Below are 110,006 nucleotides of genomic sequence, written 5' to 3' on the forward strand. Positions count from 1 at the left end.
AAGCCGCTTCTGGCCTTCGCGGATCGGGAAAAGAAGCTCCTTGGATTCATAGAACCGCAGCGTGCGCGGGGTCACACCGAACGCATCGCACATCTCGCGGATGGTCATCAGTTCTTCGGTCATGGTTGCGTCTTTCTTCACCTGAGTCATGGCCTACAGGTGCTGCGGTTCCGCCGCGTTTACAACATCACTTTGACGTTTACGTAAGCCAGACGTCACGTCACGAAAAAGGTGACGTAACATCACTGCGCGTCAAGTATCGAAGCCGCAAAAAAGTTGCCCGCGGGCGCGTCGCTCCGCGCGGGGCAAAGTCCCCTCCTGGGGCAATTTCGTTTCGTTTCGGGACTATTCGGCGCCTTTGAGTGCGACTTCGCGCAGTGCCTTCAACTCGTCCATCGCCTCGTCGATCTGGGCGCGCTGGGTCTCGAGTTCCTTCATCTGGCGGTCGGCCATCTCGACAAAAGCGGCCATCTGCGCCTTGGTGCCCTCGTTTTCGTAGATCAGCAGCCACTGGCGGATTTCTTCGAGCTGAAAGCCGAACTTTCGCCCGCGCAGGATCAGCTTCATCCGGGCCACTTCGCGGGGGCCGTAGAAACGCGACCGGCCTTCGCGCTCGGGCTGGAGCAGTTCAATGTACTCGTAGTAACGCAACGTGCGCGGCGTCACGTCGAACTTGGCGCACATCTCCTTGAACGAAAGTCGCGTCTCTGACATTCCGGCATCTCCTCGCGGGCAAACTATGCGCTGCCTTCTGCAAGTGCAACAGCCGGTCTTGCCCTTGGCCCGCGGTGCGGCCCATAAAGGCGGCGACGAACAGGCAGGAGACGGCCCCGGTGGCGAACAAGACGAAACTGGCGCGGCAATTCATCGAGGCGATCCCGCATGCACGGGCGCTGGGCATGGAACTGACCGAGATCGGAGAAGGGCGGGCCGTGATCCGCATGCCCTATGACGAAAAGCTGATCGGCGACCCGGACACCGGGGTCATTCACGGCGGCGCGGTGTCGGCGCTGATGGATACCTGCTGCGGCGCGGCGGTGATGAGCCACCGCTCGGCCCCCGGCGGCACGGCGACGATCGATCTGCGCATCGACTACATGCGCGCGGCCACGCCCGGTCAGGCGGTGGTGGTCACCGCGGTCTGCCACCACATTACCCGCAACGTGGCCTTCGTGCGCGCCACCGCCACCGACGATGACACCGACCGCCCCGTCGCCACCGCGACCGGCGCCTTTACCGTGGAGAAAGGATTTTGACCCGCAAACGTCCCGAACCCATGCAGGTGGTCAAGCAGCGTCGCGATGCGGCGCTGAATGCGCTGGTTCATGGGGTGCCTTACATCCGCTTTCTCGGCATCGAGTTCGACCGGCGCGGCGATGAGCTGACGGCGGTGCTGAACTATTCCGAGGACCTGATCGGCAACCCGTTCCTGCCGGCGATCCACGGTGGCGTGACGGCGGCGTTTCTAGAGGTGACGGCGATCATCACGCTGGCCTGGACCAACCTGTTCCCGCTGATCGAATCGGGCGAGATCGACGCCGAGGAAATGGCCGAGGGCAAGCTGCCGCGGCTGCCGCGCACCATCGATTTCACGGTGGACTACCTGCGGTCGGGCCTGCCGCGCGACGCCTATGCGCGGGCGCGGGTCAGCCGGTCGGGACGGCGCTATGCCTCGGTCCATGTCGAGGCCTGGCAGGATCATCACGCCAAGCACTTCGCCCAGGCCACCGGCCATTTCCTGATGCCGCCGCCGATCGTGAGCAACGGTGACTGACACGGCAACTGGCACGGCGGCCCCGCTGACCCACCGGCGGGTTCTGAACATCGCGATTCCGATCGTGCTGTCCAACGTGACGGTGCCGATCCTGGGCGCGGTCGATACCGGCGTCGTCGGCCAGATGGGCACCGCCGCCCCCATCGGCGCGGTGGGGCTGGGCGCGACGATCCTGACCGCGATCTACTGGGTCTTCGGGTTCCTGCGCATGGGCACGACCGGGCTGACCGGACAGGCGATCGGGGCCGGGGACCGGGCCGAGGCCGCCGCGCTGCTGACGCGCGCGCTGCTGATCGGGACCGTGGCCGGCGCGGTTCTGATCGGGCTGCAACTGCCCCTTTTCGCAGCGGCCTTCGCCGTATCGCCGGCCAGCCCCGAGGTCGAGGCGCTGGCCCGCGATTATCTGCGCATCCGCATATGGTCGGCCCCCGCCGCCATCGCGCTCTACGGGATCACCGGCTGGCTGATCGCGCAGGAGCGCACCCGCGCGGTGCTCTTGCTGCAGCTATGGATGAACGGACTCAACATCCTGCTGGATATGTGGTTCGTGCTGGGGCTGGGCTGGGGCGTGCGGGGTGTGGCCATCGCCACCTTCGCGGCGGAATGGTCGGGCCTTGCGCTGGGGCTCTGGGCCTGCCGCGCGGCGTTTGCAGGGCCCGGCTGGCGCGACCCGCGCCGCCTGTTCGCCCGCGACCGGCTGCGCCACATGGCGTCGGTCAATTCGGATATCCTGATCCGGTCCCTGCTGCTTCAGGCCATCTTCGTCTCCTTCATGCTGGTCGGCGCAGGCTTCGGCGACGTGACGCTGGCGGCAAACCAGGTGCTGATGCAGTTTCTCGGCATCACGGCCTATGCGCTCGACGGTTTTGCCTTCGCCGCCGAGGCGATGGTGGCCCAGGCGCTGGGCGCGCGCGATCCCGCCCGCCTGCGCCGGGCGGCGGTGATGACCTCCCTATGGGGCGCGTTCAGCTCGGTCGCGCTGGCGTCGGCATTCGCGCTGGCGGGGGGCGCGATCATCGACCTGATGGCCAGGGCCGCGGATGTCCGGGCCGAGGCGCGTCTGTTCCTGCCCTGGATGGTAGCCGCGCCGCTCGTGGGCTGGGTGTCGTGGATGCTGGACGGTATCTTCATTGGCGCCACGGCGGCGCGCGACATGCGCAACATGATGCTGGTCAGTGCGGCGATCTATGCCGCCGCCGTCGCCGCCCTCGTGCCCGCCTTCGGCAATCACGGGCTGTGGCTGGCGCTGTTGGTGTCCTTCGTGGCGCGCGGCGCGACGCTGGCGGTCCGATACCCGGCGATCGAGGCCCGCGCCGCGCGCTGAGGCTCGCCGCCCGCCCTTCGCGACCGGGGACGCACCAAAGGTCCAGCGAAAATGTGCCGCATGGCGACGGCTCCGTTCAGAACGGCCCGTCTTCCAGCACCCCGTCCGCGCTCATCTGAGCGTAAAGCAACCCTTCCCGTAGCCCCCGGTCCGCCACCGACAGCCGGTCCGTCGGCCAGCACCGCAGAAGCGCCTGCAGGATGGCTGACCCGGACATGATCAGCGCGTGCCGGTCCTCGCCGATCCGCGGATCGCGCCGCCGCCCCGCCGGTCCCAGCTGCAGATAGCGCCGGATCACCCGGTCGATCTGGTCGGAAGTCATCCGCAGCCCGTCCACCTTGGTCCGGTCATAACGCTTCAGCCCCAGATGCGACGCCGCCACGGTGGTCACCGTGCCCGAGGTGCCGACGATCTGGAACCGCTCGCGTTCCTGCTCGCCGTGATAGGGGGCAAAGTCGGAAAGGTTCTCCTCGAAATACCAGCTCATCAGCGCGAACCGTGCCGCATCGTCCTGCACGTCGTTGAACTGGTCGCGCAACGTCGCCACCCCCAGCGGAACCGAGATCCAGTCCACCACCTTGGCCACCGGGAACGGGCTTTCGGACGGGTGGAACCCCGCGTGCAGCCGCATGATCGAGGCCGGCCGGTCGCGGCGCGGCACCGCCGACAAATCGATCCAGACCAGCTCGGTCGAGCCGCCGCCGATATCCACAACCAAAAGTTGTTCGGTCTTGGTGCTGACCAGCGGCGCGCAGGAAATCACCGCCAGCCGCGCCTCTTCCTCGGGTTCGATGATCTCCAGCGTCAGCCCGGTCTCGCGCTTGATCCGCCGGATGAACTCGGAGGCGTTCTTCGCCCGCCGGCAGGCCTCGGTGGCCACCAGCCGCATCCGCGTGACCTTGTTGCGCTTGATCTTCTGCTGGCAGATCCGCAGCGCCTGGATGGTGCGCGCCATGGATGCCCGCGACAGCCGGCCGGTGCGTTCCAGCCCCGCGCCCAGCTGGACGGACTTGGAAAAGCTGTCCACGACATGAAACCCACTGCCCTTGGGTTGGGCAATGAGCATGCGACAACTGTTCGTGCCCAGATCCAGCGCGGCATAGAGCGCATCCGGATCGGGCGGATTCGGGGCGGGGGTATCGACCGGTTTCGGGAACGCGCCCGCACCCTTGGAGCGCCTGGGCGCCATCTCAACACGCCCTCCGATTTCAAGTTGCCTTGACAATAGGTGCGCGCGCCGCGTCCCGCAAGGCGCATCATCGCATGGATTTCCTGAACCCTGACGACATTCATCATTTTCATGAGAAATTCGATGCCCGCCCCGGCTGGAACCGCCGGGCACGGGCGGGTTACACAGGGCAGGGGCGTCGTTCTCGCCGCGCGTTCTGTCGAAAACAGGCGCCGCCCTGCCCAAATGGTGGATTACACAGGGCCATCGAAACGAGGAATCAGACATGCCCGAGGTCACCATCGTCTACTGGCGCGACATCCCGGCTCAGGTCATCGTCGGCAAGGGCCGCCGCGGCGCGAAGAAGCCGTTGCCGGAACGGTTCGAGCAGGCCATAGACCGCGCCGCGATGAAGGTGGGCGCACGGGACACGGACGCCTATCTGGCGGAATGGCGCAAGGCCGCGCCCTACACGGTCGAAGGCGACCCGGCCGCCGTGGCCGAGGCCGAAGCGGCACGTCTGGAGGCCGAGTATGACGGGGACCGCCTGCGGACCCTGATCGAGAACGATGGTTGGGCATGACGCCCAGGGCGCTATGGGAGGCCGCGATGGCTCTTTTGAACTTCAGAAAGCGTGAAACGTCCCGCGAAACCCCAGTCAACGGGCAGCTCGAGGCGTTCCTCAAGGGCTATTCGATCGAGGTGATGCCGCGCACCGCGGCCAAGGTGGAAAACTTCCGCGACCTGCTGCCCGAGGGCACGCGGGTCTACATCGCCCATATCGAGGGCACGCCGATCGAGGACATGGTCGCCACCGCCAGACGGCTCGCCGACGAAGGCTATCGGGTCATGCCGCATTTCCCGGCCCGGATCATCAAGGACGCGGCCACGCTGGCCGACTGGATCGCCCGCTATCAGGGCGAGGCGGGCGTGGACCAGGCGCTGCTGCTGGCCGGCGGGGTCGCGAAACCGGTGGGCGACTTCCACAGCTCGATGCAGCTGGTCGAGACGGGCCTGTTCGACAAGGCCGGGTTCAAGCGCCTGCACTTTGCCGGCCACCCCGAGGGCAACAAGGACATCGACCCCGACGGCTCGACCCGCAATGTGGACGCGGCGCTGCGGTGGAAGCAGAATTTCGCCGAGCAGACCGACGCGCAGGTGGCGCTGGCGACCCAGTTCGCCTTTGATGCGAAACCGATCATCAAATGGGCCGACAGCCTGCGCGAGGCCGGAATCACCATCCCCGTGCATATCGGCATCGCCGGGCCGGCCAAGCTGCAGACGCTCATCAAGTTCGCCATCGCCTGCGGCGTCGGGCCGTCGCTCAAGGTGCTGCAAAAGCGCGCGATGGACGTCTCCAAGCTCATGCTGCCCTACGAGCCGACCGAGGTGCTGACGGAACTCGCCGCGCACAAGGCCGCCAACCCCGATTTCAACATCGAGAAGGTTCACTTCTTCCCGCTGGGCGGCATCAAGGCCAATGCCCAATGGGCCATCGATCACGGGGGCGCATCGACCCGCCCCGCCAACGCAAGCTGAAAGGCCGCACATGACCCGCACCATCGTTGAAAGCAAGACCAAGACCGCGATCATCGGCTTTGATCAGCCGTTCTGCGTGATCGGCGAGCGGATCAATCCGACGGGCCGCAAGAAACTGGCCGCGGAGCTGGAGGCCGGGGATTTCTCGACCGTGGAAAAGGACGCGCTGGCCCAGGTCGCGGCCGGGGCGACCGTGCTCGATATCAATGCGGGCGTGGTCTACAACTCCAACCCCAACCCAAACGAGACCGAGCCGCCGCTCATGCGCAAGATCGTCGAGCTGGTTCAGGGGCTGGTGGACGTGCCGCTGTGCATCGACAGCTCGGTGCCCGGCGCGCTCGAGGCGGGGCTCGAGGCGGCCGAGGGCCGACCGCTTCTGAACTCGGTCACGGGCGAGGAAGAGCGGCTGGAACAGATCCTGCCGCTGGTCAAGAAATACAACGTGCCGGTGGTGGCGATCTCGAACGACGACACCGGGATTTCCGAAGACCCCGACGTCCGGTTCGCGGTGGCCAAAAAGATCGTCGAGCGCGCCGCCGATTACGGCATCCCCGCCCACGACATCGTGGTGGACCCGCTGGTGATGCCGATCGGTGCGATGGCGACGGCGGGCCAGCAGGTGTTTGCCCTGGTCCGCCGCCTGCGCGAGGAACTGGGCGTCAACACCACCTGCGGGGCGTCCAACATCAGCTTTGGCCTGCCCAACCGCCACGGGATCAACAACGCGTTCCTGCCGATGGCGATGGCCGCCGGCATGACCAGCGCGATCATGAACCCGGTGGCGCTGCCGGTGACGCAGAAAAAGATCGCCGAGAAGAAGGCCGAGGTCGCCGCCGCCGGCATCATCGTGCCCGAGGACATGGACGACGAAACCTTCGTCACGATCTTCGGCATGGGCTCGACCAAGCCGCGCGCGGGCAAGGAAATGCAGGCGATCCGCGCCGCCAACCTGCTGATGAACCAGGACCCGCACGGGGCCGAGTGGATCAAGTTCAACAAGCCTCCCGCGGCACCGGGCGCCGAGGCCGCCGGCGGTCGCCGCGGCCGGGCAGGGTCGCGCCGTCGCCGCGCCTGATCCGCCCCAGGACAGACCCGGAAAAGCCGCCGCAGGGCGGCTTTTTCATGCGCCGGCCTCGCGCCCGGCCCCGCGTCCGGCGACGCGTTCGGCATGAGGGTCGGCGTGGGCAGGGCAGGGATGGGCGCCGCCGAAACGAAAAAAGGCCCGGCGGTTGTCCCAAGCCTCTTACCAGAAGTGTTGCTGATCATTTGCGCGCAGGTGTGACCAACGAAGCCCTATGTCTGGTTCGAGCCCTCCTTTCCCAAGGTCGCAGCTGGCACAAATGTCTGGTTTCAGGGCTATGCGAGTTCACTATTGTAATGGTCATTCAATTCGGCAAATTTCGTCTAAAGGCGAACTGAACGGAAAACTTTGAGACTATGGACACGCCACTTCTCCTGTTTCTGGGGGTATCCGCGATTGTGATCATGACACCAGGTCAGGACACGGCGCTGTCCCTTCGCAACACGATGGCCGGAGGCAGGTCCGCAGGAATTGCGACCGCAGCGGGCGTGGCGACAGGGCAGCTCATATGGGCAGTTTCAGCTGCCCTGGGCCTTGTTGCCATTCTTGCGGCAGCGGATACGTTGTTCGCCGCAATCAAATATGCGGGGGCGGCCTATCTGATTTTCCTGGGCATCCAGTCCTTGAAGGCGGCTTTGAGGGGCACCGTTCAAAAAGCCGGCCGTGACGATCTGGGCGCAATAGATTGCCTGTCGACGACCAAAGCCTTTACCCAAGGCATCGTGAGCAATCTGGGCAATCCCAAGATGGCCATTTTCTTTGCAAGCCTGCTGCCGCAGTTTGTTCCCCAAGAGGCACCCGCCTTCGCGGCAATGATGGGTCTTGGTGTAGTATTTTGCGCCATGACCCTGCTCTGGCTGAGTTTCTACGCCTTTTGCGTGACTTGGGCCGGACAGTTTCTGCAAAGACCCAAAGTGAGACGATACGTCGACGGAATTACGGGAATGGCTTTAATCGGACTCGGGCTTCGAGTTTCCCTTTTGGATAAGTAGGCGTATTGGTTTTGTAGAAAAAATCCCGCTCTATCTACGGCTTTTGCTTCTATTGTTCTAACCGCAGACGTTGGCACGGTGGCACCGAAATGCTACTTGATCCTGCACAACCGCCGTTCCGAATTGCAACACCCTCGCAGAAATCTGCGAGGGTGTTTTTCTGAAAGAGCCTGTCGCACCGTGCGCTACATTCAACCTGACAACACTTCTGGTAACAGGCTTGCGGTTGCCCGCCGGGCCCTTGCGTTTGCGGGATACGTTCTGGATCACTCGTCGTCCAGCTCTTCGACCGCCTTCTGAAGGTCGTCCTTGCCGACTTCCTTTTCGGTCACGGTCGCCAGCTCGAAGACATAGTCCACCACCTTGTCCTCGAAGATCGGCGCGCGCAGCTGCTGCTGCACCTGCGGGTTCTGCTGGACGAATTCGAAGAAGGCGCGTTCCTGGCCCGGATACTGGCGGGCCTGGTTCATGATCGCCTGGGTCATCTCGGCATCGGTGACCTCGATTTCGGCCTTCTGGCCCAGTTCCGCCAGCAGCAGGCCCAGACGCACGCGGCGCTCGGCCAGTTTGGTATGCTCTTCGGTGGGCTCGATCTCGCCGTGGTCGTGGCCCTGCTCCTCGGGGTGTTCGTCATGCCACAGCTGATGCGCGATCTGCTTGGCCTCGGCCTCGACCAGGCTCGGCGGCAGTTCGAAGCTCACTGTCTCGTCCAGCTTGTCCAGAAGCTGGCGCTTGAGCACCGCGCGCGCGGCCTGCGCATATTCGGCCTCGAGCCGTTCCCTGATCTGCTCCTTCAGCTGGGCCAGATCCTCGGCGCCGAACTTCTTGGCCAGTTCGTCGTCGATCTCGGCGGCAACGGGTTCCTTCACGTCCTTGACGGTGCAGGAGAAAACGACCTCCTTGCCGGCCAGGTGCTCGGCGCCGTAATCCTCGGGAAAGGTGACGGTCACGTCCTTCTCGTCGCCGGCCTTCACGCCGATCAGCTGGTCCTCGAAACCGGGGATGAAGCTGTTGGAGCCCAGCACCAGCGGGTAATCCTCGGCCGAGCCGCCTTCGAACGGTTCACCGTCCAGTTTGCCGACGAAGTCGATCACCACCTGGTCGCCTTCCTTGGCCTTCGACCCCTTGCGGCGCGACTTGAACTCCTGCGCGGTTTCGGCCAGCGACTTCAGCGCCTCTTCCACGGCGGCGTCATCGGCCTTGACCACCAGCTTTTCCAGCTCGATCGCCTTCAGGTCCACCTCGGGGATCTCGGGAAGCCTTTCGTAGGACATGGCGACATGCACGTCGTCGCCCTCTTTCCAGTCCTCGTTGGTCATCCGGACCTCGGGCTGCATCGCCGGGCGGTCGCCGCTTTCCTCGAAATGCTTCGACATGGCCGCGTCGATGGTTTCCTGCATCGCCTCGCCCAGCAGACGCTTGCCGAACTGTTTCTTCAGCAGCGGCAGGGGCACCTTGCCCTTGCGAAAGCCCTTCATCTCGATCTCGGGCTGCGCTTCCTTGAGCTTTTCCAGAACCTTGTCGTCCAGCTCCTGCGCCGTGACGATCAGCTCATACGCGCGTTTCAGACCTTCGTTCAGAGTCTCGGTGACCTGCATCTCGTTTCCCCATGATTTCAGGGGGCGCCGCAACGCGCGCCCAATCGAATTTGCCGCCTTCTATTGGCCCCGGCGGGCCGGTGCAAGAGGTATTGCGTCCCTTTCCGCGCTTGCGGGGCGATCTTCTCCGCGCGCTTGCCCAGCGTGCGCTCCCGGCGCGGCGGTTTTGCCCCTTGTCTCGCCGCGCGAGGTCTGGTGGAGTGCTTTGGGTGCAGAGCAAGGGTAATGCAGACATGGCCGGTTCACCCCATGCGCCATCCGGCGCCGTCCGGGCCGCCCGGCTGAGCCCCGGGGCGCTGGTGCTGCGCTATGCGCTGTTCGCGGTGATCGCGACGGCGGTGAATCTGGGCGCGCAGCGAGCGGTCTTTGCCATGATGACGGGCGACTTTCGGCTTCCAGCCGCGCTGGGCATCGGCACCGCGGCCGGGCTGGTGACGAAATACCTGCTGGACAAGAAATGGATCTTCTTCGATCGCGCCCGTCCGGTCGTGGACGAGGGCCGGACCTTCACGCTTTATACGCTGACCGGCGTTGGCACCACGGCGATCTTCTGGGGCAGCGAGAGCCTGTTCTGGTGGGCCGGAGGAACCCGGACGGCACGCGAGTTCGGCGCCGTTCTGGGGCTGACGGTCGGTTACGTGCTCAAGTATCGGCTCGACCGGCGGTTCGTGTTCACCGGCGCGACCTGACCGCTTCTCCTGTTTCGGCTGGCCGCGTGGCGGGCACTTGCCGTTTTAGCGGGGTTGCCAGCGCCGGTCGGGCAGGCGCAGGTTGGCGACCTGTTCGGCGATCGGCTCCACTGACAGGGGGTGTGTGGTCCCGTCATGTTCGTGCGGGTCGGTCAGCGGTTGCCATTCCCGGTCGCGATACACTTCGAGCCCGGCAAAGCGCGCCTTGTAGCCCATCTTGGGGCTGCCCGGCACCCAGTAACCCAGATAGACATAGGGCAGTCCGGCTTCCTGCGCGATGCGGACGTGATCGAGGATCATGAAGGTGCCGAGGCTGTTCTGAGGCCGGTCGGGGTCATAAAAGGAATAGACCATGCTGACCCCGTCCGACAGGATATCCGTCAGGCTGACCGCCGTCAGATTGCCCCGCGGGTCGGAATATTCGATCACGCGGCTGCGGATCGGGGTTTCCTCGATCATGGCGGCGAATTCGAACATGTCCATGTCCGCCATGCCGCCGTCGCCGTGGCGGGCGTCGAGATAGCGGCGGAACAGGTCGTATTGTTCCTCGGTCGCCCAAGGGGACGACGCCCGTCGCGACAGATCCCGGTTGCGCCTGAGCACGCGCCGTTGCGTTCTGGTGGGGCGAAACCGGCTGACGTCGATCCGGGCCGACAGACACGCCGCGCAATCGGCGCAGGACGGGCGGTAAAGCACGTTCTGCGACCGGCGGAACCCTTGCAGCGACAGGCTGTCGTTCAGCTGCTCGGCGTCCTCGCCCTGAAGCGAGGTGAACAGCTTTCGCTCCATCCTGCCGTCCAGATACGGGCAGGGCTGAGGGGCCGTCACATAAAATTGTGGCGCTATGGGCAGCGTGTGGCGCATGGGGCAATCCGGGTATCTCAAGTCGAGGATAGCAACCGGGTTCCCATGCGCCAAGGAAGAAATTCGCCCCCTGTCAGGCGCTTGGCCCTTGCATCAGGCCCGCCGGTTGATCATCGCCGTGCCGAGGAATGCGTCGGTCAGGCCCTGTTTGCGCGGGCTGGTCAGCATCATCACGATCGAGATCACCTGCAGAATGGGAAGGATGATGCTGACCGTGTAACCGGCGGTGTGGGCAAGGGCCGTCCCCATGTCCAGCCGCTCGCCCCAGGCGTTGCGCAGCTCGATCCCGGCAAAGCGCATCCCCCAGGTGGCCGAGCCATTGGTAATGGTTACCACCCGGTAGGCAAAGCCGATCACGGTGTAGAGAAACACCCAGAAGAACGCACCGACAAAGGCCGTCAGCACCACCGCCAGCAGCGAAAGGGCCAGGATCACGATCGTGTCGATCACCCAGGCGACCAGACGCTTGGTCGGGACATAGGCATAGAATTCCGGCTGGCGGTAGGGATCGGGAAGCAGGGACATCGCGGGCTCTGTCGTTTCGGTTGGCTGGAAAAGGTCAAAAGGCCGGGGGCAGAAGCGCCGCCCCGACCCTTGGGGACGGAGCGGGGACGTTGTACTCGGCGTCGGGGATCAGGCGCCGTCGCGATCGCCTTCGGCCGGTTCGGTGTCCGCCCGGCGGGCGCGTTCCTCCATGAACTGATCGAACTCGGCTTTGTCCTTGGCCTCGCGCAGCCGTTCGAGGAAGGCCTCGAAGTCCTGCTGTTCCTGTTCCAGACGGCGCAGCGTGTCGGCCTTGTAGGCGTCAAAGGCGCTGTTTCCGGTCGGGGTCATGGCGGACAGCCCGTGGCTGTGCCACTGGCGGCGGCTGCGGCGGCAGGATTTCGAAAACATGCGATTGCTCCAGATCATGTAGAAGAGAACGGCCAGACCGGCCGGCCAGAAAAACACGAAGCCGAGGACCATCAGGGCGATCCACGCCCCCTTGCCCCTGGCGTCCAGCCAGGCCTCGGCGCGGCGGAACCAGCCCGCTGCGGTCGGAACTGGGCCGGCGGTCTCGGTCAGGGTCGGGCTTGTCGGCGCGGTCATGGTCTGTCTCCTTTCGGGTCTAATGTAAACGCCTTTCACATTCGAACAGATCGGGGCGCCGGGGCGCGGTTTCAAGGTCGAATGTAAAAGATTTTTACATTCGGCGGATCACGACGTGAAATCAGCAACTTGTGCGTTGGCGATTCGGGCAAGGGTTGCGGCGGAGACGGGAAAGACGTGGTTGGGCGTGCCGGCGGCGGCCCAGATTTCGTCGAATTCGGTCAGGCGGGGGTCCAGAAAGGCGCGGATCGGGTTGAGGTGCCCGATCGGCGCCACGCCGCCGATTGCGAAGCCCGTCTGCCTGCGAACCAATGCGGCGTCCGCCTTGCCCAGCGGTTCGCCCGCCAGGGCGGCGGCCTTGTCCGCATCCACCCGGTTGCCGCCGGCGGTCAGGAACAGGATCGCCTCGCCCGAGCGTTCGCCGCGAAAGATGATCGACTTGGCGATCTGGTCCACCGCGCAGCCCACGGCCCGGGCGGCATCCGCCGCGGTGCGGGCAAGCTCGGTGCGGCGCACGCGCGGTTCGATCCCGGCGGCGCGCAGGGCCTTCTCGACCCGTTTCAGGCTCTTGCTCATCAGTCGGGTTCCTTCCGTCAGCCGCGCCAGTTTCCCCGTTTGCCGGGAATTGGCAAGATGCGCACCCGCCGCCGATTGACCTCGCCGGACGGTCGCAGCATTGTCGCGCCATGACCGACCGCAGCCTTTCCGCCCGTCTTGCGCGCCTGCCGCGCCCCTTCGACCCCGAGCTTGGAACGGAGGCCCGCGCCGCCGTGCCGGCCCTGTCCGGCGACGTGGCCGCGCTGATCGAGGGGGCGGGGGGCTCCAGCCCCTATCTGCTGTCGCTGATCCGGCGCGAATCGGACTGGCTGGCAGCGGCGCTGGACGATCCCGAGGCCGCATTCGCGGCAGTGCTGGACGAGGCGCGGGCGCTGCCGCCGGATCAGCTGAAGCCCGGTCTGCGGCAGGCCAAACGGCGGGTCGCGCTGCTGACGGCTCTGGCCGATCTGGCCGGGGCTTGGGCGCTGGAGCAGGTGACCGGCGCGCTGACCGATTTCGCCGATCTGGCCTGCGATCTGGCGCTCAAGGCCGAGATCGCGACCCTGATCCGGCGCCGGAAACTGCCCGGCATGACCGAGGACGACGTGGCCACCGCCGCCGGCCTGACGGTGCTGGCCATGGGCAAGATGGGCGCGCACGAGCTGAACTATTCCTCGGACATCGACCTGATCTGCCTGTTCGACGAAACCCGCTATGACCCCGACGATTTCCACGAGGCGCGCAGCGGACTGATCCGGGCCACCCGCAACATGTGCGCCGCGCTCGGCGACAAGACGGCGGATGGCTATGTGTTCCGCACCGATCTGCGGCTGCGCCCCGACCCGGCGGTGACGCCCGTCTGCATGGCGATGGCCGCGGCGGAAACCTATTACGAAAGCCTGGGCCGCACCTGGGAACGCGCCGCCTATATCAAGGCGCGCGCTTGTGCGGGCGACATCGAGGCGGGGCAGCGGTTTCTCGACACCCTGCGCCCCTTTGTCTGGCGCAAGCATCTGGATTTCGCGGCGATCCAGGACGCCCACGACATGCGCTTGCGTATCCGCGAGAACAAGGGCACCGGCGGTCCGATCTCGGTTCCCGGCCACGATCTGAAGCTGGGCCGGGGCGGGATCCGGGAAATCGAGTTCTTCACCCAGACCCGGCAGTTGATCGCCGGCGGGCGCGACCGGGATCTGCGCGTGCGCGGCACGGTGGAGGGTCTGCGGGTGCTGGCCGACAAGGACTGGGTGCCTTGGGACGTGGCGCAACGGCTGACCGACCACTACCGCGCCCTGCGCGAGGCCGAGCACCGCGTGCAGATGGTGCATGATGCCCAGACCCACAAGATCCCGTCCTCGCCCGAAGGGATCGAGCGTATTGCCTGCCTGATGGGGCGGTCCTCCGACGATCTCGTGGCGGAACTGAAGGACCGGCTGACCGAGGTTCACGAGATGACCGAGGGCTTCTTTGCCCCCGATGCGCGTGGGCGCGCGCCCGAGGAGGCCGAGCCGGCGGAGATCGAATTTGACGCCTCGGTGCTGGCGCGCTGGCCGACCTATCCCGCACTGCGGTCGCAGCGGGCGGCGCAGCTGTTCGAAACCCGGATCAAGCCCGAACTGCTGCGCCGGCTGGCGCGAACTGCCAAGCCCGAAGAGGCGCTGGTGGCGCTGGACGGGTTCCTGTCCGGCCTGCCGGCCGGGGTGCAGCTGTTTTCGCTGTTCGAGGCCAACCCGCATCTGATCGACCTGCTGGTGGACATCGTCGGCACCTCGCCGGCGCTGGCGGGGTATCTGTCGCGCAATTCGGGCGTGTTCGACGCGGTGATCGGCGGCGATTTCTTCTCGGACTGGCCGGGGATGGAGGCCCTGCGCGGCGAATTGGCGGCGGCGCTGGAGGCCGAGAGCGACTATGAGACACAGCTGGACGCGGCGCGGCGCTGGGCCAAGGAATGGCATTTCCGCATCGGCGTGCATCACCTGCGCGGGCTGATCGACGGACGGACGGCGGCCGGCCAATATGCGGATCTGGCCGAGGCGGTGATCCGCGCCCTGCTTCCGGTGGTGATCGCCCAGTTCTCCCGCCGTCACGGCCCGCCGCCGGGGCGCGGTCTGGCAGTGCTGGGCATGGGGTCGCTGGGGGCGGGGCGGTTGACCTCGACCTCGGATCTGGACCTGATCGTGATCTATGATCCGGCGGGGGCGGAGATGTCCGACGGCAAGCGGCCGCTGCCGGTGCGGCAGTATTACGCGCGGCTGACCCAGGCGCTGATCACGGCGATCACGGCGCCCACGGCGCAGGGCCGGCTCTACGAGGTGGACATGCGGCTGCGCCCCTCGGGCACGCAGGGGCCGGTGGCGACCAGCCTGGCCAGTTTCATGCATTACCAGCAGAACGAGGCTTGGGTGTGGGAGCATCTGGCCCTGACCCGCGCGCGCGTCGTGGCCGGGATGGACGATCTGGCCGCCGATATCGAGGCCTTTCGCCGTGATCTGCTGTCGCGCCCGCAGGACCGGGCAAGGGTGCTTGAGGCCGTGGCCGACATGCGCGGCCGCATCGCCGAGGCCAAGACGCCGTCGGGGGTGTGGGACGCCAAGACCGGGCCCGGACGGGTGCAGGACATCGAACTGGCCGCCCAGGCGGGGGCGCTTCTGGGCGGGGTGATCGGCCGGGGCGTCGAGGACGGATTGCAGGGCGCCGTCGCAAGCGGATGGCTGGATGTCGCGGATGCGACGATGCTGGGCGACTGTTATCGTCTATTCTGGGCCGTGCACATGGCGGCGCGGCTGATATCGGGCAAGGGGCTCGATTCCGCGTCCATTGGCGAAGGCGGCGCGGCGTTTCTGTGCCGGGCAACGGAGCATGAGACCGTGGAGGATCTGAGATCGGCACTCGAGGACGGATACGCCAGGGCCGCAGGGGTGATCGACGCCGCATTGGCTGGAGGGCGCGTGACATGAAGGGGGATCCGAGGCTCGATCCCAAGGGGCTGATCCAGGACTCCTATCGGATCGAGGGGATCACGGCCGCCGAATGCCGCAGCATCTTTCTGGACTGGGCGCTCAGCCTGCCCGAGGGCACCGGCACGGACGAGGCCCTGCGCCGGCTGCTGGCGCGCCATGGCGCGGATGCGCCCGACCATCCCATGACCGAGGTGCTGCGCGCGGGTCTGGATCGCGTGGCGCCGCCGCGGCGGCGCGGCGGCCGACGGGGGCGCTTCGGAAACTGAGCCGTCAGGAGGCCGCGGCGTCTTTGTGGGCGGCGCTGTAGAGCTGGCCCAGCCGGTCAAAGATGCGGGTCCGCCGCGCGGGCGTCTCCATCAGCACTTCGTGCTCGGCCCCTTCGATCACGTCCAGCTCGCCGCGTGGCCAGGCCGCCATGCGGCGGCGGATCTCGTCCACGTCAACGATCCGTTCGTTGCCGCCCACGAAGGTCACGCAGGGCAGATCGGGCGACGGTCGCCGCGCCAGGTTTCGACATTCCGCCAGCGCCTCGCGCAGCCATTGCAGGCTGGGGCCGCCGATACCCAGCTCGGGATGCGCGGCAAGTTGTTCCTGCATCATGAGGAACATGGCGGGGTCGGTGGTCAGCTGATTGTCCTCGAAGGGGTTCGCCTCGACATAGTTGCGCCGGGTCGAGCCGGGCGCGAGGCGATGGCCCATGCCGAGCATCGGCGCGAGGTGGGACAGCGTCCAGGCAAAGGCCCGGATCGGCGGCGACAGGCGGATCCCCCACATCGGGCCGGTAAAGGCGCAGGACTGGACGGGCAGGCCCTCCATCACCGCGCGCAGGCCGATGGCCCCGCCCATCGAATGGGCCAGCAGGTGAAAGGGGCGCGGCAAGTCCATCTCGCGCGCCGCGCGCAGGGCGGCGGAGACGTCCTTCTGGTAGTCGGCAAACCGTTCGACATGGCCGATATGCGGATCGTCCAGCAACCGCTGCGCAAGGCCCTGGCCGCGCCAGTCGATCGCCAGAGTCGCGAATCCCCGTCCGGCCATCTCGCGCGCGGCCTGCCCGTATTTCTCGATATATTCGGTGCGGCCGGGAAACAGCAGCACCGTGCCCCGGGTCGCGCCCCGGGGCTGCCAGATGCCGACGCGGATGCGCACCCCGTCGGCGGTGTCTGCCCAGACGGCCGTGCCGCCCGGAGGGCCGCCGGCCACGTCTTCGAAAAGCGGGGCCGGCTGCAACGGCATCAGGCCAGCACCGAGGCCAGCTTCATGGCGACGCCCATGTCGCCATCGACCGTCAGCTTGCCGGACATGAAGGCGCCGGTCGGGTTCAGCTCGCCCGACAGGATCTGTTCGAACGTGTCGGCATCCGCCGAAAGCGTGACGTCGGCCTCGTCGTCGCTGATCCGCGCGCCGTCGGCGTCGATCACCACCGCGCCCACGCCGTTCAGCTGGAACTTGGCGCTGCCATCGAAACCGCCGCCCAGCTTTTCGTTCAGTTCGGCCACCGCCTTTTCAAGGATGTCGCTCATCTTGGTCCTTCCGTTTCGCAGATGTGACTTTCCGGCGGCGCGCGCCCTCTGGTATTCGGCGCACACCGCGTTACATTGACCCATGTTATGGGCATTGACCACCTCAATCTCAAACCTGTCGTTGCGGCATGTGCCGTGATCATCGCGCTGTGCGGCGCCGCCCGGGCGGACGAGGCGCGGGCGCCGGACGAATCCGCGCTACTGTCGGCGCTGTCACGCGCCACCCCGGCCGAGGCGGCGCGGATCGACCGCGAGCTTCAGGCGCTATGGTCGAAAAGCGGGTCGGACGCGATGGATCTGCTGCTGAAACGGGGGCGCGAGGCGCTGGAACGCGGCGACCCCCAGGCCGCGATCGAGCATCTGACCGCGCTGACCGATCACGCGCCCGATTTCGCCGAAGCGTGGCACCTGCGGGCCTCGGCCTGGTTCGAACTGGGCCGATACGGTCTGGCGGCCGAGGATCTCGGCCGGGCGCTGACGCTGAATCCGAACAACTACAATGCCTTGTTCGGGCTGGCGTCCGTTCTGGAGAGCATCGGAGACGACGAAAAGGCCTATGAGGCCTATTTGCGCGTCAAGGCTATACATCCCAATTTCGAGGAAGTATCGAAGGCGCTGGAAAGGCTGCGGCCCAGGGTGACGGGCAAGACCCTGTAACACCCTGTAACGCGCCCGCCCGGGTGAAGGGAGCGAACGTGAACGCGCAATCGCGGATCGTGGCCGTTCTGGGCCCGACCAATACCGGCAAGACGCATTACGCGATCGAACGGATGCTGGGATACCGCACCGGCATCATCGGGCTGCCGCTGCGGCTGCTGGCGCGCGAGGTCTATGACCGGATCGTGGCACAGCGCGGGCCATCGGTGGTGGCGCTGGTCACCGGCGAGGAACGGATCGTGCCGCCGCGCACCCAGTATTGGGTCTGCACCGTCGAGGCCATGCCCGAGGGCATGGGCGCCGATTTCGTGGCGGTCGATGAAATCCAGCTCTGCGCCGACCCCGAACGCGGCCATGTCTTTACCGACCGGCTGCTGCGCGCGCGGGGGCTGCATGAAACCCTGTTTCTGGGCACGGACACGATGCGCGGACCCATCGCGGCGCTGGTTCCGGGCGTCGAGTTCATGCGTCGTGAACGTCTGAGCCAGCTGGTCTATACCGGCTCGAAAAAGATCACACGGATGCCGCCGCGCAGCGCCATCGTCGGGTTCTCGGTGGACAATGTCTATGCCATAGCCGAGCTGATCCGCCGGCAGAAGGGCGGGGCGGCGGTGGTGATGGGCGCGCTGTCGCCGCGCACCCGCAACGCGCAGGTGGCGCTGTATCAGAATGGCGAGGTGGATTACCTCGTGGCCACCGACGCGATCGGCATGGGGCTGAACCTGGATATCGACCATGTGGCGTTTTCGTCGCTGTCCAAGTTCGACGGGCGGCGGATGCGGCCGCTGGCCCCGAACGAGCTGGCCCAGATCGCGGGCCGGGCCGGGCGCGGCATGTCGAACGGCACCTTTGGCGTCACCGGCGAGGCGCGGCCGCTGGAAGAAGGCGTAGCGCAGGCGATCATGGAGCACCGCTTTGCGCCGCTGAGAAAGCTCAACTGGCGCAGCGCGGATCTGGAGTTCGGATCGGTGGCGCGGCTGATCCGGTCGCTCGAGGCCAGCCCCGCCAACGAGGTTCTGGTCAAGGCGCGCGAGGCCGACGACCTGATCGCGCTGCGGGCGCTGGCCGAGGTGGCCGAGGTCGCCGCGCGGGCCACCGACGGGCCGTCGGTGCGGCTGTTGTGGGATGTCTGCCGGGTTCCCGATTTCCGCGGCATCAGCCATGCCGAACATGCCGGTCTGCTGGAGGTGATCTTTCGCTATCTGCATGAAAAGGGGGCGGTGCCGGACGACTTCATGGCCCGGCAGATCCGCCGAATCGACCGGGTGGACGGGGACATCGACGCGCTGTCCAGGCGTCTGGCCTTTATCCGGACGTGGACTTATGTCGCGCAGCGCAAGGGATGGGTGCGCGACGAAACCCATTGGCGCGAGGAAACCCGCGCTGTAGAAGACAGGGTGTCGGACGCCTTGCACGAGGCGCTGACCAAGAGATTTGTGGACCGGCGCACCTCGGTTCTGTTGCGCCGGCTCAAGCAGAAGGAGGCCCTCTTGGCCGAAGTGAACGACAAGGGTGAAGTGACCGTCGAGGGCGAATTCGTCGGTCGGCTTGAAGGGTTCCGGTTTTCCCCGGACAAGAGCGCGAAGGGCGCCGAGGCAAAGGCCGTGAACGCCGCCGCGTTGCAGGCGCTGGCGCCGCAGTTCCATCTGCGCGCGGACCGGTTCTACAACGCCCCCGATACCGAGATCGACTTTACCGATCAGGGCGGGCTGATGTGGGGCGAACATGCCGTGGCCAAGCTGGTCGCCGGCCCCGAGCCGCTGAAGCCGCAGGTCGAGGTGTTCGTGGACGAAGCCGCCGGCGCCGAGGTGGCCGAAAAGGTCAAGCGCCGCCTGCAGCATTTCATCGACCGAAAGATCTCCACCCTGTTCGAGCCGCTTCTGGGCCTGCAGCGCGACGAGACGCTGACCGGTCTGGCGCGGGGCTTTGCCTTCCGCATGGTCGAGAACTTCGGCATCATCCCCCGCGCCCGGGTGGCGCAGGAGGTCAAGGAGCTGGACCAGGACGCGCGCGGCGCCCTGCGCAAGCATGGGGTCCGGTTCGGGCAATACACGATCTTCATGCCGCTTCTGCTGAAACCCGCGCCGACCCGGCTGCGGCTGGTGCTGTGGTCGTTGGCGCAGGGGCTGGATGACTTCCCCTCGGCCCCGCCGCCGGGGCTGGTGACGGTTCCGGTGGATGCCGCCGCGCCCAAGGGCTATGACACGATGTCCGGCTATCGCAATGCCGGGAGCCGGGCGATCCGCATCGACATGCTGGAGCGGCTGGCCGACATGCTGCGCGGGCAGGACAGCCGCGCGGGCTTCGAGGCGACGGCCGACATGCTGTCGATCACGGGGCTGACGCTGGAGCAGTTCGCCGATCTGATGCAGGGGCTTGGCTATCGCGCGGAAAAGGGCGAACGGGAAAAACAGCGCCCCGTCCCCGCGGAAGAGTCCGGCCAACAGGCGGCGCAGGACGGCGCGCCGAGCGAAGGCGAGCCCTCCGCAGGCGGGGAGCAGCCGGTCGAAGACCGGACCGCCGCGGATCAGCCGGACGCGGAACGGACGGCCGAGGAGGCCCCGGTTGCCGAGAGCTCGGCGGACGCGGACGCCGCGCAGGTCGTGTCACCCGCCCCGGTCGAAGAGGCGCAGCCCGCCGCCGAATCTGCCGATGCCGATCAGGACAAGACCGAAGACGGACCCGAAATCGAAGTGTTCTATACCTTCACCTGGGGTCGCGGCCGTCAGGGCGGACGTGGCCGGCCCGAGCGGGGCGAGGGCGGCAAGGCGCAGGCCAAGGGGGGCAAGCGCGGTAAGGGCAAGCCCAAGGGCGGCAAGCCCGCGCGCAAGCCCGAAGGGGCGCGCACCTTCTCCGCCCGTCCGCCGAAAAAGGATGACCGGATCGACCCGGACAATCCCTTTGCCGCCGCTCTGATGGGGCTCAGGGACGGCAAGTGAGCGCCGCATGACCGAGTCCCCGGCACGTCTGCGGCTGGACAAGTGGCTGTGGCATGCACGATTCTTCAAGACCCGGACCCTGGCCGCCGCGCAGGTGAGCGGCGGCCATGTGCGTGTCAACGGCGCCCGTGCGGCGAAACCGGCCCATGCGGTGCGTCCTGGCGACGTGCTGACCTTTGTTCAGGCGCGCCGCGTGCGGGTGGTGCGGATCGTGGCGCTGGGCGAACGGCGCGGTCCGGCGTCAGAGGCGCAGGCGCTCTATACCGATCTCACGCCGGACGACGATACCCCCGCGCCGCGCAATCCCCGCTATGACGGTGGGGGGCGGCCCAGCGGCAAGGTCCGGCGCCATATGATGTCTAAAACCTTTCGCGGCGAGATGGATTGACGCCTTGAACAGCCCGGCCCACTGGTCTAGCTAGTCGCGAAAATGGTGAAACGGAAAGCCCGCCCATGACTTATATCGTCACCGACAACTGCATTGCCTGCAAATACACCGACTGCGTCGAGGTCTGCCCTGTGGACTGTTTCTACGAGGGCGAGAACATGCTGGTGATTCATCCCGACGAGTGCATCGATTGCGGCGTGTGCGAACCGGAATGCCCCGCTGACGCGATCCGTCCCGATACCGAGCCGAACATGGAATCCTGGGTGGAGCTGAACCGGAAATATGCCGAGCTCTGGCCGGTGATCGTGACCAAGAAGGATCCGCTGCCGGATGCCGAGAAACACGACGGCGAGCCCGGCAAGCTCGAGAAATACTTCTCGGAAAAGCCCGGCGAAGGCGGCTGAGGCCGGCGACTCGGCGGAGTCCGGCCGAAAATCATTCGAAATAGCGGTGGCTTACATGGCGTCCTCTTCAATTGGGACGTGATTCGTGTTATGTAGTTAACACTGATGATATTGGCGGCTGAAAAAATCTCCCCATCTGGATGCTCGCGTGGGGGAGCAGACTTTTTGCAAATTCGCGCATTTTCAGGGGTGCTCCCGGCACCGCTGAAAGGCGTGTTGACGCGTGGATTTCCCGGCCGCAAGGAAAGGACGAAGCTGCATGACCAAATCGAAGAAGCCCGAATTCCGCCCGAACGACTACGTCGTCTATCCGGCGCATGGCGTCGGCAAGATCGTATCGATCGAAGAGCAGGAAGTCGCGGGGTTCAAGCTCGAGCTGTTCGTGATCTCTTTCGAGAAGGACAAGATGACGCTGCGGGTGCCGACCAACAAGGCAACCGAGGTCGGCATGCGGTCGTTGAGCTCGCCGGACGTGATCGAAAAGGCACTCAAGACGCTCAAGGGCAAGGCCCGCGTGAAACGGGCGATGTGGTCGCGCCGCGCACAGGAATATGAACAGAAGATCAACTCGGGCGATCTGATTTCGATTGCAGAGGTGGTCCGCGACCTGCATCGCAGCGACGACCAGCGCGAGCAGAGCTATTCCGAGCGCCAGCTCTACGAGGCGGCTCTGGAACGGCTGACGCGCGAGGTGGCCGCCGTCAGCGGCGACGAGGCCGAAGCCGCCCGTCAGGTGGATGCGGTGCTGACCTCGCGCGCGGCCTGATCGGCCCGAGGCGCGAACCAGAACGCATGGCCACGCCGCCGGGGCGTGGCCTTTTTCATTGCGTTTGAAACCCTTGAAAAAACCTGTCTAACTGTCTCTGCTGCAACGGGGAACGGCAGGCATGGCCCGGACGCTCAGGGAAACGGTCAACGAACTCTATAACGGACACGAGAAACGCTCCGTCCGGTTCCGCTATGCGCTGATCCTGTTCGACAGCTTCACCATCCTGTTCTTCATCGCGGCGACGCCGTTTCGCAGCAGCGACTTCTACCATGTCGCCGGCTATGCCATCGCGGTGCTGATCATCCTGGATTTCGCGGCGCGGTTCTGGATTGCGCCCGACCGGCGCGAAATGCTGCTGAAGGTCTATACGCTGGCCGACATCATCGTGGTGATCGTTCTGTTTCTCGACCCGTTCCTGTCGCACAACTATGCCTTCCTACGGGTGCTGCGCGGCTTGCGGCTGATCCATTCCTATCAGCTGCTGGGGGATCTGCGCCGCGACAGCCTGTTCTTTCGCAAGCACGAAGACGCGGTGATCGCTGCGATCAACCTGTTCGTTTTCATTTTCCTCACGGCTTCGGCGGCTTACGCGATGTTCTTCGACGACAGGCCGGGGGTCGAAGCTTATGTCGATGCGCTCTACTTTACGGTTGCCACGCTGACCACGACGGGGTTCGGAGACATCACGCTGTCATCCACCGGGGGCAAGCTGTTTTCGGTTTTCGTGATGGTGGTGGGCGTGTCGCTTTTCGTGCAACTGGCACGGGCGCTGTTTACCCCGTCCAAGGTGCGCTATACCTGTCCGGTCTGCGGACTGAACCGGCACGACATCGACGCCGTGCATTGCAAGCATTGCGGCGCGACGCTGCATATCGAGACGCCGGGCGTGGATTGATCGCGAACGGAGCCTAGGTCAACGCCGCCTGCAATCCCAGCAGCAGGACGATTTCGGCCACCTGCTGCGCGGCGCCAAGGATGTCGCCGGTCTGCCCGCCGATGCGGGTCCGGGCGAGATGGGCGACGATCAGCACCGCCAGAAGCGCCCCGAGCGCGGGCAGGACCACGGCCGGGCCCGCGGCCACCAGCCCGACTGCGCCGCCGAGGGCCAGGGCCGCAAGGCTGACATCGCGGCCCGGCCTGCCGACCGATCGGGACAGGCCGCCCGCGCGGGCCGGGGGCAGGGCGGTCATGAGCAGCGGCAGCGGCGCGCGGGACAGGGCGGCGGCGGCCAGCAACGGCGCCCACATGAACCCCGCGCCGATCAGGCCGCTCAGCGCCACCCAGCGCAGGCCAAGCCCCAGGACCAGCGCAAGCACGCCGTAGCTGCCGGTGCGGCTGTCCTTCATGATCTCCAGCCGGCGTTCGGGGTCGTGTCCGCCCCACAGGCCATCGGCGGTGTCGGCCAGACCGTCTTCGTGCATCGCGCCGGTGAGCGCAATCTGCCCGGCCAGAACCAGCCCGGCCACGGCCGCCGGGGCAAGCCCCAGCCCGAGCGCGAGCAGACCGACCGCGCCGGCGACCAGGCCGACGGCCATACCCGCCAGCGGAAAGGCCCAGGCGGCGCGGGCCTGGCGTCGGAAGGCGGTATCCGGCAGGCGCGGCAGGGGCAGGCGGGTCAGAAGCACCAGCGCCACGCCGATATCGCCCGGCAGGTCGGGCAGCGGACCCGTGTCGTTTTTGCGCATGGCTTTGCCCCTTGCGGACTTGTGCAGTCTGGCCAGAGGGTTAAACACCGAAACACGACACAGATGCAACGGGGCCATCCATGCTTGCCGACCCTCAATCCCTCGAAGATTTCCGCCAACTTCTGAAAGCGGCACCCGGTCCGGACGGTGTGGCGCTGCAGGGCGCGCGGGACCGCAACGGTCAACTGACCAAGCCGCCGGGGGCGTTGGGGCGGCTGGAGGATCTGGCGATCTGGTACGCCGGGTGGCGCGGGGATCCGCGTCCCCGGATCGAGGCGCCCCAGGTGATCGTGTTCGCGGGCAATCACGGCGTGACGGCGCAGGGCGTTTCGGCCTTTCCGGCCGAGGTCACGGTGCAAATGGTGGCGAATTTCAAGGCGGGCGGCGCGGCGATCAACCAGCTGGCGCGCGTGGCCGGTGCGCGGATGGACGTGCATGCGCTGGAGCTCGACCGGCCCGTGGCGGATTTCACGCAAGGGCCTGCGATGAGCGAAGCGGAAGCCCTGGGCGCGATCAGGGTCGGCTGGCAAGCCGTTGATCCGAAGGCGGATCTGCTGGTCGTGGGGGAGATGGGAATCGGCAACACCACCTCGGCGGCGGCGATCGCGCATGCGCTGTATGGTGGAGAGGCGTCCGATTGGGTCGGGCGCGGGACCGGGGTCGATGATGCGGGGCTTGTCAACAAGACCCGCGTGGTGGCCGAGGGCGTGGCGCGGCATGCGCGGGATGGTGTTGACGGGATCGGGATTCTGGCGCGTCTTGGCGGGCGCGAGATCGCGGCCATGGCCGGGGCGATCGCGGCGGCGCGGATGCTGCGGATTCCGGTGATCCTGGACGGGTTCATCTGCACTGCGGCCGCGGCCTGTCTGGAGGCGACGCATGCCGGCGCGTTGGATCACACCGTGGCGGGGCATCTGAGTGCGGAAGGCGCGCATGTACGGCTGCTGGAGAAACTGGGCAAGGCGCCGCTGTTGTCGCTGGGGTTGCGTCTGGGCGAGGGGTCGGGCGCGGCACTGGCGATCAATGTCGTGAAGGCGGCGACCGCATGTCACAGCGGAATGGCGACCTTTGCCGAGGCCGGCGTGGCGGACGGGTAGGGTCGGGTTTCGGATTGGCCGCGCCAATCCGACCGGGGCGAGGGGGCGCTGCCCCCTCGCGCTCCCCCGGAGTATTTCAGGCAAGATGAAGAAATTGCGCGTCTGGCCGTTTGGCTTCCGCCTTCGGGTCGTCCGACGGACATTGGCGTCTGACCGGTTCGTGGCTGTCACCGCCGGGGCCACAGCGTGCCGTTGAGGATCAACAGGCCGGCTGCCAGGATACCCAAACCGGCAAAGGCGTTCGGAGCGAGGGATTCGTCTCGGCCCCATGCGCCCAGGATGATCGCCACGGGCGGGATCAGCAGGGTAACCAGCATAAGGTTGCCCGAACCCGCCATCGCCAGAACGCGGTAGTAGAGCAGGTAGGCGCCCGCCGTCGCGGCCAGCGAGAGATAGGCGAGGGCGCCCCAGGTGGTGGGCTGCAGGTCGAAGGTGAGCGGTCCGTCGATCAGCAGTGCAGTTGGCAGCAGCATCAGGGTGGACGCCGTCAGCATTCCGGCCGCGGCGACCTGCGGCGGCAGGTGGCCCATCCGCTTGCGGGCCCAGGCGCCGGCAAGCGCGTAGGAGAATGTGGCGCCGAGGATCGCGAGTTGAGCCGTGCTGCGGATATCGAAACGGGCGAACTGATCCAGCCCGATGGCCGTTGCGACTCCGGTGAACCCCAACCCCACGCCCACGATCTTGCGCAACGTGAGCCGTTCGTCGGGGAAGGCCGCGGCTGCGACGATCACGCCGAAGATCGCGGTCGTTCCGTTGAGGATTGCGGTCAGGCCGGATTCGATGTGCAACTGGCCCCAGGACAACAGGCCGAAGGGCACCACGTTGTTGAGCAGTCCCATGACCAGAAACGCCCTCCAGGTTCCCGGGTCGCGCGGCAGGGGCAGGCGCATCAGCCAGACCACGCCCCACAGGGCGAGCATCGCCCAGAGCGTGCGGTGCAGAACGGTCGTCACGACGGGCAGTTCGTCCAGCGCCGCTCGGACGGACAGGAACGAACCGCCCCAGATGAGTGCAAGCAGCAAAAGTTCGGTCCAGGCGCGGGGGGATATGGATTTCTGATCGGTCATGGCTGCGGCATAGCGCGCGCCGCGGCGGTCAGGCGACCCGAAACTTGCGGGTTTCAGCCAGGATGTTGAGATAATTCCCGCCGAAGATCACCGCCGCACCGACCAGCACCCAGATGTCCAGCGGCTCGCCATAGAGGATCATGCCGATCACGGCGATGGTGGGCAGACGGACGAAGTCGATCGGAACGACGACGGTGGCGGGCGCGATGGCCAGCGCATTGGCGATGCAGAAATGCGCCAGCAGCCCCGCCAAGCCCACGAGCGCCAGGTAGGGAAGGCTGTGCAAGGTGGGCCGCGCGATGTCAAAGTCCCACCCCGCGCACAGCAGGCCGAGAAGGAACTGCATCAAGGTCAGCCAGAACATGATGCCGCCTATGCCTGAAACGCGGGTGAGCTTCTTGGTGGAAATCGTTGTCAATGCGAAGAAAATCGCAGACGTGGCGGCAGCGATCACGCCGATGTTGACCTCGGATGCGCCGGGGCGGGCGACGATCAGGATACCGGCAAAGCCGATCAGCGCCGACACCACCCGCACCGGAGTCAGCCGCTCGCCCAGCAACAGCGGCGACAGCAGGATCACCCACAGCGGCTGCGTGAATTCCAGCGCAAAGACCTGCGCCAGCGGGATCACGGTGACGGCAAGGAACCACAGGTTCTGACCGGCGAAATGCACCGTGTTGCGCGCCCCGTGCAGCCAGAGTTTGCGGGTCGAGACCTGCGCCCAGTTGCCGGTGAGCGCGAGCACCGCGCAGACCACCAGAAAGCCCACGACACTGCGATACATCATGATTTCGAACGTGTCGTGCACGGCCGAGAGTTCCCGCCCGGCGACCGCCATCGAGGAGAAGGAGGCAATCGCCCCGGTCATCCACAGCGCCGCCTTGAGCGTCGGGTTCATCCGGGCAACTCCGTGATTTCGTAGACGCGCGGAATGCCCGCCGTGATCCGGCCCCAATCCGACGCGCGCGTCCGGTTCTGATGCGCGTCGAAATCGGCGCGGGTGGCGAATGTTTCTCTCACGTTGAGCCTTCCGTCAACCTCCGTGTCGGGCGTGACGTCAAAGCTCAGGCAGCCCGGTTCGGCGCGGGTCAGGCGGATATGGTCGAGCAGGGCGGCGATGACGGCGGCCCGCCGGTCGGGCGGCACGTCGATATGACCGGTCAGAAGGATCACCGCGCCGGCTGGCAACAGCCGGCGAGCAGCACCGCGCGGTTGCCGATCTGGGTCAGAAGGCTTCCGCGCATGGGCCAGGTTTCGCCGCCGGCCGTGCATTCCGCCGTATCGAGCAGGATGATCGCGGTGTCATGATCGTCCTCCGGCCCCGCCAGCAGCGCGGCGGCGCGGGGGAAGTCGCGGCCCTCGGCGCGGGTGGCCACATCGACCGTCATCGCCATGTCGCGGCCGTCGAAGGCCAGGCGGGCCTTTTCCCCGCCAAGGCTCAGCGTCCAGTCGGGCAGGGCGCCCTGGCACCGGAAATGGCCCGCGTCCCCCGCCCACGCCGGCAGTGCCGTCACCAACAGCGTCAATACGGCGCGGATCACTCCCACTCGATCGTTCCCGGCGGTTTGGAGGTGACGTCATAGGTGACGCGGTTGATGCCCTGAACCTCGTTGATGATGCGGGTGGCGGTTTCGCTCAGGAATTCGTGGGTGAACGGGTAATAGTCCGCCGTCATTCCATCGACCGAGGTCACCGCCCGCAGCGCGCAGGCGTAATCATAGGTGCGCCCGTCGCCCATCACGCCCACCGTGCGCACCGGCAGGATTGCGACGAAAGCCTGCCAGATTTCGTCGTAAAGCCCGTGCTTGCGGATCTGGTCGATATAGACCGCATCCGCCTTGCGCAGGATTTCCAGCTTTTCGCGGGTGATCTCGCCGGGGCAGCGGATGGCGAGGCCCGGTCCGGGGAAGGGGTGGCGGCCGATGAAGCTGGCCGGAAGGCCCAGCTCGTGACCCAGCGCGCGGACCTCGTCCTTGAACAGCTCACGCAGGGGTTCGACCAGTTTCAGCCCCATCTTTTCGGGCAGGCCGCCCACGTTGTGATGGCTCTTGATGGTCACTGACGGGCCGCCCGAGAAGGACACGCTTTCGATCACGTCCGGGTAGAGCGTGCCCTGGGCCAGAAACTCGGCGCCCTCGATTTCATTGGCGTATTTCTGGAACACGTCGATGAACAGCTTGCCGATGGTCTTGCGCTTGACCTCGGGGTCGCTGACGCCTTCGAGCGCGGTCAGGAACAGCTCGGATTCGTCGGCATGGATCAGCGGGATGTTGTAGTGGTCGCGAAACATGGCCACCACTTCCTCGGCCTCGTTCTGCCGCAGCAGGCCGTGATCGACGAAGACGCAGGTCAGCTGGTCGCCGATCGCCTCGTGGATCAGCACGGCGGCGACCGAACTGTCCACCCCGCCCGAGAGGCCGCAAATTACCCGCTTGTCGCCCACCTGTTCGCGGATCTTGCGGATGGCTTCCTCCTTGTAGGCGCCCATGGTCCAGTCGCCGGTGAAGCCTGCCAGCCGCACGAAGTTCTCCAGCAGAGTCTTGCCGTTCGGGGTGTGGTGCACCTCGGGGTGGAACTGCACGGCGTAGAAGTTGCGCGACAGGTCGGCGGTGATCGCATAGGGCGCATTGGGCGAGGTGCCGTAGACCTTGAACCCCGGCGCGAGCTGCGAGACGTGGTCGCCGTGGCTCATCCAGACCTGTTCGCGGCCGTCCAGGAACCAGCCATAGAGCAGTTCGATCCGCTCGTCGGTGGGGGTGACATAGGCGCGGCCGAATTCGGCGGTGCCGTGGCCGCGTTCCACCTTGCCGCCCAGATCCTGCATCATCACCTGCTGGCCATAGCAGATGCCAAGGATCGGCACGCCCAGATCATAGACCGATCGCGGGGGGCGAGGGGAGCCGGGATCGATCACCGAGGCCGGCCCGCCCGAGAAGATCACCGCCTTGGGCGCAAAGTCGCGCAGAAAAGCGTCGGTGACATTCTGGTAGGGATGGATTTCGCAATAGACGTTGAGTTCGCGCAGGCGGCGGGCGATCAGCTGCGTCACCTGGCTGCCGAAGTCGATGATGAGAAGGCGGTCGTGAGAAGCTTGTGTCATGGGCGCGGAATAGGGCCAACGGCACGGTCGCGCAAGGGCTCATGCCGGGGCATGGCGCGCGATCGGCGGTGCCGCGCAAGGAAAAGACGCGGCCACTGGGCGCAGGTCGCGTCTCGGTCCGGAGGCCGAATGTCACCACTTGTAGGACAGGCCCACCGACAGTTCGTTCTGATACATCCGCAGCGAAACCGGCTGGCCGAAGCCGGGCGTCAGGTTGCTGCCGCTGACTTTGTGCTCGAAGATATGGGTATAGGCGCCGGTCAGTTCCATGTTGTCGCGGATCTTGTAGCTGGCGCCGATGGAGACATGCCATTTCGGCGTGGCCGGGGCGAGCACATTGAACAGAACCTCGTTGGTGCTCTTCAGAAAGTCCGTGGCATAGGAGACGCCGCCGCGCAGCGTCAGCTTTTCGTTGGCCCGATAGATCGCGGCCACCCGGACCGCGTCAATGTCGGTCCAGCCAAAGCCGGGACCATTGTTCGCCCCCAGCGGCGCGCCGCCCAGAAGGGCCCCGCTGTTGGCAATGGACTTCACGTCGCCGTAAAAGATGCGCTGATATTCCGCCGTCAGCGTCAGAGCGCGATTGGTCGCGGGGGTGAAGGCCGCGCCCAGTGTCGCCGTGGCCGGGATGTCGAATCCGCCCTGTTCGGCGTAAAGCCCCGCGTATTTGTCGAACTTGCCCATGTTCATCTTGGTCCGATAGGACGCCCCGATGGCCCATCCTCGGTTGGGCGCCAGAGCATACCCTCGCTGACGCCCCAGCCGTTCGACCAGTCATGGCCTCGGTTGGTGACATTGGCGGGATCGGACGACATGCCCGCAAAGGCCTCCAGCCCTTCGGCCTTGAACCGCTGCACGGCAAAGATCGGGGCGATGCCGACCGAAAAACTGTCGCTCAGGTCATGGGCATAGCTGGCGGCGATGAAGAGCTGTTCGAGGTTCACGCCCAGCGGTGTCGAGCCCGCGCCAAGGCCGGCGAAGGGATTGGCGGAATATTCCGTATTCATGCCGCCATTGCCATAAAGCAATATGCCGAACGAACTGCGGTCGTTCAGCATCCAGTTGGCGCCCGCGCAGGGAACCAGGAACAGGTCATTCCTGCTCTTGTAGGTTCCGGCCGTCAAGGGCCCGCCCGCGCCGATGGTAAAGCCCCGGTCTGGTGCAAAGAATGTCAGGCAGGCATCGGCGCGGTTGCCGACCGTGGTACCCATGGCCGGGTTCTGGGTCATTCCATCGTGCCGTTGTCCACGGCGACGCCGGCGCCGGCCATCGCCTTGGATTCGTTGCCGTAACCGTTGGTGAAATAGCCATTCGTGGCATGCGCCGGCGTGCCCGCCATGAACGCCGCCTGTGCAACCGCCAGAATCCCGGCGGCCGCGACCCCCTTGATCGGGTTCCCTGTCATCCGTGTCTCCTCCCGCGAACCGAATGCCTTTCCTTTCCGAAGGTCGGTTCGCCCGTGTTTGCGCTCCCTGTTTTGCCCAGCGACGCAAGATTGTTTCGTGCATCCTCGCCATATGGTCATTATTGAATACATGAACGGATGCATATTGTCGCCAATATACAGAGATATGCGAATTTGATGTGGTTGCGAGTCATCTTTTGCGCCTGCCGACCGTTTGGTTCGTGGGCCGATGTCATCCGCGAATGGCGCGTCGGTCATGTCGCTTTTCCCCCTCAATGGCCGGTTTGCGATAATGGTCGCGCGGCGGCATGGCGTATGTATCCGGCCAACGCGAACCCATCCGAAAGGGGATCAGAACAATGTCGGAAGCAAGGACACGGCGCCGGACGCGCGGCGGTGGCGGGGCGGCCCGGCGGGCCGAGCGCTCGGCGGTTCGGATCGAGACGGCCAAATACATCGAACGCAACATCCCGAATTTCGAGATCCTGAACGAAGAGGCGCTCGAGATCATCGAGGCGAACGCCGAAACCGTTCTGGCCGAGATCGGCGTGAACTTCGTCAACAACCCAGCCGCACTGGAGCGCTGGCGCGAGGCCGGAGCCGAGATCGAGGGCGAGCGTGTGCGCATCCCGCGCGGGCTGGCGCGCAAGCTGTGCGAAACCGCGCCCGCCTCCTTTACCCAGCACGCCCGCAACCCCGAGCGCAACGTGGTGATCGGCGGGCGCAACCTGGTGCTGGCCCCGGTCTATGGCCCCCCCTTCGTGCGCGATCTGGAAGGCGGACGGCGCTATGCCACGATGGAGGATTTCCGCAACTTCGTGAAGCTCGGCTACATGTCGAAATGGCTGCACCATTCGGGCGGCACGGTGTGCGAACCGACTGACGTGCCGGTGAACAAGCGTCACCTCGACATGCTGCACGCGCATATGACGCTGAGCGACAAGCCCTTCATGGGATCGGTCACCGAACCCAGCCGGGCGCAGGATTCGGTCGAGATGTGCGAGATTCTGTTCGGCAAGGAGTTCGTGCAGCAGAACACGGTGATGACCTCGCTGACCAACATCAACTCGCCGCTGACCTTCGACGACGTGATGATGGGGGCGCTGGAGGTTTACGCGAAGAACAACCAGGCCTGCATCGTTTCGCCCTTCATCGTCGGCGGCGCGATGGCGCCGGTGTCGGTTGCGGGCACGCTGACGCAGGTGCTGGCCGAGGTGCTGGCCGGCGTGGCCTATTCCCAGCTGATCCGCCCCGGCGCTCCGGTGATCTTCGGCGCCTTTGTCACCTCGATCGACATGAACAGTGGCGCGCCGACCTTTGGCACGCCAGAGGCCAGCCAGATCCTTTATGGCGCGGGGCAGCTGGCGCGGCGGCTGGGCCTGCCGTTCCGGTCGGGCGGGGGCCTGTGCGGCTCCAAGCTGCCCGATGCACAGGCGGCCTACGAGACCGCCAACACGCTGAACGCGGCGCTGCTGGGGGGCGTGAATTTCATCCTGCACGCCTGCGGCTGGCTCGAAGGCGGGCTGGTGAGCTCCTACGAGAAATTCGTGATGGACGCCGACCAGCTGGGCGTGCTGCACAAGCTCGCGCAGGGCGTGACCGTCGATGAAGATGCCCAGGCGATGGGCGCGATTGCCGAGGTCGGCCCCGGCGGCCATTATCTGGGGTGCGCGCACACCCAGGCCAATTTCAAATCGGCCTTCTGGCGGTCGGATCTGCTGGACTACAAGCCCTTCGAGACCTGGTCCGAAGAAGGCGCGCGCGACACCCAGGCGCTGGCGGCCGAGCGGGTCAAGCACCTGCTGGCCACCTACGAACAGCCGGCGCTGGATCCGGCCATCGCCGAGGCGCTGGACGACTACGTCGCGCGCAAGAAGGCGTCGATGGAAGACGCCTTCGTCTGACGATTCACGACATTCGCGGGGCGCGGCTGGCCTGGAACAGCTGCGCCTCGCCCATCAGCGCGATCAGGATGTCCAGGTGGCGGGTGAGCGAATAGCCCGCGTCGCCGCTTCGGCGCTGCTGATCCAGTTCATGTTCCATCTCCATCAGCCGCATCACCGCCGCCGCAGGGCGGGGTAGCGTGCCATAGCCCAGCAGCCGTTGCAGATCGCGGTCGCGGCGATAGTCCTGCGCGCCGATGCGCGCGGTGCGCACCAGCATCCGCGGACGGCGCAGTGAAGTAAGCATGGACGTCAGATCGAGCATGGCGAATCCCCCTCGTTGCGGTCTGTTGCAATCACATTGCACAACCTAAGCGGGTGTTGCCTGAGTCGATCATCAGCGTTCGCAGGTGTATGAATTGTTTATCTTTTCGTGACAATTCTCCGATTTTGCCCGGATTTTAACCAACCGGAAACCAATACAACCTTTGGTAGAGTTGCTTCGGGGGATTGGCCTTTTCCACGGCCTGTGTGATCACGAGGAGAGAAACATGCTGAACGACTGGCCTGCCTGGGTGCCAGAAGACGCGCGCCGGTATATTGCCCATACCGAAGGCGGTCAGGGCATTCGGGATCTGGCGCGTGAATGCGGCTGCCACGCATCCACGATTTCGCGACAGGTGCGCCGGATCGAAGCCCGCCGGGATGATCCCTTGATCGACGCGGCGCTGTCGCGTCTGGGGGCCGAGGCAAGGGCCCGGCGCGAGGCAGGCGGCGGTGCCGGGCTGGGCGACGTGCATGGCCGGCAGGCGGCCTTCGAGGCCGAGGCAATCCGCATCCTGCGGCGGTTGTGTGAAACGGGGGCCGTGCTTGCGGTGGCCGATGGCGTCGAAAAGGCGGTGGTGGCGCGCGATTCGGGCGCGGGCACGATCACCCGGACGGCGGTTGTCGAGATGGAAATGGCCCAGGCGCTGGCCCTGAACGAATGGATATCCTGCGCAAATCCGGGCCGGGTCAGCCGCTATCGCGTCACCGCCGCGGGGCGGGCGGCGCTGGGCCGGATGTTGGCGCGGGCCGAGAACCGCGCCAGCTCTGCGGCCGAGCCCGGCTTTGCCGAGGCGCAGGCGGCCATCCCGGGCCAACCGGGCGCGGCGACCGCGCAAGGGGGCCGGACGCGCCGGTCGCGTTACGGGCTGGGGGAAAACCCGCTGGTCCTGCTGGCCCGCCGCCGGGACCGGGACGGCAAACCGTTTCTGTCCGAAGAGCTCGTCGCGGCGGGCGAGCGTCTGCGCGAGGATTTCGAGCTGGCGCAGATGGGCGCGCGGGTCACGCAGGACTGGGACCGCTTTTTGACCGCCGGCGTGCAGGGCGGGCTTCGCGCGGGGCAGGGCGGCGGCAGAGGGGCCGAGGCGGCGCGCGAACGGGTGGCGCGCGCGCTGACGGAACTGGGGCCGGGACTCAGCGACGTGGCGCTGCGGTGCTGTTGCTATCTCGAGGGGCTGGAAGAGGCCGAACGGCGCATGGGCTGGTCGGCGCGGTCGGCCAAGATCGTTCTGCGCATCGCGCTGCAGCGGCTGAAGCGTCACTATGACGGCGAATCCGATACCGACCGGATGATCGGCTAGGCCCGGCGGCAGGCAGCAAAAAGGGCCCGCGTCGCGCGGGCCCCGTCATCACGCATGGCGTCCGGATCTCAGGAAGCGGTTTCGACGGAAACCGACTCGAGATACTTCAGGACGTTTTCGGGCGAGGATTCGCCATAGGGATCTTCGCCGTGGTTGTCCTCGCGGCCGGGTTCCTCGAACCAGGCTTCGATCACGCCGTCGTTGACGATGGCGGCGTAACGCCACGACCGGTAGCCGAAGCCGAGGTTGTCCTTGGCCACCAGCATGCCCATCAGGCGGGTGAAGGTGCCCGACCCGTCGGGGATCACCTTGACGTTTTCCAGCTTCTGGTCGCGCGCCCAGGCGTTCATGACGAAGCTGTCGTTCACCGACATGCAATAGATTTCGTCGATGCCCAGTTCCTTGAAACGGGCATGGTTCTTTTCATAGCCGGGCAGCTGGTAGGTCGAGCAGGTCGGCGTGAATGCGCCGGGCAGCGAGAACAGCACGACGCGCTTGCCGGCGAAATAGTCCGCCGTGGTCATGTCCTGCCAGCGATAGGGGTTGGGGCCGCCCACGCTTTCATCGCGCACGCGGGTCTTGAAGGTCACGTCGGGAACGCGCACACCAGCCTTCATGATATCTACCTCGTTTCCTTGGGTCATTTCCGGAATCGGATGGCGCCCGATCCCGCTCGCCGTGGCTGTTTAGAATGATTCCAAACGCGCTGCAACGCGAAAATGAGGGACGTGAAAAAGGGCCGCAGCGCGCGCGGCGCCGCGGCCCCCGGTTGCCCGGTTGTGGGCGTCAGTTCAGGTCAAACCGGTCGGCGTTCATTACCTTGTTCCAAGCGGCGACGAAGTCGTGGACGAACTTTTCGCGATTGTCGTCCTGAGCATAGACCTCGGCCAGGGCCCGCAGCTGCGAGTTGGAGCCGAACACCAGATCGGCCCGCGTCGCGGTCCATTTCTCGGCCCCCGACGCCCGGTCGCGGCCGGAAAAGGTGCCATCGCCATTGTCGGACCACTCGGTGCCCATGTCGGTGAGGTTGACGAAGAAATCGTTGGTCAGCTGCCCGACCCGGTCGGTGAACACGCCATGCGCCGAGCCGCCGTGATTGGCCCCCAGCGCCCGCATGCCGCCCACCAACGCGGTCATCTCGGGCGCGGTCAGTCCCAGAAGCTGCGCCTTGTCCACCAGCAGTTCTTCGGTCGACATTGCGTATTCCCTGGGCTGCCAGTTGCGGAACCCGTCGGCCAGCGGTCGCAAGTGGTTGATGCTGTCCACATCCGTCATCTCCTGCGTCGCATCGCCCCGGCCAAGTGTGCAATCGACCGTAACCTCATGCCCGGCATCCCGCGCGGCCTTCTCGATCGCCGCGGCGCCGCCGATCACGATCGTGTCGGCGATCGACACCGGCTTGCCGAATGCCGCGCGCACCTCTTCCAGAACGCCGAGGATGCGCTCCAGCTCTTCGGGTTCGTTCACTTCCCAGCTGCGCATCGGCTCCAGCCTGATCCGCGCGCCATTCGCGCCCCCGCGCATGTCCGAGCCGCGGAAGGTCGAGGCCGAGGCCCAGGCGGTCTTGACCAGATCCTGCACCGACAGGCCCGAGTCCAGGATTCGCGCCTTGAGATCGGCCACGTCCGCATCGGTCAGATCGGTTTCCGAGGCCGGGATCGGATCCTGCCAGATCAGGTCTTCGTCCGGCACTTCGGGGCCCAGGTAGCGGGATTTCGGTCCCATGTCGCGGTGGGTCAGCTTGAACCAGGCCCGTGCGAAGGCTTCGGCGAACTGATCGGGGTTTTCATGGAACCGCTTCGCGATCTTGCGATATTCCGGGTCGATCCGCAGCGTCATGTCCGCCGTGGTCATCATGGTCGTCACCTTGCGCGACGGATCATGCGCGGCAGGCGCCATGTCGTCCTCGGCGGGCGCGACGGGTTCCCATTGCCAGGCGCCGGCGGGGCTCTTGGTCAGGTTCCATTCATAGCCGAACAGCAGGTCGAAATAGCCCATGTCCCACTGCGTCGGGTTCGCGGTCCAGGGGCCCTCGATCCCGCTGGTGGTGGTGTCGTCGCCCTTGCCGGTGCCATGGGCGTTCTTCCAGCCCAGTCCCATCTGCTCCATCGGCGCGGCCTCGGGTTCGGGGCCCACAAGTGCAGGGTCGCCCGCGCCATGCGCCTTGCCGAAGGTATGCCCACCCGCGACCAGCGCCACGGTTTCTTCGTCATTCATCGCCATCCGGGCAAAGGTTTCGCGCACGTCCTTCGCCGCGGCCAGGATGTCGGGCTGGCCGTCGGGGCCTTCGGGATTGACGTAGATCAGCCCCATCTGCACCGCCGCCAGCGGGTTTTCCAGCTCGCGATTGCCGTGATAGCGGCTGTTTTCGGCGTCGGAGGTGGCCAGCCATTCCGATTCCATGCCCCAATAGGTGTCTTCCTCGGGCTCCCAAACGTCGGCGCGCCCGCCGGCAAAGCCGAAGGTCGGCCCGCCCATCGATTCGATCGCCACATTGCCGGCCAGGATCATCAGGTCGGCCCAGCTGATCCGGTTGCCGTATTTCTTCTTGATCGGCCACAGCAGGCGGCGGGCCTTGTCCAGGTTGCCGTTGTCCGGCCAGCTGTTGAGCGGGGCGAATCGCTGCTGCCCGGTGCCGCCGCCGCCGCGCCCGTCCGACACGCGATAGGTGCCCGCGCTGTGCCAGGCCATGCGGATGAACAGCCCGCCGTAATGGCCGTAATCGGCCGGCCACCAGTCCTGGCTGTCGGTCATCAGCGCCCGCAGATCGGCCTTGAGCGCGTCATAGTCGAGCTTGGCGAATTCTTCGGCATAGTTGAAATCCCGCCCCATCGGATCGGATTTCTCCGAGTTCTGGTGCAGGATCTTCAGGTTCAGCTGGTTCGGCCACCAGTCGAGGTTGTTGCGGACGCGCCGCGCGGCGGTGTGAACGACCGGGCATTGCCCGGCAGCGGGGGTGGTGCCATCCATCTTTGCTTCTCCCATTGGTGCGCTTTCCTGCCCACAGCATGACCGAGATGGACGATAAATGGAAATTGTAAATTCCCGTGATTGTGATAAGAAAAACTTATGACAATGACGATCCGCCAACTGTCCTATTTCGTGGCGCTGGCCGAGGCGCGCTCGTTCGGGCTGGCCGCCCGGCGGGTGCATGTCACCCAGCCCGCACTGTCCCAGCAGATCAAGGAACTGGAGGCCAATCTCGGTGTTTCGCTGGTCGAGCGGCTCCCGCGCGACATAAGGCTGACCCGCGCGGGGCAGGTGCTGCTGGAACGCGCGCGGGCGATTCTGGGCGATCTCAGCGATGCCGAACAGGCGGTCCGTTTGCAACGCGGGCTGACCGGGCGGGTGTCGTTGGGCGTTATCCCGACCATCGCGCCCTATCTTCTGCCGCTGGCACTGACGCGCCTCAAAACGCGCGACGTGACGCTGGACATCCGCGTGCGCGAAGCCCAGACCGCGCGGCTGGTGGAAGATCTGGGCGACGGCCGGCTGGATGCCATCGTCATCGCCTTGCCCGTGCCGCGCTCCGGGATGGTGGCCGAGCCGCTGTTCACGGACCGCTTTCTGCTGGCCGGCTCCGAATCCCGTCTGGCGATGGTGCGCGCCGCGCGGTCGCCCGCGCAGGTGCCGCTGGACCAGCTTCTGCTGCTCGACGAAGGCCACTGCCTGGCCGACCAGGCGCTCGAGGCCGTCTGCGGCCTGGCCAACCGTCCGATGCGGGTCGATCTGGGCGCCTCCTCGCTGTCCACGCTGTGCGGGCTGGTGGCCGAGGGCTTCGGCCTGACCTTCCTGCCCGAGATCGCCGTCAGGACCGAAACCGCCGCCGCGCCCGCGCTGCGCCTGCGGCGCTTTTCCGACCCGGAACCCTCGCGCACGGTGGCGCTCGTCCGCCGCGCTTCCAGCCAGGATGACGGCTGGATGCGAGAGCTGGCGGAGATCCTGCGCGACGCGGCGGGCGAGCTTCTGGCCCATGCGGCAGATGCAGGCCGGGATTGAGCGCACATGATTGGACAGGCGGGCGCATTTTCGTTAGGTGAGGCACGAACCACCGACGGAGTCGACCGCCCATGCGTCCGCGCGATCTGAAGATCCCCGAACAGCGTCACCCCGAAAAGGCGCACCGGCCAGACAACGCCCAGCCGAAAAAGCCCGACTGGATCCGCGTCCGCGCGCCGGGCGGCAAGGCTTACGCCGAAACCCATCGCATCATGCGCGACAACGGGCTGGTCACCGTCTGCGAAGAGGCCGGCTGTCCCAATGTCGGCGAATGCTGGTCGCAGCGCCACGCCACCATGATGATCATGGGCGAGATCTGCACCCGCGGCTGCACATTCTGCAACATCGCCACCGGCAAGCCCGACGCGCTCGATGCGTTCGAACCCGGCCGGGTGGCGCAGGCCGTGGAAAAGCTGGGGCTGAAACATGTCGTCATCACCAGCGTGGACCGCGACGACCTCGAAGACGGCGGCGCGGAGCACTTCGCCCAGACGATCCGCGCGGTGCGCCACCGTTCGCCCGGCACCACGATCGAGATCCTGACGCCCGACTTTCTGAAATGCGCGCCGTCGGCGCTGGAAACCGTGGTGGCGGCGAAACCGGACGTGTTCAACCACAATCTAGAAACCGTCCCCGGCCTCTATCCCGAGGTGCGCCCCGGCGCGCGCTATTTCCACTCGCTGCGGCTGTTGCAGCGGGTCAAGGAACTGGACCCGTCGATCTTTACCAAATCGGGCATCATGGTGGGCCTGGGCGAAACCCGCCAGCAGGTGCTTCAGGTGATGGACGACATGCGCGCGGCGGATGTGGATTTCCTGACCATCGGCCAGTATCTGCAACCCACGCCCAAGCATCACGCCGTGGATCGTTTCGTCACGCCCGAGGAATTCGCGGCCTATGAAAAGGCGGCCTATGGCAAGGGCTTTCTGATGGTGTCCGCCACGCCGCTGACCCGGTCGTCCTACCATGCCGGCGACGACTTTGCCCGCCTGCGCCAGGCGCGCATGGAACGGCTCGCCGGCGCGTCGGCGTGATCCGCCCGTCCGCCCGGTTCCGCGCGGCGGCCTAGCGCTGTCCAGTGCGGTCGAGCTTGGTCGCCAGATGGATGAGGCTTTCGGAGGAGCGCACGCCGCGGGCCTCGCCGATGCGGTCCAGCGTGTCGTCCAGTTCCGTGGTGGTTCCGGCCGATACCTGCACCAGCAGGTCGAACCGGCCCGAGGTCGTGTGCACCACCTCGACACCGGGCAGGGATTTCAGCCGCGCCAGCACCGCCGGGCCGGATCGGGGTTCGATCGAAACCAGAACCGTCGCCTGAAGTGGTGCGCGCAGCCGCGTGCCTTCGCGCAGGGTGTAGCCCGCGATCACGCCCCCCTGTTCCAGCCGGTCGATCCGGGCCTGAACCGTGGTGCGGGCCAGCCCCAGCCTGCGGGCAAGCTCGGCTACTGGGGCGCGGGCGTTTTCGCGGAGCAGCCCCAGCAGCTGGCGGTCTGTGGCATCGATCTGCATGAGTGAATCGGCATTCTGACGAAATTTGACTCTGATTTAGCCGAACTGGTGCGCGAAATCGACACCTGGAATGCCGATCATGGGGCAACACGCGAACAGACGAGGTTTCCGATGCAGTATCCCGCCGGTCCCTTTGCCGATCCCGCAGCCTATCTGACGCGCCTGCGCCCCGATCATCCGGTGCTGCTGTTTGCGCCCCATGTGCTGGAGGCGACGGCGCGGCGGTTCATCCGGGGCTTTCCGGGCCGGGTCACCTATGCGGTCAAGGCCAATGACCGCCCCGAAGTGCTGGAGAACCTGATCGCGGCGGGGATCACCGCCTTTGACGTGGCCTCGCCGGCCGAGATGCGGTCGGTGCGCGCGGCGAACCCGGCTGCGACGCTGCATTACAACAACCCGGTCCGGATGCTCTCGGAGATCGAGACCGGCATCGCGCTGGGCGTGGCCAGCTGGTCGGTGGACGAGGCGGGCGAGCTGGAGAAACTCGCCGCCGTGCCGCGCAGCTGCGAGGTGGCGGTGCGCTTTGCTCTGCCGGTGGAGGGCGCGGCCTACCATTTCGGCGACAAGTTCGGGGCGGACCCGGAGACGGCTGCCGCGCTCCTGCGCAAGGTGGCGATGGAGGGCTGGACCCCGGCACTGACGTTCCATCCCGGCACGCAGTGCGAGAACCCGCAAGCCTGGGTCGCCTGTATCGAAGAGGCCGCCCGGATCGCCGCCCGCGCCGGAGTGCGCATCGCACGGCTGAACGTGGGCGGAGGCTTTGCCGCCGATCGGCACGGGGTGCCGCAGAAGCTGGAAGAGGTGTTCGACGCGATCGCCCGCGCCACGGCCCGCGCCTTTGGCGGGGACGCGCCGCAGCTGGTGTGCGAGCCGGGCCGCGCCATGGTGGCCGAGGCTTTCACGCTGGCCGCCCGGATCAAGGCGGTGCGCGACGGCGGGCGTGTGGTGTTCCTCAATGACGGGATCTATGGCGGGCTGGTGGACCTGCGCGACATGGGGCTGACGGGTCGGGTGCGGGTTCTGTCGCCTGACGGCGCGCCCCGACGCGGCCGGCCGGTGCCGCGCGTCGTGTTCGGACCGACCTGCGACAGCCTCGACCGTCTGCCGGACGGGCTGCCGCTGCCCGAGGACGCGCAGCCCGGCGACCATGTCCTGTTCGACGGGATGGGGGCCTATTCGGTGGCCATGTCCACCCGGTTCAACGGCTACGGGCTGCGTGACGTAGCGACGGTTCTGCGCCTCACTGGACATTGACCGCCCGCGCGTTACCCTGAGACGCTGAACAGGTTAACGGGGGAGGCGCGCGATGGAGAAGTTCGGGAAAAGCCAGCCGGTCAAGCGGGTCGAGGATCTCCGGTTCCTGACCGGGCGGGGCCGTTTCGTGGACGACATCGCGCCGCGCGGGGCGCTGTGCGCGTATTTCCTGCGCAGTCCCGTGGCGCACGGGGTTATCACCGCGCTGGACGTGGACACGGCTCGCGCCGCCCCCGGCGTGCATCTGGTGCTGACGCTGGCGGAACTCGAGGCCGCGGGCATCGACGTCGCCATGACGGCGGTCACCCAGCAGAACCGGGACGGCACCCCCGGTGCCGCGCCGGAGCGACCGATGCTGGCGCGGGATCGCGTGCGGTTCGTCGGCGAGGCCATCGCCGCCATCATCGCCGAGACCCCCGAACAGGCCCGCGATGCGGCCGAACTGGTGGCGCTGGAGATCGACGATCTGCCGGTCAAGCTGGACCTTGCCCCTGGAGGGCCGGCCATTCACCCCGAGGCCCCGGACAACCGCGCCTTTGACTGGGGCCTGGGCGACGAAGCGGCCACGCAGGCCGCCTTTGACGCGGCGGAGCGGGTGGTGAGCCTTGACGTGGTGGACAACCGCGTGATGGTCAGCGCGCTGGAGCCGCGCGGCTGTTTCGCCGAATGGGACGGGCAGCGGCTGCACCTGTGCTATGGCGGGCAGGGGGTCTGGGGCGTCAAGGCGCAACTGGCCGAGAAATTCGGCCTGGAGCCGGAACAGGTGCGCGTGACCACGCCGGACGTGGGCGGCGGGTTCGGGATGAAGGCCTTTGCCTACCCGGAATATTTCGTCGTCGCGCATGCCGCCCGCGCGCTGGGCCGACCGGTGCGCTGGATCGCGGACCGGTCGGAATCGATGCTGGCTGACAATGGCGCGCGCGATCTGGTGACGCGGGCCGAGCTGGCCTTTGACGGCGACAACCGGATCACCGCCTATCGCGTGCACACGCGCTGCAACCTGGGCGCCTACAACTCGCAATTCGGGCAGATGATCCAGACCATGCTGTTTTCCCGCGTGCTGACCGGGGTCTACGACATTCGCACCGTATGGATGCGGGTCGAGGGGATCTATACCAACACCACGCAGGTGGACGCCTATCGCGGCGCCGGAAGACCGGAGGCGATCTATGTGCTGGAACGCGTCATGGACCGGGCCGCGCGCGAACTGGGCGTGGATCCGCTGGAGCTGCGGCGGCGCAATTTCATACCCGCCGATGCCTTTCCCTATCAGTCCGCGACGGGTGAAACCTATGACGTGGGCGATTTCAACCGTGTGCTGGACCGCGCGGTGGAACGGGCCGACCTGGCGGGGTTCCCCGCCCGGCGGGCGGCGGACGCGGCGCGGGGCCTGCTGCGGGGGCTGGGCGCCAGTTACTATATCGAAAGCATCCTGGGCGATCCTTCCGAAGGCGCAAAGGTCGAGTTCTGCGAGGATGGCAGCGTTAATCTCTATGTCGGCACGCAGTCGAACGGGCAAGGGCATGAAACGGTTTATGCCCGGTTCCTGTCCGACCAGACCGGCATCCCCGCCGACCGCATCCGCGTGGTGCAGGGCGACAGCGACCGCATCGCGCAGGGCGGCGGCACCGGGGGGTCGCGTTCGGTCACCACGCAAAGCAACGCGACGCTGGCCACGGTTGGCAAGATGGTCGAGGCCTTCGTGCCCTACCTGGCCGAGAAGATGGGCGTCGAACCCGAGGCCGTGACCTTTGACGACGAAACCTTCCGCGCGCCGGGGTCGAACGTGACGCCGACCTTTCTGGAGGCGGCCGAGATGGCCCGCGCCGACGGCCGGGCCGATCTGCTGGTGCACGAGGCGCGCGCGACGCTGCCTGGGCGCAGCTATCCCAACGGCGCCCATCTGGCCGAGGTGGTGGTGGATCCCGAAACCGGCACGGTGCGAGTGGACCGCTACACCGTGGCGGACGATTTCGGCAACCTCATCAACCCGATGCTGGCCGAGGGCCAAGTGCATGGCGGCGTGGTGCAGGGGGTCGGCCAGGCGCTCTGCGAACGGGTCGTGTTCGATGCGGACGGGCAACTCCTGACCGGTTCCTTCATGGACTATGCCTTGCCCCGGGCCGGTGACGTGCCCATGATTGGATTCACCCCCGTTCCCGTGCCGTCCACGGCCAACCCGATGGGGATGAAAGGCTGTGGCGAGGCCGGAACGGTCGGGGCACTGGCCGCGGTGGCCAACGCCGTTCAGGATGCGCTCTGGCCGCGCGGGGTGCGGCAGGTGGACATGCCGTTCACGCCGCAAAGGGTATGGGACTTGTTGAAGGATGCCACTGCGACGGCTGCATAGGAAACTTCTGGGATGGCTTGGACGACCGCTGAGCGCGGAACATTCGCCCGAGACCCGTCACAGGCGGCCGCAAACCCATGTAATCATTCTGGATGGCACCATGTCCACGCTGACGCCCGGCTATGAATCCAATGCCGGGATCCTGTTCCGGTTGTGCCGCGAGATGGGTGCGAAAGTGTCGGTCTATTACGAGGCCGGCGTGCAGTGGGACGGCCTGGGCGGCACGCTGGACGTGATCATGGGGCGTGGCATAAACCGTCAGATCCGCCGCGCCTACGGCTATCTCGCCTCCCGCTACAAGCCCGGCGACCGGATCTTTCTGTTCGGCTATTCGCGCGGTGCCTATGCGGTGCGCTCGCTGGCCGGGGTGATCAACGAACTCGGGCTGCTGCGCCCCGAGCACGCAACAGAACGCAATATTCTCGCGCTTTATCGCCATTACGAGAACGATCCGGCCAGCCCCTCGGCGCGCGTATTTTCCCGTGCCCATTGCCACGAGGACGTGCCGATCGAGATGATCGGGGTCTGGGACACGGTCAAGGCGCTGGGGCTGCGGCTGCCCATAGTCTGGCGCTGGGCCGAGGAAAAGCACGCCTTTCACAATCACCGCCTTGGGCGTCACATTCGCAACGGCTATCACGCGCTGGCGCTGGACGAGACGCGCGAGGTGTTCGATCCGATCCTGTGGGAATGTCCGCCCGACTGGCAGGGCCGGGTCGAGCAGGTCTGGTTCCGCGGCGCGCATGGCGATGTGGGCGGCATGCTGGACGGGTTCGAGGCCGCGCGCCCCCTGGCCAACATTCCGCTGGTGTGGATGCTGGAGCGGGCCGAAGCGCACGACCTGCCGCTGCCCGGCAATTGGCGGGCGCGGTTCTACACCGACCCCGACGCGCCGTCGGTCGGGACCTGGCGCGGCTGGGGCAAGATCTTTCTGCTGCGCAAGCGGCGCGTGGTCGGTCGCGACCGGTCGGAGCGATTCCACGAAACCGTGCCGGTCAACACGCGCCGGCGCTACCAAAAGGAGCGCGCTGGCGCGCGCACGCCTTCTGCCACTTCGTGGACGGCATCGCGCTGACGCGCGATGGGTGTGGACACCAACGGGAGGGAGACATGACGAAACTTGCGGGCAAACGGGCCTGGATCACCGGCGGCGGCACTGGCATCGGCGCGGCGGCCGCCAAGGCGCTGGCCGATGCGGGGGCCGAGGTGATCCTGTCTGGCCGGCGCTCCGAGCCGCTCGAGACCGTGGCCGACGAGATTTCGCGGGCGGGCGGCCGGGTGCGCGCCGTGCCGGTGGACGTGTCGGACGCGGCCGCCGTGGCAACGGCGGTGCGCGAGATCGGGATCGTGGACATCCTCGTTGCCAGCGCGGGGCTGAACGTGCCCGACAGGTCGCTCGACCGCGTCACGCCCGAAGGCTGGGACAAGGTCGTGGGCGTCAATCTGAACGGCATCTTCTATCCCGTGCGCGAGGTGCTGCAGGGCATGCGGGTGCGCGGTGGCGGCCAGGTGATCCTGATCTCCAGCTGGGCCGGCCGCTACGCCAGCCGCCTGACCGGTGCGGCCTACAACGCCACCAAGCGCGCGGTCATCGCGCTGGGCGAGACGATCAACGATGAAGAGGGCGGCCACGGCATCCGCGCGACCGTAATCATGCCCGGCGAGGTGGCGACCGACATCCTGAAGTCGCGCCCCAATCCTCCGTCCCCAGCCGAACAGGCCCGCATGCTTCAGGCCGAGGATCTGGGTAACTGCGTCCGCTTCGTCGCCGAACTGCCGCCAAGGGTCTGCATCAACGAGATCCTCGTCTCTCCTAGCTGGAACCGGTTTTATCGTGGGATGAAGGAGGTCTGAAAGCGCCGTCGCGCGCAGATCCATGACGGCAGTGTTGCGGTGCGAAAGCCGTCCCGCTTTGCCCGCGATACCTGTTTGTTTCCTCGGGGATCCTGCTTCTTTCTGGTCCGAAATACCCCGGGGGAGCGCGAGGGGGCGGCGCCCCCTCGCACCGGTCGGATCGCGCAAGCGATCCGAAATCTCATCGCCCGGTTTGGCCGCCAGGCGTCAAGCGTTCACCGGGATCTCTCCGCCCAGCTCGTCCTCGATATGCGCGCGAATGATCTCGTCGAAACTGCGCTCGGCCCGGAAACCCAGATCGAGCGCCCGGCGCGGGTGGAAATCGCGCGGCCAGCCGGCGACGATCTCGATGATCGCGGGGTCCGGCTCGCGGGTGATCAGCGCCACCGCCTTTTCTCCGGCCACCCGGCGCAAAGCCTCGATCTCTTCTGTGACCGTGGCCGAAAGTCCCGGCATGTTGATCGCCCGGCGCGGGCCGAGGCGCGTCAGGTCCATCTCCACCGCGTGATGGATGAACCCTACCGCCGCGCGGGGCGAGGCGAACCAGTGCCGGACGTCCTCGGCCACCGGCAGGTTGGCGGGCCGACCCGCCAGAGGCTCGCGCAGGATGTTGGAAAAGAACCCCGACGCCGCAAGGTTCGGCTTGCCGGGGCGGATGCAGATCGTGGGCAGCCGGATCGCGATCCCGTCGAGAAAACCCCGCCGGGTGTAGTCGCAGACCAACATCTCACCCATCACCTTCTGCGCGCCATAGCTGGTCAGCGGCGCGCAGATGAACTCGTCCCCGATCCGGTCGGGAAACGGCGCCCCGAACACCGCGATGGTGGAGGAAAAGACCACCTTGGGGCAGTATGGCTCGGCCAGCCCTTCGGCCCGGATCGCCTCCAGCAGGAAACGCGTGCCGTCGAAATTGACCGCATAGCCTTTCTCGAAGAACTCCTCGGCGCCGCCCGAGGGGATCGCGGCGAGGTGCACGATCACGTCCGGCCGCCGTCCGATCAGTCGCGCGGCGGTGTCGGGGGCCGAGATGTCGGCGGCCTCGCGCAGCCCCTCCGGCGCGCCTTCGGGCGGCGTGGGCGCGACCACGTCCGTCAGGTCCAACGCGGTCACCTCGCGCCCGCCCAGATGCCCCTGTCGGACGATGGATTCGGTGAGTTTGCGACCGATCATGCCGGCCGCCCCCGTGATCAGGACGCGCATTGTCTTCCCCCTTCAACGTGGAATGTCCACGACCGGACCTTGATCCAGCCGCCAGGCAAAGTCCACCTGGTCGGCCTGCGGAAAATACTGCCGCACCAGCGGGTCATGGCCGGGGATCACGCGGTGGTGCCCGCCGCCCAGCCCGATCAGCGTCGAAAACCCCTCCAGCATGTCCGGCAGGTCCGCCACGATGGGAAAAGGTTTGCCGCGCAGGAAATTCTCGTAGTAATGCGTCGCGTCCGAGGCGAGGCACAGCGGCCCGTGCGCGGTGTCCACCTCGACCACCTGCAGCCCCCGCGAATGTCCGCCGATCCGGTGCACCCGCACCCCCGGCGTCACCTGACCCGACCCGTCGTGAAACACCACGCGGCCCGAATAGACGCAGCGCACCATCTCGCAGACGTGATCGGCGGTAAAGGGCATCTGCAGGGTGGGGTGGCACATGCAGGGGCCGGTGGCATAGGCCATTTCCGCCGCCTGCAGGTGGAAGGTCGCGTTGGGATAGCGGTCCAGCCCCCCGGCGTGGTCATAGTGCAGATGGGTGATGATCACGGTGTCGATCGCCTCGGCGGTCACGCCCAGCGGCTCGATCGCGCGGGCCGGATCGCGCAGGATCGGCCGCTCACGCCGCGCACCCTCGACCGCGTCATAGCCGGTGTCCACCAGAATATGCCGTGCCCCGTCCGACAGCAGCCACACGAAATAGTCCATCCCGTGCGGCTCGGCGGGGTGGTCGTCGAAGATGAAACTGTCGCCGCGCACCCGCGTGTTGCGTTCGGCATATTTCACGGCGTGAACGGTCCAATGATGGGTCATGCGGCTTCTCCCCGATGGGCGCGCATTTTTGTGGTTGCAAAGGCACGAATGCGCGATTAATGGATGCATTAATGTATTCATTATCGACAGGGCAGCACCTTGGCAATGCCCGGCGAATGGTGGAGAGGGCCTTGGCCGCTACGGAAACAAGGGAAACCCGCGTGGGCGATGCGTACCGGCGGCTCAAGGCCGAAATCCGGGCCAACCGGCTGCCCCCCGGTTTCCAGGCGACCGAACCGGAAATCGCCGCCCGGATGGGCATGAGCCGCACTCCGGTGCGCGAGGCGCTGATCCAGCTGCAGGCCGAGGGACTGGTGGAGCTGATCCCCCGCCGGGGCGCGCGGGTGCTGCCGGTTTCGGTGGACGACATGCGCGAGATCTACGAGATCCTGACCGCGCTGGAGCCGGACGCCGCGGCGGGCGTGGCCGAACGCGGCGCCACGCGGGCGGAATTGGCGCCGCTGGTCAGGGCGACCGACGACATGGAGGCCGCGCTGGCCGCCGACGACCTGGAGGCCTGGGCCGAGGCGGACGACCGGTTTCACACCGCGCTGCTGGACCTGCACGGCAACCGGCGGATGCGGGACTTTGCCGCGCAGCTCTACGATCAGGCGCACCGGGCGCGGATGGTGACGTTGCGGCTGCGCGAACGGCCGGTGCGCTCGACCCGCGAACATCGCGAAATGCTGGAACGGCTGCGCGCGGGCGATGCCAAGGGCGCGCGGCGAGTGTTCCGCGCCCATCGCAAGCGGGCGGCGCGCGAGTTGCTGGAGATCCTGCGGAGCATGGGCCAGCCGCAGCTGTGACGCTGGCCGGAAAGGGGAGGAAATGGCGGAAACCGCAAGGATCGCGCTGATCCGGGGAGACGGGATCGGGGTGGACGTGGCCGGTGCGGCGGTGGCCGTGGCCGAGGCGGCAGTGGCGGCCGAAGGCGGCTGCGTCTTGCGCTGGGAAGAGATCCACGCCGGCGCCGGGTATTTCCGCGACACCGGACACGACATCGAACCGCGCGGCGAAGAGCGCGCCGGCGCGGCGGATGCGATCTTTCTGGGCGCGATCGGCCTGCCGGCGGTAAGGCACGCGGACGGCACCGAGATCTCGCCGCATCTGCGCCTGCGTGACCGGTTCGGGCTCTATGCCGGGGTGCGCCCGGTGCGGGCCTGGCCCAACGCGCCGCAACGGCTTGCCGATCCGCGCGCGGCCGGTATCGACCTGGTGATCCTGCGCGAATCCACCGAAGGACTGTTCTATTCCGCCGCCGTGCATGGGCGCAGCCGGATCATCGGCGACGAAGAGGTGCGCGAAACCCTGCGCATCACCCGCGCGACCACCGAAAAGCTGCATGATTTCGGCTTTCGCCTCGCCCGCAAGCGGCGCGACCGCGGCCGACCGGGGCGGTTGACCTGCGTGGACAAGGCCAACGTGTTCCCGTCCATGGCCTTCTTCCGAAAGATCTTCGACGAGATCGCCGCGCGCTATCCGGATGTGGAGGCCGGATACAACTATGTGGACGCGATGGCGCTGGATCTCGTGCGGCGCCCTTGGGACTTTGACGTGATGGTGACCGAAAACATGTTCGGCGACATCCTCAGCGATCTGGCCGGCGGGCTGGTGGGCGGCATGGGGCTTGCCGCCTGCGCCGAGATCGGGGACGAAACCGGCCTGTTTCAGCCCGCCCATGGCAGCGCGCCGGACATCATGGGGCAGGACAGGGCCAACCCGCTGGCGGCGATCCTCAGCGGCGCGATGATGCTGGACTATCTGGCCGACAAGTCCGGCAACGACCGTTTTGCCCGCGCCGCCGCGCGGGTCGAGCGCGCGGTCGAGGACGGCTTTGCCGCGAATGCGATCCGCCCGATGGAGTTTGGTGGCGACATGGGCACCCGGGCGGTGACGGCCGAGGTAATCGCACGGCTCGAGGGGGGCTGAGATGGCGGTTCTTCTGGGGGCCATCGCGGACGATTTCACCGGCGCGACGGATCTCGCCAACACGCTGGTCAATCAGGGCATGCGCGCGGTGCAGGTGATCGGCGTGCCCGATGCCGGAACGGATGTGGGCGATGCGCAGGCGGTGGTGGTGGCGCTCAAGTCCCGCACCGCACCGGTGGCGCAGGCGGTGGAGCAGTCGCTTGCGGCGCTGCGCTGGCTGCGCGGGCAGGGGGCGCGGCAGATCGTTCAGAAATACTGTTCGACCTTCGATTCCCGCGCAACCGGTAATATCGGCCCTGTCGCGGATGCCCTTGCAGAGGCGCTGGGGGCGGATTTCGCCATCGTCTGCCCGGCCTTCCCGGCGAATGGGCGCACGGTCTATCAGGGTCATCTGTTCGTGGGGGCCGACCTGCTGTCCGACAGCCCGATGAAGGACCATCCGCTGACGCCGATGCGCGATGCCAGCCTGATCCGGCTGCTGCAGGCGCAGACGCCGCACAAGGTGGGGCTGATCCCGTGGCAGGTGGTGCGGCAGGGGGCGGGGGCGATCCGTGCCCGCGTCGATGCGCTACGGGCCGAGGGCGTGCGATATGGCGTCGCGGACGCGCTGGACGAGGACGATCTGCGCCGCATCGGTCGGGCGGCGGCGGATCACGCGCTGGTCACCGGCGGGTCGGGGGTAGCGATGGGGCTGCCCGACAATTTCCGCAGCAAGGGCCTGTTGGGCGCGACCGGATCTCCGGCGATGCCGCGCGTGGCGGGCCGTGCCGTGGTGCTGGCGGGCAGCTGCTCGGCCGCAACCCGCGCGCAGATCGCCGCGGCGCCTGCCGGCTGGCCTCGCCGTCGGATCGACGTGAACCTCATCGCCGAGGATCGCGACGTCGCGGGCGACCTCGCCGATTGGGCCGCGGCGCAACCGACGGACCGCCCGGTGCTGATCCATGCCTCGGCCGCCCCGGACGAGGTGGCGGAGACGCAGGCGAAATACGGCGTCGATCGTGCCGGCGCGATGGTGGAGGGCGTGATGGGCGCATTGGCGGTTCGGCTGCGCGATGCGGGGTTTGCCCGGATGGTCGTCGCGGGCGGGGAAACCTCGGGCGCTGTGGTGTCGGCGCTGGGCGTCCGCGCCATGCGCATCGGTCCCGAGATCGCCCCCGGCGTGCCCTGGACCGAAAGCTTGGGGCGCCCGCCGCTGGCGCTGGCGCTGAAATCGGGGAATTTCGGGGGCAGGGATTTTCTTGCCAAGGCCTTCGAGGTGCTGGGATGAGCGAAGCAAAGCTGAGAGAAGACATCGTGCGCCTGGCCTGGTCGATCTATGACCGCGGACTGACCTTCGGCGCGTCGGGAAACATCTCGGTGCGGCTGGACGACGGCTGGCTGATGACGCCGACGGGCACGACGATGGGGGATCTCGACCCCGCACGCCTGTCGCGGCTGGACGCGGACGGGGTCCATGTCGAAGGCGACCCGCTCACAAAGGAGGCGGTCCTGCATCTGGCCATGTATGACCGGCGCCCCCGCGCGGGCGCCGTGGTGCACCTGCATTCGACCCATTCGGTCGCGGTCAGCTGCCTGCACGACATCGACCCGTCGGACGTGCTGCCGCCTCTGACCGCCTGTTACGTCATGCGGGTGGGGTGGTTGCCGCTGGTGCCCTATTTCCCGCCCGGCGATGTCAACCTTGCCCGCGCCGTGGCCGAGATGGACGGCGACCACCATGCCGTTCTGCTGGCCAATCACGGCCCCGTGGTGGCGGGCAGGACTCTGCGCGATGCGGTGAATGCGACCGAGGAACTGGAGGAAACCGACCGGCTGTTCCTTGCGCTTCAGGGCATGAGGACGCGGCCGCTGTCGTCCGATCAGGCGGCCGAGATCCGCCGCCGCTTTCCCACGGAGGTCTGAGGTGAAACCGCTGAAGGTCGCCGTAATCGGGCTGGGCTATTTCAGCCGTTTTCATCTGCAGGCATGGGCAGGGTTGGACGGGGTGGAGATCATCGGCGTGACCGATCTGGACCCGTCGCGCATCCGCTGGGCGCGCGACACCTTTGGCGTGGCCGGGTTCGCGGATGCGGCGGACCTGCTGGCGCGGGCGCCCGACATCGTGGACATCGTGGCCCCGCCGCCCGCCCATGCGGAACTGGTTCGGATGGCCGTGAAACGGGGGCGCATCGTTATCTGCCAGAAACCCTTTTGCCGCGATCTGGCCGAGGCCGAGGCCGTCACTGCCGCCGCCGAGACCGCCGGCGCCGATCTGGTGATCCACGAAAACTTCCGCTTTCAGCCCTGGTATCGCACCTTGAAGGCGTTTCTGGACGCGGGCAGTCTGGGGCGTGTCTGGCAATGCCGGTTCGCGCTGCGCCCCGGCGACGGGCGGGGGCCGCGCGCCTATCTCGACCGCCAGCCCGCCTTTCGGACCATGCCGCGGCTCTTGATCCACGAAACCGGGGTGCATTTCATCGACCTGTTCCGCTGGCTCTTCGGCGAGATCGAGACCGTCTATGCCGACCTGACCCGCCTGAACCCGGTAATCGCGGGCGAGGATGCGGGCGTGATGCTGCTGACCCATGCCGGCGGAGTGCGGTCGGAATTCGACGGCAACCGGCTGGCCGACCACCCCACCGACAACCCGCGCCGGACCATGGGCGAGATGGTGGTCGAAGGCGAAGGCGGCGCCGTTCGGCTCGACGGGGCGGGGCGGCTGTGGCTCCGGCGGTTCGGGGAACGGCTCGAGAGCGAATTGCCGCTGATCGCGCCGGTGGACGATTCCAGTTTCGGCGGCGGCTGCGTCGCGGCGCTGATCGCCCATGTCGCGGCGGCGGTGCGCGGGCAGGGGGCGCTGGAAAACCGCGCCCGCGACTATCTGCCGGTGATCCGGGCAACGCATGCCGCCTATCGGTCGGCCGAAACCGGCGCGCGGGTGGAACTGTAGGGGGGGTAAACCATGTATGCCGTCTGCGTCACCTTCCGCATCGCGCCGGGCCGGATGCACGAATTCCTGCCGTTGATGCGCGAGCAGGCCCGTGCCTCGCTGGAGCGGGAATCCGGTTGCCATCAGTTCGACATCTGCGCCGATCCCGCCGACGGCGAGGCGGTGTTCCTGTATGAAATCTACGAAAACGAGGCGGCATTCCGCTTGCATCTGGACAGCGCTCATTTCAAGACTTTCGACGCGGCCGTGGCGGGCATGGTGACGGAAAAGGAGGTCCGCACCTGGTACCGGCTCGACTGACGGGCGCGAACACATAGAAGCCGGGGGCAGGGGATGGACCGCGCCGACATCGTTCACGACAATTTCCTGCGCCGGGTGGCGGCGCGCGACCTGCCGCGTGGCAAGCCGCCCGCGCCGGGGCTGACGCCGACAGAGGCGGTGTCGCTATACCGCGCGCAGTGCCTCAGTCGCGCACTCGACCGCACCAGCCGGGCGATGCAGAAGGCGGGGACCGGGTTCTACACGATCGGCTCCAGCGGCCACGAAGGCATGGCCGCCGTTGCGCACGCGCTGCGGCCCGACGACATCGCCTTTCTGCATTACCGCGACGCGGCGTTCCAGATCGCGCGCGCCGGACAGGTGCCGGGGCAGACGATCGCGTGGGACATGCTGCTGTCCTTTGCCTGTTCGTCCGAAGACCCCACCAGTGGCGGACGGCACAAGGTGCTGGGGTCAAAGGCGCTGATGATCCCGCCCCAGACCTCGACCATCGCCAGCCACCTGCCCAAGGCGGTGGGCGCGGCGTATTCCATCGGCGCGGCACGGCGGCACCCGCCGGAACACCGCGCGCTGGCACAGGACGCGATCGCCGTCTGCACCTTCGGCGATGCCTCGCTGAACCATTCCACCGCGCAGGGGGCGATCAACACCGCTGGCTGGACCGCCTATCAGTCGATCCCGCTGCCCCTGCTGTTCGTGTGCGAGGACAACGGCATCGGCATCTCGGTGCCCACGCCGAAGGGCTGGGTTGCGGCGTCGATGCAACACCGGCCTGGGATCAAGTATTTCTCGGCCGACGGGCTCGACCTTTATGAAACTTATGCGGTTGCATGTGAGGCCGCCGACTGGGTCCGCCGCCGGCGCAAGCCTGCCTTTCTGCACCTGCGCATGGTGCGGCTCTATGGTCACGCGGGCGCGGACGTCCCCACCACCTACATGAGCCGCGCGCAGGTCGAGGCCGACGAGGCCAACGATCCGCTGTTGCATTCGGTGCGGCTGCTGGATCAGGCCGGGGCGCTGCCGCCCGACGAGGCGCTGGCGATCTATCGCGAGACCTGCGCCCGCACCGACCGCATCGCCGCCGAGGCGGTGACGCGCCCGCATCTGAAGACGACCGAGGAAGTGGTGGCAAGCCTGATCCCGCCCAAGCGCCCTTGCCGCCCCACCAACGGCCCCGAGCCAGAGGCCCGCGCCGCCTGTTTCGGCGCCGACCTCAAGGCGCAGGGGGAGCCTCAACCAATGTCGCGGCTCATCAACTGGGCGCTGACCGACCTGATGCTGGAGCATGGTGAAATCGTCTGCATGGGCGAGGATGTGGGCCGCAAGGGCGGGGTCTATGGCGTCACGCAGAAGCTGCAGGCGCGCTTCGGCCCCGACCGGGTGATCGACACGCTGCTGGACGAACAATCCATCCTCGGCCTGGCCATCGGCTTGGCCCATAACGGGTTCATCCCCGTCCCCGAAATCCAGTTCCTGGCCTACCTGCACAATGCCGAGGACCAGATCCGGGGAGAGGCCGCGACGCTGCCATTTTTCTCGAACGGCCAGTTCGCCAACCCGATGGTCGTGCGCATCGCGGGGCTGGGCTATCAGCGTGGCTTTGGCGGGCATTTCCACAACGACAACTCGCTGGCGGTGCTGCGCGATATTCCGGGGATCATCATCGCCTGCCCCTCGACCGGGGCGGATGCGGCGCGGATGCTGCGCGAATGCGTGCGGCTGGCGCGCGAGGAGAACCGGGTCGTGGTTTTCCTGGAACCCATCGCGCTCTACCCCATGCGCGACCTGCACGGGGCGGGCGACAACGGCTGGATGACCACCTATCCCGCGCCCGGCGAGAGGATCGCGCTGGGCGAGATCGGAGTGCATGGGGCGGGCCGCGATCTGGCCATCGTGACTTACGGCAACGGGCATTACTTGTCGCGGCAGGCGCAGAAGGTGCTGGCCGACGGGCACGGCGTGGACGCCCGCGTGATCGATCTGCGCTGGCTGGCGCCGTTGCCCGAGGATGCGCTGCTGGAGGCCACCAAGGACTGCGGCGCGGTGCTGATCGTGGACGAATGCCGCCGCACCGGCAGCCAGTCCGAGGCGCTGATGACGCTGTTTGCCGAACGATCGGACCTGCCGGCGGCGCGGGTCGCGGCCGAGGACTGCTTCATCGCAACCGGCCCGGCCTATGCCGCGCCGCTGCCCTCGCGCGATCGCATCGTGGCGGCGGCGCTGGCGCTTGCGGAGGGCGGGAAATGACCCGGACGGCGGTGCTGATCTGCCCCGGCCGGGGCACCTACAACAAGGCCGAGCTGGGCTATCTCGCCCGCCACCATGCCGACAAGGCGGCGCTGCTGGCCGAGTTTGACGCGATCCGGGTGCAGGCCGGGCAGGAACCCGTGACCGCGCTCGACGCCGCGCCGCGCTTCGACGGGCGCAAATACACGCGCGGCGACGTGGCCTCGGCTCTGATCTATGCCTGCACGCTGGCGGACGCGCTGTCGCTGGCGGACGACATCGAGGTGGTCGCCGTCACCGGCAACTCGATGGGCTGGTATTCCGCGCTGGCCGTGGGCGGGGCGCTGAGCGCGTCCGACGGCTTCCGCCTGTCGAACACCATGGGCACGCTGATGCAGGCGCACATGATCGGCGGGCAACTGGTTTATCCCTTCGTGGACGAGGACTGGCGCGCCGATCCCGACCGCAAGGCCGAACTGCTGGCGCAGGTCTCGGAGATCGACGCGCGTGAGGGCCACGCTTTGGCGTTGTCGATCGACCTTGGGGGCATGCTGGTGCTGGCCGGCAACGAAGCGGGGCTGGCGGCGTTCGAATCCGCCGTCCCCGTGGCGCAGGGCCGTTTCCCCATGCGCCTGCCCAATCACGCCGCCTTTCACACCGCGCTACAAGACCCGGTCGCGCAGGAGGGCCGCGCCCGCCTGCGCGAATTCCTCTTCGGCCAGCCAGCAAAGCCCCTGATCGACGGGCGCGGGGCGATCTGGTGGCCGCATGCCACCGACACGCGCGCGCTGTGGGACTACACGCTGGGCCATCAGGTGGTGGAATCTTACGATTTCACCCGCGCCGTGCAGGTGGCTGCGCGGGAATTCGCCCCGGATCTGTTCATAGTCACCGGCCCCGGCGACACGCTGGGCGGCGCGGTGGCGCAGGCGCTCGTGCTGGATGGCTGGAAGGGAATGCGAAGCAAGGCCGACTTCCTTCGCGTTCAGGACGAGACGCCCTTGCTCGTTGCGATGGGCCGCAAGGACCAGCGGGCGCAGATCAGCGGCTGAGCGAGACAGAACTCCGCCACATGCCCCGCCCACGCCCGCGGCATCGGTCCCGCGTTTCTTCATCTTGCCTGAAATACTCCGGGGGAGCGCGAGGGGGCAGCGCCCCCTCGCCCCGGTCGGATTGGCGCAGCCAATCCGAAACGCCTCTGGCGATCAGCTGTGGATAGGGCCGTCACCGCAGGCCAGCGCGGCCTCGCGCACGGCCTCGGAATAGGTCGGATGGGCGTGGCAGGTCAAAGCCACGTCCTCCGCCGCCGCCCCGAATTCCATCGCCACGCACAGCTCGTGGATCATCTCTCCCGCCGCCGGGCCGATGATTTGGGCGCCCAGGATCCGGTCGGTTTCCTTGTCGGCGAGGATTTTCACGAAACCCTCAGCCGCGAAATTCGCCCGCGCCCGGCCGTTGCCCATGAACATGAACTTGCCCACCTTGTAGGCGCGGCCCTGTTCCTTGAGGCTCTGCTCGGTTTCGCCCACGGCGGCAACCTCGGGGGTGGTGTAAATCACGCCTGGGATGATGCCATAGTTGACGTGGCCGTGCCGGCCGGCGATCTGTTCGGCCACCGCCATGCCTTCGTCCTCGGCCTTGTGGGCCAGCATCGGGCCTTCGATGACATCGCCGATGGCGTAGATGCCGGGCACGCTGGTCTGCCAGCCCTTGCCCACCTTGACCTGACCACGCGGGGTCTTCTCGACCCCAATCGCCTCGAGCTCCAGCCCCTCGGTAAAGGGCCTGCGCCCGGTCGCCACCAGCACGCAGTCAGCCTCGATCTCGTGTTCGCTGTCATCCTTGCGCAGGGTGTAGGTGACCTTGGCCCGGGTTCTGGTCACGTCCGCCTTCTGCACGGCGGCGCCAAGGACGAATTTCAACCCCTGTTTCTTGAGGATGCGCTGCAGGGTCTTCTGCACTTCTCCGTCCATGCCGGGCGTGATGTGGTCGAGGAATTCGATCACCGTGACCTCGGTGCCCAGCCGGTTGTAGACGCTGCCCAGTTCCAGCCCGATCACGCCCGCGCCGATCACCACCATCTTCTTGGGGATCTTTCCCAGCTCCAGCGCGCCGGTCGAGGTGACGATGATCTTTTCGTCCACCTCGACGCCGGGCAGCGTGGCCGATTCCGAGCCGGTGGCGATCACGATGTTCCGGGCCTCGTGGATGTCGTCGCCGACCTTGACCTTGCCCGGTTCGGGGATCGAGCCCCAGCCCCGGATCCAGTCGATCTTGTTCTTCTTGAACAGGAATTCCACGCCCTTGGTGTTCTGGGCGATAACGTCGTCCTTGTAGGCCAGCATCTGTTTCCAGTCGACGCTGGGCGCCTTGCCCTTGAGCCCCATGGCGGCGAAGTTGTGCTGGGCCTCGTGCAGGGAATGCGAGGCATGCAACAGCGCCTTGGAGGGGATGCAGCCGACGTTCAGGCAGGTGCCGCCAAGGGAGTCGCGGCCTTCGACCACGGCGGTCTTGAGGCCCAGCTGGGCGCAGCGGATGGCGCAGACATAGCCGCCGGGGCCGCCGCCGATGATGATCACGTCATAGCTTGCCATTGGGAACTCCTGTGGGTGGCAGAGATTGGTGTATCGAGGGACGCGGGGCCGTGGCGGCGGCGCCGCGCGATGTCCGGCCGGGGCGGGGGGCGCTGCCCCCGTCGCGCTGCGCGCGACTCCCCCGGGGTATTTCGGACCAGAAAGAAGCGGGTTCGTTTCAGAATGCCGCGAAGAGCAGGTAGATGGTTGCCAGGAAGCCGATCAGCCAGACGAGAGTACGGACCCACGCGATGCCGAGCCAGTAGAGTGGCAGGTAGACCACCTGCGCGGTCAGAAAGATTTGAGCGGCCTGAAGCGTCGTGGCCGTGAAGGCGTCGCGCGCGGCGAGGATCAGGATCGCCGGGGCGAAGAGCGCCATGGCCACGACCGAATTGTCCAGCGACCGCTTGCAGCGGCCGGCAAGGCCGGTGAGCGGGGGCAGGTCGTCGCGGGGGCCGGCCAGCGGCGCCAGTCCCGCCTGAGGAACCGCCGCCAGCACCTGAACGAAGACGGTCAATGCGACCAGAAGCCCGTAGAGGGCCAGAATCGAAAGTTCGCTGGACATGGGTGTCCTCCATTGCGCGTGTTCCGTTCCGGCAGGGTATCATGAAGCGGCCCGTATCGCGGCATGTTTCCGGCCCGGCCCGCGCGGGGGCGATCCGGGCCGAAAGTCTGGGGTCAGAGATCCATCAGCAGGCGGCGGGGATCCTCGAGCGCCTCCTTGACGCGGACGAGGAAGGTTACGGCGCCCTTACCGTCCACGATCCGGTGATCGTAGCTGAGCGCGAGATACATCATCGGGCGGATCACGATCTCGCCGCCGACCACCACCGGGCGGTCCTGGATCTTGTGCATGCCCAGGATCCCCGATTGCGGCGGGTTCAGGATCGGCGAGGACATCAGCGAGCCGTAAACCCCGCCGTTGGAGATGGTGAAGGTGCCGCCCTGCATTTCGGCCATGGTCAGTTTGCCATCGCGGGCGCGGCGGCCCTTTTCGGCGATCTCCTTTTCGAGCTCGGCAAAGGACTTGGTGTCAGCGTCGCGGATCACCGGCACCACAAGACCCTGGGGCGTGCCCGTGGCGATGCCCATGTGCACGAAGTTCTTGTAAACGATGTCGGTGCCGTCGATCTCGGCGTTGACCTCGGGGATTTCCTTCAGCGCATGGCAGCAGGCCTTGGTAAAGAAGGACATGAAGCCCAAGCGCACGCCGTGCTTCTTCTCGAACAGGTCCTTGTATTCGCGGCGGATTTCCATGACGGCGGACATGTCCACCTCGTTGTAGGTGGTCAGGATCGCGGCGGTGTTCTGCGCGTCTTTGAGCCTGCGGGCGATGGTCTGGCGCAGGCGCGTCATGCGGACGCGCTCCTCGCGCGCGGCATCCTCGGCCGGGACCGGGGCGCGCGGCGTGGGCGCGGCGGCGGGCTGCGGAGCCGGCGCGGCCGCGGGGGCCGACGCGGCGGCGACGGCGCGGGCCACGTCTTCCTTCATGATGCGCCCGTCGCGGCCGGTGCCCGTGACCTGATCAGGCGACAGGCCGGCTTCGGCCATGGCCTTTTGCGCTGAAGGTGCATGCGCGATGTCCTTGCCCGTGGCGGCCGGAGCGGTTTGCCCAGCTTCGGCGGCGGGAGCCGGGGCCGGAGCCGCGGCGGCGCCTGCGCCCGAGATCACGGCGAGCTTGCCGCCCGCCTGCACGGTCGTGCCTTCGGGGGCCAGCACTTCGGCCAGCACGCCCGAGGCGGGGGCGGGCACCTCGACCGACACCTTGTCGGTTTCCAGCTCGCACAGCATCTCGTCCTGCTGGACGGAGTCGCCGGGCTTCTTGAACCAGGTGCTGACGGTGGCCTCGGTCACGGATTCGCCCAAGGTGGGCACCATCACGTCCACGGTGCCGGCGGTTTCGAGCGCGGCGGGCGCCGCCTCGGCGGCCCGGGGCGCGGCCGGGGTTTCGGCGCCGGCGCCTTCGTTGATCGTGGCCAGCAGCGCATCTACGCCGACCGTGGTGCCTTCGGGCGCTACGATCTCGCCCAAGGTGCCGGCGGCGGGGGCAGGGACTTCGACCGTCACCTTGTCGGTCTCCAGCTCGCACAGCATCTCATCCGCCGCGACCACGTCGCCGGGCTTCTTGAACCAGGTGGCCACCGTGGCCTCGGTCACGGATTCGCCCAGGGTGGGCACTCGAACTTCGATGGTCATCTCACTTGTTTCCTTCGATGGTCAGCGCCTCGTCCACGAGCGCCTCCTGTTGCTGTTTGTGCTGCGAGGCCAGGCCCGTGGCGGGCGAGGCCGAGGTCGGACGGCCGACATAGCGCGGCCGGGTGTATTTGGCGCCGATGCGGTTCAGCACCCATTCGATGTTTGGTTCGATGAAGCTCCAGGCGCCCTGGTTCTTGGGTTCTTCCTGGCACCAGATCATCTCGGCCCCCTTGAACCGCTCCAGTTCCTTGACAAGGCTGAGCGCCGGGAAGGGGTAGAACTGTTCGACCCGCAGCAGATAGATGTCGTCGATGCCGCGGCGGTCGCGTTCCTCGAGCAGATCGTAATAGACCTTGCCCGAACACATCACCACGCGGCGGATCTTGTCATCGGGCGCAAGCTGCGTCTCTGAGTTGCCCTTTTGCGCGTCGTCCCACAGCACCCGGTGGAAGCTGGAGCCGGTGGTGAAATCCGCCGCCGTGCTGACCGCGAGCCGATGCCGCAGCAGCGATTTCGGCGTCATCAGGATCAGCGGTTTGCGGAAGCTGCGGTGCAGCTGGCGGCGCAGGATGTGGAAATAGTTGGCCGGCGTGGTGCAGTTGGCCACGATCCAGTTGTCCTGGCCGCACATCTGCAGGAACCGCTCCAGCCGGGCCGAGCTGTGTTCGGGCCCCTGGCCTTCGAACCCGTGCGGCAGAAGGCACACAAGGCCGGACATGCGCAGCCACTTGCTCTCGCCCGAGCTGATGAACTGGTCGAACATGATCTGCGCGCCGTTGGCGAAGTCGCCGAACTGTGCCTCCCACAGCACCAGCGCGTTCGGTTCGGACAGCGAATAGCCGTATTCGAAGCCCAGCACCGCGTATTCCGACAGCGCCGAGTCGATCACCTCGTATTGCGCCTGTCCGGGGCGGATGTTGTTGAGCGGGTAATAGCGTTCCTCTGTCTCCTGGTCGATCAGGGCCGAATGCCGCTGGCTGAACGTGCCGCGCGTGGAATCCTCGCCCGAGAGCCGAACCGGGTAGCCTTCGAGCAGCAGCGAGCCGAAGGCCAGCGCCTCGCCCGTGGCCCAGTCAAAGCCCTGACCGGTCTCGAACATCTTGCGTTTGGTCTCCAGCAGCCGGCCCACGGTGCGGTGCAGGTGGAACCCTTCGGGCGCGCGGGTCAGAGCCTTGCCGATTTCCTCCAAGGTTTCCGGCTGAATCGCGGTCTCGCCGCGGACATATTCGCCGTGGTGCCGGTCGAGATGCGCCCAGCGGCCGTCCAGCCAGTCGGCCTTGTTGGGCTTGTAGTCGTTTCCGGCCTCGAACTCTTCGTTCAGATGCGCCTGAAAGGCGGTCTTCATGTCCTCGATCTCGCCTTCGGGGATCAGCCCGTCCTTGACCAGACGCTCGGTATAAAGCTGCAGCGTGGTCTTGTGGGTCTTGATCTTCTTGTACATGATCGGGTTGGTGAACATCGGTTCATCACCCTCGTTGTGACCGAACCGGCGATAGCAGAACATGTCGATCACCACGTCCTTCTTGAACTTCTGCCGGAACTCGGTCGCCACCTTGGCGGCGTGAACCACCGCCTCGGGGTCGTCGCCGTTGACGTGGAAAATCGGCGCCTCGACCACCAGCGCGTTGTCGGTGGGATAGGGCGAGGAGCGCGAGAAATGCGGCGCGGTCGTGAACCCGATCTGGTTGTTCACCACGATGTGGATGGTGCCGCCGGTGCGATAGCCCTTGAGACCGGAAAGCGCAAAACATTCCGCCACCACGCCCTGGCCGGCAAAGGCGGCGTCGCCGTGCAGCAGCAGCGGCAGGACGGCGGTGCGTTCGGTGTCGCCGTGCTGGTCCTGCTTGGCGCGGGCCTTGCCGATCACCACCGGGTTCACCGCCTCCAGATGGCTGGGGTTGGCGGTCAGGCTCAGGTGCACGCGGTTGCCGTCGAATTCGCGGTCGGAACTGGCGCCCAGGTGATATTTCACGTCGCCCGAACCCTCGACATCGTCGGGCTTGAAGCTGCCGCCCCGGAATTCGTTGAATATGGCGCGGTAGGGCTTGCCCATCACGTTGGCCAGAACGCTCAGCCGGCCGCGGTGGGGCATGCCGATCACGATTTCCTTGACCCCCAGCGCGCCGCCGCGCTTGATGATCTGCTCCATCGCCGGGATCAGCGCCTCGCCCCCGTCAAGGCCAAAGCGCTTGGTGCCCATGTATTTGACATGCAGGAACTTTTCGAAGCCCTCGGCCTCGACCAGCTTGTTGAGGATCGCGCGCCGGCCCTCGCGGGTGAACTGGATCTCCTTGCCCAGGCCTTCGATCCGTTCCTTCAGCCAGGCGGATTGTTCGGGGTCGGAGATGTGCATGTATTGCAGCGCGAAGGTGCCGCAATAGGTGCGTTTGACGATCTCCATGATCTGCCGCAGCGAGGCGATCTGCAGCCCCAGCACGTTGTCGATGAAGATCGGCCGGTCCATGTCGGCCTCGGTAAAGCCGTAGGTCTTGGGGTCCAGCTCGGGATGCGGGGTCTTGTCGCGCATGCCCAGCGGGTCGATGTCGGCGATCAGGTGGCCCCGGATCCGGTAGGCCCGGATCAGCATCAGCGCCCGGATCGAATCCAGCACAGCGCGCTGCACCTGCGCGTCGGAGATCTCCACCCCTTTCTCGGCGGCCTTGGCGGCGATTTTCTTGCCGGCGGCCTTGGCCTCCTGCGGGGCGGGCCATTCGCCGGTCAGCGCGCCGATCACCTCGTCCGCGGGCTGCGGCGGCCAGTCGCGCCGCGCCCAGCTGGGGCCTTCGGCCTCTTTCTTCACGTCGGTTTCCGCATCGCCAAGCTGGCGGAAGAACTCGGCCCAGGCGGCATCCACCGCGTTGGGATCCCGCGCATATTGCGCATAGAGCTGTTCGAGATATTCCGCATTCTGCCCCTGCATGAAGGACGAGGCGTGGAACGCGGCGTTGGGGGACTGTTCGGTCATTGGGCTACCTCATGAGGGTTGGGACCGTATCTGTTGGGGCCGGGCTGGCTGGGGCGGGTCAGCCACCACAGCACCAGCAGCGGAGAGACGAAAAGCACCGCCAAAGTCGGGATGACGAGCAGCAAGGTGGCGCGGGTGAACAGGATGTCCAGCGACCCGCCGGGCTGAAAGACGGAGGCCAGACCGATGCCGAAGATCAGCACCGCGAAGGCCGCCGCCGTCAAGAGCGTCGGCAGCAGCACGAACCACCCGCTGCGACCCGTGTCGTGCATCCGCCGCCATGCCGCCGAAAGAAGCGGAAGAAACAGGATCAGGCCCACGACGGTCTGGGCCGGCTGGCTCGAGACGGCGACGACCGTTGTGTCGCCATCGGTTTCGATCGTTGCCACCCGTGTGAAGAACGCCCAGTCGATCAGCGCCGCCACCGCGTTGCAGATCAGGGCGAACAGGACGAAATACCAGTATTCGGCGCGCGAGGCCCGCCCCGAGAAGGTGAGGAACCTGGTCAGGCAGGTGCGGACCGCTTGCGAAAAGGTCATCACGCGCGCCCTCCGATGCGGAGATGCCGCCCCACGCGGCGAGCGCGCACTGGCCACCCCGCCGCCGCCCGCCTATTGTCGAGGAGAGGCACGCGACAGGGACGGACGGGCAGGCAATGGTTGACAGCGTGATCTTTCTGGCGGCGGAGTTTCCGGCGCATTGGCACACCTACCTTCTGGACGAAGGCGACATACTGCGCCAACGCGGGATGACGGTGCACTACACCACCACGCGCGCGCCCGCCGCGGACATGCGGTCCGAGATTCTGGCGCGGCGCGCGGGCCGCATCGACCACCTGTTTCCCGTCAGCCTTGCCGATGCGGCGTGGTTCCTGTGGCATCCCGGCGCGCTGGTCCGCGCGCTGGGCTACGTCGCGGGCACCCGCGCCGGGGGGCTGCGCGGGCGGCTGAGGCGCGCGGCGCTGCTGCCCTCGGTGGCGCGCGCGATCCGGCTGGCCCGCCGCAGAGGCGCCCCGCACCTGCATGTGCATTCCTTCGGCGATGCCGCCCATGTGGCCGCGATGGCGCATCGCGCGGCGGGGCTCAGCTATACGCTGGTGCTGCACGGCACGCTGTCGGTCTGGGGCGGCGACATCGAACAGAAGGCCCGCGGCGCGGCGCGCATCTTTGCCGTCACCCGCCCGCTGGCGCGCGACCTCTCCGCCCTCTGCCCGGCCGAACGGATCGATTTCGTCACTATGGGGATCGATCTCGATCGGTTCACCGTGCGCGACGACCGCGACAGGCAGGCGCCCTTCACGCTCCTGTCGGTGGGGCGGCTGCATCTGTCCAAGGGGCACCGCTTCATGGCGCGCGCCTTGGCCCGGCTGGCCGAGAAGGGGCACCGCCCGCGCTGGCTGATCGTCGGCACGGGCCCGCACCGGGCCGAGATCGAGGCCGAGATCGCGCGGCTGGGCCTGGCCGATCAGGTCAGCCTGCTGGGTGCGCGCACCAGCGACGAGATCGCCGAGCTTCTGCACCGGGTCGATGCCTTTTCGCTGACCAGCACCGGCCCCGGCGAGGCCGCGCCGGTGTCGGTGATGGAGGCAATGGCCTCGGGCGTGCCGGTGATCTGTTCGCGCATCGGCGGCACGGCGGACATGATCGACAGCGGCGTTGACGGGTTCCTCACCGAACAGGAGGACGTGGACGGCATCGCCGCCGCGCTTGAGCGGCTCATCACCGATCCGGCCCAACGCGACCGCATGGCCCGCGCCGCCCGCGCCCGGGCGGAACGCGACTTTGACGGGCGCGTGCTGTCGGGCCGGATCCACGACGCCCTGCGCTCGATCTGAGCTGGCAACGGGACCGGGCAGCGGGCCGCGCGCCACCAACGGCCGGATGGCCGTCGGGGCAGGGCGATCTGCGCGGTCCCATTCCATGGCGTGACGCTCCGGGCGGCCTCAGCGGCCGATGGCTTCCAGCACCGCCTCGCCCAGCTTCGCGGGGCTTTCCGCCACCACGATGCCGGCCGAACGCATGGCCTCGATCTTGTCCTCGGCGCCGCCCTTGCCGCCGGCGACGATGGCGCCGGCATGGCCCATGCGGCGGCCCGGAGGCGCGGTGCGGCCGGCGATGAAGCCCGCGACCGGCTTTTTGCGGCCGCGCTTCGCCTCGTCCTTGAGGAATTGCGCGGCCTCTTCTTCGGCCGAACCGCCGATCTCGCCGATCATGATGATCGATTCGGTTTCGTCATCGGCCAAGAACCATTCCAGCACGTCGATATGCTCGGTCCCCTTGATCGGGTCGCCGCCGATGCCCACGCAGGTGGACTGGCCCAGCCCCACGTCGGTGGTCTGCTTGACCGCCTCATAGGTCAGGGTGCCCGAGCGCGACACCACGCCGACCGAGCCGCGTTTGTGGATGTGGCCGGGCATGATGCCGATCTTGCAGGCGTCCGGCGTGATTACGCCGGGGCAGTTGGGGCCGATCAGGATCGAATCGCTGTCCATCAGCGCCCGCTTGACCTTCATCATGTCCAGCACCGGGATGCCCTCGGTGATGCAGACGATCAGCTCCATCTCGGCGTCGATCGCCTCGAGGATCGAATCCGCGGCAAAGGGCGGGGGGACGTAGATCACGGTGGCGTTGGCTTCCGTCGCGGCCTTGGCCTCGTGCACCGAGTTGAAGACCGGCAGGCCGAGATGGGTCATGCCCCCTTTGCCCGGCGTGACGCCGCCGACCATCTTGGTGCCGTAGGCGATGGCCTGTTCGCTGTGAAAAGTGCCTTGGCTTCCAGTGAAACCCTGGCAGATGACCTTGGTGTTTTCGTCGACGAGGACGGCCATTTGGCGTTCTCCTTGGAATTCCTTGCGTTCGAAAGGGGCGGGCCGCGCCCGCCCGCGAATGAATCAGCCCTTGACGGCCTTGACGATCTTCTGCGCGGCGTCGTCCAGATCGTCCGCGGCGATCACGTTCAGGCCGGAAGTGTTGATGATCTCCTTGCCCTTCTCGACATTGGTGCCCTCGAGCCGCACAACCAGCGGCACGTTCAGGCCGACTTCCTTGACCGCGGCCACCACGCCCTCGGCGATCACGTCGCAGCGCATGATGCCGCCGAAGATGTTGACGAGGATCCCCTTCACGTTCGGATCCGAGGTGATGATCTTGAACGCCTCGGTCACCTTTTCCTTGGTGGCGCCGCCACCCACGTCGAGGAAGTTGGCCGGCTCCGCGCCGTAGAGCTTGATGATGTCCATCGTCGCCATGGCGAGCCCTGCGCCGTTCACCATGCAGCCGATCTCGCCATCCAGTGCGATGTAGTTGAGGTCGTATTTGCTGGCTTCCAGCTCCTTGGGGTCTTCCTCGGTCACGTCGCGCAGCTCGGCGATGTCGGGATGGCGATAGAGCGCGTTGCCGTCGAACGACACCTTGGAATCCAGCACCTTGAGGTTGCCTTCGTCGGTGACGATCAGCGGGTTGATCTCCAGCAGCTCCATGTCCTTTTCGGTGAAGGCGCGGTAGAGCTGGCCCATCAGCTGCACGCACTGCTTGACCTGCGGCCCCTCAAGCCCCAGCGAAAACGCGATGCGGCGGCCGTGGAAGGGCTGGTAGCCCGTGGCCGGATCGACGCTGAAGGACAGGATCTTCTCGGGCGTCTTGGCGGCGACCTCTTCGATGTCCATGCCGCCTTCGGTCGAGCAGACGAAGGACACGCGCGAGGTCTGGCGGTCCACCAGCAGGGCGAGGTAGAGTTCGCGCTCGATGCCCGAGCCGGCCTCGATATAGACGCGGTTGACCTGTTTGCCCTCGGGGCCGGTCTGATGCGTGATCAGCGTGCGGCCCAGCATCCTTTTGGCCTCTTCGGCCGCCTCTTCCACGGATCTGGCCAGCCGGACGCCGCCCTTTTCGCCGGCATCGGGTTCCTTGAAGCGGCCCTTGCCCCGGCCGCCGGCATGGATCTGCGCCTTGACCACCCAAAGCGGGCCGTCCAGTTCGCCCGCCGCGGTCTTGGCTTCTTCCGCCTTCAGAACGACGCGCCCATCCGACACCGGCGCGCCGTAGCTGCGCAGGAGGGCCTTGGCCTGATATTCGTGGATGTTCATGAAATCTGTCCCGTCTTGCTGCGATCGTGTGCCGTATACGCTTGTATGCGCGCGCGGGTTAATCGTTTTTTGCAACGAGAACAGGTTTTCCGCAGTATTTTCCGCATTTGTGATCACGCGTATGAAAAGCGTGATCACAACGTCGATAAGAGGCGCAATCCGGTGATTCGCCGGAAAGGCCGAAATGGAAAGGCCGCGCATCGCGTGGATGCGCGGCCCGCGTTTCGCGACGCCCGGATCAGACCAGGTTCGCGTCGATGCCCTTGCAGGCCTCCACGAGGCCCTTCACCGCCTCGACCGACTTGTCGAACATCTCCTGCTCTTCCTTGGTCAGCTTGATGTTCACGACACGCTCGATGCCGCCCGCGCCGATCACGGTGGGCACGCCGACATACATGCCCTTTACGCCCAGCTCGCCGTCGCACCAGGCGGCACAGGGCAGGACGCGCTTCTGGTCCTTCAGATAGGCCTCGGCCATCTCGATGGCGCTGGTGGCGGGCGCGTAATAGGCGCTGCCGGTCTTCAGCAGCCCGACGATCTCGGCCCCACCGTCGCGGGTGCGCTGCACGATGGCGTCCAGCTTGTCCTGCGTGGTCCAGCCCATCTCCACCAGGTCGGGCAACGGGATGCCGGCAACGGTCGAATAGCGCACGCTGGGCACCATCGTGTCGCCGTGGCCGCCCAGAACGAAGGCGGTGACGTCCTTCATCGAGACACCGAATTCGAGGCTCAGGAAGTGCCGGAAGCGGGCCGAATCCAGCACGCCGGCCATGCCGCAGACCTTGTTGTGGGGCAGGCCCGAATATTCCCGCAGCGCCCAGACCATCGCGTCCAGCGGGTTGGTGATGCAGATGACAAAGGCGTCGGGGGCGTGGTCGCGGATGCCTTCGCCCACCGCCTTCATCACCTTGAGGTTGATGCCCAGCAGGTCGTCGCGGCTCATGCCCGGCTTGCGCGGGACGCCGGCGGTGACGATGCAGACATCCGCGCCGGCGATGTCCTCGTAGGACTGGGTGCCCTTGAGCGCGGCGTCAAAACCCTCGACGGGGCCGGATTCGGCGATGTCGAGCGCCTTGCCCTCGGGGATGCCCTCGGCGATGTCAAACAGGACCACGTCACCGAGTTCCTTGATGGCGGCGAGATGCGCAAGCGTGCCGCCGATCTGACCTGCGCCGATCAGCGCGATCTTGGGTCTGGCCATGGATTTTTCTCCGGTCAGGTTGAAATTGGCGGTTTGCTAGTGCGTTACGGGGCGCAGTGCAAGGGTGCCGCGCTGCGGCGCAGCGGCGCGGGCGGGCTGTCCCGGCACGGCCGCTTGCGCTAAAGCGGTGAAAACGGAACGGTTTAGGCGGCGCGGGATGCTGGAACTCTCACCGATGTTTTTCCTGGTGGCGGCGCCCGCGGTGACTTTTGCGGGGATATCCAAGGGCGGGTTCGGGTCGGGGGCGGCGTTCGCTGCGGCCACGATTCTGGCGCTGGTGATCGAACCGGGTCAGGCGCTGGGGGTGATGCTGCCGCTGTTGATGCTGGTCGATGCCGCCACGCTGCGCCCCTACTGGCGCCGCTGGAGCTGGCCGGAATCCCGCGCGATGATCCTGGGCGGGCTGCCCGGCGTGGCGCTGGGGGTCGCGTTCTACCGCGCGGTCGATGCGGATACGATGCGGTTGCTGATCGGTGGCATCGCGGTTGCCTTCGTGCTGTGGCAGATCGGCCAGCGCAGCGGTCTGATCCGGCCGTTCGAGCGCCGCCTGCCGGTCTGGGCCGGGCTGATCGCGGGGGCGGCGGCGGGGTTCACCAGCTTTGTCAGCCATGCAGGCGGGCCGCCGGCGGCGGTGTATCTTCTGTCGCGGCAGCTGGACAAGACGCGTTATCAGGCCTCGACGGTGCTGATCTTCTGGGCGATCAACATCTTCAAGTTCGTGCCCTACGCCTTTCTCGGCATGTTCACGCTGCAGACGGCGCTGGCGGACCTTTTGCTCGCGCCCTTCGCGATCCTGGGGGCGTGGCTGGGGGTGCGGGCGCATTGGCTGGTGCCGGAACGGCTGTTTTTCGGCCTGACCTATGCGCTGCTTCTGGTCACGGGGGGCAAGCTGATCCTCGACGGGCTGGCATGAAAAACCCCGCCGCGGGGGCGGGGTCGGGCTCAGGCATCAAGGCCCGGTATCGGCGCGGGCCGGGCGATCGTGTCGAACGCCTCGCCCGAGGCCACAAGGCAGGTCCGCCCGTCCGCCCGCGTCGCCGTGATGGTCCAGGTTCCCGTGAGCTCGGAGGCGAACAGTTCCACCACCACCCCCTGCGCGGTCAGCCCGATGCTGTGCGGCACCTCGCCATAGGCCGCCGCCAGCCGTTCGACCACCTGCGCGCGCGGGGCGCAGTCGCGCATCCCCTCGGCGCGCAACTGGGTCGCGGCCAGCACCATCAGCCCCAGCCCCATCGTCATCTTCACGAAAGTTTCCGCCATCGGCTCCCCCTTTGCCCGTGAACAGGCAAAACCCTGAGAAGCAATCGCGCAAAAATGGTTAACAAACCGTTCGCAGGCCCGTTGCGCGGGGGGCTTCCTTGCCGATATCGCTGCGTCGCGGCAAATTTCCCTTGAACTTTCCGTTCAGAAATGCCCCTTTCCGCGCAAGAAAATGTCTCATGGGAGTTTGTCATGGCCGAGAAAATCGACCCCCGCCTGCGCCCGTTCCGGTCGGTGCTGTATATCCCCGGCTGCAAGCCGCGGGCGCTGGACAAGGCGCGGAGCCTGGCCGTCGATGCGATCATCTTCGACCTCGAGGACGCGGTGTCGGCCGATGAAAAGGACAATGCGCGCGAAACGCTGAAGGAGGCGCTTGCCCAAGGCGGCTATGATCCGCGGGTCAAGATCGTGCGCATCAACGGGCTGGATACCGATTGGGGCCAGGCCGATGCCGAGGCGGTGATGCAGATGGATGCCGACGTGGTGCTGCTGCCCAAGGTGTCGTCGGCCGACGACATCGACGCGCTGGCCGCGATCACGGGGGACAAGCCGATCTGGGCGATGATGGAAACCCCGCGCGGCATGCTGAACGCCGCCGAGATCGCCGCGCATCCGCTGCTGACGGGCATGGTGATGGGGACCAACGACCTGGCCAAGGAATTGCAGGTCCGCTATCGCCCCGACCGGATGCCGCTGATGACCGGGCTGGGCCTGTGCCTGCTGGCGGCCAAGGCCGAGGGCGTGGTGATCATCGACGGCGTTTACAACGCCTTCAAGGACGAGGAGGGGCTGGCCGCCGAATGTGAGCAGGGCCGCGACATGGGCTTTGACGGCAAGACCCTGATTCACCCCGCGCAAATCGAGATCGCCAACAAGGCCTTTGCCCCCACGCCCGAGGAAATCGAGCTGGCCCGCCGCCAGATCGAGGCTTTCGAGAAAGTCCAGGCCGAAGGCCAGGGCGTTGCCGTGGTCGATGGCCGGATCGTCGAGAACCTGCATGTGGAAACCGCGCGCGAGATCCTTGCCAAGGCGGCAATGATCGAATCTGTGCTGGGGTTCTGAGCCATGACGGGCTTCATCCTTCTGGTCGCCGGCGTCGTGCTGTGGTGGGCGGCGCATCTGTTCAAGCGCATCGCGCCCCAGGCCCGCGCGCGGATGGGCGATGCCGGCAAGGGCGCGGTGGCGCTGGCGCTGGTGGTGTCGATCGTGCTGATGGTGCTGGGCTTCCGCGCCGCGCCGGTGGTGGATCTGTGGTATCCGCCCTACTGGCTGCGCCACGTCAACAACCTGCTGGTGCTGATCGCGTTCTTCATGATGAGCCCGGCCGGCCAGAAGGGGCTGGTCCTGCACCGGCTGCGCCATCCGCAGCTGGCCGGATTCCGCGCCTGGGCCATCGCGCATCTTCTGGTCAAGGGGGATCTGGCTTCGGTGATCCTTTTCGGCGGGCTGTTCCTGTGGGCCATCGCCGAGGTGTTCGCGATCAACCGGGCCGAGCCGGACTGGCAGCCGGGTGAGCCGGGGACGCTGGCCAAGGACGCGATCTTCCTGGCCGCTTCGGTGGTGCTGGTCGCAGTGGTCGGCTGGATCCATGGGATGGTCGGTCCGTCCCCGTTCCCGGTGTGAGCGGGAGGGTCCGATGCCGAAGATCTATCGTCTGCTGACCGAAGACGACACCTCTGCCTTTTGCCACAAGGTGTCGCTGGCGCTGTCCAAGGGCTGGGAACTGCACGGCAGCCCGACCATGGCCTTTGATTCCGCGCGCGGGGTGATGCGTTGTGCGCAGGCGGTGACCAAGGAGATCGACACCCCCTATTCGCCGGACATGAAACTGGGAGAACAATAAATGGCCTCTGCCACTGGACAAAAGACCGATCCGGGCCGGTTTTTCGAAGATTATCGCGTCGGCCAGGTGATCCGCCATGCGGTGCCGCGCACCGTGTCGGGCGGCGAGCGGGCGCTCTATCACGCGCTCTATCCCGCGCGCCATGCGCTTTATTCCTCGGACGAATTCGCCCGCGTCTGCGGGTTGCCGTCCAGCCCGATCGACGACCTGGCGGCCTTTCACATCGTGTTCGGCAAGACTGTGCCGGACGTGTCTCTGAATGCCGTGGCCAATCTGGGCTATGCCGAGGGGCGGTGGCTCAAACCCGTCTACCCCGGCGACACGCTGCGCAGCGAATCCGAGGTGATCGGGCTGAAACAGAACTCCAACGGCAAGACCGGCGTGGTCTGGGTGCGCACGCGGGGCATGAACCAGCGCGGCGAGGCGGTGATGGAGTATTGCCGCTGGGTGATGGTGCGCAAGCGCGACCTCGACGCGCCGGCGCCCGAGACGGTCGTGCCGGAACTGAAGCCCGCGCTGTCGGCCGCGGATCTGGTGGTGCCCGAGGGGCTGGATTTCTCGTCCTACGATTTCCGGCTCGCGGGCGAGCCGCATCGCTGGGGCGACTACGAGATCGGCGAGACGATCGACCATGTGGATGGCGTGACGATCGAGGAGGCCGAGCACATGATGGCCACGCGGCTGTGGCAGAACACGGCCAAGGTGCATTTCGACGCCACGTTCCGGCCCGATGGCCGGCGGCTGATCTATGGCGGGCATGTGATCTCGATGGCGCGGGCGCTGAGCTTCAACGGGCTGGCCAACGCGCAGATGATCGTGGCGCTAAATGCGGGTGCCCATGCCAATCCCTGTTTTGCCGGCGACACGGTCAAGGCATGGTCGGAGGTTCTGGACAAGGCCGAGACCGGTGCGCCTGGGGTGGGTGCGATCCGGCTGCGGCTGGTGGCGACCAGGGGCGGAGAGCCGTTTCGGCTGAAGGGCGAGGACGGCAAATACCTGCCCGAGGTATTGCTGGATCTCGATTACTGGGCGTTGATGCCGATGTGAGAAGAGGGGGCGCTGCCCCCTCTGGGCCTGCGGCCCATTCACCCCCGGAGTATTTTCAGCAAGATGAAGAACCGGGGTCGGCCCAGGCGGACAGCGTCGCTTCCAGATCGCCGTAGCCGGTGAGGCGGCGTTCGAAGGCGAGGCCGAGGCGGTCGGCATGGGCGCGGGCCAGCTCGGTCAGGCCGGGATCGTCGGTCTGGGCCTGATAGACCAGTTTTTCGTAATGGCCGAAATACGTCTCGCGCAGGTCGGGGTGACGGTCGAGGCCGAGCGGTTTCCAGACGAAGGCATCGAACTGGCGGACCAGGAAATCCGTCAGGTAGAAGGCGGTCAGGTCGCTGTCGCCGTGGGCGGCAAAGCGCGTGTTGCCTTCGAGGAAGGAATAGCAGTGCGGGCCCTCGATCATCTCCACGGCCAGCCGGTCGCAGGCAGCCTTGAGCTGTCCGCCGGTGCCGCAATCGGCATAGACAACGAAAATCCTGTCGTAGCGGGCGCGATGGCGCCGGACGGCCTGTTCGACGCGCGGGGTGATCTGTTCGGGATGGTTGTGCAGGATCGCCGGCAGGCAGGTGACGTCCATGTGATCCCAGCCGTGCCGTGTCTTGAGGTCGAGGATCTCGCGCGCCAGAGCGCCGCAGGCGATCAGCAATATCCGCCCGGAGGCGCGTTCGGGCAGGTCGAGGCCGCGGTCGGTCAGGGCGCGGTCATCCAGAGGATCCGGGGACGAGAGGGCAGAAACGGCCCGCCGGGAGGAGGGACGGGCCGTTCTGTTGCGCCGGGTCATGGGGGAGATCAGGCGCTGAGCTGGTTGTGCTTGCGGGACACGAATTCCTTGGCGGTTTCCACCGCCACGGCGGCATCGCGGCAATAGGCGTCGGCACCGATCGCCTTGCCGAACTCTTCGTTCAGCGGCGCGCCGCCCACCAGCACGATATAGTCGTCGCGCATGCCCTGTTCGACCATCGTGTCGATCACCACCTTCATGTAGGGCATGGTGGTTGTCAGCAGCGCGGACATACCGAGGATGTCGGGTTTTTCGGCCTCGAGCGCCTCGATGTAGTTCTCGACCGGGTTGTTGATGCCCAGATCCACGACCTCGAACCCGGCGCCTTCCATCATCATGCTGACGAGGTTCTTGCCGATGTCGTGGATGTCGCCCTTGACCGTGCCGATCACCATCTTGCCCACGCGCGGCGCGCCGGTTTCGGCCAGAAGCGGCTTGAGGATGGCCATGCCGGCCTTCATCGCGTTGGCGGCCAGCAGCACCTCGGGCACGAACAGGATCCCGTCGCGGAAGTCGTTGCCGACGATGGTCATGCCGCCGACCAGCGCCTCGGTCAGGATCTTGTAGGGCGCCCAGCCGCGTTCGAGCAGGATGTTGACCCCTTCCTCGATCTCCTCCTTGAGACCGTCATAGAGGTCGTCCCACATCTGCTGGACAAGTTCCTCGTCGTCGAGTTCCGACAGGATGATTTCGTCTTCTTCTTCCGACATGCGCGTTTCCCCTGTCTGCCCGGGACTGCCCGGGGAGGTTTGCCGATTGAGCCCTTTTTGCCCGTCGGGACGCCGCCGACTGCGATATTTGCGACACTGGCGGCGCCGCAACCGACCTATAGGGGCGAAAACGCGGGATGAAAAATGAAGAATCCGCGGGAAGATGATGGGGATCTTGCAAATGTTCCCGTTTTGTTTCAGGCTTGCCGCATGGATTGCGGGGGTCGGATAGACAAGGCCCGGCGGCGCGGGCGGGGGGCGGTCAGCAATGCCGCCGGTCGGTTCGATCTGGCGCGAAACGCCGAGCCGGAGGAGGCGGGCGAGCCGCGCCCGCCGTTGCGGACAGAACTCCGGCTGGAGGAAGCGCGCAGCATTATCGCCTGGAACCGCTCGCCCGATCTGCCCTTCGACCGCTCGATCAACCCCTATCGCGGATGCGAGCATGGATGCTCCTACTGCTTTGCGCGGCCCACGCACGCATATCTGGGGCTGTCTCCGGGGCTTGATTTCGAAACCCGACTGATCGCGCGGCCCAACGCCGCGCAGCTGTTGCGGCGGGAGCTGTCGGCCAGATCCTACCGGGTTGCGCCGATCGCGCTGGGGACCAATACCGACCCCTACCAGCCGGTGGAGCGCGACCGCCGGATCACGCGGCGCTGTCTGAAGGTGCTGGCCGAATTCAACCACCCGGTCGCGATCGTCACCAAGGGCACGCTGATCGAGCGCGATCTGGATATCCTGGCGCCGATGGCCGCGCGGGGGCTGGTGCGGGTGGGGATCTCGGTGACGACGCTGGATGCGCGGCTGAGCCGGCGGATGGAGCCGCGCGCGCCGACCCCGGGCCGGAGACTGCGCGCGATCCGAAGGCTTGCGGATGCGGGCGTGCCGGTGCGGCTGATGGTGGCGCCGGTGGTGCCCGCCCTGACCGATCACGAGCTCGAGGCGATCATGACGGCCGGGCGCGATGCGGGGGCGGTGGCGGCAAGCTGGATCATGCTGCGCCTGCCGCGCGAGGTGGCGACGCTGTGGCGGGAATGGCTGGCAGAGCACGAACCGGGCCGGGCGGCGCGCGTCATGGCGCGGCTGCGCGAGATGCACGGTGGGCGTGACTATGACCCGCGCTGGGGCCACAGGATGCGCGGGCGGGGGCACTATGCAGCGATGATCGCGGCGCGCTTTGCCGCGGCCGAGCGTCGGCTGGGGCTGAATGGGGCGTTGCCCGATCTGCGCTGCGATCTGTTCCGCGCGCCGCCGAAACCCGGCGATCAGCTGTCGCTGTTCTGAAACGGCGCTCCGATCCGGCCGGTTGATCGCGCCGGGCCGGTGCATATCTGGAACGGACGGCACGGCAGAGGAGATCGCCCATGTGGGACCAGAGATATTCAATTCCGGACTATCTGTTCGGCACGGAACCGGCGGATTTCCTGCGGCGCGAAGCGGGCGTGATCCCGTCCGGCGCGCGCGTGCTGTGCGTGGCCGACGGCGAGGGTCGCAACTCGGTCTGGCTGGCGGGGCAGGGGATGCGGGTGACGGCGTTCGATGCATCGCCGGTCGGCGTGGAAAAGGCGCGGACGTTGGCCGCCGAGCGTGGCGTGGACGTCGCGTTCAACGTCACCGGTGTAGAGGAATGGGACTGGTCCCGGCAATATGACGCGGTGGTGGCGGTGTTCATCCAGTTCGCGCCCCCGGACCTGCGCGACCGGCTGTTCGGCTGGCTCGGGCAGGCGGTTCGGCCGGGCGGGGTGCTGCTGCTGCACGGCTATGCGCCGCGGCAGGTGGATTATGGCACGGGTGGTCCGCCGAGCCGCGAGAACATGTACACCACCGACATGCTGCGCGCGGCCTATGACGGGTGGGAAATCCTGCGGCTGGACGACTATGACGCCGAAATCGACGAAGGGCCGGGGCATTCCGGGCGTTCGGCCTTGGTGGATCTGGTTGCGCGCAAACCCGGCGGGCGTGGCTGATCGCGGCCGCGAACGAAAACGCCCCGGTCCGTTCGGCCGGGGCGCTTCTTGTGACTGCGGAACCGTTCAGCGGTTTTCGATATCCACATAGTCGCGGCGGGTCGCGCCAAGATACAGCTGGCGCGGGCGGCCGATCTTGTGCGCGGGATCGGACTGCTGTTCCTTCCACTGGCTGATCCAGCCCACGGTGCGGCTGACGGCAAAGATCGGCGTGAACATCGAGGTCGGGAAACCCATCGCCTCGAGGATGATGCCGGAATAGAAATCCACGTTCGGGAACAGCTTCTTCTCGGCGAAATAGGGATCCTCCAGCGCCTGCTTTTCCAGTTCCTTGGCAACCTGCAGGATCGGGTTGTCGTCGATCCCCAGCAGGTCCAGAACCTCGTCCGCCGATTGCTTCATCACCTTGGCGCGCGGGTCGAAGTTCTTGTAGACCCGGTGGCCAAAGCCCATCAGGCGGAACGGGTCGTTCTTGTCCTTGGCGCGAGCGATGAATTCGGGGATGCGGTCAGGGGTGCCGATTTCCTTGAGCATCTCCAGGCAGGCCTGGTTGGCGCCGCCATGCGCCGGACCCCAGAGACAGGCGATACCAGCGGCGATGCAGGCAAACGGGTTGGCGCCCGAAGAGGACGCCAGCCGCACCGTCGAGGTGGAGGCGTTCTGTTCGTGGTCGGCGTGCAGGGTAAAGATCCGGTCCATCGCGCGGGCCAGGATCGGGTTCACCTCGTAATCCTCGGCCGGCACGGCAAAGCACATCCGCAGGAAGTTCGAGGCATAGTCCAGGTCGTTGCGCGGATACACGAAGGGCTGGCCGATGTGATACTTGTAGGCCCAAGCGGCGATGGTGGGCATCTTGGCGATCATGCGGATCGAGGCCACTTCGCGCTGCCAGGGGTCGTTGATGTCGGTGCTGTCGTGGTAAAAGGCCGACATGGCGCCGACCACGCCCACCATGATCGCCATCGGATGCGCATCGCGGCGGAAGCCGCGATAGAAATACTGCATCTGCTCATGCACCATGGTGTGTTTGGTCACGCGGGATTCGAAATCCTCCAGTTCCGCCGCGGTCGGCAGATCGCCGTAAAGCAGCAGATAGCAGACTTCGAGATAGTGCGACTTCTCGGCCAGCTGGTCGATCGGATAGCCGCGGTGCAGCAGTTCGCCCTTTTCGCCGTCGATATAGGTGATCGTCGAATCGCACGAGGCGGTGGAGGTGAAGCCGGGATCGTAGGTGAAAACGCCCGCCTGGGTGTAAAGCTTGCGAATGTCGATCACGTCCGGGCCGGCCGTGCCCGAAAGAACCGGCAGTTCGTAGCTTTGTCCGTTCAACGTCAGCGTGGCGGTCTTTGTCGTGTCCTTCATCAGGTTGTCCCTTTCCTTTCCGGGCACGGGGACCGCGGCAGACTGCCCGACCCGTGCGGCATGGCCGGCGCATTCGTCGCGCCGGTCCTGTCGTATCCTGGCGGCGTAACCCGACTATGAACGCCGGATCCGTTCCGCTGCATCCGTCAGCCGCGCAATCGTTTCGTCGCGGCCCAGCACAAGCATCATGTCGAAGACCGAGGGCGTCACCGCCCGACCTGCCAGCGCCGCACGCAGCGGCCCGGCCAGTTTGCCGAACTTGGTCCCATGCGCTTCCGCAAAGGCACCCAGCAGGGCCTCGAGATCCTCGCGTGTCCAGCTAGCATTTTGCAACTGCGGCGTCAATTCTTCCAGTATACCATCGGATACAGACGCCAGCGCCTTTTGCGCCTTCTCGTCCGGTTCCACCGGTCGGGAGGTGAGTACAAAATGCGCCTTTTCAAGCAGTTCGGGGTAGGTCCGCGCCCGGTCCTTGAGGCAATACATGGCCCGCTCCAGCGCATCGCCCTGTTCCGGCGTCAGGGCAGGGCGACCGGCGGCCTCCAGATAGGCCTCGATCTCATGCCGCAGCGCGGCATCGTCCATGATGGCGATGTGCCGGCCGCAGAGATTTTCCAGCTTTTTCAGGTCGAAACGCGCGGGGCTTTTGCCGATGCCGTCCAGATCGAACCATTTCTTCGCCTGATCGTCGGTGAAGAATTCGTCGTCTCCGTGGCTCCACCCGAGACGGGCGAGATAGTTGCGCATCCCCGCTGCCGGATAGCCCATGCCCTGGTATTCATGCACGCCCAAAGCACCGTGGCGCTTGGACAGTTTCTTGCCGTCGGGGCCGTGGATCAGCGGGATATGCGCCCAGACCGGCACCTCCCAGCCCATCGCCTCATAGATCATCATCTGGCGGGCGGCGTTGTTGAGGTGGTCGTCGCCCCGGATCACATGGGTCACCCCCATGTCGTGATCGTCCACCACCACCGCCAGCATGTAGACCGGCGTGCCGTCGCTGCGCAGCAGCACCATGTCGTCCAGCTGGTCGTTGCGAATCGTGACCTCCCCCTGCACGCGGTCGCGGATCACCGTCACGCCCTCGCGCGGCGCCTTGATCCGGATCACATGGGGCGCGCCCTCGGGATGGGTCGAAGGATCGGCATCGCGCCAGGGGCTGCGGAACAGGGTGGACCGCCCCTCGGCGCGGGCCTGTTCGCGGAAGGTGGCGATTTCCTCCTGCGTGGCAAAGCACTTGTAGGCCTTGCCCTCGGCCAGAAGCTGCCGGGCCACCTCGACATGACGGTCGGCACGGGCGAACTGGCTGATCGGCTCGCCGTCCCAGTCGAGCCCAAGCCAGGTCAAGCCCCTGAGGATCGCCTCGGTCGCCTGCGGCGTGGAACGTTCGCGGTCGGTATCCTCGATCCGCAGCAGGAACTTTCCGCCGCGGCCGCGGGCATAGAGCCAGTTGAACAGTGCGGTGCGGGCACCGCCGATATGCAGATAGCCCGTTGGCGACGGGGCAAATCGGGTGACGACCTGGTCGGACATGACGGCCTGATCCTTTCGGCTTTACCTTTTGGTAACCATGAGGGGAGTAATCTCGGCGCCTGTCTAGCGGTCCGAGCGGCGGGGGGCAAGCATGCGGGGTCTGGCCTGGATCGACCTGGTTCTGCTTGGCCAGCGGGGGAACCTGTTCCCCTGGGCGCCGGTCTTCCTGGGGCTGGGGATCGGGATCTATTTCCTCGCACCGCAGGAGCCTTCGACGATGACCCTGGCGCTGTTGGCGGCGGGCGGGCTGGGAATGCTGTTCGTCGCCCTGCGTCGGCCCGGTGGCTGGTCGGCGATTGGCTGGGGGCTGGCGCTGATCGCCGCGGGGGTGCTGCTGGCCACGGTACGGGCGCATCTAGTCGCGGCGCCGGCGCTCTACTGGCGGTATTACGGCCCTGCCGAGGGGCGCGTCGTGGGGCTGGACCGGTCGGCATCGGATGCGCTGCGGGTGACGCTGGACCGGGTGCGGCTTCAGGACGTGGCGCCCTGGCGCACGCCCGAGCGGGTGCGGGTATCGCTGCACGCGGAGTCTGACGCCGAAATCCGACCGACACCGGGGCAGAGGCTGCGGATTACCGGCCACCTGATGCCGCCCCACGGCCCGGTCGAGCCCGGCGGGTTCGACTTTCGCCGCCACGCCTGGTTCCGGGGCCTCGGCGCGGTGGGTTACACCACACGGCCCGTCGAGATGCTGCCGCCCGCGCGCGGCGACCCGGGGCTGCCGGTGTTGCGTCTTCGGATGCGGATTGCCGAGCGGATCCGCGCGGTGCTGCCGGGGGAAACCGGCGGCGTGGCGGCTGCCGTGACCACCGGGGACCGAAGCGGCATCCCCAGAGAGGCGCTCGACGCCCTGCGCGGCAGCAATCTTGCGCATCTGCTCGCTATCTCGGGGCTGCATATGGGGTTGCTTGCCGGGTTCGTGTTCGCCGCGGTTCGCGGCTGTCTGGCGGCCATTCCGCCACTGGCGCTGCGGTTGCCGCTGCGCAAGGTGGCCGCTTGCGTGGCGCTGCTGGTGGCGGCGGCCTATCTGGCGCTGTCGGGCGGCAACGTCGCGACCGAACGGGCCTTTGTCATGACGGCGGTGGTGCTGGGCGCTGTGCTGGTGGACCGGCGGGCGTTCTCGTTGCGGGCGGTGGCGGTGGCCGCGCTGATCGTTCTGGTGCTGCGCCCCGAAAGCCTGCTGGGGCCGGGGTTCCAGATGTCCTTTGCCGCAACCACCGCGCTGGTGTCCGTGTTCGGCGCGATCCGCGATCGCGGCTGGACGCTTGGCCCCCGCTGGCTGCGCCCGGCGTTGGCGGTGGCCCTGTCGTCGGCCGTTGCGGGACTAGCCACCGCGCCCTTTGGTGCGGCGCATTTCAACACGCTGTCGCGATACGGGCTGCCGGCGAACCTCCTGACCGTGCCGGTGATGGGCGCGGTGGTGATGCCGGCGGCGGTGCTGGCGGCCTGTCTCGCCCCGTTCGGGCTCGAATCCTGGGGCCTGCGTATCATGGGCGTCGGGCTCGACTGGATCCTCGGCGTGGCGCGGTTCGTCTCGTCGCTGGACGGGGCGCAGGGGCATGTGGTCGCGCCCCCACCGCAGGTTCTGCCGCTGCTGACCCTGGGCGCGCTGTTCGTGGTCCTGTGGCAGGGGCGCGCGCGGATTGCCGGGCTCGTGCCGGTCGCGGCGGCGGGCCTGCTGTGGCTGGGGGCCGAACGTCCGCAGGTGCTGGTGGCGGAAAGCGGCGGGCTGGTGGGGGTCCAGACCCCGGGAGGGCGCGCGCTGAGCAAGGCGCGAGGCGCGGGGTTCGTCGCGCGCGTGTGGCTGGAAAATGACGGCGACGGCGCGCGGCAGGACAATGCCGCGGCCCGCTGGCCCGATCCGCCCGGCCCGGCCACGCCGCGGATTCGGCGGATCGATCTGGGAGGACAGGAACTGGTCCATCTGATCGGCAAGCGCGCGGTTCGATCCTTTGGCCGCTGCCGGGCGGACCAGATCGTCGTGACATCGGTGCCGGCCGTCATTCCGGGGGGCTGCACGGTCTATGACGTCAGGCGCCTGCGCCGCACCGGAAGCCTTGCCATCGACAAGGGTGAAATCGTCGCCGCCCGCGATGTGGCTGGACGACGCTTGTGGAACAGCCCGCCGCCGCGCCGTAGACGGCTAGCGCGGGCGGACACTCAGTAGGTGCGGATCAGCCCGACCAGCCGGCCCTGGACCTGAACACGGTGCTCGGGCAGGACGCGGGTTTCATAGGCCGGGTTCGCCGCCTCGAGCGCGATCGCGTTGCCCCGCCGCATGTAGCGCTTCAGCGTCGCCTCGTGCCCGTCCACCAGAGCCACCACGATATCCCCGTCGTCGGCGGTGGCGGTTTCGCGGATCACCACCACGTCGCCGTCATTGATGCCGACGCCGATCATCGAGTCGCCCTGCACCTCGAGCGCGTAATGTTCGCCGCCCCGGCCGAGCATCGCATCTGGCACCGCGACGTTCCGCGCGGCGTGGCTGATCGCCTCGATCGGCACGCCGGCCGCGATCCGCCCCATGACCGGCAGTTCGACCGCGCCGCCCGTCACCTCCATGCTGGCGGCGGGGCGGCGCGCATCGGGGCGATCGCCGTCGATCACCTGCGGCTGGAACCCCGCGCCGGCATGGCCGCCCAGGCTTTCGGGCAGGCGCACGATCTCGATGGCGCGGGCGCGGTGGGCCAGGCGGCGGATGAAGCCGCGCTCCTCGAGCGCGGTGATCAGGCGGTGGATGCCCGACTTGCTGCGCAGGTTCAGCGCATCCTTCATTTCGTCGAAACTGGGCGGAACGCCGTCCCGCTGCATCCGCTTATGGATGAAGTCCAGCAGTTCCAGTTGCTTGCGCGTCAGCATCGTTCACACCTCATGTCCCATGCGCTCTGCTTTGTTCTATGCATGTTCACGTTTTGTGTCAACGATTGCCTTTGCATTCAGATCGGAATGTAGCGCACCGTGTCTCCGGCCCCCCGCGCGGGGTCGTTCGGCGGACGCACCAGCAGCGCGTTGGCCGCGGCCAGAACGCTCAGAAGCGAACTGTCCTGATCGGTGAACGCGGTGAGCCGCCCGTCCTCGACCCGCGCCCGCATGTAATGTTCGCGGGGACCATTCGCGGCCACGTCGGCGGCCAGCGTGGTCTCGCGCGTCTGCGGCGCGTCCTTGCCCAGCCCCAGCATCGCCCGCAGCATGGGCAGCAGGAACACCCAGCCGCAGACCATGGCCGAAACCGGGTTGCCCGGCAGTCCCAGCATCGCGGCCTCGCCCATGCGCCCGGCCATCAGCGGTTTTCCGGGGCGCATCAAGACCTTGTAGAAACTTCTTTCCATCCCGAGATCGCCGGCCACCTTGCCGACAAGGTCGTGATCTCCGACCGACGCGCCGCCGATCGTCACCACCAGATCGGCCCCTTCGGCCAGCTCGAACGCGGCGCGGATCGAGGCTTCGGTGTCGCGTGCGATGGGCAGCATCCGCACCTCGGCGCCCGCCTGTTCGGCCAGTGCCTTCAGCCCGAAGGCGTTGGAGGCGATGATCTGATCCGGGCCGGGGTCTTCGCCGGGCATCACCAGTTCGTCCCCGGTCGAGATCAGCGCCACGACGGGTCGGCGCACCACCGGCACCGAGTCGACGTTCATCGCGGCCAGGAGGGCGATGTCCGCAGCGGCCAGCACCCGCGGCGCGGCGATGGTGGAGCCGTCGCGGAAATCCACGCCGGCGGGGCGGACGTTCGAATTGCCACCGGGCTCTTCGGCGATGGTGATGAGGTCGCCCCTGCGGTCCACATTCTCCTGGATCACCACGAAATCGGCCCCTTCGGGCATCGGTGCGCCGGTAAAGATGCGCACCGCCTGGCCCGCGCCTACCGCGCCGTCAAAGCGGTGCCCGGCCGCGGATTCGCCGATCACCTTAAACATGGCGTGCAGCTGCACCTCGTCCGCCTTGACCGCATATCCGTCCATCGCCGAGGCGGCAAAGGGCGGCTGATCGCGCCGCGCGGTCACGTCGCGGGCCAGAACCCGGCCGGCACCCTGCGCGAGCGGAACCTCTTCCACGGGCAGCGGGGAAACCAGTTCGAACAGACGGGCGCGGGCTTCTTCTACCGTGATCATTTCGCTTCGTAACGTCCTGATTTTCCGCCATCCTTCAGCAGCACCCGGATGCCGCCGATCTCCATCGCCTTGTCCACCGCCTTGGCCATGTCATAGACCGTGAGCGCAGCCGTGCCGACCGCCGTCAGCGCCTCCATCTCGACCCCGGTCTGGCCGGTGGTCTTTACGGTCGCCTCGATCCGCACGCCGGGCAGGTCCGCATCCAGCGTCAGCTCCACCGCCACCTTGGTCACCGGCAGCGGGTGGCACAGCGGGATCAGGTCCGGCGTGCGTTTGGCGCCCATGATCCCCGCAAGCCGCGCCACGCCCAGCACGTCTCCCTTCTTTGCCCGGCCTTCCTTTATGATATCAAAGGTTTGCTGGGCCATCTTGATGTAGCCTTCGGCGACCGCCACGCGCGCTGTCACGAGCTTGTCCGAAACGTCCACCATGTGGGCATCGCCCTTGGCATCGAAATGGGTCAGCGGCATCACATCCCTCCGGGCATGAGCGGGTTGGCAAGCAGGTGGCGGGTGGCGGCGGCCACGTCGTCCTGCCGCATGAGGCTTTCGCCGATAAGAAAACAGCGCGCGCCGTGGCGTGCCATGTCGGCCAGATCCTCGGGCGTGGACAGGCCGCTTTCGCAGACCATGATCCGGTCGGCGGGCACCAGCTTGCTGAGCCGCCGCGTGGTGTCGAGCGTGGTCTCAAACGTCTTGAGGTTGCGGTTGTTGATGCCCAGAAGCGGACTTTTCAGCGCGGTGGCGCGTTCCAGTTCCGCCTCGTCATGCACCTCGATCAGCACGTCCATGCCCCAGTCGAAGGCCGCCTGTTCCAACTCGGCGGCCTGCGCGTCGCTCACGCTGGCCATGATGATCAGGATGCAGTCGGCCCCCAGCGCCCGCGCCTCGGCCACCTGGTAGGGGTCATACATGAAATCCTTGCGCAGCGCGGGCAGCGAACAGGTGGCGCGGGCGGCGGTCAGATACGCCTTGGCACCCTGGAAGCTGGGCGTGTCGGTCAGCACCGACAGGCAGGTCGCGCCGCCGTCCTGATAGGCGCGCGCCAGCGCCGGCGGGTCGAAATCGGTCCGGATCAGGCCCTTGGAGGGGCTCGCCTTCTTGATCTCGGCGATCAGGCCATAGCCTTCGCGGCTGGCCTTGCGCAGCGCCTCGGCAAAGGGGCGCACGGGGTCGGCGGCGCGGGCTTCGGCCTCGATCTCCGCCAGCGGCCTTTCCGCCTTGGCGGCGGCGACCTCCTCCAGCTTGTAGGCCTTGATACGGTCCAGAACGGTTTCGGTCATGGCGGCTCCGGGTCGTGGCGTTGTCTCAGGCACTCCAGTCGATTTCGGGCTCGCCCCGTCCGGCCAGCCAGCGGTTGACGGCCGAGAAGGGACGCGATCCGAAAAAGCCCCGCCGCGCCGAAAGCGGCGAAGGGTGCGCGGTCTTCAGGATCAGGTGATCGCCTGTGGTGATGTGATTTGCAAGGGCCTGCGCCTTTCTGCCCCATAGGACAAATGCCGTGGGCCGGGCCGACACGCGGTCGATCACCTGCCGGGCCAGCCGGTCCCATCCCAGCCCGGCGTGGCCGTCGGGCGCGCCTTCCGGCACGCTGAGCGAGGTATTTAGCAACAGCACCCCCTGACGCGCCCAGCCACGCAGGTCGCCATTGGTGCGTGATATTTCAAGATCGTCGCGTAACTCCCTGAAAATGTTCACAAGAGAGCGGGGCAGGGCGGCGACGTCCGGTTCCACCGAAAAGGCCAGCCCGTGCGCGTGGCCCGGCGTCGGATAGGGATCCTGGCCGAGGATCACCACCCGCGCGCGATCCGGCGGCGTGAGCTCCAGCGCGGCGAAACGCTGCGGCGCGGGCGGCAGGACGGGGCGTGTTTCGGCCTCAAGCGCCGCGCGAATCCGCGGCCAGTCCTCGGTGAAAAAGGGCAGGTCCGCCCAAGGCGCGGGAACCGGCGTCATTCCGTCGCCGAGGTGATCCGCGCCAGCGCCTCGATCTTTGCCCGCGCCGCGCCGCTGTCGATGCTGTGTGCGGCCATCTCGACCCCTTCGCGCAGGTCGGACGCCGCCCCCGCCACCACCAGCGCGGCGGCCGCGTTCAGCAGCACCGCGTCGCGATAGGCCGACGGCTCGCCGGCCAGCAGCGCGCGGAAGGCCTGCGCGTTCTCTTCCGGCGTGCCGCCGACGATCGCCTCGAACGGGTGCACCGGCAGGCCGGCATCCTCGGGGTGCAGTTCGACCTCCTTCACCGCGCCGTTCTCCAGCGCGGCAACCCAGCTGATCCCGGTTATGGTCAGCTCGTCCGTGCCGTCCGAGCCATGGACCAGCCAGGCGCGGTCGCTGCCCAGCTGCCCCAGCGTTTCCGCCATCGGCCGGATCAGGTCGCGGGAAAAGGCGCCGGTCAGCTGACGTTTGACCCCCGCGGGGTTGGTGAGGGGTCCAAGGATGTTGAAGATCGTGCGCGTTCCCAGCTCCTGCCGCGTGGGCATCACATGGGCGATCGCGGGGTGGTGCATGGGCGCCATCATGAAGCCGATCCCGGTCTCTTCCAGTGCCTTTTCAACCACTTGCGGGCCGACCATCACGTTCACGCCCATCTGCGTGAGCGCATCCGCCGCGCCGGATTTCGAGCTGAGGTTGCGGTTGCCGTGCTTGGCCACCGGCACGCCCGCGCCGGCCACGACAAAGGCCGTGGCGGTCGAGATGTTGAGCGTCCCCTTGCCGTCGCCGCCCGTGCCCACGATGTCGATCGCGCCTTCGGGGGCGCGCACATGGTGGCACTTGGCGCGCATCACGGCGGCCGCGGCGGCGTATTCGTCCACCGTCTCGCCACGGGTGCGCAGGGCCATCAGCAGCCCGCCCATCTGGCTGGGCGTGGCTTCGCCCTCGAAGAGGATGGTGAACGCGGCCTCGGCCTCTTCGCGCGTCAGGGGACGATCGGCCGCCGCGCCGATCAGCGGTTTCAGGGCGTCGCTCATGCGGGAACCTTCAGTTCGTTCAGGAAGTTCTGGAGCAGGGCGTGGCCATGCTCGGATGCGATGGATTCGGGGTGGAACTGCACCCCGTGGATCGGCAGGTCGCGGTGGCACAGCCCCATGATCGTGCCGTCCTCGAGCCAGCCGTTGACCTCCAGGCAGTCCGGCAGGCTTTCGCGCTCCACCACCAGCGAATGATAGCGCGTTGCGTCAAAGGGTGAAGGCAGCCCGGCAAAGACGCCCGACCCGTCGTGGTGGATGCGCCCCATCTTGCCGTGCACGATCTCGCGAGCACGCACTACGCGGCCGTCGAAGGCCTGGCCGATGGTCTGATGGCCGAGGCACACCCCCATCAGGGGCGTGCGCGTCTCGGCGGCGGCTGCGGTCAGGGCGAGGCAGATCCCGGCCTGATCCGGGTCGCAGGGGCCGGGGCTCAGCAGGATGCCGGCGGGTTTCATCGCCATCGCCGCCTGCACGTCCAGCGCGTCGTTGCGGCGCACCACGACCTCGGCGCCCAGCTCGCCCAGATAGTGGACGAGGTTGTAGGTGAAACTGTCGTAATTGTCGATCAGCAGCAGCATCCGGTTCGGCCTCTTCGCGGGCTCATTAAGGGCTGGTGACGGGGCGCCCAGCCGAGATATAGTGGTCGTGACATACATGCTCAGGCTTGCGCGGCAGCGTCAAGGGCAACAGGGTCGCGCCCAGCCCGGCCTGAAGGAAAACAGGGTTGGCAGTCGGGGAAGAGGCAGGATGCGCGGATTTCTGGGTGGATTTGTCGTCGGCGTCGCGGTTTTTCTGGCCGTGATGGCGGGACTGTCGCTGGTGAAGCCTCTGATCGAGGCGCCCGAGGTCTCGGCAACCGCGCCGACCCCCGAGGAGACCGGCTCTGGCCTGTCGCCCGAAACCGACGCCTCCGCGCTGGCCACGACCGGGCGGGATGCGGATCTGGTCGAGGTGGCCCCGACCGTGCCCAGCGACGAGGGCGTCCAGCCCGAACCGACCGCGCCGGCCGAGATGGCCGATACCGCGCCGGCCGGCAAGCCGCAGGTTGCCGAGGATCCGGCGGAACTTGCGGGACCGGCGCAGTCGCCTTCGGTCCACGGCATCGACGTGACGACCGAACCGCCGGTGGCCCCGGTGGCTCCGACGATCGAACCGCCCGAGCCCGCCGAGGCCGACACGCCCGCGGTGGCCGAGGTCGAGCCCGCCCGCCCGGCCCCGCCCGCGCCCACGGAAGCCGCGCCTTCGTTGCAGGGCGAGGTCGGGGCCGAAGAACAGGCACCGTCGCTGCCGGCCGCGACGCAGACGGAACCGCGCGTCGAGATCGCCACCACGCCGACGACCGAACCTGATTCCGAGACGCAACCGCAGACCGCACCGCAAAGCGCCGTGATCCCCGAAGCCGCAACCGAACCTGCCGCAACGCATCCGCCCGCGGGCGCGGAACCCTCGCCCTCGGCGGGGTCCGTCGCGGAAACGATCACTGAACCCGCCGCGCCGGATGGCTTGGGCGTCCAGGACACGCCCGAAGCCGCGCCGCGCGCCGAAACCGACCCCGGTGCTGCGCCGGCGCCGACCGCGCCGCGCATCGCCGCCCTGCCGCAGGCTGGCACCCAGCCGGATCAGGCGCGGCCCCGGATCGGCACCCCGGCCCGGCCCCTGACCGAGAGGGACGAGCAGCCCGAAGCCGCGGCCGAAACCGAGACGGCAGACGAGGAGGCCGCGCCCGCGACTCCCCCGCTTCAGGCCTTTGCCATGCCCTTCGACAACCCCGACAACAAGCCGCTGATGTCGATCGTTTTGATCGACGATGCCGACTCGATCGGGGCCGAGGCGCTGGCCGATTTTCCCTATCCGCTGACCTTTGCCGTGGACGCGACACTGCCGGATGCGACCGAACGCATGGCTCGCCACCGCGCCAACGGGTTCGAGGTCGTGGCGCTGGTGCAACTGGCCCCGGATGCCCGCCCGACAGACGCCGAAACCGCACTCGCCGCGGCGCTGGCAAAGCTGCCCCAGGCCGTGGCAATCCTGGAAGACCCCGACAAGAGCCTGCAGCGCGACCGCGCCGTGTCGGATCAGGTGTCGGCGATCGTCCGACAGACTGGGCATGGCCTGATCCTGCAGAACAACGGCCTCAACACAGCGCAGAAACTCGCCGCCAAGGCGGGCGTGCCATCGGCCGTGGTGTTCCGCGACTTCGACGGGGCCGGGCAGACGCCGACGGTCATGCGCCGCTTTCTCGATCAGGCTGCCTTCCGCGCCCGCCGGGACGGCGCGGTGATCATGGTGGGGCGGGTGCGTCCCGATACCATATCGGCGCTGCTGCTCTGGGGGCTTCAGGACCGCGCCAACCGCGTCGCCCTGGCCCCGGTCTCGGCGGTGCTGCTGCAGGGCCGCGCCGACAACTGACCCCGCGCCCCGGCAAGGCAAAGCGGCGCGCCAGCCTTCCCGGCACCGTGCCCCTGCTTCTTTCTGGTCACAAATACCCGCTGCGCGACTTTGCCGCGCGGCGCCCGGCCGGTGGCGGGCTCAGCCGTTGCGGCCGCGGACGAACCGCGCCGCGTCCTCGGCGGCACGCCGGATCGCATTCGACTTGTGCACGGTCTCCATGTATTCGGCCTCGGGGTCGCTGTCGAAAACCACGCCGCCGCCGGCCTGGATATACAGCTTGCGATCCTTCACGATCGCGGTGCGCAGGGCGATGCACATGTCCATGTCGCCGCCGGCGCTGAAATAGCCCACGCCGCCGCCATAGACGCCGCGCTTTTCCGGCTCCAGCTCGTCGATGATCTCCATCGCCCGCACCTTGGGCGCGCCGCTCACCGTGCCGGCGGGCATGCCGGCAAAGAACGCATCCAGCGCATCCTTGTCCTCGGCCAGCTCGCCCACCACGTTCGACACGATATGCATGACGTGGCTGTAGCGTTCGATGATGAATTTTTCGGTCGGGCGCACCGTGCCGACCCTGGCCACCCGACCCACGTCGTTGCGGCCCAGATCCAGCAGCATCAGGTGCTCGGCCAGTTCCTTTTCGTCGCCCAGCAGGTCGGCCTCCAGCGCCTTGTCCTCCTCCGGCGTGGCGCCGCGCGGGCGGGTGCCGGCGATCGGGCGGATCGTCACCTCGCGGCCAAAGACCCGCACCAGAATCTCGGGGCTCGCGCCGACCACCTGAAAGCCGCCGAAATTGAAATAGAACATGAAGGGCGAGGGGTTCGTCCGCCGCAGGCTGCGGTAGAGCGCAAAGGGCGGCAGCGGAAAATCCTGCGTCCAGCGCTGCGACGGCACCACCTGAAAGATGTCGCCGGCCCGGATGTAGTCCTTGGCCTTCTCGACCGCGGCCATATAGCCCTCGCGGGTGAAGTTGCTGACCGGCGGCGCGATCTCGGCGGCATCACCCAGGTCGCGGCTTTCGCCCGGCAGGCCGCGATCCAGATCGCGCACCGCGTCCATCACCCGTTCGGCCGCCTGCGCATAGGCCGCCCGCGCCGAAAGCCCCTCGGACACCCAGGCCGGCGCCACCACGGTCACCTCGCCCTTGACCCCGTCCAGCACCGCCACCACCGAAGGCCGCAGCATCAGCGCATCCGGCAGGCCCAACGGGTCGGGATTGACGCCCGGCAACCGTTCCACCAGCCGCACCATGTCATAGCCCAGATAGCCGAACAGCCCCGCACTGGCCTGCGGCAGGTCGGCGGGCAGGTCGATCCGGCTTTCGGCCAGCAGCGCGCGCAGATTGTCCAGCGGATTGCCCTGCTGCGGCTCGAAGGCTTCGGCGTCGAACCGGGCCGAGCGGTTGATCGAGGACCGCTCTGCGTCGCAGCGCCAGATCAGGTCGGGCTTCATGCCGATGATGGAATAGCGCCCGCGCACCTCGCCGCCGGTCACCGATTCCAGCATGAAGGCGTCCCTTTGCGCCGCTGTCAGCTTGAGCATCAGCGAAACCGGCGTGTCCAGATCCGCCGCGAGGCGCGCGTAAACCACCTGATTCTGCCCCGCCTCCCAGGCAAGGGCAAAGCTGTCGAAATCCGGGGTCAGGTTCATCGGGTGCCTCAGCGGAGATTGGACAGGACGGCAGCCGCGGCCTGCTGGTCGAAGGTGGGCTGCGCCCGCAGTTGCGCGTCGCGGGCATAGGCCTCGAACAGGGCCTGACCCAGCGCCTGATCCGCCTGCTGGGCATAGGCGGTCTTCAGCATCGTCATCTGGTCGTCCTCGGCCGGCGGCAGGATCTCGTCCAGCCGGACGAGGTGGAGCACCGCGCCGGACCCGATCACGCGGACTTCGCCGGGCTCCATCTTGAACACCTGTGCCATGAAATCCGGGGGCGTTCCCTCGACAAAGGCGGTGCGGGTCAGCCCGGATTCGGTTTCCGTGTCCAGCCCGGCCGCGGCCAGATCGCCGTCCTCACCCAGATCGGCCAGGATCCGCTCGGCCTCGGCGCGCAGCGCCTTTTCCGTCTCGGCCAGACGCCAGGCGTCGGCCACCTTGTCGCGGGCCTGCTCGAAGGGTTCGGGGCGGGGCGGCAGAACCTCGTCCACGCGCAGCGCGAACAGCCCGCCATCGTCCAGAAAAAGCGCCTCGGGATAGTCGTCCGGGGTGGCCTTTTCGGCTGCCTGCCGGAAGGCGTCATAGGCGGCGATGCCCTCGGCGGCCTCGGCGGTCCAGTCGATATGGTCAAGCCGCAGGCCCTCTTCCTTGGCCAGTTCCTCGAGGGTGGCACCGCCGGCGAGCAGGTCGTTGATCGCCTCGGCGCGGCCCTCGATCACCCGCCGGGCGGCCTCGCCCGCCAGTTCCTCGCGCAGTTCGGCGCGGGCTTCCTCGAACGGGGTGTGATGCGCGGCCAGCGTGCCGTTCACGCGGAACAGGGCCGGACCCAGATCGGTCTGCACCGGTCCCACCACGTCGCCCACCTCGGCGGCGAACACCTGCTCCGCGGCGTTGCCCAGATCGGCGGCGGTCACGTCGCCCATGTCCACATCTTCCAGCTCCAGCCCCCGGTCGCGCACCAGCGCCTCGAAGGTGGTTCCGCCGACCTCCAGCTGTGCCTTGGCATCGCGGGCGGCCTGTTCGTCGGGAAAGACCAGTCGTTCCACCAGCCGCCGATCGGGGATGTCGTATTTGTCACGGCGCTCGTCATAGAGCTTGCGGATCGCGGCCTCGTCCACCTCGACCACGTCCATCACCATCTCGGGGCTGAGCAGCGCGTAGGTGATCTTCTTGGTCTCGGGCAGGCGGAAGTCGTCCTTGTGCGCCTCGTAATAGGCGCGCAGGTCGTCTTCGGTCGGCTCGGGGATCGGGGTGCCCAGCGACTCGGCGGTCAGCCGCGCCATGGTGAAGCTGCGCCGCTCGCCCACATAGGCCGCGATGGTGTCGGTCAGAACGGCCGGCATCCGCGCACCGCCCATGATCGCGCCCTGCACCAGCGTGCGGGCCTGTTCCTTGCGCAGATCCTCTTCGAACTCGGCTTCGGTCAGGCCGGCCTGTTCCAGCTGGAACTTGTAGGTGTCGCGGTCGAACTTGCCGTCGGGGCCCTGAAAGGCGCCGATCTTCAGGATTTCCTTCTGCAGGGTTTCGTCGCCCACCGACAGGCCGATATGCGCGATCTCGTTGTCGATGGCGGCGATCGCGATCAGCCGGCCCAGCACCATCTGGTCCAGCCCCGCCTGCCGGATCTGATCCGATTGCAGCCGCTGGCCGGTCTGGGCCTCGACGACGCGAATCTCGCGCTGCAGCTCGCGCGCGAACTGTTCGGTGGTCACCACCTCGTCGCCCACGGTGGCAACGGTGCGCACCGTGGCGGACAGGTTCAGCGCCCCGTAACCGCCAAGCCCGGCGATCACCATCGCCAGAAGAATCCAGACGAAGGTTTTGGACAGGTTCTTGATCCGTGCGGCCATGTCTTTCCCTTTGCGGCGGTTGCCGCGCCTTGATGCTGTTGCCGCCCTGCATACGATGCAGGCCAAGGGGGGGCAAGGTCAGAAGGAAAGCGCCGAGAGCCTGTCGAACAGGGCGCCGATTCCGGCGCGGTCGATATTGGCGAACGCGATGCGCAGCTGGCGCGCGCCGGTCGGGTCGCCTTCGGGCACGAACATGGTCGCGGGCAGCAGCAGGACGCCGGCCTCGCGCACCAGCCGCCGGGCCAGCTCGTCCGCGCTCATGTCGAAGGGATGTTCGACATAGGCGAAATAGGCGCCCAGTCCCAGAAGTCGCCAGCCCCGCGCCTGAAGCCCGCCGAACCCGTCGGAGATCGCGGCGCGGCGGTCGAGGATGTCGGCCCGTTCCCCCGCCACCCACTGGCCGAGGTTGCGCAGCCCCCAGAGCGCGCCGAACTGGCCGATCTGGCTGGGGCAGATGGTGACGGTATCGAGGAACTTTTCGGCCTCCTCCAGCAGCGCGGGGGACGCGGCCAGCGCGCCGATGCGGTGGCCGGTCAGCCTGTAGGTCTTGGAAAAGGAATAGAGATGCACGAACACCTCGTCCCAGGCGGGATCGGCGAACAGGTCGTGCGGGGGCCCCGACCGGCTGTCGAAATCGCGATAGGTTTCGTCCACGATGAGCCGGATGCCGCGCGACCGTGCCAGATCGCGGAAGGCCTGCACCAGCTCGGCGGGGTATTCCACGCCGCAGGGGTTGTTCGGCGTCACCAGCGCGATCGCGCGGGTGCGGTCGGTAACAAGGCGCGCCGCCCGGTCCGGGTCAGGCAGCATGTCCGGACCCACCGGCAGCGGCACGGCGCGGATGCCGGCCATGTCCAGCCACATCTTGTGGTTGAAGTACCATGGTGTCGGCAGGATGATCTCGTCCCCCTGGCCGGCGATCGCCATGGTTACGGCGGCAAAGGCCTCGTTGCAGCCCGAAGTGATCGCCACCTGCGCGGCCGCGACCGATCCGCCGTAGTGCCGCGAAATATCCTCGGCCAGCGCGGCGCGCAGTTCGGGCATGCCCAGAACGGGGCCGTAAAGATGCGCGGCGTCCTCGTTCAGCGCGTAGTCGGCCATCGCCTGCCGAAGCGCGCGCGGCGGCGGGTCAACCGGGGCGGCCTGGCTGACATTGATGAGCGGCCTTTCGGGCGAAAAGGTCACGCCGTCGAGCCATTTGCGCGCCTGCGGGATCGGCGGGGCGAACGTCGCCGCGGTGCGGGGGGCCATCGGTTCGCGTCAGTCCGAACCGCGGAAGGGCTGGACGTATTGCAGCGCCATGTCCCAAGGGAAGAAGATCCAGGTGTCCTGGCTGACCTCGGTGATGTAGCTGTCCACCTGCGGTTTGCCCTTGGGCTTGGCATAGATCGTGGCGAAATGCGCCTTGGGATACATGCTGCGCACCAGCTCAAGCGTCTTGCCGCTGTCCACCAGGTCGTCGATCACCAGCACGCCCTCGCCATCGCCCATGAGTTGCGCGTCGGGGGCCTTGAGCACTTGGGCCTCGCCCTGCGCCTGGTGATGGTAGGACTTGACCGAGATCGTGTCCACGATGCGGATGTCCAGTTCGCGGCTGACGATCATCGCCGGGGCCATGCCGCCGCGGGTGATCGCCACCACCGCCCGCCAGGCGCCATTGTCGGGGCCTTGCCCGTCCAGCCGCCAGGCCAGCGCGCGGGCGTCGCGGTGCAGCTGGTCCCAGCTGACGTGAAAGCCCTTTTCATGGGGCAGGCGGTTGGGATCCTTGTCGCTCATCGCTTCAGCCTTTCGTGATGTCGGGGGCGTCCACGGCCTTCATGCCGACGATGTGATAGCCCGCGTCCACATGCAGATTCTCGCCGGTCACCCCCGAGCCCAGATCGCTTAGCAGGTAGAGCGCGGATTTGCCCACGTCGTCGATGGTCACGTTGCGCCGCAGGGGCGAGTTGTATTCGTTCCACTTCATGATGTAGCGGAAATCGCCGATGCCGCTGGCCGCCAGCGTCTTGATCGGCCCGGCCGAGATGGCGTTGACCCGGATGCCGTCCTTGCCCAGATCCTCGGCGAGATAGCGCACGCTGGCCTCGAGCGCGGCCTTGGCCACGCCCATCACGTTGTAATGCGGCATGACGCGTTCGGCGCCGTAATAGGTCAGCGTCAGCGCCGATCCGCCATTGGTCATCATCTTTTCGGCCCGCTGCATCACCGCCGTGAAAGAATAGACCGAGATGTCCATGGTCATGGCGAAATTGCCGCGGGTGGTATCCACATAACGGCCGCGCAGTTCGTTCTTGTCGGAAAAGCCGATCGCGTGAACGATGAAGTCGAGCCGGTCCCAGCGTTCCTTCACCGCCGCGAAGAGCGCGTCGATGGAGTCTTCGTCGGACACGTCGCAGGGCAGGACGATATCGCTGCCCAACTGCCCGGCCAGCGGGGCGACCCGTTTCTTCAACGCTTCGCCCTGGTAGGAAAAGGCCAGTTCCGCCCCGGCGTCCGCCACGGCTCTGGCAATGCCCCAGGCGATGGACTTGTCATTGGCCAGACCCATGATCAGGCCGCGTTTGCCGGCCATCAGCTGATTGGACATGCGCACACTCCGCTGCGTCAATTTGCGATGACGCTGACCTTTAGGCGATTGGCCCGTGCCCTTCAAGGGCGCGGGCTCTTGCCGCTCTGCGCCCCCCGGAATAGGGTCGCCGCGACACCGAACGGAGAAATACCATGAGCGACCGCACGGGCATCTTTGCCGGCGACGACCCCTTTGCCATCGCCCGGGCCTGGCTGGCCGAGGCCGAAAAGACCGAGCCCAACGATCCCAATGCGATCGCGCTGGCGACCGTGGATGCGGACGGTATGCCCAACGCGCGGATGGTTCTGCTGAAGGAGATCGAGGACGACGCATTCGTGTTCTACACCAACTACGGCAGCGCCAAGGCGCGTGAACTGGACGGCTCCGGCAAGGCGGCCTTTGTCATGCACTGGAAGTCGCTGCGCCGGCAGGTGCGGGTGCGGGGGCTGGTCACCCGCGAGGACGGGCCCAAGGCGGATGAATATTTCGCCTCGCGCTCGCTCAAGAGCCGCCTGGGCGCCTGGGCCTCGCACCAGTCGCAGCCGCTGGCCAGCCGGGCAGCGCTGATGGCCGAGGTGGCGAAGGTGACGGCGCGATTCGGCACCAATCCGCCGCGCCCGCCATTCTGGGGCGGCTATCGGCTCACGCCGCTGGAAATCGAGTTCTGGGCCGACGGTGCGTTCCGTCTGCATGACCGTTTCGTGTGGCGCAGGGCCGATCCGGGATCAACTTGGGACGTCAGGCGGCTCAACCCCTGAGCGAAATCCTGCCTGCCGTAAGGTAAATCGATGCGCGTGCCGTCAATGCCCTTGAAATGAGAGGGCGCTTTGGGGCAAACCGGGGCGCGGGGCGCAAGACAACAACAATGAGCCGGGACAAGTGGCCGAAGATCTGAACAACTTTCAGCAGGTGCAAGGGCGGGTGAAATGGTTCGATCCCGCCAAGGGATTTGGGTTCATCGTGGCGGACGGCGGTGGACCGGATATCCTTTTGCATGTGAACGTCCTGCGCAATTTCGGGCAAAGCTCGGTGGCGGACGGCACGCGAATCGAAGTGGTGACCCAGCGCACCCAGCGCGGCGTTCAGGCGGTCGAGGTGGTTCACATCGAAGCCTCCGACATCGGCGAAACGCCGCCTCTTGCCGATTTCGCCCATCTGGACCCCGAGGTGATCCAGAGCAAGCCGCTGCTGCCGGCGCGCGTGAAATGGTTCGACAAGGCCAAAGGGTTCGGGTTTGCCAATCTCTTCGGCGATGCGCGGGACGTGTTTCTGCATATCGAAGTGATCCGCCAGTCCGGTCTGGCCGACCTTCAGCCGGGCGAGGCAATCGCACTCCGCGTCATCGAAGGCCGCCGGGGGCTGATGGCGGTGCAGGTCAAGGCCTGGGAGGCCGCGGCCCAGGCCAGAGAGTCCCAGAGCGTCAGCCCGATTCGGGTCGAGGCCTGAGCCCCGGTGCGCTGGCGCCTCGCAACGAACGTGGCGGCGGCGCTGATGGTTGCGGTTCTCGTCATGGCAGCCGCGCCGGGGGCGGGGAATGGCGCCGAATGCCGCGCGGACACAGTTCAGCTTAAGGGCGACTGGGGGCAGATCGCCTTTTCGGTCGAGATTGCCGACGAGCCGCGCGAACGGGCGCGGGGGCTGATGTATCGCAGGACGCTGCCGCGCGGCGCTGGGATGCTGTTCGTCTATGAGCGCCCGCAAAACGTCCGTTTCTGGATGAAGAACACCCTGATCCCGCTGGACATGCTGTTTCTCGACCGGTCGGGGCGAGTGACGCGAATCCACGAAATGGCCAGGCCGGGCGACCTGACTCCGATCGACGGTGGCGATGCCGTGTTCGCCGTGCTCGAGATCAACGGCGGCCTCGCGCGCCGCTATGGGATCACCGAAGGCAGCGTCATGCGCCACCCGGCCTTTGCCGGAGGGCCGGCGGCCTGGCCCTGTTAGCGGCCGGTTGGGGCTTTTCAAACCGGGCGGCTGCGGTTAGACACGGCTACGGTTCGGGACGTGGCGCAGTCTGGTAGCGCACCTGTTTTGGGTACAGGGGGTCGTGAGTTCGAATCTCGCCGTCCCGACCATTTTCCGCTTGTTTCACTCTTGCCGCCGACCGCGCCGGCCACCGCGGCGCCGCGTCAGCAGAACCGCCCGATCCGGCAGCGCGGCGCGGATTTCGGCGCGTTCGGCGGGGGTCATCCTGGACCAGCGGGCGATCTCGTCGATGCTGCGATAGCAGCCGGTGCAGATCCGCGCCCCGGGGTGGACCACGCAGATTTTCACGCAGGGGGAGTCGGCTTCGTCGCGTTTCCAGATGTCGTCGGTCATCGCCGCCCTTCCGTTCCCAGATGGCGCATCCGGTCCAGCGCCCCCTGCAGGATATAGCCCGCCGCGACGTGGTCGATCACCTCGGCGCGACGTTTCCGGGACGTATCCGCCTCGAGCAGGGCGCGCTCGGCGGCGACGGTGGACAGGCGTTCGTCCCAGAACCCGATCGGCAGGTCGGTCAGGCGCGCGAGGTTTCGGGCAAAGGCGCGGGTGGACTGGCAGCGCGGGCCTTCGGTCCCGTCCATGTTGCGCGGCAGGCCCAGCACGATGCCGCCCACGCCGCGCTCTGCCACGATCGCCAGGAGCTTCTGGGCATCCGCGCCGAACTTGCGCCGCCGGATGGTCTCCAGCGGGCTGGCCACCTGGCCGAAAGTGTCCGACACCGCCACGCCGATCGTGCGCTCGCCCAGATCCAGCCCCACCAGCGCGGTCATCGCCGGGCAGGCGGCGGCGAACTCCTCGAAACTCTCGAACACCATGGGCGGTCCTTCCGGCGGCACAGACGATGCCCTCCATCTAGGCGCGGCCCGCCCCATGCGAAAGGGCAAATCCCCGACTTGCCCGCCCCATGTCGCAACCGCGCAATATAGCGGCGGAACGCGACATGGGCGCAGGGGGCGATCGCGGCATATGTCATCCTGTCTGGAAAGGATCGGATTCGCCCATGAAACGCTATTCAGCCTTTGCCATCGCCCGCGAGGCCCTGCGCTATCACACCGGGTGGGAACGCGCCTGGACCTCGCCCGAGCCCAAGCGGCACTATGACGTGATCATCATCGGCGCCGGCGGTCACGGGCTGGCCACCGCCTATTACCTGGGCAAGAACTACGGCATCACCAATGTCGCGGTTCTGGAAAAGGGCTGGCTGGGCGGCGGCAATACCGGGCGCAACACCACCATCATCCGGTCGAACTACCTGCAGGATCCCTCCGCCGCGATCTACGAAAAGGCGCGCGCGCTCTACGAGGATCTCAGCCAGGATCTGAACTACAACCTGATGTTTTCCCCGCGCGGCGTGATGATGCTGGCCCAAACCCATCACGAGGTCCGCGGCTACAAGCGCACCGCCCATGCCAATGCCCTGCAGGGGGTGAAAACCGAATGGATTTCCCCGCAGCGGGTCAAGGAACTGGTGCCGATCATCAATATCGACGGGCCGCGCTATCCGGTGCTGGGGGCGCTGTGGCAGGAACGCGGCGGCACGGCGCGGCACGACGCGGTGGCCTGGGGCTATGCGCGGGCCTGTTCGCGGATGGGGATGCATATCATCCAGAAATGCGAGGTTACCGGCATCCGGCGCGAGGGCGGCAAGGTCGCCGGCGTGGACACCACAAAGGGGCCGATCGACTGCAACAAGCTGGGGCTGGTGGTGGCGGGGCACTCGGGCGTGCTGGCGCAGATGGCCGGCTTCCGCCTGCCGGTCGAGAGCGTGGCGCTTCAGGCGCTGGTCAGCGAGCCGATCAAGCCCTGCATGGACGTGGTGGTGATGGCCAACACCGTGCATGGCTACATGAGCCAGTCCGACAAGGGCGAGATGGTGATCGGCGGCGGCGCGGACGGGTTCAACAACTACACCCAGCGCGGCAGCTTCCACCATATCGAGGAAACCGTGCGCGCGCTGATCGAAACCTTCCCGATCATCAGCCGCCTCAAGATGCTGCGGCAATGGGGCGGGATCGTGGACATGACCGGCGACCGCAGCCCGATCCTTTCGAAAACCCCGGTGGAGAACATCTTCATCAACTGCGGCTGGGGTACCGGCGGGTTCAAGTCGATCCCCGGATCGGGCTGGGGTTTCGCCCAGCTCATGGCCACGGGCGATTCACCGCTCTGCCGGGCGTTTTCGCTCGACCGCTTCAAGGAAGGCCGCTTCATCGACGAAAGCGTCGCCGCCGGCGTGGCGCACTGATGCGCGCGACAAGGAAAGGATGACGACATGCTGATCCTGCAATGCCCCTATTGCGGCATCGACGCCGAGGAAACCGAACTGGCGCCGGGCGGCGAGGCGCATCTGAAACGCCACGGCCCCGGCTCCTCCGACGAGGACTTCCACGACTATCTCTTCGCGCGCGAGAACCCGCGCGGCGTGCATTTCGAACGCTGGCGCCACGCCAACGGCTGCGGCAAGTGGTTCCACGCCGCCCGCGACACCGCCACGCTCGAGGTTTTCGGCACCTATCCCGCCCAGACCACCGAGCCGCCCAAGGAGATCCGAGACGCGATCACCGCCCGCCGCCCCGGCTGGAGGTGGAGAGAGTTCTCCTGATGCTTCTTTCTGGTTCCAAATACCCAAATCCCGCCCTCACCCCATGCGAAAGGGTCGCCAAATGAGCGCACGCATCGCCACCCAGGGCCGCCTGATCGACCGGTCGAAACCGATCACCTTCACCTTCAACGGCAAGCGCCTGCACGGGTTGCAAGGCGACACGCTCGCCTCGGCGCTGCTGGCCAACGACCAGATGCTGGTGGGCCGGTCCTACAAGTATCACCGCCCGCGCGGCATCCTCGCCTCGGGCGCGGAGGAACCCAACGCGCTGATGGGGCTGGGCGAAGGCGGAAAGTTCGAACCGAACCAGCGCGCCACCACGACCGAGCTCTACGACGGGCTCACCGCGCGCAGCCAGAACCACTGGCCCAGCCTGGAATTCGACGTGGGCCAGGTGAACGCGGCGCTGTCGCGCTTCTTTCCGGCGGGGTTCTACTACAAGACCTTCATGTGGCCGAAATCCTTCTGGGAAAAGGTCTATGAACCCGTCATCCGCCAGGCCGCGGGTCTGGGCGCGGTGCCCAAGGAGCGCGACGCCGACACCTACGAATACTTCTACGCCTTCACCGACATCCTCGTGATCGGCGGCGGGGTGGCCGGGCTTCAGGCGGCGAAGGCCGCCGCGCAGACGGGCGCCAAAGTGCTGGTGCTGGAACAGACCCCGCATTGGGGCGGCCGCGCGCCGGTGGATGGCGGCACCGTGGATGGCGAGCCGGTGGAGGCCTTCGTCGAGCGGACCGTGGCCGAACTGTCGGCGATGGAGAACGTGACCCTGCGCACGCGTGCCATGGGGGCGGGGGTCTATGACCACGGCTATGCGCTGGGCTATGAGCGGCTGACCGACCACGCGCCGCTGCTGGCTGGTCCGCGCCACCGGCTGTGGCGGATCCGGGCGAAGCGGATCATTACCGCCACCGGCGCGATCGAGCGCACGCTGAGCTTTGCCGGCAACGACATTCCCGGCGTGATGCTGGCCTCGGCCATGCGCGACTATGTGGTGAATTACGGCGTGGCCCCCGGCCAGCGGGTCGTGATCGCCACCAACAACGACGATGCCTACCGCACCGCTATCGCGCTCAAACAGGCTGGGATCGAGGTGCTGCGGGTGCTGGACGCGCGCAACTCGGGCGGCGGCGATCTGATGCGGCAGGCGCACGAGATGGGCATTCGCATCGACTGCGGCCGGGCGATCGCCAGGGTCAAGGGGGCCAAACGTGTGACCGGCGTCTCGGTCTGCGCCCATGACGGCGAGGGCGGCGCGCTGGAGGAGGTCGCCTGCGACGCGGTCGCCATGTCGGGCGGCTGGTCGCCGGTGGTTCATCTGTGGTCCCATTGCGGTGGCAAGCTGATCTGGGACGAAACCCAGGCCCATTTCCGCCCCGACCCGAACCGCCCGCCCACCGGCGCGGATGGCGAAGGCTTCGTGGTTCCCGCGGGCGCGGCCAATGGCGAGCTGATGCTGGATGCGGTGCTGTCGGATGCCGACGCCGCCGGCAAGCTGGCCGCCAAGGCGATCGGGTTCAAGCCCAAACGAGGCAAGGTGCCCCAGGGCGCCGGCCCCGAAGAGGCGCCGATGATGCCGGTCTGGCTGATGCCCGCGCGGGCCACCACGGCCCTGCGCAACAAGGCGTTCCTGGATTATCAGAACGACGTGAAAGTGTCCGATGTCCAGCTCGCGGCGCAGGAGGGCTATGAAAGCGTCGAGCATACCAAGCGTTATACCACGCTGGGCATGGCCACGGATCAGGGCAAGATCGCCAATATCAACGGGCTGGCGATCCTGGCCGACTCGCTCAATGCGCCGATCCCGCAAGTGGGCACGACCACCTTCCGCCCGCCCTATACGCCGATCAGCATGGGCGCGATCGCGGGCGAGGCGCGCGGCGAGATCTTCCAGCCGCTGCGGCGCACGCCGATGCATGACTGGCACGACGAAAACGGCGCCGACTGGGAGCCGGTCGGCCACTGGCGGCGGCCCTATGCCTATGTGCGCCCTGGTGAAAGCGTGCATGACGCGGTGATGCGCGAGGTGAAGAACACCCGCGAAAAGCTCGGGCTTCTGGATGCCTCGACGCTGGGCAAGCTGATCGTGAAGGGCCGGGATGCGGGGAAATTCCTCGACATGCTCTACACCAACATGATGAGCACGCTGAAGCCGGGCAAGTGCCGCTATGGGCTGATGTGTTCGGAAAACGGTTTTCTGATCGACGATGGCGTGGTGGCGCGGATCGACGAGGACACCTTCTTGTGCCACACCACCACCGGCGGCGCGGACCGGATCCACGCCCATATGGAGGAATGGCTGCAGTGCGAATGGTGGGACTGGCAGGTCTATGTCGCCAACGTGACCGAGCAGTTCGCCCAGATCGCGGTGGTGGGGCCGAATGCGCGCAAGCTGTTGGAAAAGCTGGGCGGCATGGATGTTTCGAAAGACGCGCTGCCGTTCATGGAGTGGCGCGACGGACAGCTCGCAGGGTTCGACGTGCGGGTCTATCGGATCTCGTTCTCGGGCGAGCTGAGCTATGAGATTGCCGTTCCGGCGTGCCGGGGCCGCGCCTTCTGGGATCTGTTGCTGAAGGAGGGGGCCGAGTTCGGCGTGATGCCCTATGGCACCGAGGCGCTGCACATCATGCGGGCCGAGAAGGGCTTCATCATGATCGGGGACGAAACCGACGGCACGGTGATCCCGCAGGATCTGGGGCTGCACTGGGCGATCTCGAAGAAGAAGGACGACTACCTGGGCAAGCGGGCGCAGCAGCGGTCCCACATGACCGACCCGAACCGCTGGAAGCTGGTGGGGCTGGAAACGCTGGACGGTTCGGTCCTGCCCGATGGCGCCTATGCGGTGGCCGAAGGCGTGAACGAGAACGGCCAGCGCAATGTGCAGGGGCGGGTGACATCGACCTATTTCTCGCCCACGCTGGGCCGCGGCATCGCGATGGGGCTGGTGCTGCACGGCCCCGACCGCATGGGCGAAGTGCTGGAGTTTCCGGGCACCGACGGCAAGGCCTTCAAGGCGAAGATCGTGAGCCCGGTCTTCTACGACAAGGACGGGGAGAAGCAGAATGTCTGATGCGGTCAGCGCGCTGAAGGGCGCGTCTTTCGATGGCCTTGTCCGGGTCGAGGAGTGCGGCCTGCAGGGGATGATCACGCTGCGCGGGGATCTGTCGAACCGCGCGGTGGCCAAGGCGGCGACCTCGGTCAGCGGGCAGAAGATGCCGGGGCAGAACCGTGCCAATGTGGCCGGAGAAAGCGGCATCTGCTGGATGTCGCCGGACGAGCTGCTGGTTCTGGTGCCGTATTCCGAGGCGGGCGCGGCGGTGGAGAAGATGACCGCCACGCTGGGCAAGGTGCATTCGCTGGCGGTGAACGTGTCGGATGCGCGCGCGGTGTTCCGGTTGTCGGGACCGGCGGCGCGGGACGTGCTGGCCAAGCTGTGCCCGGTGGATCTGTCGCCCGAGGCCTTCGGGCCGGGCCAGTTCCGCCGCACCCGGCTGGCGCAGGTGCCGGCGGCGTTCTGGATGGACGATGCGGAGACGTTCCGCATCGTCTGTTTCCGCTCGGTCGCGCAATATGTGTTCGATCTGCTGAAGGCGGCGGCGCATCCGGCGGCGGCGGTGGGCTATCACACGTCCGTGGGCGGGTGAACGCGGGTGTCGGACCGGCGGGGCCGGTCCGACCGGTGCGAGGGGCGCTGCCCGTTGCGCCAAAGGCGCACCGAGTCCGTAGCGCCAAAGGCGCACAAGGGATGCGAGGGGCGCTGCCCCTCGCGCTCCCCGGAGTATTTTCGGGCAAGATGAAGGGGACGGGGGGACGTCTCCCTCAGAGGAGTGACAGGACGTTTTCCGGCGGGCGGCCGATGACGGCCTTGCCGTCGCGGATCGCAAGGGGACGTTCGATCAGGATCGGATGCGCCGCCATCGCCGCGATCAGGGTGTCGTCGTCGTCGGACTTGTTCAGACCCAGTTCGCGGAAGCGTTTTTCCCCTGGGCGCATCATCTCGATCGCCGGCGGGTTGCCCAGCGCGGCACGGGCGGCGCGGATTTCGTCCTCGGTCGGTGGTTCGTCCAGGTAACGGCGCACCTTCACCTCCGCGCCGCGTTCCTTGAGCAATGCAAGCGCCGCGCGGGATTTCGAGCAGCGCGGGTTGTGCCAGAGTTCGATCATGTCCATGTCTCCCTGTCGGTGCCGACGGCTTCGGCCACGTTGGCGAAACCGTCGCGCTGCAACAGCCGGTCCAGCCCGCGGGCGATCTCGGCTGCCAGCGACAGGCCGCCATAGACCAGCGCGGTATAGAGCTGCACGGCGCAGGCGCCGGCGCGGATCTTGGCATAGGCGTCCTCGGCCGAGCCGATCCCGCCCACCCCGATCAGCGGTATCGCGCCATCGGTCATCACCGAGAGTTTCGCCAGCACGCGGGTCGATTTTTCGAACAGAGGCGCGCCGGACAGCCCGCCTTTTTCGCCGGCATGGGGGGCGCGCAGGCCGGTGCGGTCCAGAGTGGTGTTGGTGGCGATGATCGCGTCGAGGCCGCTGTCGCGGGCCACCTCGGCGATGTCCTGCAGTTCGGCATCGGTCAGGTCGGGGGCGATCTTCAGAAACACCGGGATCGGGCGGGTGAGACGGTCGCGCGTCTCCATCACCCCGTGCAAGAGCGCGCCCAGCGCGTCCTTGCCCTGCAGGTCGCGCAGTTTCTCGGTATTGGGGGAGGAGACGTTGACGGTGGCGAAATCCAGCCATTGCCCGCAGCGGGCCAAAACGCGGGCATAGTCGCCGGCGCGGTCGGTGCTGTCCTTGTTGGCGCCGAGGTTCAGGCCGATCACAGCGTTCTTCGGTCGCCGGGCAAGGCGTGCGGCGACCGCCTCCATCCCATCATTGTTGAAACCGAAGCGGTTGATCGCCGCCCGGTCCCGGGTCAGACGGAAAAGACGGGGGCGCGGATTGCCGGGCTGGGGGCGGGGGGTCACCGCGCCGACCTCGATGAAGCCGAAGCCGGAACGGGAGAGCGGCACCAGCGCCTCGGCATTCTTGTCGAAGCCTGCCGCCAGCCCGACCGGGTTCGGCAGGTCCAGCCCCGCAAGCCGCGTGCGCAGGCGGGGCGAGGTGACGGGCCCCGGCTGCGGGGTCAGGCCCAGTTGCAGGGCGCGGATCGCCAGCCGGTGTCCGGTTTCCGGGTCGAGGCAGCGCAGCGCCGCCAGCCCCGCGCGTTCCATGATCGTGGGCATCAGCCGAACACCTCTCCGGCCTCGGCGGTGGCGCAGCGGATCAGGCGCGAGGTCAGCACCGCCGCCTGCCGGTGCACTACGGCCTGCCGGTAGTCGGGGTCCGTCACCATCTGCAGGAAGGCGTGCGCCGAGGGGTAACGCGCGACGAAGCAGTGATCCCAGCGTTCGTCGCCCGGCCCGATCAGCGTGGTCTGGAATTCACCGCGCCAGACGATCCGCCCGCCCACGCGGGCGAAGACGGGGCCGCTTTCGGCGCCGTAACGGGCATAGGCGTCGGCGCCGGTCAGCCCCTTGCCCGCCAGGTCGTGCCCGTCGGGATAGGCGGCCAGATCGCGCAGGCGCACAAGGTTCAGCATGTCGATCGGCAGGTCGCGGTCGAGCGCCTTGAAGGCTTCGAACTGCGCGCGGTCGGGGTCGATAAAGGCGTCGGTCATTGCAGATCCTCCGGGAAGCGATGGATGCCGTCGACAAGGGGCAGCGGCTTGGCCCACAGCACCTCGGCCAGCCGTAACCTGCGGTAGAGGTGCGGGAACAGCGCGCCGCCCCGCGACGGTTCCCATCTCAGCGCCTCGCCCAGCGTTTCGGCATCGACCGCCAGCAGCACCAGCCCGTCTTCGCCGGCGAAATGTTTCGCCGCCGTTTCGGCCACCTGTTCGGCGGTGGAGAAGTGAATGAAGCCGTCGGCCAGATCGACCGGGGCGCCGGCGGTCTCGCCCGCCTCTTGCAGCGCCGCCCATTCGGGGGCGCGGAATATCTTGTAGATCAGCATGGATAGGGTGATGCCCCGGCGGCGGCGCGTTTTCAACCCGGAACGCGGTTGCCCCGACACGATCTTTGACAGGGCCGTCATTGCCGCGCAGGATCAGCGCATAACAACTAAACGGGGAGATTTCCATGTTCAAGCCATTGCTGGCCTCTTGTGCGGCGCTGGCCATTTCCGCCACTGCCGCCACGGCCGACTACAAGCTGACGATCCTGCACACCAACGATTTCCATTCGCGGATCGAGCCGATCAACAAATACGACAGTGGCTGCAAGCCCGAGGACAACGCGGCCGGAAAATGCTTTGGCGGCTCGGCCCGGCTGATGACCGCGATCGCGCAGGCGCGGCAGAGGTCGAACAATTCGATTCTCGTGGACGGGGGCGACCAGTTCCAGGGCTCGCTGTTCTACACCTATTACAAGGGCAAGGTCGCGGCCGAAATGATGAACCGCATGGGCTATGACGCGATGACCGTGGGCAACCACGAATTCGACGACGGGCCAGAGGTGCTGCGCGGCTTCATGGATGCGGTAGAGTTCCCGGTGCTGATGTCCAATGCCGACGTGAGCGCCGAGGAGGTGCTGGCCACCAAGATCCTGAAATCGACGGTGATCGAGCGGGGCGGAGAGAAGCTGGGGCTCATTGGGCTCACGCCCGAGGATACCGATGAGCTGTCCTCGCCCGGACCCAACGTGCATTTCACCGATCCCGTCCCGGCCGTGCAGGCCGAGGTGGACAGGCTGACGGCGCAGGGCGTGAACAAAATCATCGTGCTCAGCCATTCCGGCTATGACGTGGACAAGCGCGTGGCAGCCGGGGCGCGGGGCGTGGACGTGATCGTGGGCGGGCATTCGCATACGCTGCTGTCCAACACCTCCGACCGCGCCAAAGGGCCTTACCCGACCATGGTGAACGGCGTGGCGATCGTGCAGGCCTATGCCTATGGCAAGTTCCTGGGCGAGCTGAACGTGACCTTTGACGATGCCGGCAATCTGACCGAGGCGGTGGGTGAGCCGCTGATCATGGACGTCTCCATCACCGAGGACGCGCAGGTCGTGGCGCGGGTGCAGGAACTGGCGCAGCCGCTCGAAGAGATCCGGCAGAAGGTGATCGCCCGGGCCGCGTCCGCGATCGAGGGCAGCCGCGATATCTGCCGGGTGCAGGAATGCGCGATGGGGAATCTGGTGGCCGATGCGATGCTGGATCGCGTTGCCGACCAGGGCGTGCAGATCGCCATCATGAACTCGGGCGGCCTGCGCGCGAGCATCGACGCCGGGCCGATCACCATGGGCGAAGTGCTGACCGTTCTGCCGTTCCAGAACACGCTCTCGACCTTCCAGATCAGCGGCCAGGGGATCATCGACGCGCTGGAAAACGGCATGAGCCAGGTCGAGGAAGTCAAGGGCCGCTTTCCGCAGGTGGCGGGGATGCGCTTTGCCTGGGATCCCGCGCAGCCGCCGGGCAGCCGCATCGTCGAGGTGTTGGTCAAGACGGATGACGGATACGTTCCGATCGACCCCAAGGCGACCTATCTCGTGGTGACCAACAATTATGTTCGCAACGGTGGCGACGGCTACAAGATGTTCGCCGGCGACGACAAGGACGCGTATGACTACGGACCCGATCTGGCCGATGTGGTGGCCGAATACCTGGCCGCGAACCAGCCCTACAAGCCCTTCACCGAAAACCGGATCGTCCGGAAGTGAGGATCAGGCGATTTCGGGCCAAGGCGCCGGGTCGAGCCATTTCATGAACGGCGCCGGCATTTGCGGATGCTGGCGCCAGTGCCGCCCGACCGAGAGGGAATGAACCGGCCGGCGCAGCTGAACGGCACTTGCCGTGAGGATCTGCCCGGCTTCCGCTCCGTCCTGCACGGGGCAGTAGAATGCGCAGCGGAACGCAACCGGCGTGCCGTTTCGCCCAGCCATGGCGTGGACAAGAATGTGCGGACGCTTTGCCATAAATGTGCCCATTGACGCGATGGCCCGGCTTTTCGCGGCCCGGCCGGCGAACGACCTGCCGCCGGTTCCGAACTACAACGTCTGCCCGACGAACCGGATCCACGTCGTGCGTGGCTCGGATACCGGGCGCCAACTGGTGGGCATGCGATGGGGCTTCCTGCCGTACTGGTACAAGAGCGAAACCGACGGCCCGCTTCTGATCAACGCGCGTGCCGAAACCCTCGCGGACAAACCCGCCTTCCGCGCGGCCTGTCGCGAACGGCGCTGCATCGTGGTGGCCTCGGGGTTCTACGAATGGCACAAGACGCCGGAAGGCAGGCGCTTGCCCTGGTACATCTACCGCAGGGACGGGGCGCCGATGGCGCTGGGCGGCATCTGGCAGAACTGGGGCACGGATCACCCGATCGCCACCTGCGCCATCGTCACCACGCCCGCCAACGCTGGGATTTCTTCGATCCACAGCCGGATGCCGCTGATCCTCGAACCGCCCGACTGGCCGCTCTGGCTGGGCGAGGCCGGAAAGGGCGCCGCGCGCCTGATGGTGCCCGCGGATGACGAGGTTCTGGGCTTCCACCGCGTCTCCACGGCGGTCAATTCCAATCGCGCCACCGGATCGCGGCTGATCGAACCGATCGACGCGGACTGATCCAACCCGCTTCTTTCTGGTTCCAAATACCCCGGGGGTCCGGGGGCTGGCCCCCGGTTCCACGCTTGCCTCAAGCGGTACGCTTCCGGTTTCGCACAATCCGCGCTAGAGGGGCGCATGGCCATCGAATACACGTCCCTCGCCGACATCCTGAATCACGGTTTCGACACCGTGATCGACGTGCGCAGTCCCGCCGAATATGCCGAAGACCACGTGCCGGGTGCGATCAACCTGCCCGTGCTCGACGACGAGGAGCGCGCCCGCGTTGGAACCATATACAAACAGCAAAGCCCCTTTCTCGCGCGAAAGATCGGTGCCGCATTGGTATTCCGCAACGCCGCCGATCATATCGAGCTGCGCCTGATGGACCGTTCCGGCGGCTGGCGGCCGCTGGTCTACTGCTGGCGGGGCGGACAGAGATCGGGATCCTTCACATGGTTGCTGCAGCAGATCGGGTGGCGGGCGGATTCGGTGCAAGGCGGCTACCAGACCTATCGACGGCTTGTGAACCGTTATCTCTACAATGACGCGCTGCCGCACCGGCTGATCGCGCTCGACGGCTATACCGGAACCGCCAAGACCGAACTGCTGGGGCTGTTGCGCGTCAGGGGCGTGCAGGTAATCGACCTTGAAGGCCTGGCCGCGCACCGTGGTTCGCTACTGGGCGAGATGTCCGATCCGCAACCCGGCCAGAAGGCCTTCGAGACCCGCCTGGCGGTGGAATTGACCGCGCTGGATCCGACCCGGCCGGTAGTGGTCGAGGCCGAGTCGAGCAAGATCGGCGCCCGGATTCTGCCGCCCAGTCTCTGGCAGGCGATGAAAGTCGCGCCGAGGATCGAGATCGTCGCTCCGATCGAGGCGCGGGCGCGGTATCTGGCGCGCGCCTACGAGGACATCCTGTCCGATTCCGAGCGGTTGCAGTGCAAGCTGCGTCCGCTCAAGGCGCACCGTGGGCGCGATGTGGTGGAGGGGTGGTTTTCGCTGATCGAGGCGGGCGATCGCGTGGGTCTGACCCGGGCTCTGATGGAGCAGCATTATGACCCGTCCTACGCCAAGTCGCGCAGGGCGGTGGGCGCGCCTGTCGTCGCGCGGATCAAGACGCCGGGGCTCGAGCCGGCGGATCTCGAGGACGTGGCGGCAGGGATCGAACGGGTCCTGGGCGAAGTTGGCCAGGAGGAAGAAATCGGGGTAAAATCGGAAAAGTGAGTTGGCGGAACCGAAAGATGGTTTCGGATTGGCTGCGCCAATCCGACTGATGCGAGGGGCTCTGCCCCTCGCGCTCCCCGGAGTATTTGCAGCAAGATGAAAGAGTCCCTTGGTTCTGGCCGCATGGGCGGGCGCCGCGCTGGTCTGGCCTGATATTGCCGGCCCGTCGGGCGGCTAAAGTCGTTCAAGCCGGCGGAAAGCTGGGTTAGGTTGCGGTCGATGGAACGGAACCGAAGATGGATCGTGCCGGCCTTTTTGCTGGCGGTGGGGGTGCTTGCAGGCGCGGTTTGGCGCTATGGCTATCTGCAGGCGCTGGACCAGCTGGCCCGGCGGGGCCGGGCCGATCTGGAACTGGCCAGCGACCGGCTGAGCACGCAGTTGCAGGTCTATCGCGAACTGGCCGTTCTGATGGCCGATCACCCGGTGCTGGACGGGCTTGATGATCCGTCGCGGCGCGTGGCGGCGCGGGACGTTCTGACCGAGGTGGCGGACAAGACCTCGGCCTTTGACATCTATTTTGTCGCCCCTGACGGCACGGTTCTGGTCTCGGCCCGTGGCGGCGCGGGACGGTCCGTCGCCGGGTCGGCGCAGTTCCGGCGTGCGATGCAGGGGGCGTTGGGCAGCGATCACGGCGTCGATTCCGCCGGCGGGCACCGGGTTTACAGCTATGCCGCGCCGGTCTTTGGCGCAGGGGGGCGTGTGCGCGGGGCGCTGGTGGTGGTCGCCGATGTCGAGGACGTGGAGAGCACTTGGCGGGGCAGCGCGCCGGTGGTCTATTTCACCGATACGCGCGGAGAGGTGTTCATCACCAACCGTTCGGAACTGCTGTTCTGGCAGCGGCCCGAGGGCTGGGTGGGGCTGCGGCCCGCGCAAGGGGCGGCGGCGGCCTTTGACGTGCAGACCATCGGGCGGCATGAAATCTGGCGGCTGGGGTGGGGGCCTTATGTGCCGGCCCGCGCGCTGCATCTGTCGCGGCCGCTGCCGGTGATCGGCCTGACCGGAGAGGTGCTGGTCGATGTCGGGCCCGCGCGGCGGCTGGCGGGGTTGCAGGCGGCGGCCATCGCGGCGGTCTGTCTGGCCTTTGGCGCGGTGCTCTACATGACGATGGAGCGTCGCCGGGCGCTGGCCGAGGCAAACGCCGAGCTGGAGCAAAGGGTGGAGGCGCGCACGCGCGAGCTGTCCGACACCAACCGGCGGCTGCTGCGCGAAATCGAGGAACGCCACGAGGCAGAGGCGGCGCTGCGGCGGGCCCAGGCGGAGCTGGTGCAGGCGGGCAAGCTGAGCGCGCTGGGGCAGATGAGCGCGGGCATCAGTCACGAGTTGAACCAGCCGCTGATGGCGATCCAGCAGTTCGCCGAAAACGGCGCGGCGCTGTTGGAAAGGGGGCGGGTGGAGACGGCCGCGCGAAATCTGGACCGGATCGCGCAGCTGGCGGCGCGGGCGGCGCGGATCATCCGCAACCTGCGCGCCTTTGCCCGCAACGAGGCGGAGCCGCCGGCGCGGATCGATCTGGTGGCGGTGGTGACGGCGGCGGTGGAACTGACCGAGGCGCGGCTGCGCGCCGAAAGCGTCGTGCTGGACTGGGTGCCGCCGGATGGACCCGTTTACGCCTGGGGCGGCGAGGTGCGGCTGGGGCAGGTTCTCATCAACCTCATCAACAATGCCGCCGACGCGATGGCCGATCAGGGCGACCGCCGGATCCGCATCCGCATCGAGGATGGCGATCGGCTGGCGGTGACCGTCGCCGACAACGGCCCCGGCATCGTCGATCCGGACCGGATCTTCGAACCCTTCTATTCCACCAAGGAGGTCGGCGGCGGCATGGGGCTGGGGCTGTCGATTTCCTATGGTATCGTTCAAAGCTTTGGCGGCAATATCCGTGGCGCCAACAGCCCCGAGGGCGGCGCCGTGTTCACCGTCGAACTGGATCGCTGGCAGGAAGGAGAGGAGCAGGCCGCATGACCGATCCGGTGCTTCTGGTCGATGACGACATCGAGGTGCGCGAGGCGCTGGCGCAGACGCTGGAGCTGGCGGACCTGCGCCCGATCGCGGTGGG

111 protein-coding genes and 1 tRNA gene (2 of these 112 only partly in view) are annotated in these 110,006 nt (G+C 67.0%); 56 read left to right on the plus strand and 56 right to left on the minus strand.

Annotated features, from left to right (window positions below; translation table 11 throughout):
- Together C4S70_RS00275 and C4S70_RS00280 are read right to left on the minus strand one after the other, a co-directional pair.
- Positions 1-123, minus strand: partial view of a MerR family transcriptional regulator gene (locus C4S70_RS00275; RefSeq protein WP_104006634.1) — the start only. It extends 279 nt beyond the left edge of the window; only the first 123 of its 402 coding nucleotides appear in the window; its start codon is at positions 121-123; the stop codon falls past the left edge of the window.
- Between the two features lie 222 nt (positions 124-345).
- Positions 346-714, minus strand: a complete 369-nt coding sequence (locus C4S70_RS00280; protein WP_104006112.1) for a MerR family transcriptional regulator — start codon at positions 712-714, stop codon at positions 346-348.
- A gap of 119 nt (positions 715-833) precedes the next feature.
- On the opposite strand from C4S70_RS00280, the gene C4S70_RS00285 reads away from it, so the two are divergent.
- Genes C4S70_RS00285 through C4S70_RS00295 form a run of 3 tightly spaced genes read left to right on the plus strand, consistent with a single transcriptional unit; the run spans position 834 to position 3,098 of the window.
- Positions 834-1,256: a PaaI family thioesterase gene (locus C4S70_RS00285; RefSeq protein WP_104006635.1), complete on the plus strand. Its 423-nt coding sequence runs from the start codon at positions 834-836 to the stop codon at positions 1,254-1,256.
- Complete coding sequence (locus C4S70_RS00290) at positions 1,253-1,774, plus strand: PaaI family thioesterase (protein ID WP_104006113.1); 522 nt, start codon at positions 1,253-1,255, stop codon at positions 1,772-1,774. The genes C4S70_RS00285 and C4S70_RS00290 overlap by 4 nt, the downstream gene beginning before the upstream one ends.
- Positions 1,767-3,098, plus strand: coding sequence for an MATE family efflux transporter (locus tag C4S70_RS00295; RefSeq protein ID WP_104006114.1), 1,332 nt, complete (start codon positions 1,767-1,769; stop codon positions 3,096-3,098). The genes C4S70_RS00290 and C4S70_RS00295 overlap by 8 nt, the downstream gene beginning before the upstream one ends.
- 76 nt (positions 3,099-3,174) lie before the next feature.
- Here C4S70_RS00295 and C4S70_RS00300 read toward each other — a convergent pair whose 3' ends face one another.
- Complete coding sequence (locus C4S70_RS00300; RefSeq protein ID WP_104006115.1) at positions 3,175-4,287, minus strand: Ppx/GppA phosphatase family protein; 1,113 nt, start codon at positions 4,285-4,287, stop codon at positions 3,175-3,177.
- Between the two features lie 265 nt (positions 4,288-4,552).
- Between C4S70_RS00300 and C4S70_RS00305 the strand changes: the two genes are divergently transcribed.
- From C4S70_RS00305 to C4S70_RS00320, 4 genes are all read left to right on the plus strand, one after another.
- Positions 4,553-4,849 carry a virulence factor gene (locus tag C4S70_RS00305; RefSeq protein WP_104006116.1) on the plus strand — a complete coding sequence of 99 codons (297 nt, stop codon included), beginning with the start codon at positions 4,553-4,555 and terminating at the stop codon, positions 4,847-4,849.
- A 26-nt stretch (positions 4,850-4,875) separates the two neighbouring features.
- Positions 4,876-5,805, plus strand: coding sequence for a methylenetetrahydrofolate reductase (locus tag C4S70_RS00310; RefSeq protein WP_104006117.1), 930 nt, complete (start codon positions 4,876-4,878; stop codon positions 5,803-5,805).
- A gap of 10 nt (positions 5,806-5,815) precedes the next feature.
- Positions 5,816-6,880, plus strand: a complete 1,065-nt coding sequence (locus C4S70_RS00315; protein ID WP_104006118.1) for a methyltetrahydrofolate cobalamin methyltransferase — start codon at positions 5,816-5,818, stop codon at positions 6,878-6,880.
- Positions 6,881-7,242: 362 nt separating this feature from the next.
- On the plus strand, positions 7,243-7,878 hold the full coding sequence (locus C4S70_RS00320; protein WP_104006119.1) for a LysE family translocator: 636 nt from the start codon (positions 7,243-7,245) through the stop codon (positions 7,876-7,878).
- 266 nt (positions 7,879-8,144) lie between these two features.
- Here the strand turns inward: C4S70_RS00320 and tig are convergent, their stop codons facing one another.
- Entirely contained in the window at positions 8,145-9,476 is a 1,332-nt protein-coding gene (gene tig / locus C4S70_RS00325) for a trigger factor (protein ID WP_104006120.1), read from the minus strand.
- 233 nt (positions 9,477-9,709) lie between these two features.
- Between tig and C4S70_RS00330 the strand changes: the two genes are divergently transcribed.
- A complete protein-coding gene (locus tag C4S70_RS00330; protein ID WP_235003631.1) occupies positions 9,710-10,165 on the plus strand; it encodes a GtrA family protein in 456 nt (151 codons plus the stop codon).
- A gap of 45 nt (positions 10,166-10,210) precedes the next feature.
- Here the strand turns inward: C4S70_RS00330 and C4S70_RS00335 are convergent, their stop codons facing one another.
- From C4S70_RS00335 to C4S70_RS00350, 4 genes are all read right to left on the minus strand, one after another.
- Complete coding sequence (locus C4S70_RS00335) at positions 10,211-11,029, minus strand: arginyltransferase (RefSeq protein WP_104006121.1); 819 nt, start codon at positions 11,027-11,029, stop codon at positions 10,211-10,213.
- A gap of 93 nt (positions 11,030-11,122) precedes the next feature.
- Positions 11,123-11,554, minus strand: coding sequence for an RDD family protein (locus tag C4S70_RS00340; protein WP_104006122.1), 432 nt, complete (start codon positions 11,552-11,554; stop codon positions 11,123-11,125).
- Between the two features lie 108 nt (positions 11,555-11,662).
- A complete protein-coding gene (locus C4S70_RS00345; protein WP_104006123.1) occupies positions 11,663-12,118 on the minus strand; it encodes a DUF2852 domain-containing protein in 456 nt (151 codons plus the stop codon).
- 108 nt (positions 12,119-12,226) lie between these two features.
- Positions 12,227-12,694 (minus strand): YbaK/EbsC family protein, encoded by a 468-nt coding sequence (locus C4S70_RS00350; RefSeq protein WP_104006124.1) that lies wholly within the window; start codon positions 12,692-12,694, stop codon positions 12,227-12,229.
- Positions 12,695-12,804: 110 nt separating this feature from the next.
- Here C4S70_RS00350 and C4S70_RS00355 point away from each other — a divergent pair, with 110 nt between their 5' ends.
- Together C4S70_RS00355 and C4S70_RS00360 are read left to right on the plus strand one after the other, a co-directional pair.
- On the plus strand, positions 12,805-15,612 hold the full coding sequence (locus tag C4S70_RS00355; protein ID WP_104006125.1) for a [protein-PII] uridylyltransferase family protein: 2,808 nt from the start codon (positions 12,805-12,807) through the stop codon (positions 15,610-15,612).
- Positions 15,609-15,881 (plus strand): hypothetical protein, encoded by a 273-nt coding sequence (locus tag C4S70_RS00360; RefSeq protein ID WP_104006126.1) that lies wholly within the window; start codon positions 15,609-15,611, stop codon positions 15,879-15,881. The genes C4S70_RS00355 and C4S70_RS00360 overlap by 4 nt, the downstream gene beginning before the upstream one ends.
- A gap of 4 nt (positions 15,882-15,885) precedes the next feature.
- Here the strand turns inward: C4S70_RS00360 and C4S70_RS00365 are convergent, their stop codons facing one another.
- Both C4S70_RS00365 and C4S70_RS00370 read right to left on the minus strand, forming a co-directional pair.
- Positions 15,886-16,848 carry an alpha/beta fold hydrolase gene (locus tag C4S70_RS00365; protein WP_104006127.1) on the minus strand — a complete coding sequence of 321 codons (963 nt, stop codon included), beginning with the start codon at positions 16,846-16,848 and terminating at the stop codon, positions 15,886-15,888.
- On the minus strand, positions 16,848-17,135 hold the full coding sequence (locus C4S70_RS00370; protein WP_104006128.1) for an SCP2 sterol-binding domain-containing protein: 288 nt from the start codon (positions 17,133-17,135) through the stop codon (positions 16,848-16,850). Before C4S70_RS00370 ends, C4S70_RS00365 begins: the two co-directional genes overlap by 1 nt.
- A gap of 87 nt (positions 17,136-17,222) precedes the next feature.
- On the opposite strand from C4S70_RS00370, the gene C4S70_RS00375 reads away from it, so the two are divergent.
- The 6 genes from C4S70_RS00375 (at position 17,223) to C4S70_RS00400 (ending at position 23,187) form a co-directional block, all read left to right on the plus strand.
- On the plus strand, positions 17,223-17,792 hold the full coding sequence (locus C4S70_RS00375; protein WP_104006129.1) for a tetratricopeptide repeat protein: 570 nt from the start codon (positions 17,223-17,225) through the stop codon (positions 17,790-17,792).
- Positions 17,793-17,830: 38 nt separating this feature from the next.
- The gene (locus tag C4S70_RS00380; RefSeq protein WP_104006637.1) at positions 17,831-20,731 is read left to right on the plus strand and encodes a helicase-related protein; all 2,901 of its coding nucleotides are present in this window, start codon (positions 17,831-17,833) and stop codon (positions 20,729-20,731) included.
- A gap of 7 nt (positions 20,732-20,738) precedes the next feature.
- The gene (locus tag C4S70_RS00385) at positions 20,739-21,119 is read left to right on the plus strand and encodes an RNA-binding S4 domain-containing protein (protein ID WP_104006130.1); all 381 of its coding nucleotides are present in this window, start codon (positions 20,739-20,741) and stop codon (positions 21,117-21,119) included.
- Positions 21,120-21,184: 65 nt separating this feature from the next.
- Positions 21,185-21,523, plus strand: a complete 339-nt coding sequence (gene fdxA, locus C4S70_RS00390) for a ferredoxin FdxA (RefSeq protein ID WP_104006131.1) — start codon at positions 21,185-21,187, stop codon at positions 21,521-21,523.
- A 259-nt stretch (positions 21,524-21,782) separates the two neighbouring features.
- The gene (locus C4S70_RS00395; protein ID WP_104006132.1) at positions 21,783-22,289 is read left to right on the plus strand and encodes a CarD family transcriptional regulator; all 507 of its coding nucleotides are present in this window, start codon (positions 21,783-21,785) and stop codon (positions 22,287-22,289) included.
- 121 nt (positions 22,290-22,410) lie between these two features.
- A complete protein-coding gene (locus tag C4S70_RS00400) occupies positions 22,411-23,187 on the plus strand; it encodes an ion channel (protein ID WP_104006133.1) in 777 nt (258 codons plus the stop codon).
- A gap of 13 nt (positions 23,188-23,200) precedes the next feature.
- Here the strand turns inward: C4S70_RS00400 and cobS are convergent, their stop codons facing one another.
- Positions 23,201-23,977: an adenosylcobinamide-GDP ribazoletransferase gene (gene cobS / locus C4S70_RS00405; protein WP_104006134.1), complete on the minus strand. Its 777-nt coding sequence runs from the start codon at positions 23,975-23,977 to the stop codon at positions 23,201-23,203.
- Positions 23,978-24,057: 80 nt separating this feature from the next.
- On the opposite strand from cobS, the gene cobT reads away from it, so the two are divergent.
- On the plus strand, positions 24,058-25,074 hold the full coding sequence (gene cobT / locus C4S70_RS00410) for a nicotinate-nucleotide--dimethylbenzimidazole phosphoribosyltransferase (protein ID WP_104006135.1): 1,017 nt from the start codon (positions 24,058-24,060) through the stop codon (positions 25,072-25,074).
- A 167-nt stretch (positions 25,075-25,241) separates the two neighbouring features.
- Here the strand turns inward: cobT and C4S70_RS00415 are convergent, their stop codons facing one another.
- The 8 genes from C4S70_RS00415 to C4S70_RS18595 all read right to left on the minus strand — a co-directional run bounded on the left by C4S70_RS00415 (position 25,242) and on the right by C4S70_RS18595 (position 30,646).
- Positions 25,242-26,141, minus strand: coding sequence for a DMT family transporter (locus tag C4S70_RS00415; protein ID WP_104006136.1), 900 nt, complete (start codon positions 26,139-26,141; stop codon positions 25,242-25,244).
- 28 nt (positions 26,142-26,169) lie between these two features.
- The gene (locus C4S70_RS00420; RefSeq protein WP_104006137.1) at positions 26,170-27,039 is read right to left on the minus strand and encodes a DMT family transporter; all 870 of its coding nucleotides are present in this window, start codon (positions 27,037-27,039) and stop codon (positions 26,170-26,172) included.
- On the minus strand, positions 27,036-27,314 hold the full coding sequence (locus C4S70_RS00425) for a putative quinol monooxygenase (protein WP_380218751.1): 279 nt from the start codon (positions 27,312-27,314) through the stop codon (positions 27,036-27,038). The genes C4S70_RS00420 and C4S70_RS00425 overlap by 4 nt, the downstream gene beginning before the upstream one ends.
- Entirely contained in the window at positions 27,311-27,688 is a 378-nt protein-coding gene (locus tag C4S70_RS00430) for a hypothetical protein (RefSeq protein ID WP_146064159.1), read from the minus strand. The genes C4S70_RS00425 and C4S70_RS00430 overlap by 4 nt, the downstream gene beginning before the upstream one ends.
- The gene (gene guaA / locus C4S70_RS00435) at positions 27,679-29,241 is read right to left on the minus strand and encodes a glutamine-hydrolyzing GMP synthase (RefSeq protein WP_104006140.1); all 1,563 of its coding nucleotides are present in this window, start codon (positions 29,239-29,241) and stop codon (positions 27,679-27,681) included. The genes C4S70_RS00430 and guaA overlap by 10 nt, the downstream gene beginning before the upstream one ends.
- Before the next feature lie 132 nt (positions 29,242-29,373).
- Complete coding sequence (locus C4S70_RS19290; protein ID WP_380218752.1) at positions 29,374-29,931, minus strand: OmpP1/FadL family transporter; 558 nt, start codon at positions 29,929-29,931, stop codon at positions 29,374-29,376.
- Positions 29,928-30,470, minus strand: a complete 543-nt coding sequence (locus C4S70_RS19295; RefSeq protein ID WP_104006142.1) for an OmpP1/FadL family transporter — start codon at positions 30,468-30,470, stop codon at positions 29,928-29,930. Before C4S70_RS19295 ends, C4S70_RS19290 begins: the two co-directional genes overlap by 4 nt.
- The gene (locus C4S70_RS18595) at positions 30,467-30,646 is read right to left on the minus strand and encodes a hypothetical protein (RefSeq protein ID WP_104006143.1); all 180 of its coding nucleotides are present in this window, start codon (positions 30,644-30,646) and stop codon (positions 30,467-30,469) included. The genes C4S70_RS19295 and C4S70_RS18595 overlap by 4 nt, the downstream gene beginning before the upstream one ends.
- A 359-nt stretch (positions 30,647-31,005) precedes the next feature.
- Between C4S70_RS18595 and C4S70_RS00455 the strand changes: the two genes are divergently transcribed.
- Positions 31,006-32,550: a trimethylamine methyltransferase family protein gene (locus C4S70_RS00455; protein ID WP_104006144.1), complete on the plus strand. Its 1,545-nt coding sequence runs from the start codon at positions 31,006-31,008 to the stop codon at positions 32,548-32,550.
- A 4-nt stretch (positions 32,551-32,554) separates the two neighbouring features.
- Here C4S70_RS00455 and C4S70_RS00460 read toward each other — a convergent pair whose 3' ends face one another.
- Entirely contained in the window at positions 32,555-32,854 is a 300-nt protein-coding gene (locus tag C4S70_RS00460; RefSeq protein WP_104006145.1) for a DUF6477 family protein, read from the minus strand.
- 226 nt (positions 32,855-33,080) lie between these two features.
- On the opposite strand from C4S70_RS00460, the gene C4S70_RS00465 reads away from it, so the two are divergent.
- Complete coding sequence (locus C4S70_RS00465) at positions 33,081-34,154, plus strand: DUF6456 domain-containing protein (protein ID WP_104006146.1); 1,074 nt, start codon at positions 33,081-33,083, stop codon at positions 34,152-34,154.
- Between the two features lie 68 nt (positions 34,155-34,222).
- Here C4S70_RS00465 and C4S70_RS00470 read toward each other — a convergent pair whose 3' ends face one another.
- Positions 34,223-34,771 (minus strand): peroxiredoxin, encoded by a 549-nt coding sequence (locus C4S70_RS00470; protein ID WP_104006147.1) that lies wholly within the window; start codon positions 34,769-34,771, stop codon positions 34,223-34,225.
- A 169-nt stretch (positions 34,772-34,940) separates the two neighbouring features.
- On the minus strand, positions 34,941-37,124 hold the full coding sequence (gene katG, locus C4S70_RS00475) for a catalase/peroxidase HPI (protein ID WP_104006638.1): 2,184 nt from the start codon (positions 37,122-37,124) through the stop codon (positions 34,941-34,943).
- A gap of 99 nt (positions 37,125-37,223) precedes the next feature.
- Here katG and C4S70_RS00480 point away from each other — a divergent pair, with 99 nt between their 5' ends.
- On the plus strand, positions 37,224-38,153 hold the full coding sequence (locus C4S70_RS00480; RefSeq protein ID WP_104006148.1) for a hydrogen peroxide-inducible genes activator: 930 nt from the start codon (positions 37,224-37,226) through the stop codon (positions 38,151-38,153).
- A gap of 71 nt (positions 38,154-38,224) precedes the next feature.
- Positions 38,225-39,187: a lipoyl synthase gene (lipA, locus tag C4S70_RS00485; RefSeq protein WP_104006149.1), complete on the plus strand. Its 963-nt coding sequence runs from the start codon at positions 38,225-38,227 to the stop codon at positions 39,185-39,187.
- Positions 39,188-39,218: 31 nt separating this feature from the next.
- Here lipA and C4S70_RS00490 read toward each other — a convergent pair whose 3' ends face one another.
- Positions 39,219-39,659, minus strand: coding sequence for an Lrp/AsnC family transcriptional regulator (locus C4S70_RS00490; RefSeq protein WP_104006150.1), 441 nt, complete (start codon positions 39,657-39,659; stop codon positions 39,219-39,221).
- Positions 39,660-39,770: 111 nt separating this feature from the next.
- On the opposite strand from C4S70_RS00490, the gene C4S70_RS00495 reads away from it, so the two are divergent.
- Genes C4S70_RS00495 through C4S70_RS00510 form a run of 4 tightly spaced genes read left to right on the plus strand, consistent with a single transcriptional unit; the run spans position 39,771 to position 45,117 of the window.
- Positions 39,771-40,913 (plus strand): type III PLP-dependent enzyme, encoded by a 1,143-nt coding sequence (locus tag C4S70_RS00495; RefSeq protein ID WP_104006639.1) that lies wholly within the window; start codon positions 39,771-39,773, stop codon positions 40,911-40,913.
- Positions 40,914-40,965: 52 nt separating this feature from the next.
- Positions 40,966-43,263 carry a xanthine dehydrogenase family protein molybdopterin-binding subunit gene (locus C4S70_RS00500; RefSeq protein WP_104006151.1) on the plus strand — a complete coding sequence of 766 codons (2,298 nt, stop codon included), beginning with the start codon at positions 40,966-40,968 and terminating at the stop codon, positions 43,261-43,263.
- Complete coding sequence (locus tag C4S70_RS00505; RefSeq protein ID WP_104006152.1) at positions 43,241-44,338, plus strand: DUF2235 domain-containing protein; 1,098 nt, start codon at positions 43,241-43,243, stop codon at positions 44,336-44,338. Before C4S70_RS00500 ends, C4S70_RS00505 begins: the two co-directional genes overlap by 23 nt.
- 35 nt (positions 44,339-44,373) lie before the next feature.
- Positions 44,374-45,117 (plus strand): SDR family oxidoreductase, encoded by a 744-nt coding sequence (locus C4S70_RS00510; RefSeq protein WP_104006153.1) that lies wholly within the window; start codon positions 44,374-44,376, stop codon positions 45,115-45,117.
- Between the two features lie 207 nt (positions 45,118-45,324).
- Here the strand turns inward: C4S70_RS00510 and denD are convergent, their stop codons facing one another.
- Together denD and C4S70_RS00520 are read right to left on the minus strand one after the other, a co-directional pair.
- Entirely contained in the window at positions 45,325-46,317 is a 993-nt protein-coding gene (denD, locus tag C4S70_RS00515; protein ID WP_104006154.1) for a D-erythronate dehydrogenase, read from the minus strand.
- A 12-nt stretch (positions 46,318-46,329) separates the two neighbouring features.
- On the minus strand, positions 46,330-47,133 hold the full coding sequence (locus C4S70_RS00520) for an N-acyl homoserine lactonase family protein (RefSeq protein WP_104006155.1): 804 nt from the start codon (positions 47,131-47,133) through the stop codon (positions 46,330-46,332).
- Between the two features lie 131 nt (positions 47,134-47,264).
- On the opposite strand from C4S70_RS00520, the gene C4S70_RS00525 reads away from it, so the two are divergent.
- The 8 genes from C4S70_RS00525 to C4S70_RS00560 are packed head-to-tail and all read left to right on the plus strand — an operon-like array spanning position 47,265 to position 55,548.
- A complete protein-coding gene (locus C4S70_RS00525) occupies positions 47,265-47,939 on the plus strand; it encodes a GntR family transcriptional regulator (RefSeq protein ID WP_200822698.1) in 675 nt (224 codons plus the stop codon).
- A 22-nt stretch (positions 47,940-47,961) separates the two neighbouring features.
- Positions 47,962-49,062 carry an isocitrate/isopropylmalate dehydrogenase family protein gene (locus C4S70_RS00530; RefSeq protein ID WP_104006157.1) on the plus strand — a complete coding sequence of 367 codons (1,101 nt, stop codon included), beginning with the start codon at positions 47,962-47,964 and terminating at the stop codon, positions 49,060-49,062.
- A 1-nt stretch (position 49,063) separates the two neighbouring features.
- Positions 49,064-50,329 carry a 3-oxo-tetronate kinase gene (otnK, locus tag C4S70_RS00535; RefSeq protein ID WP_104006158.1) on the plus strand — a complete coding sequence of 422 codons (1,266 nt, stop codon included), beginning with the start codon at positions 49,064-49,066 and terminating at the stop codon, positions 50,327-50,329.
- Positions 50,326-50,964 (plus strand): 3-oxo-tetronate 4-phosphate decarboxylase, encoded by a 639-nt coding sequence (gene otnC / locus C4S70_RS00540; protein WP_104006159.1) that lies wholly within the window; start codon positions 50,326-50,328, stop codon positions 50,962-50,964. The genes otnK and otnC overlap by 4 nt, the downstream gene beginning before the upstream one ends.
- 1 nt (position 50,965) lies before the next feature.
- Positions 50,966-51,991: a Gfo/Idh/MocA family protein gene (locus C4S70_RS00545; RefSeq protein WP_104006160.1), complete on the plus strand. Its 1,026-nt coding sequence runs from the start codon at positions 50,966-50,968 to the stop codon at positions 51,989-51,991.
- A gap of 12 nt (positions 51,992-52,003) precedes the next feature.
- Positions 52,004-52,291 (plus strand): putative quinol monooxygenase, encoded by a 288-nt coding sequence (locus C4S70_RS00550; RefSeq protein ID WP_104006161.1) that lies wholly within the window; start codon positions 52,004-52,006, stop codon positions 52,289-52,291.
- 33 nt (positions 52,292-52,324) lie between these two features.
- A complete protein-coding gene (locus tag C4S70_RS00555) occupies positions 52,325-54,517 on the plus strand; it encodes a dehydrogenase E1 component subunit alpha/beta (RefSeq protein WP_104006162.1) in 2,193 nt (730 codons plus the stop codon).
- Positions 54,514-55,548, plus strand: a complete 1,035-nt coding sequence (locus C4S70_RS00560; protein WP_104006163.1) for an ACP S-malonyltransferase — start codon at positions 54,514-54,516, stop codon at positions 55,546-55,548. The genes C4S70_RS00555 and C4S70_RS00560 overlap by 4 nt, the downstream gene beginning before the upstream one ends.
- Before the next feature lie 153 nt (positions 55,549-55,701).
- Here C4S70_RS00560 and lpdA read toward each other — a convergent pair whose 3' ends face one another.
- The 5 genes from lpdA to C4S70_RS00585 form a co-directional block, all read right to left on the minus strand.
- The gene (gene lpdA / locus C4S70_RS00565; protein ID WP_104006164.1) at positions 55,702-57,090 is read right to left on the minus strand and encodes a dihydrolipoyl dehydrogenase; all 1,389 of its coding nucleotides are present in this window, start codon (positions 57,088-57,090) and stop codon (positions 55,702-55,704) included.
- A gap of 157 nt (positions 57,091-57,247) precedes the next feature.
- Positions 57,248-57,634: an MAPEG family protein gene (locus C4S70_RS00570; RefSeq protein ID WP_104006165.1), complete on the minus strand. Its 387-nt coding sequence runs from the start codon at positions 57,632-57,634 to the stop codon at positions 57,248-57,250.
- A 113-nt stretch (positions 57,635-57,747) separates the two neighbouring features.
- On the minus strand, positions 57,748-59,265 hold the full coding sequence (odhB, locus tag C4S70_RS00575) for a 2-oxoglutarate dehydrogenase complex dihydrolipoyllysine-residue succinyltransferase (protein ID WP_104006166.1): 1,518 nt from the start codon (positions 59,263-59,265) through the stop codon (positions 57,748-57,750).
- Position 59,266: 1 nt separating this feature from the next.
- Positions 59,267-62,230, minus strand: coding sequence for a 2-oxoglutarate dehydrogenase E1 component (locus tag C4S70_RS00580; protein ID WP_104006167.1), 2,964 nt, complete (start codon positions 62,228-62,230; stop codon positions 59,267-59,269).
- The gene (locus C4S70_RS00585) at positions 62,227-62,769 is read right to left on the minus strand and encodes a DUF805 domain-containing protein (RefSeq protein ID WP_104006168.1); all 543 of its coding nucleotides are present in this window, start codon (positions 62,767-62,769) and stop codon (positions 62,227-62,229) included. Before C4S70_RS00585 ends, C4S70_RS00580 begins: the two co-directional genes overlap by 4 nt.
- A gap of 116 nt (positions 62,770-62,885) precedes the next feature.
- On the opposite strand from C4S70_RS00585, the gene C4S70_RS00590 reads away from it, so the two are divergent.
- Entirely contained in the window at positions 62,886-64,064 is a 1,179-nt protein-coding gene (locus C4S70_RS00590; RefSeq protein WP_160114831.1) for a glycosyltransferase family 4 protein, read from the plus strand.
- Positions 64,065-64,172: 108 nt separating this feature from the next.
- Here the strand turns inward: C4S70_RS00590 and sucD are convergent, their stop codons facing one another.
- From sucD to mdh, 3 genes are all read right to left on the minus strand, one after another.
- Complete coding sequence (gene sucD, locus C4S70_RS00595; RefSeq protein WP_104006170.1) at positions 64,173-65,057, minus strand: succinate--CoA ligase subunit alpha; 885 nt, start codon at positions 65,055-65,057, stop codon at positions 64,173-64,175.
- 63 nt (positions 65,058-65,120) lie between these two features.
- Entirely contained in the window at positions 65,121-66,314 is a 1,194-nt protein-coding gene (gene sucC / locus C4S70_RS00600; RefSeq protein ID WP_104006640.1) for an ADP-forming succinate--CoA ligase subunit beta, read from the minus strand.
- Between the two features lie 238 nt (positions 66,315-66,552).
- Positions 66,553-67,515, minus strand: coding sequence for a malate dehydrogenase (gene mdh, locus C4S70_RS00605; RefSeq protein ID WP_104006171.1), 963 nt, complete (start codon positions 67,513-67,515; stop codon positions 66,553-66,555).
- 157 nt (positions 67,516-67,672) lie between these two features.
- Between mdh and C4S70_RS00610 the strand changes: the two genes are divergently transcribed.
- Complete coding sequence (locus C4S70_RS00610; RefSeq protein ID WP_104006172.1) at positions 67,673-68,428, plus strand: sulfite exporter TauE/SafE family protein; 756 nt, start codon at positions 67,673-67,675, stop codon at positions 68,426-68,428.
- A gap of 29 nt (positions 68,429-68,457) precedes the next feature.
- On the opposite strand, the gene C4S70_RS00615 is transcribed toward C4S70_RS00610, so the two are convergent.
- Positions 68,458-68,775 carry a hypothetical protein gene (locus C4S70_RS00615; RefSeq protein ID WP_104006173.1) on the minus strand — a complete coding sequence of 106 codons (318 nt, stop codon included), beginning with the start codon at positions 68,773-68,775 and terminating at the stop codon, positions 68,458-68,460.
- A 204-nt stretch (positions 68,776-68,979) separates the two neighbouring features.
- On the opposite strand from C4S70_RS00615, the gene C4S70_RS00620 reads away from it, so the two are divergent.
- The 4 genes from C4S70_RS00620 to C4S70_RS00635 are packed head-to-tail and all read left to right on the plus strand — an operon-like array spanning position 68,980 to position 71,665.
- The gene (locus tag C4S70_RS00620; RefSeq protein WP_104006641.1) at positions 68,980-69,837 is read left to right on the plus strand and encodes an HpcH/HpaI aldolase/citrate lyase family protein; all 858 of its coding nucleotides are present in this window, start codon (positions 68,980-68,982) and stop codon (positions 69,835-69,837) included.
- A gap of 3 nt (positions 69,838-69,840) precedes the next feature.
- On the plus strand, positions 69,841-70,398 hold the full coding sequence (locus C4S70_RS00625; protein ID WP_104006174.1) for an NnrU family protein: 558 nt from the start codon (positions 69,841-69,843) through the stop codon (positions 70,396-70,398).
- Positions 70,399-70,411: 13 nt separating this feature from the next.
- Positions 70,412-70,618 carry a DUF1737 domain-containing protein gene (locus C4S70_RS00630; RefSeq protein ID WP_104006175.1) on the plus strand — a complete coding sequence of 69 codons (207 nt, stop codon included), beginning with the start codon at positions 70,412-70,414 and terminating at the stop codon, positions 70,616-70,618.
- Positions 70,619-71,665 carry a MaoC family dehydratase gene (locus C4S70_RS00635; RefSeq protein ID WP_104006176.1) on the plus strand — a complete coding sequence of 349 codons (1,047 nt, stop codon included), beginning with the start codon at positions 70,619-70,621 and terminating at the stop codon, positions 71,663-71,665.
- Positions 71,666-71,720: 55 nt separating this feature from the next.
- On the opposite strand, the gene C4S70_RS00640 is transcribed toward C4S70_RS00635, so the two are convergent.
- Together C4S70_RS00640 and C4S70_RS00645 are read right to left on the minus strand one after the other, a co-directional pair.
- Positions 71,721-72,449, minus strand: a complete 729-nt coding sequence (locus C4S70_RS00640; RefSeq protein WP_104006177.1) for a DUF1638 domain-containing protein — start codon at positions 72,447-72,449, stop codon at positions 71,721-71,723.
- A gap of 8 nt (positions 72,450-72,457) precedes the next feature.
- A complete protein-coding gene (locus C4S70_RS00645) occupies positions 72,458-73,159 on the minus strand; it encodes a corrinoid protein (RefSeq protein WP_104006178.1) in 702 nt (233 codons plus the stop codon).
- 210 nt (positions 73,160-73,369) lie between these two features.
- Between C4S70_RS00645 and C4S70_RS00650 the strand changes: the two genes are divergently transcribed.
- Together C4S70_RS00650 and C4S70_RS00655 are read left to right on the plus strand one after the other, a co-directional pair.
- Positions 73,370-74,443, plus strand: a complete 1,074-nt coding sequence (locus C4S70_RS00650) for a PA0069 family radical SAM protein (RefSeq protein WP_104006179.1) — start codon at positions 73,370-73,372, stop codon at positions 74,441-74,443.
- Positions 74,444-74,523: 80 nt separating this feature from the next.
- Complete coding sequence (locus C4S70_RS00655) at positions 74,524-75,126, plus strand: SAM-dependent methyltransferase (RefSeq protein WP_104006180.1); 603 nt, start codon at positions 74,524-74,526, stop codon at positions 75,124-75,126.
- 66 nt (positions 75,127-75,192) lie between these two features.
- Here C4S70_RS00655 and gltA read toward each other — a convergent pair whose 3' ends face one another.
- Positions 75,193-76,488 carry a citrate synthase gene (gene gltA / locus C4S70_RS00660; protein ID WP_104006642.1) on the minus strand — a complete coding sequence of 432 codons (1,296 nt, stop codon included), beginning with the start codon at positions 76,486-76,488 and terminating at the stop codon, positions 75,193-75,195.
- A 114-nt stretch (positions 76,489-76,602) separates the two neighbouring features.
- Entirely contained in the window at positions 76,603-78,021 is a 1,419-nt protein-coding gene (gltX, locus tag C4S70_RS00665) for a glutamate--tRNA ligase (protein ID WP_104006181.1), read from the minus strand.
- Between the two features lie 91 nt (positions 78,022-78,112).
- On the opposite strand from gltX, the gene C4S70_RS00670 reads away from it, so the two are divergent.
- On the plus strand, positions 78,113-80,188 hold the full coding sequence (locus tag C4S70_RS00670) for a ComEC/Rec2 family competence protein (protein WP_104006182.1): 2,076 nt from the start codon (positions 78,113-78,115) through the stop codon (positions 80,186-80,188).
- On the opposite strand, the gene lexA is transcribed toward C4S70_RS00670, so the two are convergent.
- The 7 genes from lexA to C4S70_RS00705 all read right to left on the minus strand — a co-directional run bounded on the left by lexA (position 80,182) and on the right by C4S70_RS00705 (position 85,676).
- On the minus strand, positions 80,182-80,880 hold the full coding sequence (gene lexA / locus C4S70_RS00675) for a transcriptional repressor LexA (protein WP_104006183.1): 699 nt from the start codon (positions 80,878-80,880) through the stop codon (positions 80,182-80,184). The genes C4S70_RS00670 and lexA overlap by 7 nt on opposite strands.
- Before the next feature lie 77 nt (positions 80,881-80,957).
- Positions 80,958-82,130, minus strand: coding sequence for a molybdopterin molybdotransferase MoeA (locus tag C4S70_RS00680; RefSeq protein ID WP_104006184.1), 1,173 nt, complete (start codon positions 82,128-82,130; stop codon positions 80,958-80,960).
- Positions 82,127-82,600: a cyclic pyranopterin monophosphate synthase MoaC gene (moaC, locus tag C4S70_RS00685; protein ID WP_104006185.1), complete on the minus strand. Its 474-nt coding sequence runs from the start codon at positions 82,598-82,600 to the stop codon at positions 82,127-82,129. Before moaC ends, C4S70_RS00680 begins: the two co-directional genes overlap by 4 nt.
- On the minus strand, positions 82,600-83,412 hold the full coding sequence (gene trpC / locus C4S70_RS00690; protein WP_104006186.1) for an indole-3-glycerol phosphate synthase TrpC: 813 nt from the start codon (positions 83,410-83,412) through the stop codon (positions 82,600-82,602). The genes moaC and trpC overlap by 1 nt, the downstream gene beginning before the upstream one ends.
- Positions 83,413-83,437: 25 nt before the next feature.
- Positions 83,438-84,082: a uracil-DNA glycosylase gene (locus tag C4S70_RS00695; RefSeq protein ID WP_104006187.1), complete on the minus strand. Its 645-nt coding sequence runs from the start codon at positions 84,080-84,082 to the stop codon at positions 83,438-83,440.
- A complete protein-coding gene (gene trpD, locus C4S70_RS00700; RefSeq protein WP_104006188.1) occupies positions 84,079-85,098 on the minus strand; it encodes an anthranilate phosphoribosyltransferase in 1,020 nt (339 codons plus the stop codon). The genes C4S70_RS00695 and trpD overlap by 4 nt, the downstream gene beginning before the upstream one ends.
- Entirely contained in the window at positions 85,095-85,676 is a 582-nt protein-coding gene (locus tag C4S70_RS00705; RefSeq protein WP_104006189.1) for an anthranilate synthase component II, read from the minus strand. The genes trpD and C4S70_RS00705 overlap by 4 nt, the downstream gene beginning before the upstream one ends.
- A gap of 169 nt (positions 85,677-85,845) precedes the next feature.
- On the opposite strand from C4S70_RS00705, the gene C4S70_RS00710 reads away from it, so the two are divergent.
- Positions 85,846-87,507 carry a divergent polysaccharide deacetylase family protein gene (locus C4S70_RS00710; RefSeq protein WP_104006190.1) on the plus strand — a complete coding sequence of 554 codons (1,662 nt, stop codon included), beginning with the start codon at positions 85,846-85,848 and terminating at the stop codon, positions 87,505-87,507.
- A gap of 120 nt (positions 87,508-87,627) precedes the next feature.
- On the opposite strand, the gene trpE is transcribed toward C4S70_RS00710, so the two are convergent.
- From trpE to fabI, 5 genes are all read right to left on the minus strand, one after another.
- On the minus strand, positions 87,628-89,139 hold the full coding sequence (trpE, locus tag C4S70_RS00715; protein ID WP_104006191.1) for an anthranilate synthase component I: 1,512 nt from the start codon (positions 89,137-89,139) through the stop codon (positions 87,628-87,630).
- 8 nt (positions 89,140-89,147) lie between these two features.
- The gene (locus tag C4S70_RS00720) at positions 89,148-90,992 is read right to left on the minus strand and encodes a peptidyl-prolyl cis-trans isomerase (RefSeq protein WP_104006192.1); all 1,845 of its coding nucleotides are present in this window, start codon (positions 90,990-90,992) and stop codon (positions 89,148-89,150) included.
- A gap of 78 nt (positions 90,993-91,070) precedes the next feature.
- Positions 91,071-92,243 (minus strand): aminotransferase, encoded by a 1,173-nt coding sequence (locus C4S70_RS00725; RefSeq protein ID WP_104006193.1) that lies wholly within the window; start codon positions 92,241-92,243, stop codon positions 91,071-91,073.
- 9 nt (positions 92,244-92,252) lie between these two features.
- Positions 92,253-92,768 carry a xanthine phosphoribosyltransferase gene (gpt, locus tag C4S70_RS00730; RefSeq protein ID WP_104006194.1) on the minus strand — a complete coding sequence of 172 codons (516 nt, stop codon included), beginning with the start codon at positions 92,766-92,768 and terminating at the stop codon, positions 92,253-92,255.
- A gap of 4 nt (positions 92,769-92,772) precedes the next feature.
- Complete coding sequence (fabI, locus tag C4S70_RS00735) at positions 92,773-93,579, minus strand: enoyl-ACP reductase FabI (protein ID WP_104006195.1); 807 nt, start codon at positions 93,577-93,579, stop codon at positions 92,773-92,775.
- A 134-nt stretch (positions 93,580-93,713) separates the two neighbouring features.
- Between fabI and pdxH the strand changes: the two genes are divergently transcribed.
- From pdxH to C4S70_RS00755, 4 genes are all read left to right on the plus strand, one after another.
- Positions 93,714-94,319 (plus strand): pyridoxamine 5'-phosphate oxidase, encoded by a 606-nt coding sequence (gene pdxH, locus C4S70_RS00740; protein ID WP_104006196.1) that lies wholly within the window; start codon positions 93,714-93,716, stop codon positions 94,317-94,319.
- A gap of 121 nt (positions 94,320-94,440) precedes the next feature.
- On the plus strand, positions 94,441-95,007 hold the full coding sequence (locus C4S70_RS00745) for a cold-shock protein (protein WP_104006197.1): 567 nt from the start codon (positions 94,441-94,443) through the stop codon (positions 95,005-95,007).
- 63 nt (positions 95,008-95,070) lie between these two features.
- On the plus strand, positions 95,071-95,508 hold the full coding sequence (locus C4S70_RS00750; protein ID WP_104006643.1) for a DUF192 domain-containing protein: 438 nt from the start codon (positions 95,071-95,073) through the stop codon (positions 95,506-95,508).
- Between the two features lie 54 nt (positions 95,509-95,562).
- Positions 95,563-95,639: transfer RNA gene (locus C4S70_RS00755), tRNA-Pro, on the plus strand.
- A gap of 13 nt (positions 95,640-95,652) precedes the next feature.
- Here the strand turns inward: C4S70_RS00755 and C4S70_RS00760 are convergent.
- Together C4S70_RS00760 and ruvX are read right to left on the minus strand one after the other, a co-directional pair.
- Positions 95,653-95,883, minus strand: coding sequence for a DUF1289 domain-containing protein (locus tag C4S70_RS00760; protein WP_104006198.1), 231 nt, complete (start codon positions 95,881-95,883; stop codon positions 95,653-95,655).
- On the minus strand, positions 95,880-96,362 hold the full coding sequence (ruvX, locus tag C4S70_RS00765) for a Holliday junction resolvase RuvX (protein WP_104006199.1): 483 nt from the start codon (positions 96,360-96,362) through the stop codon (positions 95,880-95,882). Before ruvX ends, C4S70_RS00760 begins: the two co-directional genes overlap by 4 nt.
- A 185-nt stretch (positions 96,363-96,547) precedes the next feature.
- On the opposite strand from ruvX, the gene C4S70_RS00770 reads away from it, so the two are divergent.
- From C4S70_RS00770 to C4S70_RS00785, 4 genes are all read left to right on the plus strand, one after another.
- Positions 96,548-97,792 (plus strand): sarcosine oxidase subunit beta family protein, encoded by a 1,245-nt coding sequence (locus tag C4S70_RS00770; RefSeq protein WP_104006200.1) that lies wholly within the window; start codon positions 96,548-96,550, stop codon positions 97,790-97,792.
- 27 nt (positions 97,793-97,819) lie between these two features.
- Positions 97,820-98,149, plus strand: a complete 330-nt coding sequence (locus C4S70_RS00775; protein ID WP_104006201.1) for a sarcosine oxidase subunit delta — start codon at positions 97,820-97,822, stop codon at positions 98,147-98,149.
- A 61-nt stretch (positions 98,150-98,210) separates the two neighbouring features.
- Positions 98,211-101,222 (plus strand): sarcosine oxidase subunit alpha family protein, encoded by a 3,012-nt coding sequence (locus tag C4S70_RS00780; RefSeq protein WP_104006202.1) that lies wholly within the window; start codon positions 98,211-98,213, stop codon positions 101,220-101,222.
- On the plus strand, positions 101,215-101,796 hold the full coding sequence (locus C4S70_RS00785; RefSeq protein WP_104006203.1) for a sarcosine oxidase subunit gamma: 582 nt from the start codon (positions 101,215-101,217) through the stop codon (positions 101,794-101,796). Before C4S70_RS00780 ends, C4S70_RS00785 begins: the two co-directional genes overlap by 8 nt.
- Positions 101,797-101,971: 175 nt before the next feature.
- Here the strand turns inward: C4S70_RS00785 and arsC are convergent, their stop codons facing one another.
- From arsC to C4S70_RS00805, 4 genes are read right to left on the minus strand one after another with little or no spacing between them, the layout of a single operon-like run.
- Positions 101,972-102,316: an arsenate reductase (glutaredoxin) gene (gene arsC / locus C4S70_RS00790; RefSeq protein WP_104006204.1), complete on the minus strand. Its 345-nt coding sequence runs from the start codon at positions 102,314-102,316 to the stop codon at positions 101,972-101,974.
- On the minus strand, positions 102,313-103,374 hold the full coding sequence (locus C4S70_RS00795; RefSeq protein WP_104006205.1) for a quinone-dependent dihydroorotate dehydrogenase: 1,062 nt from the start codon (positions 103,372-103,374) through the stop codon (positions 102,313-102,315). The genes arsC and C4S70_RS00795 overlap by 4 nt, the downstream gene beginning before the upstream one ends.
- Entirely contained in the window at positions 103,374-103,808 is a 435-nt protein-coding gene (locus C4S70_RS00800; RefSeq protein WP_104006206.1) for a DUF1330 domain-containing protein, read from the minus strand. Before C4S70_RS00800 ends, C4S70_RS00795 begins: the two co-directional genes overlap by 1 nt.
- Entirely contained in the window at positions 103,805-104,143 is a 339-nt protein-coding gene (locus C4S70_RS00805; protein WP_104006644.1) for a DUF952 domain-containing protein, read from the minus strand. The genes C4S70_RS00800 and C4S70_RS00805 overlap by 4 nt, the downstream gene beginning before the upstream one ends.
- Before the next feature lie 125 nt (positions 104,144-104,268).
- On the opposite strand from C4S70_RS00805, the gene C4S70_RS00810 reads away from it, so the two are divergent.
- The 5 genes from C4S70_RS00810 to C4S70_RS00835 all read left to right on the plus strand — a co-directional run.
- Positions 104,269-105,843: a bifunctional metallophosphatase/5'-nucleotidase gene (locus C4S70_RS00810; RefSeq protein WP_104006207.1), complete on the plus strand. Its 1,575-nt coding sequence runs from the start codon at positions 104,269-104,271 to the stop codon at positions 105,841-105,843.
- Between the two features lie 235 nt (positions 105,844-106,078).
- Positions 106,079-106,744: an SOS response-associated peptidase gene (locus C4S70_RS00820; RefSeq protein WP_104006209.1), complete on the plus strand. Its 666-nt coding sequence runs from the start codon at positions 106,079-106,081 to the stop codon at positions 106,742-106,744.
- Positions 106,745-106,861: 117 nt separating this feature from the next.
- Entirely contained in the window at positions 106,862-107,950 is a 1,089-nt protein-coding gene (mnmH, locus tag C4S70_RS00825; RefSeq protein ID WP_104006210.1) for a tRNA 2-selenouridine(34) synthase MnmH, read from the plus strand.
- 219 nt (positions 107,951-108,169) lie between these two features.
- On the plus strand, positions 108,170-109,912 hold the full coding sequence (locus C4S70_RS00830; RefSeq protein WP_104006211.1) for a sensor histidine kinase: 1,743 nt from the start codon (positions 108,170-108,172) through the stop codon (positions 109,910-109,912).
- Positions 109,909-110,006, plus strand: the 5' end (the start) of a protein-coding gene (locus tag C4S70_RS00835) for a sigma-54-dependent transcriptional regulator (RefSeq protein ID WP_104006212.1). It continues 1,120 nt past the right edge of the window; the window shows 98 of its 1,218 coding nt (coding positions 1-98); its start codon is at positions 109,909-109,911; its stop codon lies off the right edge, out of view. The genes C4S70_RS00830 and C4S70_RS00835 overlap by 4 nt, the downstream gene beginning before the upstream one ends.

The sequence above is a fragment of the Jhaorihella thermophila genome (genome assembly GCF_900108275.1).
Classification (GTDB): domain Bacteria; phylum Pseudomonadota; class Alphaproteobacteria; order Rhodobacterales; family Rhodobacteraceae; genus Jhaorihella; species Jhaorihella thermophila.

Excerpts from the sequence above, each read along its gene's own strand:
- C4S70_RS00395 (WP_104006132.1), top strand. The coding sequence starts at position 21,783 with ATGACCAAATCGAAGAAGCCCGAATTCCGCCCGAACGACTACGTCGTC.
- otnC (WP_104006159.1), top strand. The coding sequence starts at position 50,326 with ATGAGCGAAGCAAAGCTGAGAGAAGACATCGTGCGCCTGGCCTGGTCG.
- lpdA (WP_104006164.1), bottom strand. The coding sequence starts at position 57,090 with ATGGCAAGCTATGACGTGATCATCATCGGCGGCGGCCCCGGCGGCTAT.
- otnK (WP_104006158.1), top strand. The coding sequence starts at position 49,064 with ATGGCGGTTCTTCTGGGGGCCATCGCGGACGATTTCACCGGCGCGACG.
- fdxA (WP_104006131.1), top strand. The coding sequence starts at position 21,185 with ATGACTTATATCGTCACCGACAACTGCATTGCCTGCAAATACACCGAC.
- C4S70_RS00385 (WP_104006130.1), top strand. The coding sequence starts at position 20,739 with ATGACCGAGTCCCCGGCACGTCTGCGGCTGGACAAGTGGCTGTGGCAT.
- C4S70_RS00415 (WP_104006136.1), bottom strand. The coding sequence starts at position 26,141 with ATGACCGATCAGAAATCCATATCCCCCCGCGCCTGGACCGAACTTTTG.
- C4S70_RS00550 (WP_104006161.1), top strand. The coding sequence starts at position 52,004 with ATGTATGCCGTCTGCGTCACCTTCCGCATCGCGCCGGGCCGGATGCAC.
- C4S70_RS00345 (WP_104006123.1), bottom strand. The coding sequence starts at position 12,118 with ATGACCGCGCCGACAAGCCCGACCCTGACCGAGACCGCCGGCCCAGTT.
- odhB (WP_104006166.1), bottom strand. The coding sequence starts at position 59,265 with ATGACCATCGAAGTTCGAGTGCCCACCCTGGGCGAATCCGTGACCGAG.
- C4S70_RS00655 (WP_104006180.1), top strand. The coding sequence starts at position 74,524 with ATGTGGGACCAGAGATATTCAATTCCGGACTATCTGTTCGGCACGGAA.
- C4S70_RS00695 (WP_104006187.1), bottom strand. The coding sequence starts at position 84,082 with ATGACGCCGGTTCCCGCGCCTTGGGCGGACCTGCCCTTTTTCACCGAG.
- C4S70_RS00785 (WP_104006203.1), top strand. The coding sequence starts at position 101,215 with ATGTCTGATGCGGTCAGCGCGCTGAAGGGCGCGTCTTTCGATGGCCTT.
- C4S70_RS00465 (WP_104006146.1), top strand. The coding sequence starts at position 33,081 with ATGCTGAACGACTGGCCTGCCTGGGTGCCAGAAGACGCGCGCCGGTAT.
- lexA (WP_104006183.1), bottom strand. The coding sequence starts at position 80,880 with ATGCTGACGCGCAAGCAACTGGAACTGCTGGACTTCATCCATAAGCGG.
- C4S70_RS00330 (WP_235003631.1), top strand. The coding sequence starts at position 9,710 with ATGGCCGGTTCACCCCATGCGCCATCCGGCGCCGTCCGGGCCGCCCGG.
- trpE (WP_104006191.1), bottom strand. The coding sequence starts at position 89,139 with ATGAACCTGACCCCGGATTTCGACAGCTTTGCCCTTGCCTGGGAGGCG.
- C4S70_RS00495 (WP_104006639.1), top strand. The coding sequence starts at position 39,771 with ATGCAGTATCCCGCCGGTCCCTTTGCCGATCCCGCAGCCTATCTGACG.
- C4S70_RS00305 (WP_104006116.1), top strand. The coding sequence starts at position 4,553 with ATGCCCGAGGTCACCATCGTCTACTGGCGCGACATCCCGGCTCAGGTC.
- C4S70_RS00775 (WP_104006201.1), top strand. The coding sequence starts at position 97,820 with ATGCTGATCCTGCAATGCCCCTATTGCGGCATCGACGCCGAGGAAACC.
- C4S70_RS00640 (WP_104006177.1), bottom strand. The coding sequence starts at position 72,449 with ATGACCCGGCGCAACAGAACGGCCCGTCCCTCCTCCCGGCGGGCCGTT.
- C4S70_RS00360 (WP_104006126.1), top strand. The coding sequence starts at position 15,609 with ATGAAGGGGGATCCGAGGCTCGATCCCAAGGGGCTGATCCAGGACTCC.
- C4S70_RS00350 (WP_104006124.1), bottom strand. The coding sequence starts at position 12,694 with ATGAGCAAGAGCCTGAAACGGGTCGAGAAGGCCCTGCGCGCCGCCGGG.
- C4S70_RS00630 (WP_104006175.1), top strand. The coding sequence starts at position 70,412 with ATGCCGAAGATCTATCGTCTGCTGACCGAAGACGACACCTCTGCCTTT.
- arsC (WP_104006204.1), bottom strand. The coding sequence starts at position 102,316 with ATGATCGAACTCTGGCACAACCCGCGCTGCTCGAAATCCCGCGCGGCG.
- C4S70_RS00810 (WP_104006207.1), top strand. The coding sequence starts at position 104,269 with ATGTTCAAGCCATTGCTGGCCTCTTGTGCGGCGCTGGCCATTTCCGCC.
- C4S70_RS00780 (WP_104006202.1), top strand. The coding sequence starts at position 98,211 with ATGAGCGCACGCATCGCCACCCAGGGCCGCCTGATCGACCGGTCGAAA.
- C4S70_RS00830 (WP_104006211.1), top strand. The coding sequence starts at position 108,170 with ATGGAACGGAACCGAAGATGGATCGTGCCGGCCTTTTTGCTGGCGGTG.
- C4S70_RS00750 (WP_104006643.1), top strand. The coding sequence starts at position 95,071 with ATGGCAGCCGCGCCGGGGGCGGGGAATGGCGCCGAATGCCGCGCGGAC.
- C4S70_RS00610 (WP_104006172.1), top strand. The coding sequence starts at position 67,673 with ATGCTGGAACTCTCACCGATGTTTTTCCTGGTGGCGGCGCCCGCGGTG.
- C4S70_RS00705 (WP_104006189.1), bottom strand. The coding sequence starts at position 85,676 with ATGCTGCTGCTGATCGACAATTACGACAGTTTCACCTACAACCTCGTC.
- C4S70_RS00615 (WP_104006173.1), bottom strand. The coding sequence starts at position 68,775 with ATGGCGGAAACTTTCGTGAAGATGACGATGGGGCTGGGGCTGATGGTG.
- C4S70_RS00645 (WP_104006178.1), bottom strand. The coding sequence starts at position 73,159 with ATGTCGGAAGAAGAAGACGAAATCATCCTGTCGGAACTCGACGACGAG.
- C4S70_RS00590 (WP_160114831.1), top strand. The coding sequence starts at position 62,886 with ATGGTTGACAGCGTGATCTTTCTGGCGGCGGAGTTTCCGGCGCATTGG.
- C4S70_RS00680 (WP_104006184.1), bottom strand. The coding sequence starts at position 82,130 with ATGATCACGGTAGAAGAAGCCCGCGCCCGTCTGTTCGAACTGGTTTCC.
- gltX (WP_104006181.1), bottom strand. The coding sequence starts at position 78,021 with ATGTCCGACCAGGTCGTCACCCGATTTGCCCCGTCGCCAACGGGCTAT.
- gltA (WP_104006642.1), bottom strand. The coding sequence starts at position 76,488 with ATGAAGGACACGACAAAGACCGCCACGCTGACGTTGAACGGACAAAGC.
- mnmH (WP_104006210.1), top strand. The coding sequence starts at position 106,862 with ATGGCCATCGAATACACGTCCCTCGCCGACATCCTGAATCACGGTTTC.
- cobT (WP_104006135.1), top strand. The coding sequence starts at position 24,058 with ATGCTTGCCGACCCTCAATCCCTCGAAGATTTCCGCCAACTTCTGAAA.
- C4S70_RS00340 (WP_104006122.1), bottom strand. The coding sequence starts at position 11,554 with ATGTCCCTGCTTCCCGATCCCTACCGCCAGCCGGAATTCTATGCCTAT.
- C4S70_RS00530 (WP_104006157.1), top strand. The coding sequence starts at position 47,962 with ATGGCGGAAACCGCAAGGATCGCGCTGATCCGGGGAGACGGGATCGGG.
- C4S70_RS00720 (WP_104006192.1), bottom strand. The coding sequence starts at position 90,992 with ATGGCCGCACGGATCAAGAACCTGTCCAAAACCTTCGTCTGGATTCTT.
- C4S70_RS19295 (WP_104006142.1), bottom strand. The coding sequence starts at position 30,470 with ATGACCCAGAACCCGGCCATGGGTACCACGGTCGGCAACCGCGCCGAT.
- C4S70_RS00315 (WP_104006118.1), top strand. The coding sequence starts at position 5,816 with ATGACCCGCACCATCGTTGAAAGCAAGACCAAGACCGCGATCATCGGC.
- C4S70_RS00370 (WP_104006128.1), bottom strand. The coding sequence starts at position 17,135 with ATGAGCGACATCCTTGAAAAGGCGGTGGCCGAACTGAACGAAAAGCTG.
- C4S70_RS00470 (WP_104006147.1), bottom strand. The coding sequence starts at position 34,771 with ATGAAGGCTGGTGTGCGCGTTCCCGACGTGACCTTCAAGACCCGCGTG.
- C4S70_RS00725 (WP_104006193.1), bottom strand. The coding sequence starts at position 92,243 with ATGGCCCCCCGCACCGCGGCGACGTTCGCCCCGCCGATCCCGCAGGCG.
- pdxH (WP_104006196.1), top strand. The coding sequence starts at position 93,714 with ATGAGCGACCGCACGGGCATCTTTGCCGGCGACGACCCCTTTGCCATC.
- guaA (WP_104006140.1), bottom strand. The coding sequence starts at position 29,241 with ATGACACAAGCTTCTCACGACCGCCTTCTCATCATCGACTTCGGCAGC.
- fabI (WP_104006195.1), bottom strand. The coding sequence starts at position 93,579 with ATGTCCAATCAGCTGATGGCCGGCAAACGCGGCCTGATCATGGGTCTG.
- trpC (WP_104006186.1), bottom strand. The coding sequence starts at position 83,412 with ATGACCGAAACCGTTCTGGACCGTATCAAGGCCTACAAGCTGGAGGAG.
- C4S70_RS00510 (WP_104006153.1), top strand. The coding sequence starts at position 44,374 with ATGACGAAACTTGCGGGCAAACGGGCCTGGATCACCGGCGGCGGCACT.
- gpt (WP_104006194.1), bottom strand. The coding sequence starts at position 92,768 with ATGAGCGACAAGGATCCCAACCGCCTGCCCCATGAAAAGGGCTTTCAC.
- C4S70_RS00505 (WP_104006152.1), top strand. The coding sequence starts at position 43,241 with ATGCCACTGCGACGGCTGCATAGGAAACTTCTGGGATGGCTTGGACGA.
- C4S70_RS00355 (WP_104006125.1), top strand. The coding sequence starts at position 12,805 with ATGACCGACCGCAGCCTTTCCGCCCGTCTTGCGCGCCTGCCGCGCCCC.
- sucD (WP_104006170.1), bottom strand. The coding sequence starts at position 65,057 with ATGGCCGTCCTCGTCGACGAAAACACCAAGGTCATCTGCCAGGGTTTC.
- cobS (WP_104006134.1), bottom strand. The coding sequence starts at position 23,977 with ATGCGCAAAAACGACACGGGTCCGCTGCCCGACCTGCCGGGCGATATC.
- C4S70_RS00650 (WP_104006179.1), top strand. The coding sequence starts at position 73,370 with ATGGATTGCGGGGGTCGGATAGACAAGGCCCGGCGGCGCGGGCGGGGG.
- trpD (WP_104006188.1), bottom strand. The coding sequence starts at position 85,098 with ATGAGCGACGCCCTGAAACCGCTGATCGGCGCGGCGGCCGATCGTCCC.
- C4S70_RS00625 (WP_104006174.1), top strand. The coding sequence starts at position 69,841 with ATGACGGGCTTCATCCTTCTGGTCGCCGGCGTCGTGCTGTGGTGGGCG.
- C4S70_RS00500 (WP_104006151.1), top strand. The coding sequence starts at position 40,966 with ATGGAGAAGTTCGGGAAAAGCCAGCCGGTCAAGCGGGTCGAGGATCTC.
- sucC (WP_104006640.1), bottom strand. The coding sequence starts at position 66,314 with ATGAACATCCACGAATATCAGGCCAAGGCCCTCCTGCGCAGCTACGGC.
- C4S70_RS00480 (WP_104006148.1), top strand. The coding sequence starts at position 37,224 with ATGACAATGACGATCCGCCAACTGTCCTATTTCGTGGCGCTGGCCGAG.
- C4S70_RS00400 (WP_104006133.1), top strand. The coding sequence starts at position 22,411 with ATGGCCCGGACGCTCAGGGAAACGGTCAACGAACTCTATAACGGACAC.
- C4S70_RS00670 (WP_104006182.1), top strand. The coding sequence starts at position 78,113 with ATGCGGGGTCTGGCCTGGATCGACCTGGTTCTGCTTGGCCAGCGGGGG.
- C4S70_RS00365 (WP_104006127.1), bottom strand. The coding sequence starts at position 16,848 with ATGCCGTTGCAGCCGGCCCCGCTTTTCGAAGACGTGGCCGGCGGCCCT.
- C4S70_RS00710 (WP_104006190.1), top strand. The coding sequence starts at position 85,846 with ATGCGCGGATTTCTGGGTGGATTTGTCGTCGGCGTCGCGGTTTTTCTG.
- mdh (WP_104006171.1), bottom strand. The coding sequence starts at position 67,515 with ATGGCCAGACCCAAGATCGCGCTGATCGGCGCAGGTCAGATCGGCGGC.
- C4S70_RS00420 (WP_104006137.1), bottom strand. The coding sequence starts at position 27,039 with ATGAACCCGACGCTCAAGGCGGCGCTGTGGATGACCGGGGCGATTGCC.
- C4S70_RS00455 (WP_104006144.1), top strand. The coding sequence starts at position 31,006 with ATGTCGGAAGCAAGGACACGGCGCCGGACGCGCGGCGGTGGCGGGGCG.
- denD (WP_104006154.1), bottom strand. The coding sequence starts at position 46,317 with ATGCGCGTCCTGATCACGGGGGCGGCCGGCATGATCGGTCGCAAACTC.
- C4S70_RS00555 (WP_104006162.1), top strand. The coding sequence starts at position 52,325 with ATGGACCGCGCCGACATCGTTCACGACAATTTCCTGCGCCGGGTGGCG.
- C4S70_RS00795 (WP_104006205.1), bottom strand. The coding sequence starts at position 103,374 with ATGCCCACGATCATGGAACGCGCGGGGCTGGCGGCGCTGCGCTGCCTC.
- C4S70_RS00280 (WP_104006112.1), bottom strand. The coding sequence starts at position 714 with ATGTCAGAGACGCGACTTTCGTTCAAGGAGATGTGCGCCAAGTTCGAC.
- C4S70_RS00760 (WP_104006198.1), bottom strand. The coding sequence starts at position 95,883 with ATGACCGACGACATCTGGAAACGCGACGAAGCCGACTCCCCCTGCGTG.
- C4S70_RS00820 (WP_104006209.1), top strand. The coding sequence starts at position 106,079 with ATGTGCGGACGCTTTGCCATAAATGTGCCCATTGACGCGATGGCCCGG.
- C4S70_RS00560 (WP_104006163.1), top strand. The coding sequence starts at position 54,514 with ATGACCCGGACGGCGGTGCTGATCTGCCCCGGCCGGGGCACCTACAAC.
- C4S70_RS00570 (WP_104006165.1), bottom strand. The coding sequence starts at position 57,634 with ATGTCCAGCGAACTTTCGATTCTGGCCCTCTACGGGCTTCTGGTCGCA.
- C4S70_RS00585 (WP_104006168.1), bottom strand. The coding sequence starts at position 62,769 with ATGACCTTTTCGCAAGCGGTCCGCACCTGCCTGACCAGGTTCCTCACC.
- C4S70_RS00335 (WP_104006121.1), bottom strand. The coding sequence starts at position 11,029 with ATGCGCCACACGCTGCCCATAGCGCCACAATTTTATGTGACGGCCCCT.
- C4S70_RS00320 (WP_104006119.1), top strand. The coding sequence starts at position 7,243 with ATGGACACGCCACTTCTCCTGTTTCTGGGGGTATCCGCGATTGTGATC.
- moaC (WP_104006185.1), bottom strand. The coding sequence starts at position 82,600 with ATGCCGCTGACCCATTTCGATGCCAAGGGCGATGCCCACATGGTGGAC.
- C4S70_RS00805 (WP_104006644.1), bottom strand. The coding sequence starts at position 104,143 with ATGCTGATCTACAAGATATTCCGCGCCCCCGAATGGGCGGCGCTGCAA.
- C4S70_RS00800 (WP_104006206.1), bottom strand. The coding sequence starts at position 103,808 with ATGACCGACGCCTTTATCGACCCCGACCGCGCGCAGTTCGAAGCCTTC.
- ruvX (WP_104006199.1), bottom strand. The coding sequence starts at position 96,362 with ATGGTGTTCGAGAGTTTCGAGGAGTTCGCCGCCGCCTGCCCGGCGATG.
- C4S70_RS00490 (WP_104006150.1), bottom strand. The coding sequence starts at position 39,659 with ATGCAGATCGATGCCACAGACCGCCAGCTGCTGGGGCTGCTCCGCGAA.
- C4S70_RS00635 (WP_104006176.1), top strand. The coding sequence starts at position 70,619 with ATGGCCTCTGCCACTGGACAAAAGACCGATCCGGGCCGGTTTTTCGAA.
- C4S70_RS19290 (WP_380218752.1), bottom strand. The coding sequence starts at position 29,931 with ATGAACATGGGCAAGTTCGACAAATACGCGGGGCTTTACGCCGAACAG.
- C4S70_RS00375 (WP_104006129.1), top strand. The coding sequence starts at position 17,223 with ATGGGCATTGACCACCTCAATCTCAAACCTGTCGTTGCGGCATGTGCC.
- C4S70_RS00770 (WP_104006200.1), top strand. The coding sequence starts at position 96,548 with ATGAAACGCTATTCAGCCTTTGCCATCGCCCGCGAGGCCCTGCGCTAT.
- C4S70_RS00580 (WP_104006167.1), bottom strand. The coding sequence starts at position 62,230 with ATGACCGAACAGTCCCCCAACGCCGCGTTCCACGCCTCGTCCTTCATG.
- C4S70_RS00520 (WP_104006155.1), bottom strand. The coding sequence starts at position 47,133 with ATGACCCATCATTGGACCGTTCACGCCGTGAAATATGCCGAACGCAAC.
- C4S70_RS18595 (WP_104006143.1), bottom strand. The coding sequence starts at position 30,646 with ATGACAGGGAACCCGATCAAGGGGGTCGCGGCCGCCGGGATTCTGGCG.
- C4S70_RS00300 (WP_104006115.1), bottom strand. The coding sequence starts at position 4,287 with ATGGCGCCCAGGCGCTCCAAGGGTGCGGGCGCGTTCCCGAAACCGGTC.
- C4S70_RS00310 (WP_104006117.1), top strand. The coding sequence starts at position 4,876 with ATGGCTCTTTTGAACTTCAGAAAGCGTGAAACGTCCCGCGAAACCCCA.
- lipA (WP_104006149.1), top strand. The coding sequence starts at position 38,225 with ATGCGTCCGCGCGATCTGAAGATCCCCGAACAGCGTCACCCCGAAAAG.
- C4S70_RS00460 (WP_104006145.1), bottom strand. The coding sequence starts at position 32,854 with ATGCTCGATCTGACGTCCATGCTTACTTCACTGCGCCGTCCGCGGATG.
- tig (WP_104006120.1), bottom strand. The coding sequence starts at position 9,476 with ATGCAGGTCACCGAGACTCTGAACGAAGGTCTGAAACGCGCGTATGAG.
- katG (WP_104006638.1), bottom strand. The coding sequence starts at position 37,124 with ATGGATGGCACCACCCCCGCTGCCGGGCAATGCCCGGTCGTTCACACC.